Annotated in this window: 96 protein-coding genes, 1 tRNA gene and 6 pseudogenes (1 of these 103 running past the window's edge); 51 read left to right on the top strand and 52 right to left on the bottom strand. The window is 69.8% G+C overall.

The features are described 5' to 3' along the window. Positions 1-643, bottom strand: the 5' portion of a protein-coding gene (locus AB0I23_RS13895; RefSeq protein ID WP_359109482.1) for a DUF5324 family protein. The gene continues 77 nt to the left of window position 1, outside the view; only the first 643 of its 720 coding nucleotides appear in the window; it begins with the start codon at positions 641-643; its stop codon lies off the left edge, out of view. Positions 644-963: 320 nt separating this feature from the next. Here AB0I23_RS13895 and AB0I23_RS13890 point away from each other — a divergent pair, with 320 nt between their 5' ends. Beyond that, positions 964-1,491, top strand: a complete 528-nt coding sequence (locus AB0I23_RS13890) for a peptidylprolyl isomerase (RefSeq protein ID WP_037702049.1) — start codon at positions 964-966, stop codon at positions 1,489-1,491. A 157-nt stretch (positions 1,492-1,648) separates the two neighbouring features. Next, the gene (locus AB0I23_RS13885) at positions 1,649-2,548 is read left to right on the top strand and encodes a rhomboid family intramembrane serine protease (protein ID WP_359109481.1); all 900 of its coding nucleotides are present in this window, start codon (positions 1,649-1,651) and stop codon (positions 2,546-2,548) included. Between the two features lie 286 nt (positions 2,549-2,834). Here the strand turns inward: AB0I23_RS13885 and crgA are convergent, their stop codons facing one another. Continuing rightward, complete coding sequence (crgA, locus tag AB0I23_RS13880; RefSeq protein WP_359109441.1) at positions 2,835-3,089, bottom strand: cell division protein CrgA; 255 nt, start codon at positions 3,087-3,089, stop codon at positions 2,835-2,837. A gap of 142 nt (positions 3,090-3,231) precedes the next feature. Between crgA and AB0I23_RS13875 the strand changes: the two genes are divergently transcribed. The 6 genes and pseudogenes from AB0I23_RS13875 to AB0I23_RS13850 all read left to right on the top strand — a co-directional run bounded on the left by AB0I23_RS13875 (position 3,232) and on the right by AB0I23_RS13850 (position 7,148). Beyond that, entirely contained in the window at positions 3,232-3,999 is a 768-nt protein-coding gene (locus AB0I23_RS13875; RefSeq protein WP_359109440.1) for a DUF881 domain-containing protein, read from the top strand. Positions 4,000-4,042: 43 nt separating this feature from the next. Continuing rightward, a pseudogene (locus AB0I23_RS13870) lies at positions 4,043-4,189 on the top strand (class E sortase); the annotation flags it as partial. Between the two features lie 55 nt (positions 4,190-4,244). Next, the gene (locus AB0I23_RS13865; protein WP_037702041.1) at positions 4,245-4,427 is read left to right on the top strand and encodes a hypothetical protein; all 183 of its coding nucleotides are present in this window, start codon (positions 4,245-4,247) and stop codon (positions 4,425-4,427) included. After that, on the top strand, positions 4,424-5,062 hold the full coding sequence (locus AB0I23_RS13860; protein ID WP_359109439.1) for an aminodeoxychorismate/anthranilate synthase component II: 639 nt from the start codon (positions 4,424-4,426) through the stop codon (positions 5,060-5,062). Before AB0I23_RS13865 ends, AB0I23_RS13860 begins: the two co-directional genes overlap by 4 nt. Further along, on the top strand, positions 5,059-6,390 hold the full coding sequence (locus tag AB0I23_RS13855; RefSeq protein WP_359109438.1) for a class E sortase: 1,332 nt from the start codon (positions 5,059-5,061) through the stop codon (positions 6,388-6,390). Before AB0I23_RS13860 ends, AB0I23_RS13855 begins: the two co-directional genes overlap by 4 nt. Positions 6,391-6,416: 26 nt before the next feature. Continuing rightward, complete coding sequence (locus tag AB0I23_RS13850; RefSeq protein WP_359109437.1) at positions 6,417-7,148, top strand: class E sortase; 732 nt, start codon at positions 6,417-6,419, stop codon at positions 7,146-7,148. 104 nt (positions 7,149-7,252) lie between these two features. Here the strand turns inward: AB0I23_RS13850 and AB0I23_RS13845 are convergent, their stop codons facing one another. The 7 genes from AB0I23_RS13845 to AB0I23_RS13815 form a co-directional block, all read right to left on the bottom strand. Next, a complete protein-coding gene (locus AB0I23_RS13845) occupies positions 7,253-8,290 on the bottom strand; it encodes a restriction endonuclease (RefSeq protein WP_359109436.1) in 1,038 nt (345 codons plus the stop codon). A gap of 211 nt (positions 8,291-8,501) precedes the next feature. Further along, positions 8,502-10,496 (bottom strand): Stk1 family PASTA domain-containing Ser/Thr kinase, encoded by a 1,995-nt coding sequence (gene pknB, locus AB0I23_RS13840; protein WP_359109435.1) that lies wholly within the window; start codon positions 10,494-10,496, stop codon positions 8,502-8,504. A 167-nt stretch (positions 10,497-10,663) separates the two neighbouring features. Further along, the gene (locus AB0I23_RS13835) at positions 10,664-12,118 is read right to left on the bottom strand and encodes a penicillin-binding transpeptidase domain-containing protein (RefSeq protein ID WP_359109434.1); all 1,455 of its coding nucleotides are present in this window, start codon (positions 12,116-12,118) and stop codon (positions 10,664-10,666) included. After that, positions 12,115-13,524 (bottom strand): FtsW/RodA/SpoVE family cell cycle protein, encoded by a 1,410-nt coding sequence (locus tag AB0I23_RS13830; protein WP_359109433.1) that lies wholly within the window; start codon positions 13,522-13,524, stop codon positions 12,115-12,117. The genes AB0I23_RS13835 and AB0I23_RS13830 overlap by 4 nt, the downstream gene beginning before the upstream one ends. Positions 13,525-13,547: 23 nt before the next feature. Beyond that, positions 13,548-15,065, bottom strand: coding sequence for a Stp1/IreP family PP2C-type Ser/Thr phosphatase (locus AB0I23_RS13825; RefSeq protein ID WP_359109431.1), 1,518 nt, complete (start codon positions 15,063-15,065; stop codon positions 13,548-13,550). Between the two features lie 129 nt (positions 15,066-15,194). Further along, positions 15,195-15,710 (bottom strand): FHA domain-containing protein FhaB/FipA, encoded by a 516-nt coding sequence (locus AB0I23_RS13820; protein WP_037702017.1) that lies wholly within the window; start codon positions 15,708-15,710, stop codon positions 15,195-15,197. 10 nt (positions 15,711-15,720) lie between these two features. Further along, positions 15,721-16,593 carry an FhaA domain-containing protein gene (locus tag AB0I23_RS13815; RefSeq protein ID WP_359109430.1) on the bottom strand — a complete coding sequence of 291 codons (873 nt, stop codon included), beginning with the start codon at positions 16,591-16,593 and terminating at the stop codon, positions 15,721-15,723. A 317-nt stretch (positions 16,594-16,910) separates the two neighbouring features. Here AB0I23_RS13815 and AB0I23_RS13810 point away from each other — a divergent pair. From AB0I23_RS13810 to AB0I23_RS13795, 4 genes and pseudogenes are all read left to right on the top strand, one after another. After that, positions 16,911-16,993, top strand: a tRNA-Leu gene (locus AB0I23_RS13810). 143 nt (positions 16,994-17,136) lie between these two features. Then, positions 17,137-17,367: a hypothetical protein gene (locus tag AB0I23_RS13805; RefSeq protein WP_359109429.1), complete on the top strand. Its 231-nt coding sequence runs from the start codon at positions 17,137-17,139 to the stop codon at positions 17,365-17,367. Further along, the gene (locus AB0I23_RS13800) at positions 17,364-17,945 is read left to right on the top strand and encodes a histidine kinase dimerization/phosphoacceptor domain-containing protein (protein WP_359109428.1); all 582 of its coding nucleotides are present in this window, start codon (positions 17,364-17,366) and stop codon (positions 17,943-17,945) included. Before AB0I23_RS13805 ends, AB0I23_RS13800 begins: the two co-directional genes overlap by 4 nt. A gap of 224 nt (positions 17,946-18,169) precedes the next feature. Next, a pseudogene (locus tag AB0I23_RS13795) lies at positions 18,170-18,633 on the top strand (LuxR C-terminal-related transcriptional regulator); the annotation flags it as partial. A gap of 197 nt (positions 18,634-18,830) precedes the next feature. On the opposite strand, the gene AB0I23_RS13790 reads toward AB0I23_RS13795, so the two are convergent. Continuing rightward, positions 18,831-19,442, bottom strand: coding sequence for an FMN-dependent NADH-azoreductase (locus AB0I23_RS13790; RefSeq protein WP_359109427.1), 612 nt, complete (start codon positions 19,440-19,442; stop codon positions 18,831-18,833). A gap of 132 nt (positions 19,443-19,574) precedes the next feature. Here AB0I23_RS13790 and AB0I23_RS13785 point away from each other — a divergent pair, with 132 nt between their 5' ends. Continuing rightward, complete coding sequence (locus tag AB0I23_RS13785; protein ID WP_359109426.1) at positions 19,575-19,922, top strand: winged helix-turn-helix transcriptional regulator; 348 nt, start codon at positions 19,575-19,577, stop codon at positions 19,920-19,922. 51 nt (positions 19,923-19,973) lie between these two features. Here the strand turns inward: AB0I23_RS13785 and AB0I23_RS13780 are convergent. Next, positions 19,974-20,218: pseudogene (locus AB0I23_RS13780) on the bottom strand (MarR family winged helix-turn-helix transcriptional regulator); the annotation flags it as partial. Between AB0I23_RS13780 and AB0I23_RS13775 the strand changes: the two are divergent. From AB0I23_RS13775 to AB0I23_RS13760, 4 genes are all read left to right on the top strand, one after another. After that, complete coding sequence (locus AB0I23_RS13775) at positions 20,181-20,525, top strand: hypothetical protein (RefSeq protein WP_359109425.1); 345 nt, start codon at positions 20,181-20,183, stop codon at positions 20,523-20,525. The pseudogene AB0I23_RS13780 and the gene AB0I23_RS13775 sit on opposite strands and share 38 nt — an antisense overlap. 135 nt (positions 20,526-20,660) lie before the next feature. Beyond that, positions 20,661-22,112 carry a DUF2252 domain-containing protein gene (locus tag AB0I23_RS13770; RefSeq protein ID WP_359109424.1) on the top strand — a complete coding sequence of 484 codons (1,452 nt, stop codon included), beginning with the start codon at positions 20,661-20,663 and terminating at the stop codon, positions 22,110-22,112. Between the two features lie 58 nt (positions 22,113-22,170). Continuing rightward, on the top strand, positions 22,171-23,076 hold the full coding sequence (locus AB0I23_RS13765) for a hypothetical protein (protein WP_359109423.1): 906 nt from the start codon (positions 22,171-22,173) through the stop codon (positions 23,074-23,076). A 46-nt stretch (positions 23,077-23,122) separates the two neighbouring features. After that, positions 23,123-23,467: a rhodanese-like domain-containing protein gene (locus AB0I23_RS13760; protein ID WP_359109422.1), complete on the top strand. Its 345-nt coding sequence runs from the start codon at positions 23,123-23,125 to the stop codon at positions 23,465-23,467. A 51-nt stretch (positions 23,468-23,518) separates the two neighbouring features. Here AB0I23_RS13760 and AB0I23_RS13755 read toward each other — a convergent pair. The 6 genes and pseudogenes from AB0I23_RS13755 to paaA all read right to left on the bottom strand — a co-directional run bounded on the left by AB0I23_RS13755 (position 23,519) and on the right by paaA (position 28,494). After that, positions 23,519-24,667 (bottom strand): annotated as a pseudogene (locus AB0I23_RS13755) (acyl-CoA dehydrogenase family protein). A gap of 170 nt (positions 24,668-24,837) precedes the next feature. Next, complete coding sequence (locus tag AB0I23_RS13750; protein WP_359109421.1) at positions 24,838-25,896, bottom strand: 2Fe-2S iron-sulfur cluster-binding protein; 1,059 nt, start codon at positions 25,894-25,896, stop codon at positions 24,838-24,840. Then, positions 25,897-26,400: a 1,2-phenylacetyl-CoA epoxidase subunit PaaD gene (gene paaD, locus AB0I23_RS13745; RefSeq protein ID WP_359109420.1), complete on the bottom strand. Its 504-nt coding sequence runs from the start codon at positions 26,398-26,400 to the stop codon at positions 25,897-25,899. Further along, on the bottom strand, positions 26,394-27,095 hold the full coding sequence (gene paaC, locus AB0I23_RS13740) for a 1,2-phenylacetyl-CoA epoxidase subunit PaaC (protein WP_359109418.1): 702 nt from the start codon (positions 27,093-27,095) through the stop codon (positions 26,394-26,396). The genes paaD and paaC overlap by 7 nt, the downstream gene beginning before the upstream one ends. Beyond that, positions 27,092-27,382 (bottom strand): 1,2-phenylacetyl-CoA epoxidase subunit PaaB, encoded by a 291-nt coding sequence (gene paaB / locus AB0I23_RS13735; RefSeq protein ID WP_030972485.1) that lies wholly within the window; start codon positions 27,380-27,382, stop codon positions 27,092-27,094. Before paaB ends, paaC begins: the two co-directional genes overlap by 4 nt. Continuing rightward, complete coding sequence (gene paaA / locus AB0I23_RS13730; RefSeq protein WP_359109417.1) at positions 27,379-28,494, bottom strand: 1,2-phenylacetyl-CoA epoxidase subunit PaaA; 1,116 nt, start codon at positions 28,492-28,494, stop codon at positions 27,379-27,381. The genes paaB and paaA overlap by 4 nt, the downstream gene beginning before the upstream one ends. A 115-nt stretch (positions 28,495-28,609) precedes the next feature. On the opposite strand from paaA, the gene AB0I23_RS13725 reads away from it, so the two are divergent. From AB0I23_RS13725 to AB0I23_RS13715, 3 genes are read left to right on the top strand one after another with little or no spacing between them, the layout of a single operon-like run. Continuing rightward, entirely contained in the window at positions 28,610-29,386 is a 777-nt protein-coding gene (locus AB0I23_RS13725; protein WP_359109416.1) for a DUF5819 family protein, read from the top strand. Further along, positions 29,383-30,651: an HTTM domain-containing protein gene (locus AB0I23_RS13720; protein ID WP_359109414.1), complete on the top strand. Its 1,269-nt coding sequence runs from the start codon at positions 29,383-29,385 to the stop codon at positions 30,649-30,651. The genes AB0I23_RS13725 and AB0I23_RS13720 overlap by 4 nt, the downstream gene beginning before the upstream one ends. Then, the gene (locus AB0I23_RS13715; RefSeq protein WP_359109412.1) at positions 30,648-31,385 is read left to right on the top strand and encodes a TrmH family RNA methyltransferase; all 738 of its coding nucleotides are present in this window, start codon (positions 30,648-30,650) and stop codon (positions 31,383-31,385) included. The genes AB0I23_RS13720 and AB0I23_RS13715 overlap by 4 nt, the downstream gene beginning before the upstream one ends. Positions 31,386-31,538: 153 nt before the next feature. Here AB0I23_RS13715 and paaN read toward each other — a convergent pair whose 3' ends face one another. After that, positions 31,539-33,239 (bottom strand): phenylacetic acid degradation protein PaaN, encoded by a 1,701-nt coding sequence (paaN, locus tag AB0I23_RS13710; RefSeq protein WP_359109411.1) that lies wholly within the window; start codon positions 33,237-33,239, stop codon positions 31,539-31,541. A 123-nt stretch (positions 33,240-33,362) separates the two neighbouring features. Between paaN and AB0I23_RS13705 the strand changes: the two genes are divergently transcribed. Next, the gene (locus AB0I23_RS13705) at positions 33,363-33,956 is read left to right on the top strand and encodes a TetR/AcrR family transcriptional regulator (RefSeq protein ID WP_327245446.1); all 594 of its coding nucleotides are present in this window, start codon (positions 33,363-33,365) and stop codon (positions 33,954-33,956) included. A 41-nt stretch (positions 33,957-33,997) separates the two neighbouring features. Further along, positions 33,998-34,786: an alpha/beta hydrolase family protein gene (locus AB0I23_RS13700; protein ID WP_359109410.1), complete on the top strand. Its 789-nt coding sequence runs from the start codon at positions 33,998-34,000 to the stop codon at positions 34,784-34,786. A gap of 25 nt (positions 34,787-34,811) precedes the next feature. Here the strand turns inward: AB0I23_RS13700 and AB0I23_RS13695 are convergent, their stop codons facing one another. Beyond that, positions 34,812-35,318 (bottom strand): Lrp/AsnC family transcriptional regulator, encoded by a 507-nt coding sequence (locus tag AB0I23_RS13695; RefSeq protein WP_436846931.1) that lies wholly within the window; start codon positions 35,316-35,318, stop codon positions 34,812-34,814. Positions 35,319-35,582: 264 nt separating this feature from the next. Between AB0I23_RS13695 and pdhA (AB0I23_RS13690) the strand changes: the two genes are divergently transcribed. The 7 genes from pdhA (AB0I23_RS13690) to AB0I23_RS13660 all read left to right on the top strand — a co-directional run bounded on the left by pdhA (AB0I23_RS13690) (position 35,583) and on the right by AB0I23_RS13660 (position 44,268). Next, on the top strand, positions 35,583-36,755 hold the full coding sequence (pdhA, locus tag AB0I23_RS13690; RefSeq protein ID WP_359109408.1) for a pyruvate dehydrogenase (acetyl-transferring) E1 component subunit alpha: 1,173 nt from the start codon (positions 35,583-35,585) through the stop codon (positions 36,753-36,755). Then, positions 36,752-37,783: an alpha-ketoacid dehydrogenase subunit beta gene (locus AB0I23_RS13685; RefSeq protein WP_359109407.1), complete on the top strand. Its 1,032-nt coding sequence runs from the start codon at positions 36,752-36,754 to the stop codon at positions 37,781-37,783. The genes pdhA (AB0I23_RS13690) and AB0I23_RS13685 overlap by 4 nt, the downstream gene beginning before the upstream one ends. Then, entirely contained in the window at positions 37,783-39,177 is a 1,395-nt protein-coding gene (locus tag AB0I23_RS13680) for a dihydrolipoamide acetyltransferase family protein (protein ID WP_359109406.1), read from the top strand. The genes AB0I23_RS13685 and AB0I23_RS13680 overlap by 1 nt, the downstream gene beginning before the upstream one ends. A gap of 78 nt (positions 39,178-39,255) precedes the next feature. Next, a complete protein-coding gene (locus AB0I23_RS13675; protein ID WP_359109405.1) occupies positions 39,256-40,098 on the top strand; it encodes an NTP transferase domain-containing protein in 843 nt (280 codons plus the stop codon). A gap of 371 nt (positions 40,099-40,469) precedes the next feature. After that, positions 40,470-42,137 carry a molybdopterin molybdotransferase MoeA gene (locus AB0I23_RS13670; RefSeq protein ID WP_359109480.1) on the top strand — a complete coding sequence of 556 codons (1,668 nt, stop codon included), beginning with the start codon at positions 40,470-40,472 and terminating at the stop codon, positions 42,135-42,137. Next, entirely contained in the window at positions 42,095-43,225 is a 1,131-nt protein-coding gene (locus AB0I23_RS13665; RefSeq protein ID WP_359109404.1) for a potassium channel family protein, read from the top strand. The genes AB0I23_RS13670 and AB0I23_RS13665 overlap by 43 nt, the downstream gene beginning before the upstream one ends. A gap of 56 nt (positions 43,226-43,281) precedes the next feature. Next, complete coding sequence (locus tag AB0I23_RS13660) at positions 43,282-44,268, top strand: NAD(P)H-quinone oxidoreductase (protein WP_359109403.1); 987 nt, start codon at positions 43,282-43,284, stop codon at positions 44,266-44,268. Positions 44,269-44,358: 90 nt separating this feature from the next. Here the strand turns inward: AB0I23_RS13660 and AB0I23_RS13655 are convergent, their stop codons facing one another. From AB0I23_RS13655 to AB0I23_RS13635, 5 genes are all read right to left on the bottom strand, one after another. Continuing rightward, the gene (locus AB0I23_RS13655) at positions 44,359-44,907 is read right to left on the bottom strand and encodes a bacterial proteasome activator family protein (protein WP_359109402.1); all 549 of its coding nucleotides are present in this window, start codon (positions 44,905-44,907) and stop codon (positions 44,359-44,361) included. Between the two features lie 132 nt (positions 44,908-45,039). Further along, positions 45,040-47,904, bottom strand: a complete 2,865-nt coding sequence (locus AB0I23_RS13650) for an FtsX-like permease family protein (RefSeq protein WP_359109401.1) — start codon at positions 47,902-47,904, stop codon at positions 45,040-45,042. Beyond that, the gene (locus AB0I23_RS13645) at positions 47,901-48,686 is read right to left on the bottom strand and encodes an ABC transporter ATP-binding protein (protein ID WP_359109400.1); all 786 of its coding nucleotides are present in this window, start codon (positions 48,684-48,686) and stop codon (positions 47,901-47,903) included. Before AB0I23_RS13645 ends, AB0I23_RS13650 begins: the two co-directional genes overlap by 4 nt. 99 nt (positions 48,687-48,785) lie before the next feature. Continuing rightward, positions 48,786-49,403, bottom strand: a complete 618-nt coding sequence (locus tag AB0I23_RS13640; protein ID WP_359109399.1) for a PadR family transcriptional regulator — start codon at positions 49,401-49,403, stop codon at positions 48,786-48,788. Positions 49,404-50,398: 995 nt separating this feature from the next. After that, complete coding sequence (locus tag AB0I23_RS13635; protein ID WP_359109398.1) at positions 50,399-52,036, bottom strand: protein kinase domain-containing protein; 1,638 nt, start codon at positions 52,034-52,036, stop codon at positions 50,399-50,401. 303 nt (positions 52,037-52,339) lie between these two features. On the opposite strand from AB0I23_RS13635, the gene AB0I23_RS13630 reads away from it, so the two are divergent. Continuing rightward, positions 52,340-53,944, top strand: coding sequence for a protein kinase domain-containing protein (locus AB0I23_RS13630; protein ID WP_359109397.1), 1,605 nt, complete (start codon positions 52,340-52,342; stop codon positions 53,942-53,944). Between the two features lie 12 nt (positions 53,945-53,956). On the opposite strand, the gene AB0I23_RS13625 is transcribed toward AB0I23_RS13630, so the two are convergent. The 3 genes from AB0I23_RS13625 to AB0I23_RS13615 all read right to left on the bottom strand — a co-directional run bounded on the left by AB0I23_RS13625 (position 53,957) and on the right by AB0I23_RS13615 (position 56,055). Beyond that, positions 53,957-54,940, bottom strand: coding sequence for a phosphotransferase (locus AB0I23_RS13625; protein ID WP_359109479.1), 984 nt, complete (start codon positions 54,938-54,940; stop codon positions 53,957-53,959). Between the two features lie 63 nt (positions 54,941-55,003). Beyond that, a complete protein-coding gene (locus AB0I23_RS13620) occupies positions 55,004-55,255 on the bottom strand; it encodes a hypothetical protein (RefSeq protein WP_359109396.1) in 252 nt (83 codons plus the stop codon). 140 nt (positions 55,256-55,395) lie between these two features. Continuing rightward, positions 55,396-56,055 (bottom strand): response regulator transcription factor, encoded by a 660-nt coding sequence (locus tag AB0I23_RS13615; RefSeq protein ID WP_359109395.1) that lies wholly within the window; start codon positions 56,053-56,055, stop codon positions 55,396-55,398. A gap of 339 nt (positions 56,056-56,394) precedes the next feature. Between AB0I23_RS13615 and pdhA (AB0I23_RS13610) the strand changes: the two genes are divergently transcribed. Genes pdhA (AB0I23_RS13610) through AB0I23_RS13600 form a run of 3 tightly spaced genes read left to right on the top strand, consistent with a single transcriptional unit; the run spans position 56,395 to position 59,938 of the window. Then, positions 56,395-57,543 carry a pyruvate dehydrogenase (acetyl-transferring) E1 component subunit alpha gene (pdhA, locus tag AB0I23_RS13610; protein ID WP_359109394.1) on the top strand — a complete coding sequence of 383 codons (1,149 nt, stop codon included), beginning with the start codon at positions 56,395-56,397 and terminating at the stop codon, positions 57,541-57,543. A gap of 2 nt (positions 57,544-57,545) precedes the next feature. After that, positions 57,546-58,526, top strand: a complete 981-nt coding sequence (locus AB0I23_RS13605; RefSeq protein WP_359109393.1) for an alpha-ketoacid dehydrogenase subunit beta — start codon at positions 57,546-57,548, stop codon at positions 58,524-58,526. A gap of 11 nt (positions 58,527-58,537) precedes the next feature. After that, positions 58,538-59,938, top strand: coding sequence for a dihydrolipoamide acetyltransferase family protein (locus tag AB0I23_RS13600; protein WP_359109392.1), 1,401 nt, complete (start codon positions 58,538-58,540; stop codon positions 59,936-59,938). Positions 59,939-60,013: 75 nt separating this feature from the next. On the opposite strand, the gene AB0I23_RS13595 is transcribed toward AB0I23_RS13600, so the two are convergent. Beyond that, positions 60,014-61,945, bottom strand: a complete 1,932-nt coding sequence (locus AB0I23_RS13595; protein WP_359109391.1) for a PA14 domain-containing protein — start codon at positions 61,943-61,945, stop codon at positions 60,014-60,016. A gap of 197 nt (positions 61,946-62,142) precedes the next feature. Beyond that, positions 62,143-63,042 carry a D-alanyl-D-alanine carboxypeptidase family protein gene (locus AB0I23_RS13590; protein ID WP_359109390.1) on the bottom strand — a complete coding sequence of 300 codons (900 nt, stop codon included), beginning with the start codon at positions 63,040-63,042 and terminating at the stop codon, positions 62,143-62,145. Between the two features lie 173 nt (positions 63,043-63,215). Here AB0I23_RS13590 and AB0I23_RS13585 point away from each other — a divergent pair, with 173 nt between their 5' ends. Beyond that, entirely contained in the window at positions 63,216-63,890 is a 675-nt protein-coding gene (locus tag AB0I23_RS13585) for a GntR family transcriptional regulator (RefSeq protein WP_359109389.1), read from the top strand. After that, positions 63,887-65,197, top strand: a complete 1,311-nt coding sequence (locus AB0I23_RS13580; protein ID WP_359109388.1) for an MFS transporter — start codon at positions 63,887-63,889, stop codon at positions 65,195-65,197. The genes AB0I23_RS13585 and AB0I23_RS13580 overlap by 4 nt, the downstream gene beginning before the upstream one ends. Positions 65,198-65,266: 69 nt before the next feature. On the opposite strand, the gene AB0I23_RS13575 is transcribed toward AB0I23_RS13580, so the two are convergent. Beyond that, positions 65,267-66,091: a maleylpyruvate isomerase family mycothiol-dependent enzyme gene (locus AB0I23_RS13575; protein WP_359109387.1), complete on the bottom strand. Its 825-nt coding sequence runs from the start codon at positions 66,089-66,091 to the stop codon at positions 65,267-65,269. 182 nt (positions 66,092-66,273) lie between these two features. On the opposite strand from AB0I23_RS13575, the gene AB0I23_RS13570 reads away from it, so the two are divergent. Continuing rightward, positions 66,274-67,074, top strand: coding sequence for a carbon-nitrogen family hydrolase (locus AB0I23_RS13570; RefSeq protein ID WP_359109386.1), 801 nt, complete (start codon positions 66,274-66,276; stop codon positions 67,072-67,074). A gap of 110 nt (positions 67,075-67,184) precedes the next feature. On the opposite strand, the gene AB0I23_RS13565 is transcribed toward AB0I23_RS13570, so the two are convergent. Beyond that, positions 67,185-67,676, bottom strand: a complete 492-nt coding sequence (locus AB0I23_RS13565) for an LURP-one-related/scramblase family protein (RefSeq protein ID WP_359109385.1) — start codon at positions 67,674-67,676, stop codon at positions 67,185-67,187. 64 nt (positions 67,677-67,740) lie between these two features. Between AB0I23_RS13565 and AB0I23_RS13560 the strand changes: the two genes are divergently transcribed. Next, complete coding sequence (locus AB0I23_RS13560) at positions 67,741-69,558, top strand: NHL domain-containing thioredoxin family protein (protein ID WP_359109383.1); 1,818 nt, start codon at positions 67,741-67,743, stop codon at positions 69,556-69,558. A 13-nt stretch (positions 69,559-69,571) separates the two neighbouring features. Here AB0I23_RS13560 and AB0I23_RS13555 read toward each other — a convergent pair. The 4 genes and pseudogenes from AB0I23_RS13555 to AB0I23_RS13540 form a co-directional block, all read right to left on the bottom strand. Beyond that, a pseudogene (locus AB0I23_RS13555) lies at positions 69,572-69,679 on the bottom strand (DUF4232 domain-containing protein); the annotation flags it as partial. 284 nt (positions 69,680-69,963) lie between these two features. Then, the gene (locus AB0I23_RS13550) at positions 69,964-70,185 is read right to left on the bottom strand and encodes a DUF6458 family protein (protein WP_359109382.1); all 222 of its coding nucleotides are present in this window, start codon (positions 70,183-70,185) and stop codon (positions 69,964-69,966) included. A gap of 81 nt (positions 70,186-70,266) precedes the next feature. Continuing rightward, positions 70,267-71,565, bottom strand: a complete 1,299-nt coding sequence (locus tag AB0I23_RS13545) for a M18 family aminopeptidase (protein WP_359109381.1) — start codon at positions 71,563-71,565, stop codon at positions 70,267-70,269. A gap of 630 nt (positions 71,566-72,195) precedes the next feature. Further along, positions 72,196-74,022 carry an acyl-CoA dehydrogenase gene (locus tag AB0I23_RS13540; RefSeq protein WP_359109380.1) on the bottom strand — a complete coding sequence of 609 codons (1,827 nt, stop codon included), beginning with the start codon at positions 74,020-74,022 and terminating at the stop codon, positions 72,196-72,198. Positions 74,023-74,194: 172 nt separating this feature from the next. Here AB0I23_RS13540 and AB0I23_RS13535 point away from each other — a divergent pair, with 172 nt between their 5' ends. The 3 genes from AB0I23_RS13535 to AB0I23_RS13525 all read left to right on the top strand — a co-directional run bounded on the left by AB0I23_RS13535 (position 74,195) and on the right by AB0I23_RS13525 (position 76,998). Then, the gene (locus tag AB0I23_RS13535) at positions 74,195-74,635 is read left to right on the top strand and encodes an SseB family protein (RefSeq protein ID WP_037701899.1); all 441 of its coding nucleotides are present in this window, start codon (positions 74,195-74,197) and stop codon (positions 74,633-74,635) included. A 213-nt stretch (positions 74,636-74,848) separates the two neighbouring features. Further along, the gene (locus tag AB0I23_RS13530) at positions 74,849-75,811 is read left to right on the top strand and encodes a pirin family protein (RefSeq protein ID WP_359109379.1); all 963 of its coding nucleotides are present in this window, start codon (positions 74,849-74,851) and stop codon (positions 75,809-75,811) included. An 86-nt stretch (positions 75,812-75,897) separates the two neighbouring features. Continuing rightward, a complete protein-coding gene (locus tag AB0I23_RS13525; RefSeq protein ID WP_359109378.1) occupies positions 75,898-76,998 on the top strand; it encodes an AI-2E family transporter in 1,101 nt (366 codons plus the stop codon). A gap of 33 nt (positions 76,999-77,031) precedes the next feature. Here the strand turns inward: AB0I23_RS13525 and AB0I23_RS13520 are convergent, their stop codons facing one another. Continuing rightward, a complete protein-coding gene (locus tag AB0I23_RS13520; RefSeq protein WP_359109377.1) occupies positions 77,032-79,119 on the bottom strand; it encodes an ATP-binding SpoIIE family protein phosphatase in 2,088 nt (695 codons plus the stop codon). 184 nt (positions 79,120-79,303) lie between these two features. Here AB0I23_RS13520 and aspS point away from each other — a divergent pair, with 184 nt between their 5' ends. From aspS to AB0I23_RS13505, 3 genes and pseudogenes are all read left to right on the top strand, one after another. Then, positions 79,304-81,088 (top strand): aspartate--tRNA ligase, encoded by a 1,785-nt coding sequence (gene aspS, locus AB0I23_RS13515; RefSeq protein WP_359109376.1) that lies wholly within the window; start codon positions 79,304-79,306, stop codon positions 81,086-81,088. 96 nt (positions 81,089-81,184) lie between these two features. Then, positions 81,185-81,426 (top strand): annotated as a pseudogene (locus AB0I23_RS13510) (dioxygenase); the annotation flags it as partial. 272 nt (positions 81,427-81,698) lie between these two features. Beyond that, a complete protein-coding gene (locus tag AB0I23_RS13505) occupies positions 81,699-82,529 on the top strand; it encodes a L,D-transpeptidase family protein (protein ID WP_436846930.1) in 831 nt (276 codons plus the stop codon). 84 nt (positions 82,530-82,613) lie between these two features. Here AB0I23_RS13505 and metG read toward each other — a convergent pair whose 3' ends face one another. Further along, positions 82,614-84,218: a methionine--tRNA ligase gene (gene metG, locus AB0I23_RS13500; protein WP_359109375.1), complete on the bottom strand. Its 1,605-nt coding sequence runs from the start codon at positions 84,216-84,218 to the stop codon at positions 82,614-82,616. Positions 84,219-84,366: 148 nt separating this feature from the next. On the opposite strand from metG, the gene AB0I23_RS13495 reads away from it, so the two are divergent. Both AB0I23_RS13495 and AB0I23_RS13490 read left to right on the top strand, forming a co-directional pair. Next, positions 84,367-85,020, top strand: a complete 654-nt coding sequence (locus AB0I23_RS13495; RefSeq protein ID WP_359109477.1) for a response regulator transcription factor — start codon at positions 84,367-84,369, stop codon at positions 85,018-85,020. Further along, positions 85,017-86,243 carry a sensor histidine kinase gene (locus AB0I23_RS13490; protein ID WP_359109374.1) on the top strand — a complete coding sequence of 409 codons (1,227 nt, stop codon included), beginning with the start codon at positions 85,017-85,019 and terminating at the stop codon, positions 86,241-86,243. Before AB0I23_RS13495 ends, AB0I23_RS13490 begins: the two co-directional genes overlap by 4 nt. On the opposite strand, the gene AB0I23_RS13485 is transcribed toward AB0I23_RS13490, so the two are convergent. Beyond that, a complete protein-coding gene (locus tag AB0I23_RS13485) occupies positions 86,174-87,964 on the bottom strand; it encodes a VWA domain-containing protein (RefSeq protein ID WP_359109373.1) in 1,791 nt (596 codons plus the stop codon). The two genes, AB0I23_RS13490 and AB0I23_RS13485, sit on opposite strands and share 70 nt — an antisense overlap. 237 nt (positions 87,965-88,201) lie before the next feature. Between AB0I23_RS13485 and AB0I23_RS13480 the strand changes: the two genes are divergently transcribed. Next, entirely contained in the window at positions 88,202-90,271 is a 2,070-nt protein-coding gene (locus AB0I23_RS13480) for a PhoX family protein (protein WP_359109476.1), read from the top strand. A 45-nt stretch (positions 90,272-90,316) separates the two neighbouring features. On the opposite strand, the gene AB0I23_RS13475 is transcribed toward AB0I23_RS13480, so the two are convergent. Both AB0I23_RS13475 and AB0I23_RS13470 read right to left on the bottom strand, forming a co-directional pair. Further along, complete coding sequence (locus tag AB0I23_RS13475; RefSeq protein ID WP_359109372.1) at positions 90,317-91,288, bottom strand: hypothetical protein; 972 nt, start codon at positions 91,286-91,288, stop codon at positions 90,317-90,319. 47 nt (positions 91,289-91,335) lie between these two features. Next, entirely contained in the window at positions 91,336-92,817 is a 1,482-nt protein-coding gene (locus tag AB0I23_RS13470) for an APC family permease (protein ID WP_359109475.1), read from the bottom strand. A 250-nt stretch (positions 92,818-93,067) separates the two neighbouring features. Between AB0I23_RS13470 and AB0I23_RS13465 the strand changes: the two genes are divergently transcribed. After that, a complete protein-coding gene (locus AB0I23_RS13465) occupies positions 93,068-93,478 on the top strand; it encodes an RNA-binding S4 domain-containing protein (RefSeq protein ID WP_359109371.1) in 411 nt (136 codons plus the stop codon). 15 nt (positions 93,479-93,493) lie between these two features. Here AB0I23_RS13465 and AB0I23_RS13460 read toward each other — a convergent pair whose 3' ends face one another. From AB0I23_RS13460 to AB0I23_RS13440, 5 genes are all read right to left on the bottom strand, one after another. Beyond that, positions 93,494-93,685 (bottom strand): hypothetical protein, encoded by a 192-nt coding sequence (locus AB0I23_RS13460; RefSeq protein WP_359109370.1) that lies wholly within the window; start codon positions 93,683-93,685, stop codon positions 93,494-93,496. Beyond that, on the bottom strand, positions 93,682-94,098 hold the full coding sequence (locus AB0I23_RS13455; protein WP_359109369.1) for a hypothetical protein: 417 nt from the start codon (positions 94,096-94,098) through the stop codon (positions 93,682-93,684). Before AB0I23_RS13455 ends, AB0I23_RS13460 begins: the two co-directional genes overlap by 4 nt. A gap of 331 nt (positions 94,099-94,429) precedes the next feature. Next, on the bottom strand, positions 94,430-94,675 hold the full coding sequence (locus AB0I23_RS13450) for a DUF2630 family protein (protein ID WP_359109368.1): 246 nt from the start codon (positions 94,673-94,675) through the stop codon (positions 94,430-94,432). Then, positions 94,636-95,652: an NADP-dependent oxidoreductase gene (locus AB0I23_RS13445; protein WP_359109367.1), complete on the bottom strand. Its 1,017-nt coding sequence runs from the start codon at positions 95,650-95,652 to the stop codon at positions 94,636-94,638. The genes AB0I23_RS13450 and AB0I23_RS13445 overlap by 40 nt, the downstream gene beginning before the upstream one ends. Before the next feature lie 388 nt (positions 95,653-96,040). Next, on the bottom strand, positions 96,041-96,928 hold the full coding sequence (locus AB0I23_RS13440; protein ID WP_359109366.1) for a hypothetical protein: 888 nt from the start codon (positions 96,926-96,928) through the stop codon (positions 96,041-96,043). Between the two features lie 116 nt (positions 96,929-97,044). Here AB0I23_RS13440 and AB0I23_RS13435 point away from each other — a divergent pair, with 116 nt between their 5' ends. Then, positions 97,045-97,446, top strand: coding sequence for a hypothetical protein (locus AB0I23_RS13435; RefSeq protein WP_359109365.1), 402 nt, complete (start codon positions 97,045-97,047; stop codon positions 97,444-97,446). A gap of 174 nt (positions 97,447-97,620) precedes the next feature. On the opposite strand, the gene AB0I23_RS13430 is transcribed toward AB0I23_RS13435, so the two are convergent. From AB0I23_RS13430 to AB0I23_RS13420, 3 genes are all read right to left on the bottom strand, one after another. Then, positions 97,621-98,043, bottom strand: coding sequence for a universal stress protein (locus AB0I23_RS13430; RefSeq protein ID WP_327245493.1), 423 nt, complete (start codon positions 98,041-98,043; stop codon positions 97,621-97,623). Between the two features lie 110 nt (positions 98,044-98,153). Beyond that, positions 98,154-98,804, bottom strand: a complete 651-nt coding sequence (locus tag AB0I23_RS13425) for an FMN reductase (RefSeq protein WP_359109364.1) — start codon at positions 98,802-98,804, stop codon at positions 98,154-98,156. A gap of 6 nt (positions 98,805-98,810) precedes the next feature. Next, complete coding sequence (locus AB0I23_RS13420) at positions 98,811-99,893, bottom strand: LLM class flavin-dependent oxidoreductase (protein ID WP_359109363.1); 1,083 nt, start codon at positions 99,891-99,893, stop codon at positions 98,811-98,813. A 169-nt stretch (positions 99,894-100,062) separates the two neighbouring features. Between AB0I23_RS13420 and AB0I23_RS13415 the strand changes: the two genes are divergently transcribed. Together AB0I23_RS13415 and trpS are read left to right on the top strand one after the other, a co-directional pair. Continuing rightward, positions 100,063-100,191 carry a DUF6126 family protein gene (locus AB0I23_RS13415; RefSeq protein ID WP_234432866.1) on the top strand — a complete coding sequence of 43 codons (129 nt, stop codon included), beginning with the start codon at positions 100,063-100,065 and terminating at the stop codon, positions 100,189-100,191. Between the two features lie 293 nt (positions 100,192-100,484). Then, complete coding sequence (gene trpS, locus AB0I23_RS13410) at positions 100,485-101,555, top strand: tryptophan--tRNA ligase (protein ID WP_359109361.1); 1,071 nt, start codon at positions 100,485-100,487, stop codon at positions 101,553-101,555. 286 nt (positions 101,556-101,841) lie between these two features. Here trpS and AB0I23_RS13405 read toward each other — a convergent pair whose 3' ends face one another. Both AB0I23_RS13405 and AB0I23_RS13400 read right to left on the bottom strand, forming a co-directional pair. Next, positions 101,842-103,116: a glycosyltransferase gene (locus AB0I23_RS13405; RefSeq protein WP_359109360.1), complete on the bottom strand. Its 1,275-nt coding sequence runs from the start codon at positions 103,114-103,116 to the stop codon at positions 101,842-101,844. After that, the gene (locus AB0I23_RS13400) at positions 103,113-103,742 is read right to left on the bottom strand and encodes a tetratricopeptide repeat protein (protein WP_359109359.1); all 630 of its coding nucleotides are present in this window, start codon (positions 103,740-103,742) and stop codon (positions 103,113-103,115) included. Before AB0I23_RS13400 ends, AB0I23_RS13405 begins: the two co-directional genes overlap by 4 nt. Before the next feature lie 400 nt (positions 103,743-104,142). Here AB0I23_RS13400 and AB0I23_RS41670 point away from each other — a divergent pair, with 400 nt between their 5' ends. After that, entirely contained in the window at positions 104,143-105,954 is a 1,812-nt protein-coding gene (locus AB0I23_RS41670) for a hypothetical protein (protein WP_436846929.1), read from the top strand. 646 nt (positions 105,955-106,600) lie between these two features. Here the strand turns inward: AB0I23_RS41670 and AB0I23_RS13385 are convergent. Then, positions 106,601-108,658 (bottom strand): NAD-binding protein, encoded by a 2,058-nt coding sequence (locus AB0I23_RS13385; RefSeq protein ID WP_359109358.1) that lies wholly within the window; start codon positions 108,656-108,658, stop codon positions 106,601-106,603. Positions 108,659-108,684: 26 nt separating this feature from the next. Continuing rightward, the gene (locus AB0I23_RS13380; RefSeq protein WP_359109357.1) at positions 108,685-113,622 is read right to left on the bottom strand and encodes a DNA repair ATPase; all 4,938 of its coding nucleotides are present in this window, start codon (positions 113,620-113,622) and stop codon (positions 108,685-108,687) included. Positions 113,623-113,822: the final 200 nt, after the last annotated feature.

Below are 113,822 nucleotides of genomic sequence, written 5' to 3'. Positions count from 1 at the left end.
GGTCCACAGCCGTCGGCCCACTGCCGTCGACCGAGGTCAGCGGCGTACGGTCGGCGACCTCCGTGGGGGCGGGGGGCTCGACCAGCCAGTCCGGGTTGGCCTGCTTGTCCCACCACCGCCAGGCGGCGTAGGCGCCGCCCGCCAGGGCGGAGACCACGGCCAGCACCTTGAGCACGCGCACTGCCTTGGCCCGCCGCTCGTGCTTTCTGGCCAGCTTCTTGATCTCCTTCACCGTGACCTGCCCGCGCAGTGCGGCCAGCGCCGCGGCGCTGCGGGCCGTGGCTTCCTCGGCGACGGGCTGGGCGGCGGCCATCGCCTGCTCGACGCGGGGCACGGTGTACTCCGCGGCGCTCCTGGCCGCCTGACGGGTGCGGAGCGCGGCGCGCTGGGCGGCGTCGTCGACCTTGGGGGGCACATGCGCGCGGGCCAGTTCGATACGTGGTGCGAGATGCGCGTCGTACTGGACGCGGGCCTGCTGGGCTGCCTTCGACACCCTCGGCGCGAGCCGCGTACGGGCCTCGTGCGCGTAGTGTGCCGCCTGGTCCTTGGCCGAGTCGGCGTAGGGCGCCACCACTTCCGCGGCGTGCTGCACGCTTTCCTTCGCCGAGTCGGTTGCGGCGCGCACGCTGTCGATGCGGGTCACGGGATCCTCCTCCTTGGTGGCGGGTAGGTACTCCGCCTTTCCACCCATTTCGAAATCATGCCCCGCGATGACGTGTGCGGCATGTGGGGCGGGCATCCGGGGCATAAGAGACGGTCATGCGAAACGGTCATAAGTGATCTTTTGGGCAATATGGTGCAAGGGGGGCTTGTTGACGACAATGCCACGGTTCGGTTCAGTGCGCGCCGGTTCGTCACGCACTTGGCCTCATTTGTTCCTGCGGGGAGCCGCAGGAAGGCCGTGCGACGGGCGGTCCGTGCGAGGATCGGTGGACGTCAGCGAAGACTTACGGAAGGCAGATCGTGGCCGAGCAGCTTTACGCCACCTTGAAGACCAGCCAAGGCGACATCGAGATCCGGCTTCTGCCGAACCACGCGCCCAAGACGGTCAAGAACTTCGTCGAGCTCGCCACGGGCGAGCGGGAGTGGACCCACCCCGCGACCGGCAAGAAGTCCACGGACAGGCTGTACGACGGGACCGTCTTCCACCGGGTCATCAGCGGCTTCATGATTCAGGGCGGGGACCCGCTGGGCAACGGCACGGGCGGCCCGGGCTACGAGTTCGGTGACGAGTTCCACCCGGACCTCAGCTTCAACAAGCCGTACCTCCTGGCCATGGCCAACGCCGGCCCGGGCACCAACGGCTCGCAATTCTTCGTGACCGTCTCGCCCACCGCATGGCTGACCGGCAAGCACACCATCTTCGGCGAGGTGACGGACGAGGCCAGCAAGAAGGTCGTGGACGCCATCGCGAGCACCCAGACCAACGCGCGCACCGACCGCCCGGTGCAGGACGTGGTGATCGAGTCGGTCGTCGTCGAGACCCGGTGATCGCCTGTGGTCACACTGTGATCACTCTCTGATCGCCCGTCTCGGGAACCAACCGCCCTGCTTGTCCGTACTTGGTTACATAGCGGACGAGCAGGGCGGCAGCATGCGCGCTGCCGCCCACGACGTGACCCGAGGGGGCCAGCAAGTGATGGGACCGATGGACGAGCAGCCGCCCGGCGCCCGGGACCAGTCCGCCGATGCCCGCGGCCCGCTCAGCTGCTACCGCCACCCGGGCCGTGAGACGGGGATCCGCTGCACTCGCTGCGACCGCCCGATCTGCACCGAGTGCATGGTCAGCGCCTCGGTCGGCTTCCAGTGTCCGCACTGCGTCCGTCAGGGTTCGGGTACGGGGCACGGCCCGGCTGCCAACCAGCCGCGCACCCTGGCCGGCGGCACCGTCGCCGCCGACCCGCGGCTGGTCACCAAGATCCTGCTCGCCCTCAATGTCGTCCTGTTCGTCGCGGTGCATGTGAAGGTGTCGCTGCTCGACGATCTGACACTGCTGGGACGGGCCGTCTTCTACGAGGGCGGTCCGCTGGAAGGGGTCGCTGAGGGCCAGTGGTACCGGCTGGTGACGTCGATGTTCCTGCACCAGGCGGTGTGGCACATCGCATTCAACATGCTGGGACTCTGGTGGCTCGGCGGTCCCCTGGAGGCTGCGCTCGGCCGCGCCCGCTACCTCGCGCTCTACCTGCTCTCCGGCCTGGCGGGCAGCGCGCTCACGTATTGGCTCGCCGCACCGAACCAGGGCTCGCTCGGTGCCTCCGGCGCGATCTTCGGTCTACTGGGTGCCACAGCCGTGCTCATGCGTCGGCTGAACTACGACATGCGGCCGGTCATCGCACTCCTCGTGCTGAACCTGCTCTTCACGTTCAATCCCTGGGGCGGAATCGCCTGGCAGGCGCATGTCGGAGGTCTGATCGCGGGCACGCTGATCGCCATCGCCATGGTGCACGCACCGCGTGAACGACGGGCGCTGGTGCAGTACGGCACCTGTGCGCTGGTCCTGGTGGCGGTGGTCCTCATCGTGGTTGCCAGAACTGCCGCACTGGCCTGAGCACAGGAGCCAGGGGGTTTCTCCGGAAGTTGTCCACAGCGGGTGCGCGATCTTGTGCATTCTGTGGGAACAACTGTGCCCCTTGCCGCCGAGCTGGGTTTTTCCAGCGGAGACAAGGGGCGCGCCACCCCCCGACGGGGGAGACTGCAGTCACACCGGCGTCAACATCCGGAGGGTTATCCACAGATCGTCCGACCTTTTCCCCCGCCTGTGGATAACGCTGTGGGTAACTCAGGGCAAGGGTTGCGGTACCGGGGCCTGCTGTGGTCCTACGGGTGCGGTCCGGCTACTTCCACTGCGTGGAGACGCCGAAGCCACCGGCGATGAAGCCGAAGCCTACGACGATGTTCCAGTTGCCCAGCGTCTTGATGGGCAGATCACCGTCGGTCACGTAGAACACGACGATCCAGGCCAGACCGATCAGGAAGAACGCCAGCATCACCGGCGCCACCCAACTGCGATTGGTCAGCTTTATGTTGGTTGCCTGCTTCGCCGGAGGCGGCGTGAAGTCGGCCTTCTTGCGGATACGTGACTTCGGCACGAGGAACTCTCCTGTCGATGCGCTGCGTGACCGCGCAGGGAACTGTGGCTGGCGCCGGGGCGGGGCTCGAGGGGGGAATGCTGCCTCCCCCGGGCGTCCGTTAGCGTAGTGCTTCCGTGGCGCCGAAGGAGATAAGGGTACGTTGAGCAATTCTGCCGACTCTCCCCAAGGGCCGGTCCGGCGCACCTTCCGGCACCCGGTCCGAGTGCTCACCGCTGCCGTCTTCGCCCTTGCCGGGCTGATCTTCGTCACCAGCGCGAACACGGCCAAGGGCACCAACATCCGGACCGACTCGTCGCTGCTGAAGCTCTCCGACCTGATTCAGCAGCGCAGCGAGAAGAACGCGGGGCTCGACGACTCCAACGCGTCCCTTCGCGAGGACATCGACGCCCTCGCCCAGCGCGACGACGGCAGCACCACGGCGGAGGACGCCAAGCTCAAGGCGCTGGAGCGGGCCGCGGGCACCAAGAAGCTCTCCGGCCGGGCCGTCGCCGTCACGCTCGACGACGCCCCGCCGAACGCCACCGCGAACCCGGGGTATCCCGATCCGCAACCCAACGACCTGGTCATCCACCAGCAGGACCTGCAGGCGGTCGTCAACGCTCTCTGGCAGGGCGGCGCCCGTGGGATCCAGGTCATGGACCAGCGGCTGATCTCCACCAGTGCGGTGCGCTGCGTCGGCAACACGCTGATTCTCCAGGGCCGGGTCTACTCGCCGCCGTACAAGATCACCGCGGTCGGTGACCCGGACCGGCTCAAGAAGGCTCTCGACAACTCCTCCTCGATCCGGAACTACCTGCTGTACGTGAAGGCGTACGGGCTCGGCTGGAAAGTCGACGAGCACGGGGCTGTGACACTTCCCGGCTACTCGGGCACAGTGGATCTCCACTATGCGAAGCCGGTGAAGTAGCGAGCAGTTCCGGGGAGGCCGACCGGTGTCGGTGCGACTGATCAAGTCCGGATTCGACGGGCCCGGCCGCTATCTGACGCTGACCACCTGCGATCCCGAATGGGGCAGCAGCCACCGGCTCGTCGCCTGGGCGCATCTCGACGCGACGCAGCCTGTGACCGACGGCAGACCGGCAGCTTTCCACAGCTGACCCACGTCCCTGCCCCGGCCCTTTAGTCTGGTCCCGTACCGAATGGAGGGACAGCATGTACGGCTGGATCTGGCGGCATCTGCCGGGCAATGCGTGGGTGCGCGGACTCATCTCGCTCGTACTGGCACTCGCCGTCGTCTATGTGCTTTTCCAGTACGTCTTCCCGTGGGCCGAGCCGCTGCTTCCGTTCGGCGACGTGACGGTCGATGGCACGAGCGGAACGGGGGCCGGCCAGTGAGTGCCCGCATCCTTGTCGTCGACAACTACGACAGCTTCGTCTTCAACCTGGTCCAGTACCTCTACCAGCTCGGTGCCGAGTGCGAGGTCCTGCGCAACGACGAAGTGACCACGGCGCACGCCCAGGACGGCTTCGACGGCGTTCTGCTCTCGCCCGGCCCCGGCACCCCGGAGCAGGCGGGCGTCTGTATCGAGATGGTGCGCCACTGCGCGGAGACCGGCGTCCCGGTCTTCGGCGTCTGCCTCGGCATGCAGTCGATGGCCGTGGCGTACGGCGGTGTGGTGGACCGTGCCCCCGAGCTGCTGCACGGCAAGACCTCGCCGGTGACGCACGAGGGCAAGGGTGTTTTCGCCGGGCTGCCGTCCCCGTTCACCGCGACCCGCTACCACTCGCTCGCCGCCGAACCGGAGTCGATCCCGCAGGAGTTGGAGGTCACGGCGCGCACGGCCGACGGCATCATCATGGGGCTGCGCCACCGCGAACTGCCGGTGGAGGGTGTGCAGTTCCATCCGGAGTCGGTCCTGACCGAGTACGGCCATCTGATGCTGGCCAACTGGCTGGTGCGGTGCGGTGATACGGGAGCCGTCGCGAGGTCGGAGGGGCTCGCGCCGGTGGTGGGCAAGGCCGTCGCGTGACCGCACTCCGCCCCGAGCACGACACCGGTGAGGAAGGCCCGTACGAACAACGAGCGTACGAGGCCACGGGCGCGTTCGAGGCGGCAGTCGACCAGTTGGCGGACCCGCTGAACGATCCGCTGCCGGGGCAGCACGCCTCGCCGCGGTTCCGGGCGGAGAGCATTCCGGCGGCGACGGCGGACACGGGGGCGGCGCAGGGTCTGCAGCCGGAAGCGCAGGCGTCACAGGGGGCACAGGGCCTCCAGGGGACGCCGCGTGAGTGGTACGACCCCGAGGGGTACGAACGGGACTGGTACGGGCAGCAGGAGCCTGTCGCGGCGCCTCCACCCGCGCGGCCGCTCCCCCGCAACGACGAGACGATCGGGCTCCGGACGGCGGACACCCGGCGCCTGGCCGGCCGGGCGATGACGGCTCCGGCACCGCAAGCAGAGCCGGAGTACGGCACGGAGCCCGCCGCGGCTCCGGATCCCGGTCCGGAGACCACCGAACTCGAACCGCGTACGGAAGTGCCCACCGGCGGCCGGGCCGAGCGTCGGCGCGCCGCCAAGGGGCGCGGCCGCCGTCGCGCCGAGCCGCAGCCGGGGACCCCGTCGGCGGCGACGCCTGAGGGGCGTCCGCTGTCCCGCGTCGAGGCGCGGCGGGCCGCCCGCGCGGCCAAGGACAGCCCGGCCGTCGTCGCCAGCCGGGTCGTCGGCGAGCTGTTCATCTCGCTCGGTGTGCTGATGCTGCTGTTCGTCACGTACCAGCTGTGGTGGACGAATGTGCGTGCCGACCAGATCGCCGGGAGCGAGACGCACAAGATTCAGGACGACTGGGCGAAGGGCCGCAAGCCCGGGGCGTTCGAGCCGGGGCAGGGCTTCGCCATCATCCACATCCCGAAGCTGGATGTGGTCGCCCCGATCGCCGAGGGCATCGGCAAGGAGAAGGTCCTGGACCGCGGCATGGTCGGTCACTACGGCCAGGGCGCGCTCAAGACGGCGATGCCGTCGGCCGCGCAGGGCAACTTCGCGCTGGCCGGCCACCGGAACACCCACGGCGAACCGTTCCGCTACATCAACCGGCTGCGCAGGGGTGACCCGATCGTGGTCGAGACGCAGGACGCGTACTACACGTACGAGATGACCAGCGTCCTTCCTCAGACGTCCCCCTCCAATGTCTCGGTGATCACCCCGGTGCCGCCCGGTTCGGGCTTCACCAAGCCCGGCCGCTACATCACACTGACGACCTGTACGCCTGAATTCACAAGTACGTACCGGCTGATCGTCTGGGGCAAGATGATCGACGAACGGCCGCGCAGCAAGGGGAAGCCCGACGCGCTCGTCGGCTGAACTTCATCACGACAGGGACGGGTGCGGTGACAGCGAGGACCCAGCAGCAGGACGAGCAGACCGACGGGTCCGCGCCCCCGGTGCGGAGCAGGGACCGCCATCTCGTTGCGACCGCGGTCAGCGTCTTCGGCGAGCTGCTGATCACCGCGGGCCTGGTGCTGGGCCTCTTCGTCGTCTACTCCCTGTGGTGGACGAATGTGCTCGCCGACCGCGAGGCCGCGAAGCAGGGGCACTCCGTTCGCGACCGCTGGGCCGAGGGACCCGGTGCCCTCGACACCAAGGACGGCATCGGCTTCCTGCACGTACCCGCGATGAAGAACGGCGAGGTGCTCGTCACGAAGGGCACCGACACCAAGAACCTCAACGACGGTATCGCCGGCTACTACACGGACCCGGTGAAGTCGGCTCTCCCCTGGGACAAGCAGGGCAACTTCACGCTGGCGGCGCACCGCGACGGGCACGGGGCGAAGTTCCACAACATCGACAAGGTGAAGACGGGCGACGCCGTCGTCTTCGAGACCAAGGACACCTGGTACGTCTACAAGGTCTTCAAGGAGCTTCCCGAGACGTCGAAGTACAACGTCAAGGTGCTCCAGCCGGTCCCGAAGGAAGCGGGCGTGAAGAAGCCCGGCCGCTACATCACGCTGACGACGTGTACGCCGGTCTACACGTCGAAGTACCGCTACATCGTGTGGGGCGAACTGGTGCGTACGGAGAAGGTCGACAAGGACCGCACGAAGCCGGCGGAGCTGCGTTAGCCGTGACTGAGCTCCTTCGAGGAGCTCAGTCGCTCTAGGATGGCGAAGGCCCGAAGTCGCAACTAGCCTTTGCGACTTCGGGCCCCTTCTCTGCCTGGCGACGGTTACCTCAGGATCGCGAGCGGTACTCCGGCGCTCCACTTTTCGAGGTGAGCGCGGTCGACGAGGGTGATGCCGTAGGTCTCGGCGATGGCGCGTGCGTCGGGTGTGAAGGAGGTCGTGGCGACGAAGAGAGCCACATCGGCCCCGTGCTGGACGAAAGAGGCGCCGAGGAACTTCTGCAGCTCTCCGCTCCACACCGGACGGTAGGGCGCGAAACTCTTGCACTGCACGACGATGCTGCGGCCTTCTGCGGTCACTGCTGTGACATCCACACCTCGGTCACCGGGGCCGCCGTGCACCACGACGTCCGTGCAGCCGTCGCGGCGGAGTAGTACGGCGACGTGGTGCTCGAACTCCCGCCAGTTCATGGCGTCGATGGACGCCATGATTCCGGTGTACGGGCGCGGGCCCTGGGCGTGCTCAAGGTGCCTGAGCCTTTGGTGGTGGTTGCAGAGCTTCCGCTCGACCTTCTCAACGTCGTCCCGGAGCGAGATCAGCTCCTTGCGGTGCTCGCCGGAGGCCTCGATGAGGGCGTTGAACATGGGGACGATGGTCTTGCCGAGGATGCGGCTGATGCGTCGGTCGATGCGGTCGTCGAGGGAATCCGGTCCCCTGTGGACAGAGTTATCCACAGGCTGAGTCCGTGCCATGTACTCCACGTCGAGCAGGTATGTACGCACCTGACGTGCGACTTCGCTGTCGCGGAGCAGCATGGCGACGTTGAGTACCGTCCGTCGGGAGAAGACCGCGATCGCCCGTGAACGTGACTGAATTCCACAGGCCCCCTTGAAGAGGGCCAGTCGCGTGCCTGTCAGAACCTGGAGGCCATGGGAGTCCAGCTCCTCCCTGTGGTCCTCCATGACGGACTCAAGGGTCTTCACGGTCACCTCGAAGTACGCCGCGACCATCGCCGTGGTCACGTGCATGCCGTCCGGCAGCAGCGAGAGTGCCTTGACCTTGTCGAGCACCTCTGTCCGGCCGGCGACGTCATTACGCAGAGATCTCGACTCCAGCAGTACTTCATTGTTGATCACGTTCATGCCCTCTCGGCTCGTCTCGGATGTTGGTGCGAGCTGGGGGTGGGGCCTGAACCCCACGTCACCCCATCGGTCCAACGATTCAGGACATATGAAGACACGATCGGTTTACGGCTGCATGTGCGGTATGCGGGTCATGCGTTGCGTCAGGCACAGCGAAGGGCCCCGGTCACCGTTTTGGTGACCGGGGCCCTTCGCGTGTGTGCGGTGGGGCTCAGTTCTGTGAGCCCGATGGGCCGCCGAAGATATTGCCGTCCCCGCCACCCTTGCCGCCTACTGTGGTGAGGGTGATGACGGTGGCTGCGGGGTCGGCTTGGGTGCCCGGCTGCGGATCGATGAAGGCGACCTTGGCGTTGTCGTCCTGCGAGCTGCCTTGCGCGAACTGGATTTGAGTGAAGCCCTGCGCGGCCAGGGCCTGCTTGGCCTGGGCGACCGTGCTGCCCCTGACTTCGGGGACCGGGACCGTCGCCGGCTGCGTCGGGCCCTTGGAGACCGTCAGCACAATTTGGGTGTCCAGCGGCTGTTTGCCGCCGGTCGGGGTCTGATCGATGACCTCACCCGCCGGCTTGTCCGAGTCGCGGTCGGTTCGCGACACCTTCTGGAAGCCGTTGCCGTTGAGCTGCGCTACCGCGTCCTGGTACGACCTGCCGATCACGTTGGGAAGGTCCTGGGTGGCCTGCTTGGCGACCGTGATCGTGACCTCGGACTCCCGCTCGGCCTTCGTGTTCCCCTTGGGGCTCTGCTCGAGTACGGTGTCGGGTTCCGCGGTGGAAGATTCGGTCGTGACGACCTTCACTGAGAAGCCCTTGTCCTCCAGGATCTTGCGGGCGTTCTCCTCGGACTTCTCCGTGACGTCCGGGACCTCGACCTTCGGCGCACCGGTGGAGACGACGACCTTGACGGTCTCGTTCTCCGCCATCTTGCCGTCCTTGGGCGTCTGGCTGCAGATCTTGTTCTTCTCCTGGGTCTCGCACGGTTCGCGCGCGTCGACCTTGAGGAGGACACCGGCGTTCTTCGCGAGTCCCTGCGCCTCCGCCACGGTCGAACCGACCATGTTCGGCACGTCGACCTTGCCGCTGTCGCTGTTGTCGCCGCCGAAGACGGCCTTGCCGATCAGGATCGCGCCGATCAGCACCAGGATGCCCGCGACGATCAGCAGGATCGTCGAGTTGTTGTTCTTCTTCTGGCGGCGGCGGTCCGGGCGCTCGTCGTATCCGTAGCCGCCGTCGTCCGGATTGACCGGGGGCAGCATGGAGGTCTGGGCGCTGTTCGGGTCGGCTGCGCGCAGCGCGGTGGTGGGCTGGTCGTTGCCGTACCCGTCGTAGGCCCCGTAACCGGCCGCGCCCATGGCCGCGGTGGCGGCGACCGGCTGGCCGTCGAGGCAGGCCTCGATGTCGGCTCGCATCTCGTCGGCCGACTGGTAGCGGTAGTTCGGGTCCTTGACCAGGGCCTTCAACACGATCGCGTCCATTTCGGGCGTGATCTCGGGGTCGAAGGTGCTGGGGGTCTGCGGCTCTTCCCGCACGTGCTGGTAGGCGACCGCGACGGGCGAGTCACCGATGAACGGCGGCCGGACGGTCAGCAGCTCATAGAGCAGACAGCCGGTCGAGTACAGGTCGGAGCGCGCATCGACCTGCTCGCCCTTGGCCTGCTCCGGGGAGAGGTACTGGGCGGTGCCGATGACGGCCGAGGTCTGGGTCATCGTCATGCCGGAGTCGCCCATGGCGCGGGCGATGCCGAAGTCCATGACCTTGACCTGGCCGGTGCGCGTCAGCATGACGTTCGCCGGCTTGATGTCGCGGTGGACGATGCCCGCCCGGTGCGAGTACTCCAGCGCCTGGAGGATCCCGACCGTCATTTCGAGGGTGCGCTCGGGCAGCAGTTTGCGGCCGGAGTGCAGAAGTTCTCTGAGCGTCGACCCGTCGACGTACTCCATCACGATGTACGGGATGGAGACACCGTCGACGTAGTCCTCGCCGGTGTCGTAGACGGCGACGATCGCCGGGTGATTGAGCGAGGCGGCGGACTGGGCCTCACGGCGGAACCGGGCCTGGAAGGACGGGTCGCGGGCGAGATCGGTCCGCAGCGTCTTCACGGCGACGGTGCGGCCGAGCCGGGTGTCGTGCGCGAGGTAGACCTCGGCCATGCCACCACGGCCGAGCACCGAGCCCAGCTCGTACCGGCCGCCGAGGCGACGCGGCTCTTCCATAACTGTTCCAGCCCTCTCCGTCAGTCCCGACCGCACCGGTGTGTGGTCCGGCGGTGTGCTGCTCGCGCATACGGTACCGGTCGCGCACTACCTGATCGGCCCACAGGCGTGAGCTGATATCTGACCGGTATCCCACTGTGCAGGCATGGCACCCGATGTGATGGGTGTCACCTCTTGTTGATGACCGCCTCCATCACGGCCTTGGCGATCGGAGCGGCGAGACCGCCGCCGGAGACGTCGTCCCGGTTGGCGCTGCTGTCCTCGACCACGACCGCCACGGCGACAGGCGAGCCGCTGCTGGTCTTCGCGTACGAGATGAACCAGGCGTACGGCTTCTCGCTGTTGTTCAGACCGTGCTGGGCGGTACCGGTCTTGCCGCCGACAGTGACGCCGTTGATGAGGGCCCTGGTTCCCGTGCCGCTCTTGACGACGGTCTCCATCATCTGCTGGAGCTTCTGCGCGTTCTCACCCGAGAGAGGCCGGCTGAGCTCCTCCTTCTCGTGGGTGTAGATCGGGTCGAGGTTGGGCGCCAGTCGCTTGGCGACCATGTACGGCTGCATGAGCTTGCCGTCGTTGGCGACCGCGGCGGCGACCATGGCCATCTGGAGCGGGGTGGCGCGGTTGGAGGCCTGGCCGATGCCCGCCATGGCGTTCTGCGGCCGGTTGTCCTTCGGGTAGATGCTCGCGTCGGCGCGGACCGGGGTGAAGATCTCCTTGTTGAAGCCGAACTTGGCGGCCTCGTCCATCATCTTCTGGTTGCCCAGGTCGTCGCTGATCTTGCCGAAGACGGTGTTGCAGGACATCCGCAGCGCTTCCCGGAGCGAGGCGTTCTCGCACGGGATGTTGCCCTCGTTCTGCAGGACGGTGCTCACCTGCGGGAGCTTGTACGGCAGCGGGGAGTCCGTCTTGCCGTCGATGTCGGTGTAGAGGCCGTTCTCCAGGGCCGCGGCGGCCGTGACGACCTTGAACGTCGAGCCGGGCGGGTAGGTCTCGCGCAATGCCCGGTTGAGCATCGGCTTGTCCTTGTCCTTCAGGAGGTTGTTCCAGGCCTTGGTGTCCGCGTCGGAGTTGCCCGCGAAGGTCGAGGGGTCGTACGAGGGGGTGCTGGCGAGGGCCAGAATGGCGCCGGTCTGCGGGTCGAGCGCGGCGACGGCGCCCTTCTTGTCGCCCAGCCCCTGGAAGGCGGCCTTCTGGGCGGCAGCGTTGAGGGTGGTGACGACGTTGCCGCCCTGCTTCTTCTCGCCCGTGAACATCGACAGGGTGCGGTCGAAAAAGAGCTGGTCGTCGTTGCCGGTGAGGATGCCGTCCTCGAGCTTTTCGAGCTGTGAGGCGTCGAAGGCCTGCGAGGAGTAGCCGGTGACGGGTGCCCACATGGGGCCGTTCTTCCAGGCCCGCTTGTACGTGAAGTCGCTGTTCTTGGTCTTGACCGAGCTGGTCACGGGGTTGCCGTCGACGATGATGTTGCCGCGCTCGTGCGCGTACCGCTCGATGCGGACGCGGCGGTTCTCGTCGCGGGTGTTCAGCTCGTCGGCGCGGACGTACTGGAGGTAGTTGGTCCGCACGAGCAGGGCGAGGATGAGGACACCGCAGAAGATCGCGATCCGGCGCAGGGGCTTGTTCACGGTCGGACCACCTGGGTCATCTCGGCGTCGGAGGACGGTGCGGGGGCCGGCGCGGGGCGACGGGCGGTGTCGCTGATCCGGATCAGGACGCCGATCAGGGCCCAGTTGGCGATGACGGACGAACCACCGGCCGCGAGGAACGGCATGGTCATACCGGTCAGCGGGATGAGTCCCATGACACCGCCGGCGACGACGAAGACCTGGATCGCGAAGGCGCCGGAGAGACCGATCGCGAGGAGCTTGCCGAACGGGTCGCGGGCGGCGAGTGCGGTGCGGACACCGCGCTCGACGATCAGACCGTAGATCAGCAGGACGGCCATCATTCCGGCGAGACCGAGCTCCTCGCCGACCGTGGAGAGGATGAAGTCGGCGTTGGCCGCGAAGCCGATCAGGTCGGAGTGGCCCTGACCGAGGCCGGTGCCGAGGGTGCCGCCGGAGCCGAAGGACATCAGGGCCTGGGCGATCTGGTCGGAATGGGCCATGGTCTTTTCCCCGAAGGGGTCGAGCCAGGCGTCGACCCGCTGCTGGACATGCGGCTCGAACGTGGCGACGCCGACTGCGCCGACCGCCGACATCAGCAGACCGAAGACGATCCAGCTGGTCCGCTCCGTCGCGACGTACAGCATGATCACGAAGAGGCCGAAGAACAGCAGCGACGTACCGAGGTCGGTCTCGAAGACCAGGATCAGGATCGACATCGCCCAGATGACGAGGATCGGTCCGAGGTCACGGCCACGGGGCAGGTAGAGGCCCATGAAGCGGCGGCTGGCGAGGGCCAGCGCATCGCGTTTGACCATCAGATAGCCGGCGAAGAAGATCGCGATGATGATCTTCGCGAACTCGCCGGGCTGGATGGAGAAACCGGCGATCGTGATCCAGATCTTGGCACCGAATTTGCTCGGGAAGAACATCGGCAGGATCAGCAGGACCAGCGCCCCCACCATGGAGATGTAGGTGTAGCGCTGCAGGATGCGGTGGTCCTTGAGCAGGAACAGTACGGCGACGAACAGAGCCACGCCGACCGCCGAGTACAGCAGCTGTCTGGGGGCGGAGGGAGTGAAGACGCCGTACTGATACTTGGCTGTCGCGATCAGCCTCGGCGACTGGTCCAGCCGCCAGATCAGCACCAGCCCCAGCCCGTTGAGCAGGGTCGCCAGTGGTAGTAGCAACGGATCCGCGTACGGAGCGAACTTGCGCACCACGAGGTGGGCGACGCCGCCGAGCAGGATCAGGCCGAACCCGTATCCCAGCATGCCGGAGGGCAGCGTGCCGTCCATGGCAAGGCCCACATTGGCGTACGCGAACACCGAGATGCCGATGGCGAAAGCCATCAGGCCCAGCTCGGTGTTGCGACGGCTCGGTGCGTCGATCGCGCCGATCGTGGTCGTATTGGTGACAACGCTCATGGTGCTGAAGGCCCCCTACGGCTTTACTGCTTACCGCACTGCGGGACCAGCTTCGTCTCTTCCTCCGAGAGGCTGGGGCCGGGAGTGGGAGTCGCTGTGGTCGGCTTGGTCTTGGTGGCGGTGGACGTGGAGCCGGACTCGGTGGACGTCTTCGAGAGGTCCGAGCCCGTGCCGCCGGCTTCACCCTCGCCGGTGCGGGGCTTGCTTGCCGCCTCGGCCGCGCGGCGCTGCGCGTCCTTCCTGCAGGCGGACGCCTGGGTCGAGAGCTCGCTGATCTTCTCGCGGGCGTCGGCCAGGTTGCCCTCCGCGATGGTCGCCTCGACCTGCTTGCGCTGGTAGGACGGGAGGTACTTGAGTTCGATCTCGGGGTGGTCCTTCTCGACCTTCGAGAGCGAGACCCATGCGAGGTCCTGGCTGATGCCGCGGTACAGCGCGACGTGTTCGTTCTTCGCGCCTACGAAGAACTGGTTCTGGGTCCAGCGGTAACCGCCGTACACACCACCGCCGATGACGGCCAGCGCGAGCACGATGTAGAACGACCGCTTCAGCCATTTACGGCCCCCGCCGGGCTTGACGAAGTCGTCGTCGGTGTACGCGTCGAAGGAGCCGTCCGGCATCCCGCCGTAGCCGAGGCCGTCACCACTTCCCGGCGGGCCGAAGCCGCCAGCGGGCGGCGGGACGGGGCGGCCGAGACCGGCCGCCCGGCCGGCCGGGGTGGTCATGGCGTCGCCGTCGTGCAGCTGGGCGGACTGGTTCTCGGCGACCGCGCCGACGATGACCGGGGTGTCGTTGAGGTGCCCGGCCAGGGTGTCGTTGCTGTCCACGTCGAGGACGTCGGCGACGATGCAGGTGATGTTGTCCGGGCCGCCGCCGCGCAGAGCGAGCTGGATGAGCTCCTGAATCGTCTCCTGCGGGCCCTGGTAGCTGGCGAGGGTCTCCTCCATCGTCTGGTGCGAGACGACGCCGGAGAGCCCGTCGGAGCAGATCAGATAGCGGTCGCCGGCCCGTACCTCACGGATGGAGAGGTCGGGTTCGACGTGGTCGCCGCTGCCCAGCGCGCGCATCAGCAGGGAGCGCTGCGGGTGGGTGGTGGCTTCCTCCTCGGTGATGCGGCCCTCGTCGACCAGCCGCTGTACCCAGGTGTGGTCCTGCGTGATCTGGGTCAGCACGCCGTCACGCAGCAGGTACGCGCGGGAGTCGCCGACGTGGACCAGGCCGAGGCGCTGACCGGTCCAGAGCAGAGCGGTGAGCGTGGTGCCCATGCCCTCCAGCTGGGGGTCCTCCTCGACCATCATGCGCAGTTGGTCGTTGGCCCGCTGGACCGCCGTACCGAGCGAGGTGAGGATGTCCGAGCCGGGCACGTCGTCGTCGAGCTGGACGAGCGTGGAGATCACCTCGGAGCTGGCGACCTCACCGGCCGCCTGGCCGCCCATGCCGTCGGCGATGGCAAGAAGGCGCGGACCGGCGTAGCCGGAGTCCTCGTTGCCCTCCCGGATCATGCCCTTGTGCGATCCGGCGGCGAAGCGCAGGGACAGACTCATGCGCACCTCGCCCGTCGGCTCGGGGTACAGCCGGTCTCGCGCCACACTGCCCACCCTCCGGTCGGGAGCAGGTCCGGGCCCGTTGCCCGGACCGCTGCGGCCCGCTCGCTCCGCTCGCTCATTGTCGTACTACTTCCGCAGCTCGATGACGGTCTTGCCGATCCGGATCGGCGCGCCCAGCGGAACAGGCGTCGGGGTGGTGAGGCGGGTCCGGTCGAGATACGTGCCATTGGTGGACCCGAGATCCTCGACGATCCACTGGCCGTCACGGTCGGGGTAGATCCTGGCATGCCTGCTGGACGCGTAGTCGTCGTCCAGCACGATCGTTGAATCGTGCGCCCGGCCCAGCGTGATGGTCTGTCCCTGGAGCGCCACCGTGGTGCCGGTGAGGGTGCCCTCGGAGACGACCAGCTTTGTGGGTGCCCCACGGCGCTGGCGGCCGGGCTGCTGGCGTTGCTGCGGCGGTGCCGCGGCGGTCTGGCGTGCCTGTTGCGGTCGCGTGTCGCCCGCGTTGCGGCGTGAGCCGCGCTGCGTGACGCGCGTTCCGAACAGGTCGCTGCGGATGACCTGAACGGCCACGATGACGAACAGCCACAGAACAGCCAGGAAACCTAGCCGCATGACCGTCAGGGTCAGCTCTGACATTGCCCCCGCTTCACCCTTCGGCTTGCCGGTAAACGATGGTGGTGCTGCCCACGACGATCCGCGAGCCGTCGCGGAGCGTAGCGCGGGTGGTGTGCTGCCCGTCCACCACGATGCCGTTGGTAGACCCGAGATCCTGGATCGTCGAGGGCGTTCCGGTCCGGATCTCACAGTGCCGACGCGATACGCCGGGGTCGTCGATCCGCACGTCGGCGTCGGTGCTGCGTCCCAGCACCAGCGTCGGGCGGGAGATCTGATGGCGGGTGCCGTTGATCTCGATCCAGCGCCGTACCTGCGCGCTCGGCATGGGGCCGGGCGCGGCCGGCGGGCGCCGGTCGGTAGTGGGTGCTCCGGGACGGCCGCTGCCCGGCGGCGGGGCCGCGGGCATGGGCGGGACAGAGCTGGGCGGATAGCCGTAGCCGCCGGTGGGCTGCGGGGCGGCGGAGCGCCCGTGGCCGGGGCCGGGCTGTCCAGGGTGGTCCTGGGGAGCCTGCTGGCCCTGCTGCGATGAGCTCGAAGCGAGGGTGCGGCTGCGCACGCGGTAGAGCCCGGTGTCGAGGTCCTCCGCCTTCTCCAGATGAACCTTGATCGGTCCCATGAAGGTGTAGCGCTGCTGCTTGGCGTAGTCCCTGACCAGACCGGAGAGCTCGTCACCGAGCTGGCCGGAGTACGGGCTCAGACGCTCGTAGTCCGGGGCGCTGAGCTCGACGATGAAGTCGTTGGGGACGACGGTCCGCTCGCGGTTCCAGATTGTCGCGTTGTTGTCGCACTCGCGCTGGAGGGCACCCGCGATCTCGACCGGTTGGACCTCGGACTTGAACACTTTGGCGAAGGTGCCGTTGACCAGACCTTCGAGACGCTGCTCGAAACGCTTCATGACTCCCATGGGGCACCTCCTCCGGTGTTCTCGTCCCTGTACTGCTTACTGATCGTATCCACGCGTCGGGAAATCGGCTGGTTCCCCTTGTCTGCCCAGTGGATGAGTGTCACCCCTCACACGGATCGTAGAGGTGACCGCTCCTCACAGTGTCCCGCACCTGCGGTGTGCTGAGGAGGAGTGGGGGTGACCCGTCCGCGTTCCCGCTTCCCGTCATCCGCTCGGCAAAACAACGGATGTGAATCCACCCTGTCCAGCGTGCTAATCTTCCGGATGTCGCCAGGCGCTCGCACCAACAGGTGAGAGAGTCTGAAAACACCACTCATGCGCGAGTGGCGGAACGGCAGACGCGCTGGCTTCAGGTGCCAGTGTCCTTCGGGACGTGGGGGTTCAAATCCCCCCTCGCGCACAAGAGAGAAGCCCCACAGACAACGGTCTGTGGGGCTTCTTCGTTCCCGGACGAGGTGGTCGGCGGCGGCGCGGCTTTCGTCGTGCGCGGGCGCAACGAAAGAAAGGCGTCGCGTGTGCGAGGGGCTGCCCAGGGTGCGGGGCGTGTACGCGATATCGAAACTCCGGGCCGGGTGGCAGTGGTGTGCGGCGCCGGAGCTGTGGTCCCGGCGCAGGACGGCCGGGGAGGCCGTGCCGGCCATGGTGCTCGGGCTGCTGGCTGCGGGGACGGAAGAGCTGCTGCGCGGCGGGGAGCTGCGGCTGTGGATGGTGCCGCCCATGGTTGTGGTGCTGTCGCTGCTCAGGCGCAGGCTGCCCGTCAGCAGCTGGTGTTGACGTCCGCCCCGGCCGGGCTCTCCGGCGGATTCGCGTTGCTGCTGATGGTGGTGGCGTGGAGTTCCGGGCGCCGGGTCGCCGGAGCGGGACGGGCGCTGGGGGCGTTCACCGCCTCGTACATCCTCTACGTGGGTGTGACCGTTGCGATGACGTGGTCGGGGCTGCAGCCGCTGACCCAGGTGTTGTTCACCACCCTCTACTTTTTGGCGACGACGCTCGTGCCCGGTCTCGCCAGCCGGTACTGGACGCAGCGCCGGACCCTGTTGCACGCCCTCCAGGAGCGCAATGCACAGCTGATCCGGGAGCGGGCCATGATCGTGGGGCGGGCGCGGCTCATGGAGCGCCAGCGGATCGCTCAGGACATGCACGACAGCCTCGGTCGCCAACTGGCGCTGATCTCCGTCCATACGGGGGTGCTGGAGGTCGATCCGGAGCTGACGGTTCGGCGGCGCGAGGTGGTCGGTGTGCTGCGCGGTGCCTTGGTCATTGCCGTGCATGAGCCGCGGGAAGTGGTCGGGATTCTTCGGGACGGCGTCGAGGGACCCGGGCGCGGCGATCACGGTCGAGCTGCGCTATGAGCCGGATTCCTTTGCCGTCGAGATCGTCAGTGGTCCGCAGCGGCACGCACAGGCGGCGGTGGGGTGGTCAGCGGCGGGCAGGGGATGCCCGGGCTGCACGAGCGGGCCCGGCTGGTCGGCGGCATCGTGCACACCGGAAGAACCGAGGGCGACGGCATCCGGGTGGCCGGCGTGCTGCCGTACGGCGCGCCGAGTCCATGGCCGCGGGGTTGGTGGGTGCACGGCTCACAGCACCGGTGGAACTGCGCACGGCCGCACCGGCGGTGCGGGTGATTGTGCTCACGACGTTCGGGGAGCGGGAGAACGTCCTGCGGACGCTGGAGCAAGGGGGCGCAGGATTCCTGCTCAAGGACACCGCGCCGCCGAGCTGATCCAGGCGGTTCGGGCGACAGCGGCCGGTGATGCCTATCTCTCGCCCGGTGCCACTCGGCATGTGGTCGATCAGCTGGCCATGGGGCGGGCGGCGAAGCGGGGCGAAGGGGCACGGCGGCGGGTGGCGGAACTCAGCGGGCGGGAACGCGAGGTACTGGCCCTGCTCGGCGAGGGGCTGTCCAACGCCGACGCGGGCAGGCGGCTGGCGCACATGAGCGAGGCAACGGTGACGACGTATGTGAGCCGGATCCTGGCGAAGCTGGGGTGCGAGAACCGGGTGCACGCTGCGTTGCTGGCGAGGGATGCGGGGCTGTAGGCGTGCTGCGGGCGCGTTCTGGAGGCTCTGGAACGCTGGGATGTGTTTCACGTGAAACGTCCGCTTCGGGGCGTTCCGGTATGGAGGGGCGTTTCTGTGCGGCGGGGCGCTTGTGTGTCCGAACGTGGCGACGGGCCGGGGCCCGCGGAAGTGTCCGATTCCCGCGAGCCCCAGCTGGTCTTCCGTCGTGCCGCGGCTCAGGCGGCGAGGCGCGCGGCGAGAGCCTTGGCCTTCTCCGTGGCCTCGGTGAACGCCCTGGCGCGGGAGGCCTCGGCGAGCGGGATGAGCTCGGCCATCGCGGGCTGGGAGTGGGCCAGCGTCAGCTCTGGGACGATGAATTCGACCTCGGCGCCGAACATGCTCGTCAGCAGCTTCTCCAGGTAGTTCTGGACGAACTCGGAGTCCTCGCGCGGAGTGCCGGGGGCGTACGAGCCGCCGCGGCTGGCGACGACGGTGATCGGGGTGCCCGCCACGGGGCTGTCGGGACCCGCGTTGCGGCCGACGATGATCACCTGGTCGAGCCAGGCCTTCAGGGTCGACGGGATGCTGAAGTTGTACATCGGCGCGCCGATCAGGACGGCGTCCGCGGCTTCCAGCTCGGCGGCGAGCTCGCTGCGCAGCGGGTCCTCGGCGCCGGCGGCTGCCGCTGTGGCGTCCAGGTGGGGCAGCGGGTTCGCGGCGAGGTCGCGGTAGACGACCTGTCCGTCCGGGTGCTGCTCGAGCCAGGTTTTGACGAAGGCGGCGGTGACCTCGCGCGATGCGGAGCCCTGTGGGAAGACGGCGGAGTCGATGTGCAGAAGCGTGGCCATGGGGGATCTCCACGGATATCTAGAGGGCGGTGCCCGGCCGGGGATGCGGGGCATCTTTTTCGTATGTACCTAGTATTAACATAGGGGCTTACTAAACATAAGCCCCTCACCGCGGCGCAGTACCCTGGGTGCATGGCGGACCACAGCGAGCAGACGTGTCGACGGGTCGACGTGAGCATCACGCGGGTCTTCGAGCTGTTCGGGAAGCGGTGGACGGGCCCGATCGTCTCCGTGCTTCTGCAGCAGCCGGTGCACTTCGCGGATCTGCGACGGGCGATTCCGGGTATCAGCGAGCGCATGCTCTCGGACCGTCTGACCGAACTCGGTGCGGCCGGACTGGTGGTGCGTGAGGTCGACGAGGGGCCGCCGCTGCGGGTCTCGTACCGGCTGACGCGGGCCGGCGCGGCGATGGAGCCCGCACTGAAGGAGCTGGCGCTCTGGGCGCAGACGTACCTTGTGGTTGACGAGGGCGGCTGCTGACGGCTCCCGGCGGTTACTGGGGTGTGTGCCCGTGCCCGGGGTTCCCGTCCCGCCCGACGCGTTGTAGCGCAGCAAGTACTCGGCGAACCGCGCCAGAGATCGTCCGAGCTCCACTCCGCGAGGCGCTGCTGGTAGGCCGCGTGGCGACTGGCCTGCGTCGAGGCCAGGGCCTGGGTTCCTGCCTCGGTGGGGTGCGGCACCTGGATCCGGTGGTCCGCGGGGTCCGGGTGGCGCTCGACCAGGCCGAGCTTCTCCAGGGTGGCGATCTGCCGGCTGACCGTCGACTTGTCGAGCATGGGGCTTGCCCACCTGGGCGCGTTCCATGCTCCGAGGAGCCATGGGTACTTCGACGGAGACGGACTCGGCGGACACGTGCTGGTGCTCTGGTTCGTGGTGGGGCTGGCCGCGATGGGAACGGCCGGACTGGCCGAGGGGAAGCGGCGGAAGGCTGCTGCGCAGGCCCAGGGGGCGGGCTCGTCCCGGCACCGGGCCGGGACGGAGAACCGGACGGGCACGGAGGACAGGGGGGCGGCGGAGCGTCGGGCCCAGGCCGAGGCGAAGGAAGAGCTGGAGGAGGAGTTGGAGGAGTCTGTCGGCGTCTGACCAGGGCAAGGCGCTGTCCACAGGCGTTCGTTCAGGTTTTCCACAGGGGCAGACGGCTGTTGGCGGACGGCGGTACCGTCGTCGGCAGTTGATGTTGAACAGGACGTCGGTCGAGGGCGGGGGAGGCTGCGCGCAATGGGTGAGTTCGAAGTGGCAGTACCGGGGCAGCGGGTTGTGACGGATGAGCCGCGCATACCGGTCGTGCCCGGGTTCGCCCGGCGCGCGGCTGTTGCGGCGGGAAGCGCGCCGCAGTCGCCGAGGGGGACGGGCAAGGCGCTGCGCGACCGGGTGCCCAGGACCTCGCACGATGCCCTGGTCCTTCCGTCGGGCCGGCCCGACGCCGTGCAGGCGGTCGAGGAGTCGAACCGGGGCCGAGTGCCCGACCTCGCGCCGATCCGGGTGGGGCGGATGGCTGCCACACCGTTCGCGTTTCTGCGCGGTTCGGCCGGGCTGATGGCCCATGACCTGATGGGCACACCGGTGACCGGGATGGGCGCCCAGCTCTGCGGCGATGCGCATGCGGCCAATTTCGGGCTGTACGGCGATGCGCGGGGCAGTCTGGTCATCGATCTGAACGACTTCGACGAGACCGTGTTCGGCCCGTGGGAGTGGGACCTCAAGCGGCTCGCCACCTCGCTGGTGCTCGCGGGGCGTGAGGCCGGGGCGGACGAGGACACCTGTCGGCGGGGTGCGTACGACACGGTGGGTGCGTACCGGCGGACGATGCGGCTGCTGGCTGGACTGCCCGCACTCGACGCCTGGAATGCCATCGCCGACGAGGAACTTGTTTCGCACACGGACGCGCGGGACCTGGTCGGCATGCTGGAACGGGTCTCGCAGAAGGCCCGTAAGAACACCAGCGCCCGCTTCGCCGCCAAGTCCACGGAGGAGGCCGAGGGGGGCGGACGCCGCTTCGTCGACGCACCGCCGGTGCTGCGGCGGGTGCCGGATGCGGAGGCCGCGGCGGTCGCGGCGGCGCTCGGCGACTACGTGGGCACGATCTCGGAGGACCGGGTGCCGCTGCTCGCCCGTCACGCGATCCATGATGTGGCGTTCCGGGTGGTCGGCACGGGGAGCGTCGGAACCCGGTCGTACGTGGTGCTGCTGCTCGATCACCGCGGCGAGCCGTTGGTCCTGCAGGTGAAGGAGGCACGGCCCTCCGCGCTGGCGCCGTATCTGCCCGCGGTCGGTTTCGAGGTGCCCGAGGCGGCGCACGAGGGCCACCGAGTGGTGCTCGGGCAGAAGCGGATGCAGGTGGTCAGCGACATTCTGCTGGGCTGGGCGACCGTGCAGGGGCGGCCGTTCCAGGTGCGGCAATTCAGGAACCGCAAAGGCAGCGTGGACCCGGCGGACCTGTCGGCCGACCAGGTCGACGACTACGGGCGGATGACGGGCGCCCTGCTGGCGAGGGCCCATGCCCACAGTGCCGACCCGCGGCTGATCGCGGGCTACTGCGGCAAGAACGATGAGCTGGACGAGGCGGTGGCGAGCTTCGCCGTGACATACGCGGACCGTACGGAGGCGGATCACGCGGAGCTGGTGCGGGCCGTCGGTTCGGGGCGAATAGCGGCCGAGCTCGGGGTGTGAGGCACGTTCCGCCGACCGTGCGTCCTTGTGGCGCGGGCCGGGGCCATACGCTGGACGGGTGACCCACGAAGCCGCCGGGGTGCCGACCACCCGGAACGACGATGACCGGCAGGACAACGACCGGCAGCAAGAACAGCACGAGCAGCAGGGCCCTCGGGGCGACGCCGATACGGGCGGTGCCGCTGATGCGGCGCGCCCCGAGGCACGGCTGGCGAAGGCTGTGCGGGCGGCGGAGCAGGCGCTGATCGAGTTCGAGATCGCGGTGGAGACCTTCCGGGTCGAGGTGGAGAACTTCTCCCGGCTGCACCACCAGAAGCTCGGCCCCATGTACGCCCGCCTCGACGAGCTCGACGCGCAGATCGCGGAGGCCCGGGCGGCCAGGACCGGTGACCCCGAGGATCTGCGCAGGGCTCGGGAGGCGCGGGCGCTCGTGATGCCGATGCCGGGCATCGACGAGCTGTTCCACGACTGGCTCGACTCCGACGGGTTGTCCCCCGAGGCGGCGGCGATGCTGACCGAGCAGCCGGTGCGGCCGCCCAAGCGGGTCCGGCCGACCGAGGAGGCGCGCAAGCTCTACCGCGAGCTGGCACGCAAGGCCCACCCGGATCTTGCCCAGGACGAGACGGAGCGGGCGCGCCGGGACGAGTTCATCATCCGCGTCAACGCCGCTTACGGGCGTGGGGACGAGGTCCTGCTGAAGGAGCTGGCGGAGGAGTGGGCGGCGGGGCCGGTTCCGCCGCAGGCGGAGCTCAGCGAGAGCGAGGAGCTCTACGCCCGGCTGGACTGGCTGACCCAGCGCAAGGAACTGCTGACGGTGCTCGCCCAGGAGCTGGAGGAGGGCGCGATCGGGGCCATGCTGCGGATGGCGCCCGACGACCCGGACCGGCTGCTCGACGAGATCGCCGAGCAGTTGCTGGGTGAGGTCGCGCAGCGAGAGGCCGAGCTGGCAGAGCTGGTGCAGTAGCGTTTCTGGTAAGTCCGGAGCGTACGTACGAGAGAAGGCATGACCCATGAATTTCGCCCCGCTGCCCTCGGTGGACGTCGCGGCGGTGCCGTCGGACGGCCTTGTGCTGGACGTCCGGGAGAACGACGAATGGGCGGCAGGGCACGTCGAAGGTGCCCTGCACATTCCGATGAGTGACTTCGTCGGCCGCTTCGGTGAGCTGACCGAGGCGGCGGAGGACGGCCGGCGCGTGCATGTGATGTGCCGGGTCGGCGGCCGGTCCGCCCAGGTCACCCAGTACCTCGTGCAGCAGGGCATCGACGCCGTGAACATCGACGGCGGCATGCTCGCCTGGGACGGTGCCGGGCGCCCGATGGTCACGGACAACGGCAACCAGGCCTTCGTTCTCTGATCGGGCCGAAATTCTCCGGCGCTCCGATAGGAGCCGGAGCGCGCCGGGGGCTCAGCTGAGGGGGTGGGCGGCGAGCAGGTCGCCCAGTGCCTCCTCGTGCACCGCTGCCGGGCCGAGCGACAGCTCGATCTGCTTCGCCCAGGCGTGGAAGCGGTGCAGATGCTGGGCGGTCTGCACGACACGGCGGACTCCGTCCGACGCCCAGAATTGCCACGGCGACATCGCCCGCGACGGGCAGCGTTCCGTCCGCACCGGTGGAAATCCGCCAGGCCGCCTGCCAGAGGGTCACTTCCATGGCCCGCAGATCGATGTACCGGTCCGCGGCCTGGACGGCGACGGACTGAAACGTCGCGACGGGGTACCCGAACTGCTCGCGCTTCCCGGTGTATTCACTTGTCATGGCGAGCACGGCCTCGCCGACACCCAGCGCGAGCGCACAGGTCCCGGTGGTGAGCAGGGTGCGCGGCCACTCCCAGGCACCCGGCGTACCGATCAGCGCGCTGTCCTCGATCCGTACCGTGTCCAGCCGGACCTCGGCGAACAACTCACCGCTCGTGGAGACCTGTTCGGCGAGTGCGATGCCCTCGGCGGTGCGGCGGCCAGCGCCAGCACGGCCAGGCCCTCGTCCGTCTGGGCGGGCACCGCGATCCAGTCCGCGGACTGGGCCCACGGCACCCCCGACTGCACTCCGTCGAGCACCCAGCCCGCGCTTTTGCCGTCCTCGCTGCCGGGCCGGTCATGGTCCTGGCCGGCGTTCCCCGCAAGGTCCCTGCGGGCGGTGACGGCGAGTTCGGCCGGATCGTGGCCGGTGCGGCCGTTGGCTCCGACGGTGAGGACCAGTTCGCCCCGGCCGACGCGGGGCAGCAGTTCGGCGGCCAGGCAGGGATCACCGTGCCGCTGGATCGTCATCGCGACCACGCAGGTCTCCAGCAGCGGCACTCGGGCGAGCACCTTCGCCGATTCGCGCAGGACCAGACAGAGAGCGACCGCGTCGAGCCCGGCGCCGCCGTGTTCCGGCACCAGCGTCAGGCTCAGCAGGTCGCCTGCTGCCGGCCCGGCCCACACGGCCTGGTCGATGTCCTCGGCCACCGCTCCCGGAGTGAGCGCGGGGCTGGGCACTCCGTCGGGCTCGACTCCCGAGAAGATTGCCTTCGCCATCCCGACGACTGCCTGTTGCTCCTCGGTGAAGGTGAAGTCCACTGCATTGACCTCCCGTGAACCGCCGTGCGCCCAGCCGGACCTGACGGTTCGTCAAGATGGAAACAGGTTCTACGAGAAGGGAACAGGGGAGGGGCGCAGCGGTTCCGGGGGCCCGAGGAGGTTCCGGGAGATTCGGCCGGATCCGGTGAGGTATGAATGATGCCGTGAGGTCAGCGGTCGAAGTCGAGTTCCACCTCCGGTGTGAGCGGATGCGACTGGCAGGCCAGCACATAGCCCGCCCCTGTCTCCTCCGGCTCCAGCGCGAAGTTGCGGTTCATCCGGACCTCGCCCGAGACCAGGAACGCCCTGCACGTTCCGCACACCCCGCCCTTACAGGCATACGGGGCGTCGGAGCGGCTGCGCAGCACCGTATCCAGTAGTGATTCGCCGTCCTGGACGGGCCAGTTGCCCGAGCGTCCGTCCAGTGTCGCGGTGAGCGTGCTGTGTGCGGGCGCCTCGACCCGCGTGCGGGCGGGAGTGGCCGGCCCGTCGTCGACGTGGAAGATCTCCTGGTGGATACGGGCCCGGTCGACACCGAGGCTGTGCAGCGCGCCCTCTGCCGCCCGGACCAGGCCGAAGGGTCCGCAGAGATACCAGCCGTCCACCTCTCCCACCGACAGGAGCGCGGGCAGCAGTCCGGTCAGCCGCTCCCGGTCGAGCCGGCCGGACGGGAGACCTGCCTGCTGCTCCTCGCGGGAGAGAACTGTCACCAGCTGGAAGCGGTCCGGGTAGCGGTCCTTGAGGTCGGCGACCTCGTCCAGGAACATCGTCGAGGCAGCCGTACGGTCGCTCCGGATCAGACAGAATCGGGCCTCGGGCTCCCGGGCCAGCAGCGTCGACGCGATCGACAGCACCGGGGTGATGCCGCTGCCGCCCACGATCGCCGCGTAGTGACCGGCGCGGGGGGTGAGTACGAAGCGCCCCATCGGGGGCATCGCTTCGACCTGGTCGCCGACGGCGAGCTCCTTGAGGGCGTACGTGGAGAACGCACCGCCGTCGACCAGCCGGATGCCCACCTGCAGCTCGGGGTCGGCCGGGGCGTCGGCGGCCGGAGTACAGATCGAGTACGAACGCCGGATCTCTTCGCCGTGGACCGTGTAGCGCACATTGAGGTGCTGCCCGGGCTTGTGGCGGAAGGTCTCCCGAAGCTCGGGCGGCACCGCGAAGGTCACGGCCACCGAGTCGTCGGTCAGCCGCTCGATCGCGCGGACCCGGAGCGGATGGAACATCTACAACTCCTTGAAGTGGTCGAACGGTTCACGACAGCTCGCGCAGCGGCGCAGCGCCTTGCAGGCGGTGGAGGAGAACCGGCTCAGCAGCTCCGTGTCCGTGGAGCCGCAGTGCGGGCAGCGCACCGAGAGGGTGAGCGGCACCGGTCCGCCGGCGCCGGCGGTGTCATGCGGGCGCGGGGGTGCTATGCCGAACTCGGAGAGTTTGCGCCGCCCCTCCGCGCTGATGTCGTCGGTCGACCAGGCCGGTGCGAGCACGGTGACCACGGAGACCTCCGGTATGCCGTGGTCGTGCAGCACCTGCTCGATATCGGCGGACATGGCCTCGATCGCCGGGCAACCGGTGTACGTCGGGGTGAGACGGACGGTGACTTTGCCCGGGGCGAGCACCTCCACTCCGCGGAGCACGCCCAGCTCCTCCAGGGTGAGTACAGGCAGCTCGGGATCGGGCACGGACCCGGCGAGCCTGCGCACCTTCTCTTCCAGCAGCGTGCCGGTCACCATGACACCCCCGGGTGACTGCGGTGCAGATGCTGCATCTCGGCGAGCATCCGCCCGAAAGGTTCTGTGTGGATGCCCTGCCGTCCTGCCCCGGCCGTCCAGGCCCCGGCCGCCGGGCCGGTCGGCACCGTCAGCGTCGCCTGCCGCAGGACGCCGGTGGTGGTGGCCAGCCAGTCGTTGTGCAGCGACGACCAATCGATCTCCACTCCCTCGACCGGCTGGAACAGCTCAGCGGTGAACCGCCACAGCGCATCCACCCCGCGCTGCATCCGCTGATGGCTCTCCTCTGTACCGTCCCCCAGCCGCAGCGTCCAGTGCGTGGCGTGATCCTGGTGGTATGCGACCTCCTTGACGGCCTTCGCGGCCAGTCCGGCGAACTCGCTCCCACCGGCCGCCAGCTGCTCGTACAGCCCCCGCTGGTAGACGGAGAAGTACAGCTGGCGGGCGATGGTGTGGGCGAAGTCGCCGTTGGGCTGTTCGACCAGCTGGACGTTGCGGAATGCGCGCTCCTCGCGCAGGAACGCCAGCTCGTCCTCGTCCCCGGCGAGCGAGAGCAGCACTCGGGCTTGTCCCAGGAGGTCCAGGGCGATGTTGGCGAGGGCCACCTCCTCCTCCAGTACGGGCGCGTGGCCAGCCCACTCCCCCAGCCGATGCGACAGCACCAGCGCGTCGTCGCCGAGGGCGAGGGCCGCGGTCACAGGTGCTTCACCCCTTCCGGGATCTCGTAGAACGTGGGGTGTCGGTAGGGCTTGTCGCCCGCCGGCTCGAAGAACGAGTCCTTCTCGTCCGGCGAGGAGGCCGTGATCTCCGTGGAAGGCACCACCCAGATGGAGACGCCCTCGGAACGGCGTGTGTACAGGTCGCGGGCGTTGCGCAGGGCCATCTCGGCGTCCGGGGCGTGCAGGCTGCCCGCGTGGGTGTGGGAGAGACCGCGCCGCGAGCGCACGAACACCTCCCAGAGCGGCCAGTCGGTCGAGCTGCTCATGCCGTCGCCTCCGCGTTCGGTGGGGTGTGCATTTCTGTCTGGGGCATTTCCGCGTGTGGTGCTTCTGTGATGTGGGCCGGTGCGTGGGCGTTGCGCGTCGGTGCGGGGTGCTTGAGCGCGTACGAAGCCGCCGCGTCCCGGACCCAGGCGCCCTCTTCGTGCGCCCGGCGTCGCTGTGTGAGGCGCTGTTCGTTGCACGGGCCGTTGCCTTTCAGGACCTCCTGGAACTCCGTCCAGTCGATCGCCCCGAAGTCGTGGTGTCCGCGCTCCTCATTCCACCGGAGGTCCGGGTCCGGGAGGGTGAGCCCCAGCGCCTCGGCCTGCGGGACACAGATGTCGACGAACCGCTGCCGCAGCTCGTCGTTGGAGTGCCGCTTGATCTTCCAGGTCATCGACTGCGCCGAGTGTGCCGATGCGTCGTCCGGCGGGCCGAACATCATCAGGGACGGCCACCACCAGCGGTTCACCGCATCCTGTGCCATCTCGCGCTGCCCCGGGGTCCCGCGGCCGAGGGCGAGCAGCAACTCGTACCCCTGGCGCTGGTGGAAGGACTCCTCCTTGCAGATACGGACCATGGCCCGTGCGTACGGACCGTACGAGCAGCGGCAGAGCGGCACCTGGTTGGTGATCGCGGCGCCGTCCACCAGCCAGCCGATCGCGCCGACATCCGCCCAGGTCAGTGTGGGGTAATTGAAGATTGACGAATACCTCTGGCGGCCCGCGTGGAGCTTGTCGAGCATTTCCTCGCGGCTCGTCCCCAGCGTCTCCGCCGCGCTGTAGAGGTACAGCCCGTGTCCCGCCTCGTCCTGCACCTTGGCCATCAGGATCGCCTTGCGGCGCAGCGAGGGTGCGCGGCTGATCCAGTTGGCCTCGGGCTGCATGCCGATGATTTCGGAGTGGGCGTGCTGGGCCATTTGCCTGATCAGCGAGGCCCGGTACGCGTCCGGCATCCAGTCGCGCGGCTCGATGCGCTCGTCGGCAGCCACCGCGGCGTCGAACGCTGCCTGCTGCGCCCCGCCCGCCCCGGCCGGCTCCTCGGGCCCGCCTGCCGTCGCCTGCGCGGTCCCTCGCGCCTGACCCTGCGCTGTCTGGTCCGCAGTCACTGCCGCCATCCCGGACTCCCTACCGACCGATCGTTCGGTTCAATGACTTCAATGGTGAGTCGGCGGCCCGTAGGGTGTCAACCCTGTGGATAACTGACCGGGGATCGGCGGGGATCGGGGCGGGATGGATTCGTACGACGGCAGCGGTGCCGGAGACCGGAACAAGAGCGGTGGTCCAGGGGGGGATCCGGGTTCCGACCGGCCCCCGGGGACGACACCGCCCGCTGAATTCGCCGGAGCTCCCGCGCCGGTGCGTTCCGGTATCGCCGGGCTTTCCTTTCCGTACCAGATCGTTGCCGCGATCGCGCTGTCGGTCATCGGGATGATCGCCTGCACCCATCTGGCCATGGTGTTTCTGCACGTCGCGCCGTCCAACACCCTGACCAAGCAACACGGCAAAGCGGTCGACGACTGGGTCTATCCCGAGTTCGAGCAGAACTGGAAGCTTTTCGCCCCCAATCCGCTCCAGCAGAACGTCGCCATGCACGTACGAGCCGAGATAGCCGGCCCCGACGGTCGTCGCACCACTCCGTGGATGAGTCTCTCCGGCGAGGACGGCAGGGGAATACGAGGCAATCTCCTCCCCAGCCACATCCACCAGAACCAGCTCCGCCGCGCCTGGGACTTCTATCTCAACTCCCACGACGTCCAGAACCGCCCGAACGGCCTGCGCGGCGCTCTCTCCGAGCGCTACATCCGCCGCATCGTGATGCTGCGTCTCGGTGAGCACGACTACGGCGGCACCGTTGAGCGCATCCAGGTCCGTTCCGAGGTGCGTTCCGTCCCCGCGCCGCCGTGGAGCACGGAGAAGATCAGCACCAAACCGAACTACCGGGTGCTGCCGTGGTGGACCGTCACCCCTGTCGACCTCCCCGAGGACGCCAAGGAGGCGGGCAGGTGAGTACGGCTTCCCCGGACCGCAAGCTCGCTCGCGGTGTTCAGCGCATCACCTCCTCGGCCCTCGGCCCGTACCAGAGCGCCGTTATCCGGATCGGTTTCTCCGCCACGTACCTGTTGTTCCTGCTGCGCGAGCTGCCGCACCGCCATGAGATGTACGGCCCAGATGCCCCATGGCGCTGGGACATGGCAAAGCAGCTCATATCGGGCAATGAATCTCTCTCGGTGTTCATGTGGTCGGACAGCACGGTCTGGTTCGAGATCGTCTATGCGGTCGTCCTGCTTTCCGCCGCACTGCTGATGGTCGGCTGGCATACCCGCGCGATGTCCGTCCTCTTCATGGTCGGTGTGCTCTCGCTGCAGAACCGCAGCATTTTCCTGGGCGACGGCGGAGACAACGTCGTCCATCTGATGGCGATCTATCTCGTGCTGACGCGCTGCGGGCAGGTCTGGTCGCTGGATGCGCGACGGGCGTCGCGGGCACGCCGCACGGAGTCAGGGGCGGAGGACGAGCCGGAGTCGGCGGAGGAGGCGGGGGGCGCCCGGCCGGGCCGGAATGTCGCCGGGACGATTCTGTGGGTCGTGCTCGGCCTGGTCCTTGTCGCGGCTACGGCGACGGACGGCCTCGGTGGCACCTGGTGGCTGCCGACTCTCTTCTGGGTGCTGTGGATCGGGCACGGTGCCTGGTGGGCCGTGAACCGTTACGCGCCGCAGAGCGAGCCGCGCACACTGCTCGATGTCCTCGCCAACCTCGTGCACAACGCCACTCTCGTCGTGATCATGGCCGAGGTCTGTCTGATCTACGCGACCGCGGGCTGGTACAAGATCCAGGGATCGCGTTGGCAGGACGGCACGGCGCTGTACTACCCGCTCAAGCTCGACTACTTCACTCCCTGGCCCGCGCTGTCCGACCTCCTCGCGTCCAATGGCGTGATGGTCATGGTGCTGACGTACGGCACGGTCATCGTGCAGGTCGCCTTCCCCTTCACCCTCCTCAACCGGCGCGTGAAGAACGTCCTGCTCGTCGCCATGATGTGCGAGCACGCAGGCATCGCCCTGCTGCTGGGGCTGCCCTTCTTCTCCATGGCGATGATCGCCGCCGACTCCGTCTTCCTGCCGACGGTCTTCCTGGTCTGGCTGGGAAGCCGGATGGCGCTCGGGCGACAGCTGCTGTTCTCGCGCACCGGCCGGGTGCCCGAGCAGCAGCGGGGCGGTAAGGAGGAGGTCCCGCAGCACAGCGGAAGCGGTGGCCATACGCTCGTCGGGTGAGCAGTGATACCGGCAGTAGTAGGAGCAGCAGCAGTGAGAGTCCGTCGGCCGATGGCCTCAAAGTGGCGGGCGAGCAGTCCGCGGAGGCATTGCAGTACGACGACGGATTCGGGACGGAGGTCGGTGTCGGGCCGCATCCGCTGCCCTGGCCCGAGGGCGAGCGGTACGACCCCGAACTGCTCGCCCAGGGCGACCGGCGCAATGTCGGCGATGAGTACCGCTACTGGACGAGGGAGGCGATCGTCGCCGATCTGGATCTTCGGCGGCACGACTTCCATGTAGCGGTGGAGAACTGGGGCCACGACTTCAATATCGGGTCGGTGGTGCGGACCGCGAATGCCTTCCTCGCCAAGGAGATCCACATCGTGGGCCGACGGCGGTGGAACCGGCGCGGTGCGATGGTCACCGACCGGTACCAGCACGTGCGGCACCACCCCGACACGGCGGATCTGACCGCCTGGGCGGCGGCCGAGGGGCTGCCGATCATCGGGATCGACAATCTGCCGGGGGCGGTGCCGCTGGAGCGGACCGAGCTGCCGCGGCGGTGTGTGCTGCTCTTCGGGCAGGAGGGGCCGGGGCTGACCGAGGAGGCGCGCAAGCACGCGACGATGGTGTGCTCGATCGCGCAGTTCGGATCCACGCGGTCGATCAATGCGGGGGCTGCGGCGGCCATCGCCATGCATGCGTGGGTGCAGCGGTATGCGGATATTTCGGGGGGCGTGGCAGTGGGCTGAGGCCGGGGGTGCACGGCTGTGGGGGCGGGGCGGCCGGGTGGTGCCCGCAGCGGGCTCTCCCCGCCCCGTTCCGTAACCGGGGCTCCGCCCCCGGGCCCCGCTCCTCAAACGCCGAGGCTGGAGCCGGCGAGAGGAGGGGCGGGGCGGGCTGCGTCAGGCCTGACGGCGGACTTCCACCATGCGGAAGCGATTCGATACGAACGCTCCGTCGCACAGGGCCGCGTTGGCCGCCGGGTTGCCGCCCGAGCCGTGGAAGTCGGAGAACGCCGCGGTCTGGTTGACGTACACCCCGCCCGTCAGATTCAGCGAGAGCTGGGCCGACTCGTCCAGGCAGACGTCCTCCACCGCGCGTTCCACCTCCGGTGACGTCGTGTACGCGCCGACCGTCATCGCGCCCTTGTCGCGGATCGTGCGGCGCAGCAGCTCCACCGCGTCCGCCGTCGAGTCGACCGCGACCGCGAACGCCACCGGTCCGAAGCACTCCGACAGATACGCTGCCTCGTCGTCCGGCTTCGTGCCGTCGAGCTTCACGACGACCGGGGTGCGGACCACCGCGTCCGGGAACTCAGGGTTGGCCACCTCTTTTGAGGCCAAGGCGACTTCGCCCAGCCCTGCCGCGGCTTCCAGGCGGGCCTTCACGTCCGGGTTGACCAGCGCGCCGAGCAGCGCGTTCGCCCGGGCATCGTCACCGAGCAGGCCGGTGACCGCGGCGGCGATGTCGCCCACCACGTCGTCGTACGTCTTGTCGCCCGTGTCCGTTGCGATGCCGTCCCGGGGGATCAGCAGGTTCTGCGGGGTGGTGCACATCTGGCCGCTGTACAGGGAGAGGGAGAACGCCAGGTTGGACAGCATGCCACGGTAGTCGTCGGTGGAGTCGACGACGATCGTGTTGACCCCCGCCTTCTCCGTGTAGACCTGTGCCTGGCGGGCGTTGGACTCCAGCCAGTCGCCGAAGGCGGTGGATCCGGTGTAGTCGATGATCTTGATCTCGGGGCGGACCGCCAGGACCTTCGCGATGCCCTCGCCCGGACGCTCGGCGGCCAGACAGACGAGATTGGGGTCGAAGCCGGCCTCGCTCAGTACCTCGCGGGCCACCTGCACCGTGAGCGCCAGGGGGAGCATGGCGCGCGGGTGCGGCTTCACCAGGACGGGATTGCCGGTGGCCAGAGAGGCGAACAGTCCCGGATAGCCGTTCCACGTGGGGAAGGTGTTGCAGCCGATCAGCAGCGCGATGCCGCGGCCCGCCGCGATGTACGTCTTGTGCAGGTGCAGCGGATCGCGTTTTCCCTGCGGCTTGGACCAGTCCGCCGTCCGCGGGGTGCGGATCTGCTCCTCGTAGGCATACGCCACCGCCTCCAGGCCGCGGTCCTGGGCATGCGGGCCGCCCGCCTGGAACGCCATCATGAAGGCCTGACCGCTGGTGTGCATCACGGCGTGGCCGAACTCATGGGTGCGGGCGCTGATCCGCGCCAGGATCTCCAGACAGACCAGCGCCCTGGTCTCGGGCCCCGCCTCGCGCCACGCTGCCATACCCGCGCGCATCGCCGGAAGCAGCACATCCAGGTCGGCGTGCGGATACTCGACGCCGAGCTCCGGTCCGTAGGGCGAGGTCTCGCCGCCCGTCCAGCCGTCGGTGCCCGGCTGGCCGAGGTCGAGCCGGGTGTGCAGCACGGCGTCGAAGGCGGCCTTGCCCTCGGCGGCGCTCAGGCTGCCCGGTGTGCCGCCCTCGCCGTACGCCTTCGGGTGCTCGGGGTGCGGGGACCAGTACGCGCGCGTGTGGATCGCGTCGAGGGTCTGGTCGAGCGTGGGGCGGTGCTTCTCGGACAGCAGGTGCGGGGAGAGCTCGGCGGCCATGGCGGACCAACTCCTCATCGAGCTGGGCAGGGACGGGCGGACAGGGTTAGAGTAACCGAACGATCGGTCGGGACAAGGGGCCCCACGAAACCTGTGGACAACTCGTAGGGGAGGATCGCGGACATGACCACGGCCAAGCGGGACACGTACACCCCGGAGACTCTCCTCACCGTCGCCGTCCGTGTCTTCAACGAGCGCGGTTACGACGGCACGTCCATGGAGCACCTGTCCAAGGCGGCAGGCATCTCCAAATCGTCCATCTATCACCATGTCGCGGGCAAGGAAGAGCTGCTGCGGCGCGCGGTCAGCCGGGCACTGGACGGGCTCTTCGGGATTCTCGACGAGCCGGGCGCGACGCGGGGGCGCGCGATCGAGCGGGTCGAGTACGTCACGCGACGTACCGTCGAGGTGCTGATAGCCGAACTGCCCTACGTCACGCTGTTGCTGCGCGTACGGGGCAACACGAAGGCCGAGCGCTGGGCCATGGAGCGTCGGCGTGAGTTCGACCAGCGGGTGGCCGAACTGCTGAAGGCGGCCGTCGCGGACGGCGATCTCCGCTCCGACGTGGACATACGGCTGGCGACGAGGCTGCTCTTCGGAATGGTCAACTCTCTGGTGGAGTGGTACCGGCCGCAGCCGGGCGGCGACGCCGAGGGGGAGCAGCTGGCGGACACGGTCGTCCAGCTTGCCTTCGAGGGGATGCGTGCCGACCGCTGAACCGTTGACGGCAGGACAGGTCAAGACCACCATCCTCCGGCATGGCCGCCGTCCTTCGTGTTCCCGGGTTCCTGTGCGCCGTCACGTTGCTTGCCGCCGTGTCGCTGACCGGCTGCGGAGGGGGCGGCAGCGGCGGCACGGGTGGCAGCGGTGCCGAGAAGGCGGCGGACGCGAGTGAGGAGGCCCGGCAGCCTGACGACTTCGGCTGTTTGACATCGGCCGAGGCCGAGGCGGCGTCCATCACCTTCAAGTCCGCCGACTCCACCGAGATCGGCGGCTACATGCCCGGCGGTGCGAGCGGCGCCGGGACAGGCGCGGGGATCATACTGGCCCACCAGTCCGACGGCACCGCCTGCCAGTGGAAGGACAAGGCCGATGAGCTGCACCGGGCCGGCTATCGGGTGCTCGCGGTCAATTCGGCGGGCCAGGAGGTCTCCGAGATCGTCGCAGCGGCCGGGTATCTGCGCGGCAAGGGCGCGAAGAAGCTGCTGTCGATGGGGGCGTCCAAGGGGGGTACCGCCGTGCTCACCGCGGCGCCGGAGCTGGAGCCGCAGCCGGACGCGGTGGTCTCGCTCTCCGCGCCGACGCTGTACTCCGGAATGAACGCGCTGGGCGCCGTGCCCAAGCTGACCGCGCCGGTGCTCTACATGGCCGCCGAGTACGACGAGTACTTCGGGAACGACGCGAAGACGCTGAACCGTGCGAGCACCAAGGCGGCGGAGCACAAGCTGATCTACGTCAAGGGCGCCGGCGAGCACGGAGTGGCGTTGCTCGACAGCTTGGAGAACTGGGCCGCGGTGCGGGCGTTCCTCAAGAAGTACGGTTCGTGAGAGGTGTGCCCCGCCAGGGCAGGACCTAGGCCAGCTCGGTGGGGCGCTCGGGGCCCGGGGCCAGGTCCGTCTCCTCGAACACCAGCAGGGTGCGGGTGGAGAGCACCTCCGGGATGGCCTGGATCCTGGTCAGGACGAGCTCGCGCAGCGATCGGTTGTCCGGTGTGTGCACGAGCAGCAGTACGTCGAAATCGCCGCTGACCAATGCGATGTGGGTCGCCCCCGGCAGTGCCTGGAGCTGTTCGCGCACCGTCCTCCAGGTGTTCTGGACGATCTTGAGCGTGATGTACGCGGAGGCACCCTGCCCCGCCCGCTCATGGTCCACCCGCGCGCTGAAGCCACGGATCACTCCGTCGTCGATGAGCCGGTTGATCCGGGCGTAGGCGTTGGCGCGCGACACATGGACGCGGTCGGCCACCGACCGTATCGAGGCGCGTCCGTCCGTCTGGAGCAGTCGGAGGATGTCACGGTCGATGGCGTCGAGCGGCCGCGCGGGCGGAACCCGGCCGGGGTCCTCGGATCCGTCGGCCATTTGTTCAGCTGCCATGTCCCCGTGCCTCCTTGCCCTGGACGACCTGCCCCTATCCCAGGCTGTGGAGAACCGTTTGTCCACAGGCTGGCGGCGCCTGTAGCCAAAATGCGTCCGCGACCGAACAATCGGTAGGTGAGGCACACCACATCCGCGCCTCGGCACGTGCTCGACATTTCGACATATTCAGCTACCCCTCGATATCGGGCGATCCCTCGATATCGCCCGATGCTGCTCGATACCCCTCGATGCCAGGAGGTGCTTGTCATGACGGTCCAAGAGCTGCCCGGCGCGGCCGCTTACCGGCCCACGCCGCCCCCGGCCTGGAAGCCGCTCACCGACCCCGCGCCGCTGCTCCCGGACCCCGAGCCGTACCGCGTGCTCGGTACGGACGCCGTGGCCGACGCAGACCCCGAGCTGCTGCTGCGGCTCTATGCCGAGCTGGTGCGCGGCCGACGGTACAACGCGCAGGCGACCGCCCTCACCAAGCAGGGCCGACTTGCCGTCTACCCCTCCAGTACCGGGCAGGAGGCCTGCGAGATAGCGGCGGCGCTGGTGCTGGAAGAGCGTGACTGGCTTTTTCCCAGCTACCGCGACACCCTCGCGGCGGTGGCGCGTGGTGTCGATCCGGTCGAGGCACTGACCCTGCTGCGCGGCGACCGGCACACCGGTTACGACCCGCGTGAGCACCGCATCGCCCCGCTCTGCACCCCGCTCGCCACCCAGCTCCCGCACGCCGTGGGCCTGGCGCACGCGGCGCGGCTGGTAGGCGACGACGTGGTCGCGCTCGCCATGGTCGGCGACGGTGGGACCAGCGAGGGCGACTTCCACGAGGCGCTGAACTTCGCGGCCGTCTGGCGTGCCCCCGTGGTCTTCCTGGTCCAGAACAACGGCTTTGCCATCTCCGTGCCCCTGGCCAAGCAGACAGCGGCGCCGTCGCTGGCGCACAAGGCGGTGGGGTACGGGATGCCGGGCCGGCTGGTCGACGGCAACGACGCGGCCGCGGTGCACCAGGTGCTTGTCGAGGCAGTGGCGCGGGCCCGCGCCGGAGGCGGTCCGACGCTCGTCGAGGCTGTGACGTACCGGATGGACGCCCATACGAACGCCGACGACGCCACGCGTTACCGCGGCGACAGCGAGGTGGAGACGTGGCGGGCGCACGACCCGATTCAGCTTCTGGAGCGGGAACTGACGGAGCGCGGACTACTCGCTGAAGACGGCATCGAGGAGGCGCGCGCGGCCGCGGAGCGGATGGCCGCCGGGCTGCGCGAGCGGATGAACGCCGATCCGGTGCTCGACCCGATGGACCTCTTCACTCATGTGTACGCGGAACAGACCACGCAACTTCGTGAGCAGGCGGCCCGGTTGCGGGTCGAGCTCGACGCCGAGCAGGACCACGACGGCCGGCGCGGCCCCAGTGGTGCGGAGGGAGGGCGATGACGACGGTGGCGGCGATGGCCGGCGAGCAGACGGAGAGGGCCAAGCCGGCCACCATGGCGCAGGCTCTGGGGCGTGCGCTGCGCGACTCGATGGCCGAGGACCCGACGGTGCATGTCCTCGGTGAGGATGTCGGCACGCTCGGCGGGGTCTTCCGGATCACCGACGGGCTGGCGAAGGAGTTCGGCGAGGACCGCTGTACGGACACGCCGCTGGCCGAGGCGGGCATCCTCGGGACGGCTGTAGGTATGGCGATGTACGGGCTGCGGCCCGTGGTGGAGATGCAGTTCGACGCGTTCGCCTACCCGGCGTTCGAGCAACTCATCAGCCACGTCGCCAAGATGCGGAACCGGACCCGTGGGGCCATGCCACTGCCGATCACGGTGCGGGTGCCGTACGGCGGCGGGATCGGCGGGGTCGAGCACCACAGCGACTCGTCGGAGGCGTACTACATGGCCACGCCCGGCCTCCATGTCGTCACACCCGCCACGGTCGACGACGCCTACGGGCTGTTGCGGGCCTCGATCGCCTCCGACGACCCGGTGGTCTTTCTGGAGCCCAAGCGACTGTACTGGTCGAAGGCGGCCTGGTCGCCGGAAGCGCCGGTGGCGGTCGAGCCGATCGGGCGGGCCGTTGTCCGACGACCCGGGCGCAGCGCGACGCTGATCACGTACGGGCCGTCCCTGCCCGTCTGCCTGGAGGCCGCGGAGGCGGCCGTCGAGGAGGGCTGGGACCTCGAAGTGGTCGATCTGCGCTCTCTGGTGCCGTTCGACGACGAGACGGTCGCCGCTTCGGTGCGGCGCACCGGTCGCGCGGTCGTCGTCCATGAGTCGTCCGGGTTCGGCGGCCCCGGTGGGGAGATCGCCGCGCGGATCACCGAGCGCTGCTTCCACCACCTGGAGGCGCCGGTGCTGCGGGTCGCCGGATTCGACATCCCCTACCCGCCGCCGATGCTGGAGCGGCACCATCTGCCAGGCGTGGACCGGGTGCTCGACGCGGTCGCGCGGCTGCAGTGGGAGGCGGAGAGCTGATGCCCCAGGTGCTCGAATTCAAACTGCCCGACCTCGGCGAGGGACTGACCGAGGCGGAGATCGTGCGCTGGCTGGTGGAGGTCGGCGACGTGGTCGCCATCGACCAGCCGGTCGTCGAGGTCGAGACGGCCAAGGCGATGGTGGAGGTGCCATGCCCCTACGGAGGTGTGGTGACGGCCCGGTTCGGTGAGGAGGGCGCGGAACTGCCCGTCGGGGCACCGTTGTTGACGGTGGCGGTCGGGTCCACTGCGGGGGAACTTTCCGCCGATGGGGCCGTGGAGGCCGAGTCGTCCGGCAATGTGCTCGTGGGGTACGGGACGGGGGCGCCGGCGGCGCGGCGTCGGCGGGTTCGGCCCGAGGCGGTCTCCGGTGCGGGGTCTGTGGCAGTGCCTGCGGCTGAGCCGGTCGCGGGGGCTGTCGCAGGGCCGGTCCCAGCGGCTGTTCCTGATGAGGGATGGGGACCGGTGGCGGTCGTCTCGCCCTTGGTGAGGAGGTTGGCGCGGCAGCATGATCTCGATCTGCGGCAGCTGACGGGGTCGGGGCGGGACGGTCTGATCCTTCGGTCCGATGTCGAATCCGCCATCAGAGCGGCAGCGAGCGCGACAGTGGAGTCGCCTCCTGTGTCCGCGGTCCCGGCGTCGGTGGCGGCCTCGTCTCCGGCATCGATGGCCCCCTCGGTTGCCCGTGCGGTCGCCGGGGAGCGGATTCCGTTGCGCGGTGTACGGGGTGCGGTCGCCGACAAGTTGGCGCGCAGTCGGCGCGAGATCCCCGACGCCACGTGCTGGGTCGACGCGGACGCCACCGAGTTGATGGCCGCGAGAGCCGCGATGAACGGCGCAGGTTCTCCGGCTGCGGGACCCAAGGTGTCGGTCCTCGCTCTGCTGGCCCGTATCTGCACGGCGGCGTTGGCCCGTTTCCCCGAGCTCAACTCGACGGTGGACCTGGACGCGCGGGAGATCGTGCGGCTGCCCGACGTCCATCTGGGGTTCGCGGCCCAGACCGAGCGGGGGCTGGTCGTCCCTGTCGTGCGGAACGCGCAGGCCCGTAACGCGGAGTCGATCGGTGCCGAGATCGGCCGGCTGACCGACGCAGCCCGGACGGGGACATTGACTCCGGCGGATCTGAGCGGCGGCACGTTCACTCTGAACAACTACGGGGTGTTCGGGGTCGACGGATCGACGCCGATCATCAACCACCCGGAGGCGGCCATGCTCGGTGTCGGTCGCATCGTGGCCAAACCATGGGTGCACCAGGGTGAGTTGGCCGTGCGCCAGGTTGTTCAGCTCTCGCTGACCTTCGACCACCGGGTCTGCGACGGCGGCACGGCAGGCGGCTTCCTGCGGTACGTGGCCGACTGTGTGGAACAGCCTGCGCTGCTGTTGCGCACGTTGTAGAAGAAGGGGAGAGGAGGAGGACGAGGAGGAAGGGAACGAGGAGGTTCGACGGGGGCGTGTGGCACGCATACTCGAGACATGACCGCGTATGACGCCATCGTCCTTGCCGGAGGGGCCGCCAAGCGCCTCGGGGGCGCCGACAAACCCGCCTTGCGGGTGGGTGGCCGAGCGCTGCTCGACAGAGTGCTCGCCGCCTGCGCCGATGCCGCCGCCACCGTCGTGGTGGGCGGTCGGCGGCCTACCGTACGCGCAGTCACCTGGGCGCGCGAAGAGCCGCAGGGCGGCGGTCCGTTGGCGGCGCTCGGCGCCGGAGTGCGGCTCACGACGGCCGGGCGTCTGCTCGTGCTCTCCGCGGACCTGCCCTTCCTGGGGGAGAGCACGGTCAAGGAGCTGCTGGCCGCTGCTGCTCATGGGAAGCGTGACGGGGCGCTGTGCGTGGATCAGGACGGGCGGGACCAGCCGCTGGTCGCCGTCTACCGTGCCGAGCCGCTCCGTCGCGAGCTGGCCCTGCTGGCCGCCGAGCACGGCAGCCTGGCCGGGCTGCCGCTGCGCCTGCTGACGCACGAACTGGACCTCGCCCGCGTCGAGGCCGGTCCGCTCGCCTCCTTCGACTGCGACACCTGGGAAGACATTGCCGCAGCCCGGGCCCGCATCAGAGAGCATGGGACCGTGCTGGACGAATGGATCACCGCAGTCAAGAACGAACTGGGCATCGAACTCGACGTCGCCACCGATGTCCTGCTCGACCTCGCCCGTGATGCCGCCCACGGTGTGGCCCGGCCCGCCGCGCCCCTGACGACCTTCCTGGTCGGGTACGCGGCGGCGAAGGCGAACGGCGGCGGGGCCGAGGCTGTGGCCGACGCCGCCCGGAAGGCGGCCGCGCTCGCCCTTCGCTGGGCGGACGAGGCCGAGACGCCATGACGGCGCCCCCACGCAAGGCCGACGGGGGCGCGGCCGACGACTGGCCGCCGGGGCCCCCTCTGGATCCGGGGAGCAGAGGCCCGGAGGCGGACCGGGCCGTCGTCCTGACCTCGAGGGAGGGCGGTGCCGCCGCGGAGGCCCCGGCGGCCGGCCGGGCCACCGCAGTGGATCAGGGCAGGGCTGCCGCGGACGCCGGTGTTTCAGGAGAAGCTCAGGCTGCCGACCAGGCCGGTGTTTCGGGAGAAGCTCAGGCTGCAGGGCAGGCCGGTGCTGCAGGGGTTGCTCCGGCGGCTGGTCAGGCCCGTGCAGAGGATGAGGCCTGGAAGGTCGAGGGCGCCCGCGCCGCTGCGGAGGCTCGCGTTGCCGAGGAGATTCGCGCCGCTGAGCGGGCTCGCGCCGCCGAGGAGGAGGACCGGGCCGTCGACCAGGCGCTCGCCCTGGTCGGGCGCCGGCCCCCGCGTGAGCCCCGATCAGTGGCTCAGCCGCAGCCCCGGGCCGGGTTCTGGGAACAGAGTCCCCGACAGGAATCCGGTTCGGGCCCGCGCCAGAGTCCTGACCACAGTCCTGGCCGTGCACCTGGCCATGGACCCGGGCAGGAATCCGGACCGGACCCCGTTCAGAGCCCTGATCGCGGACCTGGCCCGAGCGTCCGTCAGGGCCCTGACCAGGGTGCCGACCACAGCCCTGGCCGCCAGCCCTCCGGCCACACCTCCGGCCAATCACCCGCCCCCAACTCCGCCCCCGCCCCCGACTCGCACACCCGCGGCCGACGCACCAACGGTCAGCGCAGGCACGCCACCGCCTGGGGCGAGGCCCGCGCCCTTGCCGCGCGGGCCGGGCGGTCTGCCTCGCCCCGCACTCTGCGACTCACCCTCGACCGGGCCATCGGACACGTGCTGGCGGAGCCGCTTGCCGCGCTCACCGATCTGCCGTCCTTCGACACCTCCGCCATGGACGGCTGGGTCGTTGCCGGACCCGGGCCCTGGACTCTCCGAAGAGGTGAGGGTGCAGCGCAAGGGCTGGGCATCCTGGCCGGGCACAGTGCGCCCGCCCCGCTTCCCGACGGGGAGGCCGTACGGATCGCCACCGGGGCCCGCATCCCGGTCAATGCCACCGCCGTGATCCGGAGCGAGTACGCTCACGCCGACGAGACCAAGGGGCTGTTGTACGCGCAGCACCAGGTGGTTCCCGGGCAGGACATCCGACCGCGCGGCCAGGAGTGCCGTTCCGGCGAGCAACTCCTGCCCGCCGGAACGGTGGTGACGCCCGCCGTCCTGGGACTGTCCGCCGCCGCCGGTTACGACGAGCTGCTGACCGTCTCCCGCCCGCGCGTCGACGTTCTCGTCCTCGGGGATGAACTGCTCACCGTCGGTCTGCCGCACGACGGGCTGATCCGGGACGCCCTGGGCCCCATGATCGGCCCCTGGCTCCGGGCGATGGGCGTCGAGGTCTCCGCCCCGCGGCGCCTCGGCGACGACCGTGAGGCCCTCCGGCACGCCCTCACCACCTCCGACGCCGATCTCGTCATCACCACCGGCGGTACCGCGGCAGGCCCTGCCGACCACGTCCATCCCGTTCTCGCCGAGATCGGCGCGGAGCTGCTGGTCGACGGCGTCGCCGTGCGCCCCGGTCACCCGATGCTGCTGGCCCGGCTGACCTCCGGGGGCCCCTATCTCGTGGGGCTGCCCGGCAACCCCCTCGCCGCCGTCTCCGGTCTCCTCACACTCGCGGAGCCCTTGTTGCGCGGTCTGGCCGGCCAGGCGGTGGAGGACCCGTACCGGGTCGTCGTGCGTGACGAGGTGCACGGGCACCCGCACGACACCCGCCTGGTCCCTGTCGTCCACCGGACCGGTGCGGGCGTGGGCCCCGAACACGTCGTACCGCTGCACTACAACGGTCCGGCCATGCTCCGTGGGATCGCCGCCGCCGACGGGCTGGCCGTCGTGCCACCGGGCGGGGTACGGTCCGGCACCGAGGTGGAGATCCTCGATCTACCGTGGGCCTCGGCGACGCCGTGGACGGAAGGGTGTTTCACGTGAAACTTCCCGGCCACGACGCGATGGCCAGGCGGGTCGACGAGCATCTCGTCCCCACCCGGATCATGCTTCCGCGCCGAGTCGTGGACCGGCCGCTCCGGCAGGTCGCCAAGCGGCTGTTGATGGCGCTCATGGTCCTGGCCGTCACGGTTCTGATCGTCTGGGCCGACCGATCCGGCTACCACGACAACGCAGATGAGTCGGTGGACCTGCTCGACGCCGTCTACTACTCGACGGTCACCCTCTCCACCACCGGCTACGGCGACATCACTCCGTACAGCGACACCGCACGGCTGACCAACGTGTTGCTCGTGACACCACTGCGCGTGCTCTTCCTGATCATCCTGGTCGGCACCACCCTGGAGGTCCTGACGGAGCGGACCCGGGAGGACTTCCGGCTGAACCGTTGGAGAACCCACTTGCGTGACCACACCGTTGTCGTCGGCTTCGGCACGAAGGGCCGCTCGGCGATCCAGACGCTCTGCGCCACCGGTCTGAAGAAGGAACAGATCGTGATTGTCGACCCGGCGAGCAAGGTGATCGAGGCAGCGAACGCCGAAGGCTACGTGGGAGTCGTCGGTGATGCGACGCGCAGCGAGGTGCTGCTGCGGGCCGAGCTCCAGAAGGCCCGTCAGATCATCATCGCCACCCAGCGCGACGACACGGCGGTGCTGGTCGCGCTGACGGCGCGGCAGCTCAACCGTGGCGCGAAGATCGTCGCGGCGGTGCGCGAGGAGGAGAACGCACCGCTGCTGCGGCAGTCCGGCGCCGATGCCGTGATCACCAGCGCCAGCGCCGCGGGCCGGCTGCTGGGTCTCTCCGTCCTCAGCCCGAGCGCGGGCACGGTGATGGAGGACCTGATCCAGCAGGGCAGCGGCCTCGATCTTGTCGAACGGCCGGTGATAAAGGCCGAGGTCGGCAAGAGCGTCCGGGAGACCGACGACCTGGTCGTCAGCGTGCTGCGTGGTCACCGACTGCTCGGTTACGACGATCCGGCGGCCAGCCCGTTGCAGCTGACGGACCGGCTGATCACCATCGTGCGCGTCTCGGGAGCCCCACCGCTGAACACGCCGCGGCAGCAAGGGGTGTGACAGTCCGGGGTGTCTCTTCGCCCGGCGCGACGACGTCACGGAGTAGCCTCGCCGCCATGCATGCGATCACGATCCCCGAACCCGGTGGCCCCGACGCGCTCGTATGGGCCGAGGTCCCCGATCCCGTACCCGGCGACGGCGAGGTCCTCGTCGAGGTCGTGGCCGGCGCGGTCAACCGCGCCGATGTGCTCCAGCGGCAGGGCTTCTACAACCCGCCGCCCGGTGCGTCCCCTTATCCCGGCCTGGAGTGCTCCGGCCGGATCGCGGAGATCGGCCCCGGTGTCACCGGCTGGTCCGTCGGCGACGAGGTGTGTGCGCTGCTGGCGGGCGGCGGATACGCGGAGAAGGTCGCCGTGCCCGCCGGACAGCTGCTCCCCGTACCGGACGGCATCGACCTGGCGGTGGCTGCGGCGCTTCCCGAGGTGACGTCGACTGTCTGGTCGAACGTCTTCATGGTGGCCCATCTGCGACCCGGCGAGACACTGCTGGTGCATGGTGGGTCCAGTGGTATCGGCACGATGGCGATCCAGCTCGCCAAGGCCGTGGGCGCGCGGGTCGCGGTGACGGCGGGCGGGCCCGAGAAGCTGGCACGCTGCGCGGAGCTCGGGGCCGACATCCTGATCGACTACCGGGAGCAGGACTTCGTCGAGGAGTTGCTCAAGGCGACGGACGGGGCAGGCGCGGACGTCATCCTCGACATCGTCGGCGCGAAGTACCTGGACCGGAATGTGAAGGCGCTCGCCGTCAGTGGCCGACTTGCCATCATCGGTCTTCAGGGTGGCGTCAAGGGTGAGCTCAATCTGGGCGTCCTGCTGAACAAGCGGGCCGCCGTCACCGCGACGTCGCTGCGCGGACGCCCCCTTGACGAGAAGGCCGCCATCGTCGCCGCCGTGCGCGAGCACGTGTGGCCGCTGATCGGCAGCGGTGTGGTGCGGCCGGTCGTGGACCGTACCCTGCCGATGTCCGACGCGGCGGAGGCCCACCGGGTGCTGGAGTCCAGCGCGCACATCGGCAAGGTGCTTCTGCGGACGCCGGTAGCCTGAGCCATACGACCAGCGGGGCCCGGCACATGAATCTGTGTGCCGGGCCCGCTGTTCGTCCGTGTGCAGGTAGGTGGAGGGAAGGCGTTCGGGCTACAGGTACGGCCCCGAGCGGATCGCCCCGTGCCCGTCCGAAGCGCCGTCCTCGTCCTCGTGACCGCTGCCCGGCGGGAGGGCGCGACGCATCTGCTCCAATTGCGCCCGGGCCGCCATCTGCTGGGCGAACAGCGCCGTCTGGATGCCGTGGAAGAGGCCTTCCAGCCAGCCGACCAACTGGGCCTGCGCAATCCGGAGTTCCGCCTCGGAGGGCACCGACTCATCGGTGAACGGCAGGGAGAGCCGCTCGAGCTCCTCCACCAGCTCCGGCGCGAGGCCGTCCTCCAGCTCCTTCACGGAGCTTGCATGGATTTCCTTGAGCCGGACCCGGCTCGCCTCGTCGAGAGGAGCCGCCCTGACCTCTTCCAGGAGTTGCTTGATCATGCTGCCGATGCGCATGACCTTTGCGGGCTGTTCGACCATTTCTGTCACGGGGACCTCACGCGATTCGTCGTCAGTACCACCGCCGCCGATCGCCATGCCGTCCTGTCCCACTACGAGGACTTGGGGGTGCTCCTGCGACCGTTCATTCCTCGGCATCTCCATGCCGCCCATTGTCTCGCACACGTCCTGCTCAACAGGGTGGTGCCCCCGAATACGGTTGATCCACCGTTTTCGGAGGCACCTTATCCGCCCGGTCGGCGCATCATCCGGCCGTCACGGTCAATCGTTCGGCCGTCATCCGGCGCGTCGCGCCGGCGCCAGCCGCGAGCGGGTGAACGCCGCGGCGAGCAGCCCGGCCAGCAGCGGGACGAACACGGCAAGAAAACCGAGGGTCGCCCAGGGCAGCACGATCGGTGTGTAGGCGGAGTTCATCGGTTCCACCCGCATGTCCTGCACTGCCTGGCGCAGGTCGACGAGCCGGAGCGCCACCGCGGGCACGAGACCCGCCGCCGTGCCGAGCAGGACGCCGGTGAGCGCGACCACCAGGCACTGGAAACCGGAGAGCGTCCGTCGCACGCCCGGGGGTGCACCGACCGCGCTGAGCGTGGTGAGATCGGCCTCCGCGTCGGCCTTGGCCAGACCTGTCGTGATCGCGGCCGCGCCCAGGGTGACCACCCCTGCGAACAGGGAGAGGATCAGCAGGATCGCGTCGTCCCGCAGGAGCGCGGCGTCCTGCCCGCCCTCCGACTGGAGGTAGATCCCGCCCCCGGCCAGTTCGATCGCGGCCGAGATCCGCTGGTCCTCGGCGTCGGTCGGCGCGTGCGCGACCGCGTAGACACTGCCGTACACCTCGGTGTGCAGACCGAGCCGCTCGGCCGTCCGCGACGGCATGATCATGCGGACCCCGGGCGTGGTGGCGTACTGCTCGGGCGCCTGATAGACCTTCACCCGGTCGGTACGCGTCTCGGCCTTGCCCGGGTGCAGCTTCCGGTTCTTCTTGTCGAGGTCGCTGTACGTGTGAACGGCCTTGAGGGTGACCTCGCCGTTCTTCGCGTACGCCGGATTGAGCAGCACGGGTGTGCCGGCCGCCAGGGCCTCGGCGGCCGCGGGGTCACGGAGTTTCACATAGGTGGAGAGGAACTTCGCGTCGCCCAGGACGATGCCGGCCGTCTCGCCCTGGAACGAGGTCATGTACATGAACTCGTCCAGACAGGCGGGGGACCGCATCAGCTTCTTGTGCTCCTCGGCGGAGAGGCTCGCGGCGAGCTTCCTGGCGCCCTTGCCCTTGAGCGGGCAGGAGTGGCCCTTGCCGGTGGGCTTGATCAGCTCGACCGAGCCGCAGCCGTTCTCCTCGTCGTAGTGGACGGCGCAGTCGCTGCCCGCCCAGACCCGGCCGAGGTCGGCGTGTCCGCCGTTGACGGCCAGGTTCCGCTCGACGGCGGCGCGGGCCAGGGGGAGCTGCTGGGTGGCCCCGCCGTCGGAAGCGATGAGAGCGACGGTGCCGGGGGTGAGCGACGGCGTGTACTCGAAGTCCGACTCGGCCAGGGTGCTGGACATATAGGTGGCGATGGCCACTGACCCCGCCACGGCCGCCATCACGGCCGCGACCGCCGGTGCCGTCCGTCCCCGGTTGCGGGCCGCGTCGCGCAGCGCCATCCGCGGGGAGAGCGGGAGTCTGCGGCCGAGCCGCCCCAGGAGGCCGACGATCACCGGGATGCAGCAGAGAAGCCCCAGTTCGGCGACGACCGAGCCGCCCGCGACCAGCGTCGAGTCGCCACTGGTGCCGCCGAGGACGGCGATGGCGATGCCGCCCAGCAGGGCGACAGTGCCGATCAGCGGAAGCACCCGGGAGCTGCGGCGGATGCCGCGACGGCCGCTGAGCGACTCCAGTACGGACTGCCGGCTCGCCACGATCGCGGGAGCGAGCGCCGCCAGCAGACCGGTGACGAGGCCGATCACGGCAATGGTCAGCAGCTCGGACGGGTGCACGGCGAGCGAGCCGAAGCGGTGTCCGGCCCAGCCCTCGATCATCGGGCGGAACACCACGGTGAGCAGGAACCCGGCCACGACACCGACGACGGCACCGACGCCGCCGAGCACCAGCCCGCCGGAGAGGACCACGGCCCGCACATGGCGCCGGTCGCCGCCGCACGTACCGACAAGGCCGAGCTGGCGGCGGGAGCGGCGGGCACCGACCGCGAAGGCCGGTCCGGCGAGCAGGACGATCTCCAGGACGGCCATGGCGACCACGGTGATCAGTGCCGCGCTCAGTTCTTCGGAACTGTCGTACGAGCGGCCGCTCATGCTCCGGGCCATCGGGACATCGGAGTCCGGCGGCGGGTCGAGAACGACCTGACGGGACACGACAAGCGCGCCCCGCTTATTGGCCGCGAGAACGTCGGCCCAGCTCACGCCCGCCCTGTCGGCGCCCTTGACCAGCCACTCCTTCGAGCCTGCGTTCGGCGGGAGTACCTTCTGGTTGTGCTTGGCCAGGGTCTGCCACGGGGCGATGACCGCCCCGGGTTCGGCGTACAGCGCCGCGGACTTGAGGTCGTCCGGCCGCTCGACGACACCGGTGATGGTGTACGTGCGCCCGGGGCCGCGCAGGGTGGTGCGTGAGCCGACGTGCAGACCCGACTTCTTCAGGAACGCTTCGGTGGCGGCCATTTCGGAGTCGCGCCGCGGAAGGGCGCCCCGCACGAGGTCGACCTTGCCGCGGACCATCGGGTCCGAGGTCCGGAGCTCGACGATGTCGGTGGTGGCTATCCCGTAGGTGGTGGTCGCCGTCGCCGGTGCGGTCTCGATGCTGATCGCGTGTGCGCCCTCGGGCAGCGCAATCGTCATGTCGATGCCCGGAACGGATGCGTCGCCCGGCTGTGAGGTGTCGTGCACCACGCCGTACGTCTCCCCGTCGGGCATCTGTTCGATCGCACCCGCCCCCATGCCCGGGTCGCTGAACAACGCGTCCGCGGAGCCCATCGCGGCGGTCAGCTTCTCCGCCCGGGTCGGCGTCACACTGCGGTACGTCACATCGGCGGCCGTCACCCCGAGTACCGGCAGCGCGATCATCGCGACCACCAGGGCACTGCGGCCCTTGGCCCGCATCGCGTCGCGCCGGGCGATCCTGAGGGCGGCACGCCAGCCCGTGAACATGCTCACTCGGCGCCCTCGACGGCGAGCAGCGAGTCGGCGCCGATGGACAGCGTCTGGTCGACGATCGAGCCGTCCCGGAGGAACACCACCCGGTCCGCCCAGGCGGCGTACCGCGGCTCGTGCGTCACCATCACCCCGGCCGCACCCTGGTCGCACCTGTTCCGCAGCAGCGCGAGGACGGACTCACCGGTCTCCGAGTCGAGCGCCCCGGTCGGCTCGTCGGCGAGCACCAGGCGCCGGTCCCCCACCAGCGCACGGGCGATCGCGACCCGCTGCTGCTGTCCGCCGGACATCTCGTCCGGGAACCGGTCGGCGATCTGCAGCAGGTTCATCTCCTCCAGAGCTGCCCGCGCCTCCTTGCGCGCCTTGCGCACGGAGACGCCGTCGAGTTCGCGCGGCAGGGCGATGTTCTCGGCGGCGGTCAGCGCCGGGATCAGGTTGTAGTCCTGGAAGACATAGCCGACGCTGCGCCGACGCAGGGTGGCGACGCCCTTGCGGCCGAGGGCGGAGATGTCCTGTCCCTCGATGACGACCTGGCCGCTGCTCGCGGTGTCGAGACCGCCGGCCAGGGTCAGCAGGGTGGACTTGCCGGAGCCGGACGGGCCCATCACGGCGACGAGTTCGCCGGTGTGCACGGAGAGGTTGATGCCGCGCAGGGCGTGCACCTCGGCGATGCCGGTGCCGTGGGTGCGCGAGAGGTCGCGGAGTTCGAGCACGGGCGCGTCGACGGACAGGGGCGCGGCGGAGAGCCGGGGTGACGGAGACACGGACGGGACGTGCGAGGACATGGTGGTTGGTTCCCCCTCGGGATCGGTTCTGTGGTCGGCGCCGCGAACCGTGGATCGGTTCTGTGGTCTGCGCCGCGAACCGCGGGTTCGGCTCTTCGGTCAGCGCCGCGAGCGCGGGCGCGCAGGGGTGCGTGCCGGGGCGCGGTTGGTCTTACGCGCCTCGGGCTCCGGGTCCGTGGCGGCGGCCTCGGCGAGGCGGACCAGACGCGACTCGCAGTGGTCCAGCCAGCGGGCCTCGGCCTCCGCCTGGAAGATCAGCTGTTCCAGTACGAGCAGCCAGGCCACCTCGTCACGGTTGGCCGGGACGTCGGCGAGAGCCTGCGCCTTCAGCCGGGTGTAGTCCTGCATCGCCTTGACGGTGTGGTGGCGCTGCGACTGGATGACGGCCCGGATGTCGACGCCGGGTGCGCCCACCGCCATGGCGAGCTTGATCGCCAGCTCGTCGCGGGGCGGGTTGCTGCGGTCGACGGGTGTCTCGAACCAGCTGCGCAGTTCGGCGCGTCCGTCGTCGGTGATCGAGTAGAGGGCATGCCCCTGGTCGTCCTCACCGTTCTGGACGACCATGCCGTCGCGCTCCAGCCGGCTCAGCGTGGTGTACACCTGGCCGACGTTCAGGGGCCAGGTGGAGCCGGTGCGCGACTCGAATTCGGTGCGGAGCCGGGAGCCGTAACGGGGCCCGCGCTCCAGGAGGGCCAAGAGCCCGTGACGGATCGACATACTCGGTATGTATACCGAGTATGTTCGTCTACGCAAGTCCCCGCCGAGGGCTCGCGTCCCTCAGCCGGTGCGGCGCGTTCTGAGCCCCAGAAAGCCCAGACCCAGCCCTATCAGGGCTATTCCGGCGCCCAGCGACACCCTCTGTACGCGTCGCACGGCGGGACCGTCGAGGGCCTGCGGCGCGAGCCTGCCCTCCGGTGGGGAGCCGCTCACCGAGGGCGTGACCGCGGGCTGTGCGACAGGAGTCGTCACGACGGGCTGCACTTCGGGCTGCACCTCGGACAGGCCGTGGGGGCTGTCGCGATGAGCGAGCTCCCCCGGGGAGAGCGGCCGGCCCGGCCGCGGGCGCCCTTCCCCGGCCTGCCGTCCGGCGAGCGGGGGCTGTGCCTCGGGGCGGGCCGACGGCCTGGCGGACGGGCTGGCGGACGGGCTCGCGGATGCCGAGGGCGAGTCGGAGGCGGAGGGCGAGGCGGAGCGCGAAGCCGAGGTGGAGGGCGATGCCGATGCCGATGCCGAGGCGGAGGGGGTGGCCGCCCTGCTGGCCGACGCGGTCGGGGAGGGCGAGGACGGAGTCGTCGACTGATCGGCCGAAGGGGTGACCGAGGGTTTGCCCGAAGGGCCGACCGATGTACCGGAGGAGGGGGTGACGGACGGGGCGGCGGAGCTCGGAGCCGAGGAGTGCCCGGGGGGCGGCGGTCCGGCCGCCGGTCCGCCGGGCCGGCTCCGGGTCAGCCCCGGCGTACCACCGGAAGTGCGCTGGTCGGCGTGTGTCTGTCCCTGTGCCGGTCCCAAAGCCGCCCCCGCGGCTATCACCAGACAGGCCACACACCTCGACGACCATATGGAGAGGAGTGCTGAAGCCATGGGGCCAGCGTCACATGTGCCGATATGTCCGGCATCTCGCGTATCTGTCCGGCATCCCGGACGCCCGGAAGGCGTAACGGTCCGGCGCATTTCACGCGTGCCGGACCGTCACTTCTCCCTGTGCCTGCGTCTCAGGCAGGGTCGCCCGTCGAGACGCGCAGCTCGAAGTGGGCGCCCTTCTCGTCCATGGCGGTACCGGCGGACGGGAACTGTTCCAAGACCTGGTCCTCGGCGTAGGTGTTGCCCGGGACCTTGATCTTCTTGATCGTCCAGCCCGCGGCCCTGGCACATTCCTTGGCGGAGAGGTAGTCCTTGTACGTGAAGTCCGGCGCCTCGATCTTGCTCGGGTCGTCGCTGTCCTCGGAGGGGTCGGTGCACGCTTCTGTCTTCATCGTCCGGTTCCGCTCCGGATCCTTGTGTTCGCCCGCCACCGTCGAGCTGCTCGGGTCACCACCTTTGCCGGTGTCCGAGCCCGGGTCGTCCTTCAGCGACAGCGCCGTGATCAGGCCGCCTATCGCGATCAGCGCGACCACGATCGAACCGACGATCACCGGCATGTTCCGCTTGCTGCCCCCACCGGTGCCACCGCCCACCGGCTGCGGCGCGATCGTGTACGGCGCCGGGGCCGGGGTCCGGTACGCCGGGCTCGACTGCGGGTAGCCGTAGCTCGGCGACGGCGACGGCGCCGGGGCCGGGGTCGGGGTCGGCGGGCCGTACGGGCCGGGCTGCTGCTGGTACTGCTGCGGCTGGTACGGCATCTGCACGCCCTGCGGCGCCTGCGTGGACTGGTCGACCGGCGGGAAGACCGCGGAGCCGACGCCCGAGCCGCTGTTCGCCGGTCCGGCTGCGCCGCCGATGATCACCGGGGCGCCCGTCTGCCCGCCCGCGTTCAGCACGCGCGTGATCTCGTCCTGCATCGCCGCCGCGCTGGGGAAGCGCTCGTTCGGGTTCTTCTTCAGTGCCCGGGCGACCAGTGCGTCCATCGCCGGGGTGATCGCCCGGTTGATGGAGGACGGCGCGACCGGCTCCTCCTGGACGTGCGCGTACGCGATGGCGAGCGGCGAGTCCGCGTCGAACGGGATCCGTCCGGTCAGCAGCTGGAACAGCATGATGCCGACCGAGTACAGGTCGGAGCGCGCGTCCACCCCACGGCCCAGGGCCTGTTCGGGGGAGAGGTACTGCGGGGTGCCGACGACCATGCCGGTCTGCGTCATCGACGTGACGCCCGACTGCATGGCGCGGGCGATGCCGAAGTCCATGACCTTCACGACGCCGCGCTTGGTCACCATCACGTTGCCGGGCTTTATGTCACGGTGGACCAGGCCCATTTCGTGGCTGGTGTCCAGTGCGGCCAGCACGTCACCGGTGACCTTGAGTGCCTTGTCGGCCGGCATCGCACCGTAACTGCGAATGTCCGCCTGGAGTACGGAGCCGAGGGGCTGCCCCTCGACGTACTCCATGACGATGTACGGCATCAGCGCGCCGCCGAGCTCGTCCTCGCCGGTGTCGAAGACCGAGACGATGTTGGTGTGCTGGAGCTTGGCCACGGCCTGAGCCTCGCGACGGAACCGTTCACGGAATGACTGCTCGCGCCCCAGCTCCGTGTGCAGGGTCTTGATCGCCACCTGGCGGTCGAGCGCGGAGTCGTAGGCCAGATATACGGACGCCATCCCGCCTTCGCCGAGCAGGTCGCGAAGCTGGTAGCGGCCGCCGGCGACCGAACCGCCCGCGTAGCGACCCCGGGCGCCGTGTGCGCCGTCCTGGCTCATGACTTGCTTCCCCCTCGGCGCGCGTCTCGCGCGAAGATCCGTATGACGGGCCAAGTCTGCCCGAGGGGTACGACACGTCAAGCCGGGTGCCCGTTCCGTGACCCTACGCACAAGAAGCGTCTCGGAAGCGTTACAGGAAAAGCATGGAATTTGCGTGAGCGGTGCGGCAGCCGGTTTGATGGCCCGTCCCTCTCGAGAACCGGGTGTCCGGCAGAGCCTGTAGCGTGACGTGGCAATGCAGCAAGGCATGCAAGACACCGTGAGAACCCGCGGACGCGCGGACAGATACGACGGCGAGGACTGATGGCACCCGAACCCGAAGCAAACGGCGGCGGAGTTTCGGATGCGGCCGACTCCTGGGGCATCGGAGGTGTGGTCGGTGACGGACGTTACCGAATGACACACCGGCTGGGCCGGGGCGGCATGGCCGAGGTCTTTGCCGCGGAGGACGTCCGGCTGGGACGTACGGTCGCGGTGAAGCTGCTCCGTTCCGATCTTGCCGAGGACCCGGTCTCCAAGGCCCGGTTCACGCGTGAGGCACAGTCGGTCGCGGGCCTCAACCACCATGCGATCGTGGCCGTGTACGACTCCGGTGAGGACGTCGTGGGCGGCCAGACCGTCCCGTACATCGTGATGGAGCTCGTCGAGGGCCGCACCATCCGTGATCTGCTGCTCAACGCCGAGGCACCGCCGCCCGAGCAGGCGTTGATCATCGTCTCGGGGGTGCTGGAAGCCCTCGCGTACTCGCACCAGCACGGCATCGTGCACCGTGACATCAAGCCGGCCAACGTGATCATCACGGACTCCGGCGCGGTCAAGGTGATGGACTTCGGAATCGCCCGTGCGCTGCACGGCGCGCAGTCGACGATGACCCAGACCGGCATGGTCATGGGCACGCCGCAGTACCTCTCCCCCGAGCAGGCGCTGGGCAAGGCCGTCGACCACCGCTCCGACCTGTACGCCACCGGCTGTCTGCTCTACGAACTCCTCGCACTGCGGCCCCCGTTCACGGGTGAGACACCGCTCTCCGTGGTGTACCAGCACGTCCAGGACATTCCGGTCCCGCCGTCCGAGGCCATGGACGCGGTGCCGCCGGAGCTGGACGGGCTCGTCATGCGGTCGCTCGCGAAGGACCCGGACGACCGGTTCCAGAGCGCCGAGGAGATGCGCGGGCTGGTCCAGTACGGCCTGCAGATGCTCCAGGTGCAGGGCGGTCACACGGGTACGTGGAACACCGGACCGGTCACCGCGCACGAGCATGGCAACACCCCCGCCATGGGCATGTCCGGCGGGACGATGGCGATGGGGCACCCGCAGCACGGGGACACCTCGCAGAGTCCGATCCTGCCGCCGATGAATCCGGACGACGGCGGGTACGACGGCGGACACGGGAGCGGTGGCGGCCGCGGCAAGCTCTGGCTGTTCGTCGTCCTCGCGCTGATCGCGATCGGGGCGGGTGTCGCCATGGCGGTGAAAGCCGCGGACAACAACGACAGCAACCAGAAGAAGACGCCGCCCACGACCTCCAGCTCCCCCGCCACGAAGGAGAGTTCGGCGGAGCCGACCGACGAGCAGACGGACATCGTCCCGCAGCCGGCCGACACCACCGGTGGCAAGCACCAGTCGAGCAATCGGCCGTCCTTCTCCGCGTCCCCCTCGCCGAGCGCGCCGTCCGAGACCCCGTCCGACACGGCCACATCGCCGGACACCGGCACGACCGAAGGCGGCACGACGACCGACGGCGGTACGAGCACGGACGGCGGCACCGGTACGGACGGTGGTACGACCACGGACGGTGGTACGACGACCGACGGGGGTACGACGACCGACGGTGGTACGACCACCGGCGGCGGGACCACCACCGGTGCCAACGGCACCGCCGGAACCGCCGCGGGCGCCACTCCCTGATGCGCCAGGCCCTCACCCCGTGAAGGCGTCGCGCACCGCCTCGTACTCCCGCGTCCACCAGACCGCCAGGGCCGACACCGCAGGAAACTGCGGGTCGGCCCTTCGGTCGTCCAGGCGGTAGCGCCAGCGCAGTATCCAGAAGTCGTTGAGCCGCTCCCACCACACCCGGTGCACCGCGGCGGCCAGTTCGCAGGCGTCCGCCCCGACCGCACGCCGATAGGCCCGCGCGTAGGCCCGTACCTTCTCCAGGTCCAGCTTCCCGGCGGGCTCCACGAAGAAGATGGCCGCGGCCCGTACCGCCTCCTCGGCGCGCGGCTGCACCCCCAGCCGGTCCCAGTCGATGATCGCCACCGGGTCGGCGCCCCGGTACAGCACGTTCAGCGGGTGGAAGTCGCCGTGCACCCAGCCGGTCGCCGGGATGTCGGGGGTGGGCGGCCGGCGGTCGGCGTGCCGTTCCAGCAGGGCACGCCGCTCGACGAGGCGGTGCTCGGCCAGCTCGTCGAAGGAGTCCCGGGGGCGGCGGTCGCGGGCCGCGGCCAGCAGGTCGTCGATCAGCGCGAATGTGTCGGCGGCGTCCGGGCTGGCATGCCCGCGCCCCCCGGTCGCCCCCGTCTCCATCACCTGCGCGAGCCCCGTGTGTACGGCTCCGAGGAGCGCCCCGAGCCGTTCCGACTGGGCGCGGGTCAGCTGGGCGCCGATCCGGTGCAGCCCGTCCACCCAGGGGTGCAGTGCGTAGCACCGCCCGCCGATCTCCGTGACCGTGTCGCCCTCCGTGTCCTCGACAGGTGGCGCGACCGGCACGCCGAGCGACTGCAGCCGCTGGGTGGCTCGGTGCTGGCGGACGATCGTCGCGCGGTCGCCGGTGGAGTCGTCGAGATGGTGTTTGAGAAAGTACGAGCCGCGGGTGGTGGAGACGCGGTAGCCGTGGTTGAGGAGACCCTTGGTGAGGGGCTTGCAGCTGAGGGGCTCACCGGCGTTCGGGTAGCGGCGCAGCACCTCGTCGACCGGAGGAACAGGCGGGAGGGTGACAGATGAGCGCGGCACTCACCAAATGATAGATCACGCTGCGTGTCGGTTCGTCTGACGTGCGTGGAAGTCCAGAGTGTGCACCGTGACGAAGTGCGGGGCGAGGCGGAGGTGGACCGGCTCGAAGGGTTCGCCGCTGACTTCCCGAGGTGCCGCGCCGAAGCGCTCGCGCTGCTCCGCGGTCGGATGTGCGATCTCGACAGGGCCGGTGAACCGGACCGACCACAGGTCGCCGCCGGTGGCCGCCGCGTTGAGCTCGATCGCTTGCAGTTCCTCGGAGGACATGCGCTCCGCTCTGCGATACCGCGGCGGGCGCAGAAGGAGGCCGCGGCCCCGGGTGGTCCGGGACCAAAGTCCCGAAGGCCAACCGGGGGCGCGGCCCCGGCGGACCGGAGAGAAGTCTCCCCCGGCCCCGTCCGTGCCGCTCAGCGCCGCTCGGCCTGGAGCCGCGCCACATAGGCGGCGGCCTGCGAGCGGCGCTCCATGCCCAGCTTGGAGAGCAGGGTGGAGACATAGTTCTTGATCGTCTTCTCGGCGAGATGGAGCCGTTCGCCGATCACCCGGTTCGTCAGCCCCTCGCCGATCAGATCGAGGATCTTGCGCTCCTGTTCGGTGAGGCTCGCGAGCTTGTCGTCGCCCCGGCCCTTCTTCCTCTCGCTCAGCCGCTCCAGCACACGCGCGGTCGCGACCGGGTCCAGCAGCGATTTTCCGGCCGCCACGTCCCGTACCGCGTTCAGCAGCTCGCTGCCGCGGATCGCCTTCAGTACGTATCCCGACGCGCCCGCCATGATCGCGTCGAAAAGAGCCTCGTCATCGGCGTACGAGGTCAGCATCAGGCAGTGGATGCTGTCGTCCAGGGACCGGATCTCCCGGCAGACCTCCACCCCGCTGCCGTCCGGCAGTCGCACGTCGACCACCGCCACATCGGGCCGGGTGGCGGGGATGCGCACCAGTGCGTCCGCCGCCGTACCGGCCTCGCCGACGACTTCGATGTCGTCCTCGACCGAGAGCAGTTCATGGACTCCGCGTCGCACGACCTCATGGTCGTCCAACAGAAATACGGCGATTTTTCCTTCTTCGCGCACATTCGCAGTTTCACACACTCCCCTCTTCCCTGCCGCTGAACGGCGGGATAACGTGCCGTTGTTCCGGCGGCCTGCAAGGCTGTTACCAGTGCTGTGACCAGCGAGAGTTCCCGAATTTCTCGATTTACTTGGAAATCCAAGCAAAATCGCAGGTCAAAGAGGGTTTCACAGTTGTGCGACGCACTGGGTAACGTGCCTTTGACAGGGCGCTCGCCGGGGCACCTGTCACGCCTGTTCCCGGCCGAGCGGCACCCACCCCGTGCACGGGTACGGACACAGGCGAGCCGCACTGGTTCTCCCGGCAGACCCCGGGGGCCGGACCGACGGAGGAGCACGCACGTGACCGTGGAGAGCACTGCCGCGCGCAAACCGCGACGCAGCAGCAAGCGGACCAGCGCCGCGAAGACGCCACAGAGTTCCGAGCCCGAGCTCGTACAGCTGCTGACGCCCGAGGGCGAGCGCGTGGAGCACCCGGACTACACGATCGACCTGACCGCGGACGAGCTGCGCGGTCTGTACCGGGACATGGTCCTGACCCGCCGCTTCGACGCCGAGGCGACGGCCTTGCAGCGTCAGGGCGAACTGGGTCTGTGGGCCTCGCTGCTCGGCCAGGAGGCCGCGCAGATCGGCTCCGGCCGGGCGCTGCGCGACGACGACTACGTCTTCCCGACCTACCGTGAGCACGGTGTCGCCTGGTGCCGCGGGGTCGACCCGACCAATCTGCTCGGGATGTTCCGCGGTGTGAATCACGGCGGCTGGGACCCGAACAGCAACAACTTCCACCTGTACACGATCGTCATCGGCTCGCAGACCCTGCACGCCACCGGCTACGCCATGGGCGTCGCCAAGGACGGGGCGGACTCCGCCGTGATCGCGTACTTCGGGGACGGCGCCTCCAGCCAGGGCGACGTCGCCGAGGCGTTCACCTTCTCCGCGGTCTACAACGCCCCGGTCGTCTTCTTCTGCCAGAACAACCAGTGGGCGATCTCCGAGCCCACCGAGAGGCAGACCCGCGTCCCGCTCTACCAGCGCGCGCAGGGCTTCGGCTTCCCCGGCGTCCGGGTCGACGGCAACGACGTACTCGCCTGCCTCGCCGTCACCAAGTCGGCGCTGGAGCGGGCCCGCCGGGGCGAGGGTCCCACCCTCGTCGAGGCGTTCACCTACCGGATGGGCGCGCACACCACCTCCGACGACCCGACGAAGTACCGGGCGGACGAGGAGCGCGCCTCCTGGGAGGCCAAGGACCCGATCCTGCGGCTCCGTACGTACCTGGAGAAGCAGGACCTCGCCGACGAGGCGTACTTCTCCGCGCTCGACGAGGAGAGCGAGGCTCTCGGCAAGCGGGTCCGTGAAACGGTACGGGCCATGCCCGACCCGGACCCGATGGCGATCTTCGACCACGTGTACGCCGACGGCAGCCCCCTCGTCGACGAGGAGCGCGCCCAGTTCGCCGCCTACCAGGCTTCCTTCGCCGAGGAGGGCAACTAGTCATGGCCCTGGAAAAGATGTCCATCGCGAAGGCGCTCAACGAGTCGCTGCGCAAGGCTCTCGACACCGACCCCAAGGTCCTCATCATGGGTGAGGACGTCGGCAAGCTGGGCGGAGTCTTCCGGATCACCGACGGGCTCCAGAAGGACTTCGGCGAGGACCGGGTCATCGACACGCCGCTCGCCGAGTCCGGCATCGTCGGCACCGCGATCGGTCTGGCCCTGCGCGGCTACCGGCCGATCGTGGAGATCCAGTTCGACGGCTTCGTCTTCCCCGCGTACGACCAGATCGTCACGCAGCTCGCGAAGATGCACGCCCGCGCGCTCGGCAAGATCAAGCTGCCGGTCGTCGTCCGGATCCCGTACGGCGGCGGCATCGGCGCCGTCGAGCACCACAGCGAGTCGCCCGAGGCGCTGTTCGCGCACGTCGCGGGGCTCAAGGTGGTCTCGCCGTCCAACGCCTCGGACGCCTACTGGATGATGCAGCAGGCCGTCCAGAGCGACGACCCGATCATCTTCTTCGAGCCGAAGCGGCGCTACTGGGACAAGGGCGAGGTCGAGACCGACCTCATCCCCGGTCCGCTGCACAAGGCCGCGACGGTACGGGAGGGCTCGGACCTCACCCTCGTCGCCTACGGCCCGATGGTGAAGGTCTGCCTGGAGGCCGCCGCGGCCGCCCAGGAGGAGGGCAAGTCGATCGAGGTCCTGGACCTGCGGTCGATGTCGCCGATCGACTTCGACGCCGTCCAGGCCTCGGTCGAGAAGACCGGCCGGCTGGTCGTCGTCCACGAGGCGCCGGTGTTCTACGGCTCCGGTGCCGAGATCGCCGCCCGCATCACCGAGCGCTGCTTCTACCATCTGGAGGCACCGGTGCTCAGGGTCGGCGGCTACCACGCCCCGTATCCGCCGGCGCGTCTTGAGGACGAGTATCTGCCGGGCCTGGACCGGGTGCTCGACGCCGTCGACCGCTCGCTGGCGTACTGAGGAGAGGGGTCGTGACGACGATGACCGAAACGTCTGCTCGCTTCCGTGAGTTCAAGATGCCCGACGTGGGCGAGGGACTGACCGAGGCCGAGATCCTCAAGTGGTACGTACAGCCGGGCGACACCGTCACCGACGGCCAGGTCGTCTGCGAGGTCGAGACCGCGAAGGCGGCCGTGGAGCTGCCGATCCCGTTCGACGGCGTGGTGCACGAGCTGCGCTTCGCCGAGGGCACGACCGTCGACGTCGGCCAGGTGATCATCGCGGTGGACGTGGCGCCGGGCAGCGGTGACGCGGCCGCGGAGGCGGCTCCGGCCCCGGCCCCGGCCGAACCGGAACCGGCTGCGGAACCGGAGGCGCCGAAGGGCCGCCGGCCGGTGCTGGTGGGCTACGGCGTGGCCGAGTCCTCCACCAAGCGCCGCGCCCGTAAGGGCGCCGAGCAGCCGGCTGCCGCGGCTGCCGCGATCCAGGGCGAGCTGAACGGCCACGGACCGGCCGTCCCGGAGAGCCGCCCGCTCGCCAAGCCGCCGGTGCGCAAACTGGCGAAGGACCTGGGCATCGACCTGGCGACGGTCGTCCCGACCGGCGAGGGCGGGATCATCACCCGCGAGGACGTGCACGCGGCGGCCGCGCCCGCACTGGCTCAGGCGCCCGTACCCGCCCCGGTCCCGGAACCCGTGGTCACCGCCGCCGTTCCCGCCCCGGTGCCGGGTGCCCGGGAGACCCGTATCCCGGTCAAGGGTGTCCGGAAGGCCATTGCACAGGCCATGGTCGGCAGTGCGTTCACCGCACCGCATGTCACCGAGTTCGTGACGGTCGACGTCACGCGCACGATGAAGCTCGTGGCGGAGCTCAAGGACGACAAGGACATGGCGGGGGTCCGGGTCAATCCGCTCCTGATCATCGCCAAGGCGCTCCTGGTCGCGATCAAGCGGAACCCGGAGGTCAACGCCACCTGGGACGAGGCCAACCAGGAGATCGTGCAGAAGCACTATGTGAACCTGGGCATCGCGGCCGCCACCCCGCGGGGTCTGATCGTGCCGAACATCAAGGACGCGCAGGACAAGACCCTGCCGCAGCTCGCCGCAGCACTGGGCGAGCTGGTCGCCACGGCCCGGGACGGCAGGACGTCTCCCGCCGCCATGGCGGGCGGCACGGTGACGATCACCAACGTCGGCGTCTTCGGCGTCGACACGGGTACGCCGATCCTGAACCCGGGCGAGTCCGCGATCCTCGCGGTCGGTGCGATCAAGCTGCAGCCGTGGGTCCACAAGGGCAAGGTGAAGCCCCGTCAGGTCACCACGCTGGCGCTGTCGTTCGACCACCGTCTGGTCGACGGCGAGCTCGGTTCCAAGGTCCTGGCGGATGTGGCCGCGATCCTGGAACAGCCCAAGAGGCTGATCACCTGGGCCTGATGGCCGTGTGAGACGGAAGAAGCGGGCCCGCGCGGGGATTCCTTCCGCGCAGGCCCGCTTTTCTGTCGGGTCGGGTCACTCGACGGGGGCCAGGATCACCCAGTCCTCGGCGGGCGCCGACCGGGTGTCGTCGGCGTACACGGCGGTCACCCGGTAGAAGTGGGTGGTGCCGGTCGGGGCGGTGGCGTCCGTGTACGACACGTCCGTGACGGGGTCGGCGGTCAGCTTCTCGTACGCGCCCGCGGTCGGGTTCCACCGTTCGACCAGGTAGCCCGTCGCATCGGCGACCATGTTCCAGGACAGGTCCACCGAGGTGCCGGTGGTGCCCCGGGTCGCGGTGAGCGTGAGCGGGGAGCCTGCCGGGGTCTCGACGGACGGGGTCAGGTCCAGCTCGTAGACGACGGCGACCTCGGCGCTGTGCGTCATCCGGAAGCTGGAGTTGCCGGAGGTGTCCTCGACGTCGACGAAGTAGCACCGCTCCTCACCGTCGGGCAGCCGCTCGTCGGTGTAGGACGTGGTGGCCGCGTCGAGGTACTGGGACGAGGTGCCGCCGTAGCAGACCCGCTCGTCCTCGCCGTCGATCAGCTCTCCGCGGTACACCACGTACCGCTTGAGATCGGGCTCGGTGTTGGCGTTCCAGTGCAGCTCGATGCCGTACTCGGTGGCCTTGGCGGTGAGCCCGGTGACCGGTGCGGGCGGGGTCACGTCCCTGGCGAGCGTGGTGACCTCGACCGTGGCCGAAGGAACCGACTCCCTGCCCGAGTTGTCGTAGGCCTTGATCACGTAGTGGTAGGTGAGGCCGCCGGCCGGGGAGGTGTCGGTGCAGGTGTACTGGAGCCGCCCGTCGCCGAGCGTCTTCCAGGTGGTGCTGCAGCGGATCGGCGCGGCCGACGTGTCCACGGGGAGCGTCTCGGAACGGTAGACGTGGAAGTCGTACACATCGCCGTCGACGGAGTGATCGGTCGTCCAGGTGAAGGTCGCACTGCTGATCCCCGGCGTCGCGACGATGTCCCGCGGCGCCGCGACCGGACGGTAGGCCGCGACGGCGGGGCCGTACGCGGAGGCGCGCCCGGCGCCGTCCACGGCGGCCACCTGGTAGGTCCACTTCTCGGAGCGCTTCACCGTGGTGTCGGTGAAGGCCGTACCGGTGACGGAGCGGACCGACATGTGACCGTGCTGGTCGTCGCGCTTCAGGTTGTAGCGGACCGCGCCCGCGACGGGCTTCCAGGCCAGCACGATCGCGGCGTCCGTGCCCTGTGCGGTGAGGCCGGCCGGAGCGGTGACGGCGATGGTGGTCACCGGCTGGTCGGTACTGCCGGTGGAGACGTTCCCGGCCTTGTCGTAGGCGCGTACCTCGTAGTAGTACGTCCTCCCGGCCTCGGGCGGGAGACCCGCGTACGAGGTCGCGGTGGTCGTCTTCACGAGGGCGAACGTGCTGGATCCCTTGAGCCGGCGGTAGACGCGGTAGCCGGCGAGGTCCATCTCCTTGTTCGCGGACCAGGCCACCTTGGCGTTCGCCGTGGCGTTGTCGAGGACCGCCCTCACGCCGACCGGGCTGAGCGGCTTGACCTTGTCGACGGTGGCCGACGTCCGCGGTGCGTAACCGAATGTGACGTTGGCCGAGCCCGTCCAGTTGACGAAGTCGATGCGCAGGGAGTGCTTTCCGGCGGGGACGGTGACGTTGACCGTCTTCTTCTGGGTGGTGGAGACGTTCTTCCAGATGTCGACCTTGCGCACCCCGTCGACGTACACGCGAATGCCGTCACGGGTTGCCGCGGTGAAGGCGAAGGGGCCGCCGGAGCCGAAGTCCCGGGTCAGGGACCAGCGGACACCGAAGTTGTCCTTCGGCAGGCCGGAGGCGGGGGCGCCGGTGCCCCAGTTCTGGTCGATGACCGAGTCGCAGTCGGTCTTCTTCGGTGTACCGGAGAACGACGTGTTCGCGAAGAACTGCCGCGTGAAGACCGGCGAGGTGCAGCTGGTCGCCGCAGCAGCGGGCGTGGCACTCACGGCGGTGAGCAGACTGCAGGAGGTCGCGGCGACCGACAGCGCGGCGACGCTGCGAAGCCGTCCACGAGAAATGGTGGTCAATGTGTGCATTACCCTTTCAGGCCGAATGACGGGGGAACCTGCGGCCATGTGCAGGAAAGGGCCCGCCGTACTGCACGGCGGACCCTTCCTCGTGGCCCCGGGAGCGGGGCGGGGAACTACTTCGAGAAGCCGTAGTTCATGAGCTTCGTCGCGTCCGCCGTCCGGGTCGTCTCGGAGGTGGACGCCAGGACGGTGCCGATGACCGTCTTGCCGTCACGGGTCGCGGCGAACACCAGGCAGTACCCGGCTATCGCACCGGAACCGGTTTTCACGCCGATCGCACCGGTGTAGCTGCCGAGCAGCTTGTTGGTGTTGGTCCACGACATGTAGCGGTAGCCACCGCTGCTCGTGGTGACCTTCTGCGTGGTCGACTTGGTCTTCACGACCGTGCGGAACGTGGAGTTCTTCATCGCGCTGCTGGCGATCTTCGTCAGGTCGCGCGGCGTCGAGTAGTTCGAGCCATTGCTTATGCCGTCGAACGAGTCGAAGTGGGTGTTCGTCAGGCCGAGGGACTTGGCGGAGGCGTTCATCTTGCCGATGAACGACGTCACGCGGGCCGCGCGGGTGGTGCCGGTGCCGAACTTGTCGGCGAGCGCGTACGCGGCGTCGCAGCCGGACGGCAGCATCAGACCGTAGAGGAGCTGGCGGACGGTGACCTTGTCGCCGACGATCAGGCGCGCCGACGAGGCGCCCTTGGCGACGATGTAGTCGCTGTACGCCTTCTGGATCGTGACCTTGGAATCCAGGTTGAGGTTCGTCTGGGCCAGCACCACCTTGGCCGTCATGATCTTGGTGGTCGAGCCGGTGGCGCGACGGGTGTCCGCGGCCTTCGAGTAGAGGCTCGACGCGGTTCCGTTGTTCATCACGTAGCCGCCCTTGGCGGCGATCGTGGGGACGGGCAGCGTGGCAGCCTGCGCCGTGGAAGCGAAGGCGCTGCCCGCGATGACGGCACCCGCGGTGAGGGCCACGGTGGCAGTGGCGGAAACGCGGTTTATGCCCTTGATGCCGATTTTCAACTTGAACGCTCCAAATGCCCCTGGAATGCGGCCACATGACGGTGCCGCTCGGTGGTGAGACTCACGAGGTGCGTGAATGGATGTGCTTATTCCCGGGTTAATTTCCGGGGTTTTACCGTCCAGATTCCGGACGGTGCCGACGCATGCGTGCATGTTGTATCTATGCTGTGTGCATGCCTGCCGCACCCCCTGCCGTGACGCACCCGCGTACCAAGCAGCCGCCCGCCGCCGAACGCGTCTACACCCACATCAAGCAGGCGGTCCTCGACCGCCGTTACGAAGGGGGCACGCTCCTCACCGAGGGCGACCTCGCGGAGGCCGTCGGCGTCTCCCGTACGCCCGTGCGCGAGGCCTTGCTGCGGCTGGAGGTCGAAGGGCTGATCAAGCTCTATCCGAAGAAGGGGGCCCTGGTGCTGGCCGTCTCCGCGCAGGAGATCGCGGACGTGGTGGAGACCCGGCTGCTCGTAGAGGAGTTCGCCGCCCGCAAGGCCGTGCCCGCCTCGGCGAAGCTGATCGCCCGCCTGGAGGAACTGCTCGACGAGCAGCGGCGGCAGGTGGCGGCCGGGGACCTGGCCGCCGTGTCGGTCGCGGACCGCTGCTTCCACGCCGAGATCGTGCGCAACGCGGGCAACGGGATCCTGTCGCGCCTCTACGACCAGCTGCGCGACCGGCAGCTGAGGATGGGCGTCGCCGTGATGGAGGCGCATCCCGGCAGGATCGCCGCCAACATCACCGAGCACACCGAGCTGCTGGAGGCCATCAGGGCCGGGGACGCGGACGGTGCCGCGCAGGTCGTACGACGCCATGTCGGCCGGGTCAAGGTGCTGGTCCGGGGTGAGGACCGGTGAGTTCTGCCGCCGCGCCCACCCTGTCCCTGCCCGGTGATCCGCCCGGCGGCCGGCGAGCCGCCTGGGTCTGGGGCATCGGCGTCGCCGTCTACTTCGTCGCCATCATCTTCCGCACGAGCCTCGGGGTCGCCGGTCTCGACGCCGCCGACCGGTTCGACGTCAACGCCTCCGCGTTGTCGACGTTCTCCATCCTTCAGCTGCTCGTCTACGCGGGCATGCAGATACCCGTCGGTCTGATGGTCGACCGGCTCGGCACCAAGAAGGTCCTCACCCTCGGGGCCGTCCTGTTCACCGTCGGGCAGCTCGGCTTCGCGCTGTCCCCGTCGTACGGCATGGCGCTGGCCTCCCGGGCGCTGCTCGGCTGCGGCGACGCGATGACGTTCATCAGCGTGCTGCGGCTCGGTGCCCGCTGGTTCCCGGCCCGGCGCGGACCGCTGATCGGCCAGATCGCCGCGCTCTTCGGCATGGCGGGCAACCTCGTCTCCACGCTCTTCATCGCCCGCGCCCTGCACGGCTTCGGCTGGACCGCCACGTTCGCGGGCAGCGCGGCCGCCGGGGTCGTGGTCCTCGTCCTGCTCCTGCTCTTCCTGAAGGACCACCCCGAGGGGCACGAGCCGCCGCCCGTCGAGCACGCGGGCTCCGCCTACGTGCGCAAGCAGATCGCCGCCTCGTGGCGGGAGCCCGGCACCCGGCTCGGGATGTGGGTGCACTTCACCACGCAGTTCCCGGCGATGGTGTTCCTGCTGCTGTGGGGGATGCCGTTCCTGGTGGAGGCGCAGGGGCTGAGCCGGTCCACCGCCGGGGAGCTGCTCACCCTGGTGGTGCTCTCCAACATGGCCGTCGGCCTCGTCTACGGGCAGGTCATCGCCCGCCACCACGCCGCGCGCGCCCCGCTCGCCCTCGGCACGGTCGCGGTGACGGCCGCCGTGTGGGCGTCGACGATCCTGTACCCGGGCGACCATGCGCCGATGTGGCTGCTGATCACGCTCTGCGCGGTGCTCGGCGCCTGCGGACCCGCCTCGATGATCGGCTTCGACTTCGCGCGCCCGGCCAATCCGCCGCAGCGCCAGGGCACCGCATCGGGGATCGTCAACATGGGCGGTTTCATCGCCTCGATGACGACACTGTTCGCCGTCGGTGTGCTGCTCGACGCGACGGGGGACAACTACCGCATCGCGTTCGCCTCGGTCTTCGTCCTGGAGGCGCTCGGGGTCGTACAGATCCTGCGGCTGCATGCCCGCGCCACGCTCCGCGAGCGGAACCACCATGTGATCAGCCGTGTGGAGGCCGTGCACGTGCCCGCGTGACGCCTGCCGTGGCCGGTCGGGCGGCGCGCCCGTCTCTTCACCTCAAGACGGGCGCCGCCGACCGTGCCGTTACGGCGTCACGGCGAAGTTCTGCAGGATCGCCGTCGCCAGCTCCTGGTCGCCCTCGACCTTGATCCGGTCCGCGACCGCCGTCGCCCGCACCCGCCCGCAGGCCAGCCGGACGTACGTCTCCCAGTCCATCGCCAGCGTGACCGCAGGCCCCAGCGACGGTGAACCGTCCACCGAACCACGGCCGTCCGCGTCGACCCTGACCGTGCGGAGGAACTCCAGCGGCCCGTGCACATCGAGCACGATCGCGGAATTGGGCGGCGCGCCCGCGTCCTTGGCGACCACCTTCGGCAGCGCGGCGAGGAGGGTGTCCCGGGTGATGGTGGCGCCGGGGGAGTCGAGGTTGCCGGGCTTGCCCAGCGTCGTCCGCAGATCCTGCTCGTGCACCCAGACGTCGAAGGCCCGCATCCGCAGTGCCAGTTCGAGGGTCTGCTCGGCGCCGAGCGGCGCGCGGGTCATGGTCTCCGGGGCACGCGACTCGTTCCGCAGCTGACGCGAGCGGCGGATGATCGTGTACTCCAGCTCGGAGGTCATCTCGGGTGCGGTGTGGTGGCGCCGCACATCGACCTGCATCTCCATGTAACGGGTGAAGTCGTTCTGTACGTGGTAGAGATCGCGCGGCAGCGTGTGGATCGGCCGCGGATCGCCGAGCTGCTCGCACTCCATGCCGATGATGTGCGAGACGATGTCGCGCACCGACCAACCGGGGCACGGTGTACGGCGATTCCACTCCCCTTCGGCGAGCGGCGTCACCAGCTCGGCTATCGACTCGATGGAGTGGGTCCAGGCATCGGCGTAGGTCTGGAGGCTGGGATGGACGGTCACGGGACCCCTCGTGCGGTTCTGCGGTGCATGGGCTGGACTGCTGGGGCGGTCGGCGGGCGGCGGCTGCGGGCTGCGTGGGAGGTTCGGTCGCTAAGTTACGCTGCGAGCAGGCACCCCGGCAGTGCTTTCGTGTGACGATCGTAGGCCCGTGTTGACGGCTCGAATGCCAGGACGGTGGTAGTGTGCGCGCCTCCCTCATCCAGATCGCAGTAGACCCGGACGAATCCGTCAATTCCCGCAGGGACCGTGCGGCTAACCTGGTCGCGGCCCAGCGCGGTGCCGATCTGGTAGTCCTTCCCGAACTCTGGCCGGTCGGCGCGTTCGCCTACACCGCCTTCGCCGACGAGGCGGAACCGCTCCGGGGACCCACCCACGACCTGATGGCGAAGGCCGCGGCCGACGCCGGGGTCTGGCTGCACGCGGGCTCCTTCGTGGAGCGCGCCGACGACGGCACGCTCTACAACACCTCGCTGGTCTTCACGCCCGAGGGTGAGCGTGCCGCCGTGTACCGCAAGATCCACCGCTTCGGCTTCGACAAGGGCGAGGCGGTGATGATGGGCGCCGGCGAGGACCTGGTCACGGTCGCCCTGCCCCAGACCACGCTCGGCCTCGCCACCTGCTACGACCTGCGCTTCCCCGAAGTGTTCCGCGGCCTCGTGGACGCCGGCGCGCAGACGCTCGTCGTCCCGGCGGGCTGGCCGGAGCGGCGCCGCGCCCACTGGACGCTGCTCGCCCGGGCGCGCGCCGTGGAGAACCAGGCATACGTCCTGGCCGTCGGCACCGCCGGCACCCACGCCGGGGTCCAGCAGGCCGGGCACAGCATCGCCGTCGACCCGTGGGGCGAGGTGCTCGCCGAGGCGGGCGCGGACGAGGAGGTGCTCACCGTGGAGTTCGACCCGGCGAAGGTCGTTGCCACCCGCGAGCAGTTCCCGGCGCTCAAGGACCGGCGGCTCGGTCTCGCCCCGCCGTCGAGCGGCTGCTGACGCATCGGTCGGACCGGACTTCGCACCGCCGCGGGACATCCGTGGGCACACCCGTCGGGCCGGGCCCGGCCCACCGTCGGGCGGGGTCCGGTTTCACGTGAAACGTCCGGTCAGTCGTCGTGCTCCTTGTCCGCGAGCACGATGACGCACACCGACACGGCGATGAGCAGGGCCGCGTCGGCGTCCTCCCGCACGACATCGATGCCGTATGTGTCCCGTACGGTCAGCCGACGCCGTGAGATCCGGGCCAGGAGTTCGCCGTCGTAGTCGATGGCGAACTCGCGGTCCAGGATCTTGCCGCTGACATCGAGTTCGGTGCCGTCGACCAGCGTCACCCGATAGTGGTTGCGCAGCAGCGAGAGCCGCTTCCGCTGGACCCTGGCGAGCTGCTCGCCGTCGCGCTCAATGATCATCGTGTCGTGCAGGCTGAGCAGCTTCTGCCGGATCTCGACCAGGATCCGGCCCTGCGCGTCCTTCAGCTCGAACGTGTCGCGCACCCGCATCGCCTTGCCGTCGACGAGGAAGACCTTGCGCCCGTCCGCGTCCTCGATCCAGTAGTCGTCGCCGACAGTGAACAGTCGCTCACGCACCAGGAATCCCATGGCTCACAGATTCCCCCACGACCCGCCGGAATGCGGACGCTCCACGGTGATGTTGACTGTCCACATGGCAACACGTGCGCGCGTCAGGGCCCCCGAGCTGGTCGGCAAGGGCGGCTGGCTCAATACCGGCAACCAGCAGTACACCCTCGCTGACCTGCGAGGGTGCATTGTCATTCTGGATTTTTGGACATTTTGCTGTGTGAACTGTCTGCATGTCCTGGATGAGTTGCGCGAGCTGGAGGAGAAGCACCGCGACACCGTGGTGATCATCGGTGTGCACTCGCCGAAGTTCGTCCACGAGGCCGAGCACCAGGCCGTCGTCGACGCCGTCGAGCGGTACGAGGTCCACCACCCCGTCCTCGACGACCCCGAGCTCGCCACCTGGAAGCAGTACGCCGTACGCGCCTGGCCGACGCTCGTCGTCATCGACCCCGAGGGCTATGTCGTCGCCCAGCACGCCGGCGAGGGCCATGCCCACGCCATCGAGAAGCTCGTCGAGGAGCTGGAGGCCGAGCACGCCGCGAAGGGCACGCTGCGCCGTGGCGACGGCCCGTACGTGGCGCCCGAGCCCGTCGCCACGCATCTGCGCTTTCCCGGCAAGGCCCTGCTGCTGGCCGACGGCGGCTTCCTGGTCTCCGACACCACCCGGCACCGCCTCGTCGAGCTCGGCCCCGACGGCGAAACGGTGCGCCGCCACTTCGGCACCGGGGACCGCGGGTTCGCGGACGGCGGGCCCGACGAGGTCCGGTTCAGCGAGCCACAGGGGCTCGCCGTGCTGCCCGACGGCCGGATCGCGGTCGCCGACACCGTCAACCACGCCCTCCGCGCCCTCGACCTCACGACCGGGGTGACGACGACCCTCGCCGGCACCGGCCGCCAGTGGTGGCAGGGCTCCCCGACGACCGGCGAGGCCCGCGAGGTCGACCTCTCCTCCCCGTGGGACGTCGCCTGGTTCGCGGACCGGCTGTGGATCGCCATGGCGGGCGTGCACCAGCTGTGGTCGTACGACCCCGAGTCCGGAACCGTGCAGGTCGCCGCAGGCACGACCAACGAAGGACTGGTCGACGGTCCGGCCGACGAGGCCTGGTTCGCCCAGCCGTCCGGGCTTGCCGCCTCGGCCGACGGCGACCGGCTCTGGGTCGCCGACTCGGAGACGTCCGCGCTGCGGTACGTGGACCGGGACGGGACCGTGCACACTGCCGTCGGCACCGGCCTCTTCGACTTCGGCCACCGCGACGGCGCCGCCGACCAGGCGCTCTTCCAGCACCCGCTGGGCGTCACCGCGCTGCCGGACGGGTCCGTCGCCGTCAGCGACACGTACAACCACGCCCTGCGCCGCTACGACCCCGCCAGTGGCGAGGTCACCACGCTGGCCACGGATCTGCGCGAGCCGAGCGACGCGGTACTGGTCGACGGCGATCTCGTCGTCGTCGAGTCCGCCCGGCACCGGCTGACCCGGCTGCGGCTGCCCGAGGAGGCCGTACGCGTCGCCGACCAGGCGCACCGCACCCAGCGCGCGGCCACCGAGATCGCCCCCGGCACGCTCCGGCTCGACGTGGTCTTCCAGGCCCCCGCCGGGCAGAAGCTGGACACCCGCTACGGTCCCTCGACCCGGCTGCTGGTCTCGTCGACCCCGCCCGAGCTGCTGGCGGAGGGTGCAGGGCCCGGCACCGATCTCTTCCGCGATCTGGTCCTGGCCGACGGCGTCACCGGAGGAGTCCTGCACGTGTCCGCGATGGCGGCGTCCTGCGACGACGATCCGGAGAACGAGTACCCGGCCTGCCACGTCCACCAGCAGGACTGGGGCGTCCCCGTCCGCGTGAGTCCGCAGGGAACGCCGCGGCTGCCGCTGGTGCTCGCCGGAATGGACGAGCAGGCCTGACCGGCCGACGGACTCAGAAGTCGTCCGCGCCGTTGCGCAGCTCGTATGTCCAGTAGCCGGTCGCCCACTTCGCCGGGGCGACGGCGATGCCCTCGCTGCCGGGCGTCTTCACGATGGCCATCCGGGCGAGCGTCCGCACCCGGCGCTCCCGTCCCCATGAGCCGCTTACCGGCGCGTTCCCCGGTCCACCGCTGCAGGCGGCCGCGCAGGCGATGGAGGAGTCTTCTGTGGCGGCGCGGCTCACGGCGGTTCCGCGTGACCTCGGGCGGTGATCTCGGTTTCTTTGCCTGGGGAGGGGTATCCATAGCGATGCTGACGGAGGCCCTGTCGCTGTGGCCCGGTTCCGGTGGCTACGGACACCGCACCGAGCAGGCGGAACTCCACTGAAAGAGGCCGGAATTCGGTTCAGAGGCCGCGGCGCTCGTCCTCGGACACGACCGTGGTGCTGGGCGGCACGACCAGCCGACGGCGCCGCGCGATGCTCGCGTAGACGAAGACGCCGATGACGCCGACGATCATCATGATCCAGCCGACCAGGTCGACATTGACGGTGTCCATCTTCCAGTCGGTGGCGAAGGTGAGTACCGCTCCGACGGCGATGAGGATGATGCATCCTCCGAGTCCCATGGGTCACGCCTCCTCGGCGGCCCGGAGGCTCCGGGCCGGTGTACGGATCGCGTACCCGGCCCGGCGACAACCATGTGCGGATCAGCCTGCCAGGAACGACGCCAGCGCGTTCGCCAGCAGATACGGGTCGTCCGCGCCGCACAGCTCACGCGCGCTGTGCATCGACAGGATCGCGACGCCGATGTCCACGGTCTGGATGCCGTGCCGGGCCGCGGTGATCGGGCCGATCGTCGTGCCGCACGGCATCGAGTTGTTGGAGACGAACGTCTGCCACGGCACGCCCGCCTTCTCGCACGCCGCCGCGAACACGGCCCGGCCGCTGCCGTCCGTCGCGTACCGCATGTTGACGTTGACCTTCAGGATCGGCCCGCCGTTCGCGACCGGGTGGTGCGTCGGGTCGTGGCGCTCCCCGTAGTTGGGGTGGATCGCGTGACCGGTGTCGGAGGACAGACAGACGGTCCCCGCGAACGCCCGGGCGCGGTCCTCGTACGTACCGCCGCGGGCGAACACCGAACGCTCCAGCACCGTGCCGAGCAGCGGACCCTCCGCGCCGGTGTCGGACTGCGAACCGTTCTCCTCGTGGTCGAACGCGGCCAGCACCGGGATGTACGGAAGTTCCTCGTCCGGCTGTCCGGCGACGGCGGCGAGCGCGGCGGTCGCCGCGTGCACGGAGAGCAGGTTGTCCATCCGCGGCCCGGCCACCAGCTCACGGTCCCGGCCCAGGTACGACGGCCGCTCCACCGGATGCGGCATCAGGTCCCAGCCGGTCACGTCCTCGGCGTCGACACCCGCCTCCGCGGCGACGAACCGGATCAGGTCGCCCTCCTCGACGTCCCCGAGCCCCCAGATCGGCTGCATGTGCTTCTGGCGGTCGAGCTTGAGGCCGTCGGTGGTGGCCGACCGGTCCAGATGCACGGCCAGCTGAGGCACGCGCAGCAGCGGCCGGTCGATGTTGACCAGCCGGTGCGTGCCGTCGCGCAGCGAGATCCGGCCGGCGAGACCGAGGTCCCGGTCCAGCCAGGTGTTGAGCAGCGTCCCGCCGTAGACCTCGACGGCGACCTGCCGCCAGCCGTACGAACCGGTGTCGGGCAGCGGCTTCACCCGCAGGTTCGGCGAGTCGGTGTGCGCCCCGACGATCCGGAACGGGGTGTGCGCCCCGGCGCCCTCCGGCACGTACCAGGCGACGATCGCCCCGCCGCGCAGCACGTACTTCCCACCGGCGGAGGCGTTCCAGGCCGCGGTCTCCTCGACCTGCCGGAATCCGGCCTTCTCAAGCCGCTCCGCGGCGGTGGCCACGGCGTGGTACGGGGAGGGGCTGGCCATCAGGAAGGCCATCAGGTCGTCGGTGTGACCGCGGTCGAAGCGGAGGGAAGAACTCATGTTCTTCACTGTAACGACGATGGTGCGGGAGAAATCCGGGTAGCGCCGCCCTGGCGTGTGGCTGTCCCGCGGACGAGGCGGAGGCCGCCACGGCCGACGGCTCTCTGCTGTCCTGCGCCTGCTGAGCCCCGGGCGAACAGGGTGGCCAAGGCCTTGACCTCACGGTCGGGCGCAGGCCGGCGGGCCGGGGTTGCCGGTCGTCGATCGCTGTCGGACCGATGTCGATGTCGTACGGGGCGGAGAGCCCCAGCCGGTCGGGGTCGACGCCGGTGGAGACGTACGTCTCGTCGACCGGGTCCAGCTCGTACGTGACGACCATGGGCCGGTCGTGTTCCCCCGGCCATCTCGACGAGCCAGAAGTGTCTGATGCCCGCCCCGGCGTATGTGTGCGGCCTGGTGTCGCGCTCCGCTCCTCGGAGCCGGGCGAGACCACCTCGACCGCGAGCAGGACGTCGGCGGCCTGACAGCGGCTCTGTCGCCGGTCCTTGTCCGCCTCGGCCGTCACCACGAGCAGGTCCCAGGGACAGGATTCCCGGCCGTGCACTCAGCGTACCCAGCCGATACGACGGCGCCGCCAACCGAACGAATCCGGGTGGCGGCGCCTCGTTGACCGGTGCTGCGGGCCGCACGCTAGAACGCGGCCTCGTCCAGCTCCATCAGCGAACCGTCGACCGTCTCGGCGAGCGCGCGCTCGGCCGAGACGCCCGGCAGGACGTTCGCGGCGAAGAACTTCGCGGCGGCGATCTTGCCCTGGTAGAAGGCGACGTCCTTCGCGGAGGCGGTCGGCAGCTTCTCGGCCGCCACGGCCGCGCCCTTCAGAAGCAGGTACCCGACGACGACATCGCCGGAGGCCAGCAGCAGGCGGGTGGTGTTGAGGCCCACCTTGTAGATGTTCTTGACGTCCTCGCCGGTCGCGGTGAGGTCGGCGACCATCGTGCCGACGATCGCCTCCAGGTCCACGGCCGCCTTGGCGAGCGAGTCCAGCGCGCCGGACAGCTCCTCGTTGCCCTGGGCGCCCGCGAGGAACTTCTTGATCTCCTCGGAGAGCGCGTTGAGCGAGGCACCCTGGTCACGGACGATCTTCCGGAAGAAGAAGTCCTGGCCCTGGATGGCCGTCGTGCCCTCGTAGAGGGTGTCGATCTTGGCATCCCGGATGTACTGCTCGATCGGGTACTCCTGGAGGTACCCGGAGCCGCCGAACGTCTGGAGCGACTGCGCCAACTGCTCGTACGACTTCTCGGAGCCGTATCCCTTCACGATGGGGAGCAGCAGGTCGTTGAGGCCGTGCAGCGCCTTCGCGTCCTCGCCCGCGGCCTCCTTCTCCTGGATCGCGTCCTGGACGGAGGCGGTGTACAGCACGAGGGAGCGCATGCCCTCCGCGTACGCCTTCTGCGTCATCAGCGAACGGCGCACGTCGGGGTGGTGCGTGATGGTGACCTTGGGCGCGGTCTTGTCCATGAAGTTCGCCAGGTCGGTGCCCTGGACGCGCTCCTTCGCGTACTCCAGCGCGTTCAGGTAACCCGTCGAGAGGGTGGCGATGGCCTTCGTGCCGACCATCATCCGGGCGAACTCGATGATGCGGAACATCTGGCGGATGCCGTCGTGCTTGTCACCGATCAGCCAGCCCTTGGCGGGGTGCTGGTCGCCGAACGTCATCTCGCACGTGTTGGACGCCTTGAGGCCCATCTTGTGCTCGACGTTCGTCGCGTACACGCCGTTGCGCTCGCCCAGCTCGCCGGTGGCCCAGTCGAAGTGGAACTTCGGGACCATGAAGAGCGACAGGCCCTTCGTGCCGGGGCCCGCGCCCTCGGGGCGGGCCAGCACGTAGTGAATGATGTTCTCGGACATGTCGTGCTCGCCCGAGGTGATGAAGCGCTTCACGCCCTCGATGTGCCAGGAGCCGTCCTCCTGCTCGACGGCCTTCGTGCGGCCGGCGCCGACGTCCGAACCGGCGTCCGGCTCGGTCAGCACCATCGTCGAGCCCCACTGCTTCTCGACGGCTATCTCGGCGATCTTCTTCTGCGCCTCGTTGCCCTCCTCGAAGAGGATCCCGGCGAACGCCGGGCCGGAGGAGTACATCCACACGGCCGGGTTCGAGCCGAGGAGCAGCTCCGCGTAGGACCAGATCAGGGAGCGCGGCGAGGTGGTGCCGCCGATCTCCTCGGGCAGCCCCAGGCGCCAGTACTCGGAGTCCATGAAGGCCTGGTAGGACTTCTTGAAGGAGGCCGGGACCGGTGCGGTGTTGGTCTCCGGGTCGAAGACCGGCGGGTTGCGGTCGGCGTCGGCGAACGAGTCGGCGAGCTCGTTCTCGGCGAGGCGGTCGACCTCGTCGAGGATGCTCTTCGCGGTCTCGACGTCCATCTCCGCGAACGGTCCGGTGCCGTACAGCTTGTCGCGCCCGAGGACCTCGAAGAGGTTGAACTCGATGTCGCGGAGATTCGACTTGTAGTGCCCCATGGGAAGGCTCCGTAATCAATAGCAGTGGCGTACAGCGCCCCGGGGAGGGGTGAGGGCCGGGCGGGCGACGAGCTGGCGGTGCGTCTATCAGCTGACCTCCCCGATGATGCTACCCGTGAGTAATAAGACGCAACCCCTCAAGGGTCTGATGTGTCCGATTACTCTTTGCGCTATGTACGGCTACGACCAGAACCAGGGCGCACAGCAGCAGATGGGTGGCGGCTACGGTGAGCAGCCGCTGTATCCCGAGCCCTCGCCGCCCTCCCTCGGTGATGCGGTACGGGCCTTCACCACGGGTTCTCTGTCCGCCGAGGACTTCCAGCAGATCTTCGCGTCGTCGAAGGTCTACTGCCCGCGCGGCGACAACCCCGGCTTCCTCGCCCTGCACAACACCCAGCAGCCGGTGATCCCCATGTTCACGACGCTCAAGGAGCTGCGGCTGTACGCGGGCAAGGAGTCCAAGTACTTCGTGATCACGGGCGCCGAGGTGATCGATCTGCTGCCGACCGGCTACGGCTTCGTCCTCGACATGGAGGGCGAGCACCGCATGGTCTTCGACGCCAAGGCCGTGGAGCAGATGGTCGACTTCGCGATGCGTCGCATGTACGGCTAGGGGGTGTCCGGCGGGTCATGGCCGGGGCCGCGTGCCACTGCTTCGCAGACGGTTGATTCCCGACCTCCGAGAAGGGGTCCGTACCTGTCGGGTGCGGGCCCCTTCTCGTTGTCCGGGGAGGAGGGGCTGTGGCGGTGCGGGAATGCCGCGGCCCTTGCAAGATGTTCACTGTTCAACTAAATTGAAGTAAGAACAATCCCGGAGGTGGCTCCCATGCCCGCAGTGACCGTCGAAAACCCGCTGACCCTGCCCAAGGTCGCCGCCTCGGGCGACGCCACGGCCCGTCCCGTGCTCGCCGTCACGACGGCGCCGAGCGGATTCGAGGGCGAAGGCTTCCCGGTGCGCCGCGCGTTCGCCGGGATCAACTACAAGCACCTCGACCCGTTCATCATGATGGATCAGATGGGTGAGGTGGAGTACCAGCCCGGAGAGCCGAAGGGCACCCCGTGGCACCCGCACCGCGGCTTCGAGACCGTGACGTACCTGATCGACGGCACCTTCGTCCACCAGGACAGCAACGGCGGCGGCGGCACCATCCGCAACGGTGACACCCAGTGGATGACGGCCGGATCCGGCCTCCTCCACATCGAGGCGCCGCCGGAGTCCCTCGTGATGTCGGGCGGCCTCTTCCACGGGTTGCAGCTCTGGGTGAACCTGCCCAAGGCCGACAAGATGATGGCCCCCCGCTACCAGGACATCCGTGGCGGCCAGGTCCAGCTCCTCGCCTCCCCGGACGGCGGCGCGCTGCTCCGCGTCATCGCCGGCGAGCTCGACGGTCACGAGGGTCCGGGGGTCACCCACACCCCGATCACGATGATCCACGCCACCGTGCGCCCCGGCGCCGAGGTGACCCTGCCGTGGCGCGAGGACTTCAACGGGCTCGCGTACGTGATGGCCGGGCGCGGCACGGTCGGCCAGGAGCGCCGCCCCGTCCACATGGGGCAGACCGCCGTCTTCGGCACCGGCTCCTCGCTGACCGTCCGCGCGGACGAGAAGCAGGACGGCCACACCCCGGACCTGGAGGTCGTCCTGCTCGGCGGCCGTCCGATCCGGGAGCCGATGGCGCACTACGGGCCGTTCGTCATGAACAGCCAGGCCGAACTCAAGCAGGCCTTCGAGGACTTCCAGGCCGGCCGCCTCGGCACCGTGCCCGCAGTCCACGGCATGGGTGAGTGATCCGGGTGACGGGTCGTTCTGACGGCCCGTCACCCGTTCGGTCGTACAAGCGGGACACGGCTCCCGCACCGTGATCGGGTGGGAGGGTGGATACCCGGAAACCCCTCCTGCCCGACATCGCCCGGCGAACAGCCGCCTGGTGCGCCGTGCTTCTGCTGGTCACCGGCGTTGCCGCGGTCGCCATCTGGCTGTGCATCGTCTTCAAGACGGCCGTCACCCCGGTGCTGCTCGCACTGCTCGGTACGGCGCTGCTCGGTCCCGTCCACCGCTGGCTGGCCGCCCGAGGGGTGAACCGGTCGGTGGCCGCCGGGCTCACCTGCGCGCTGCTCGTCGCGATCGGCGGCGGCGCCGGGTACATCGTCGTCACCGCATTCATCGACACCGGCGATCAGATCGTCCGGTCACTGAAGGACGCCGGGCAGTGGGTCGTCGACCACTTCGGGATCGCCCGGAACACCAATGTGAACGACCTCGTCACCAATGTGCGGAAGCTCGTCGAGAAATTCGGCGCAAGCGCCGCGGGCGGACTGCTCACCGGGATCAGCCTGATCGGCTCACTGATCGCGACCGGCCTTCTCGCCCTGTTGCTGACCTTCTTCTTCCTGCGCGACTCCGACCGCGCTGTGGACCTCGCGCACTCCGTCGCCCCGCGCGGCACGGGTGACCTGGTCGAGGCGATGGGACGGCGGGCGTTCGAAGCGGTCGAGGGCTTCATGCGCGGCACGACGTTCATCGCGCTGATCGATGCCCTCTGCATCACCGCAGGTCTGTTGATCCTGCGGGTCCCCGGGGCAGTGGGGCTGGGGGCGCTGGTCTTCGTCGGCGCGTACATCCCGTACCTCGGGGCGTTCATCTCGGGCGCCGTCGCCGTTCTGGTGGCGCTCGCCGACCGGGGGTTCGTGATCGCGCTCTGGGCGCTGGGGATCGTCCTCGCGGTACAGGTGCTGGAGGGCCATGTCCTGCAGCCGATGATCCAGAGCCGTACGGTCCAGATGCACCCGGCCACCATCATGATCGCGCTGACCGCGGGCGCGAGTGTGGCGGGTCTGCTGGGCATGCTGCTGGCGGTACCGGTGTGCGCGGCGGCATTCGGCATCGTCGGCGAACTCCGCACGCGCAACGCCCCGGACGAGCCGTCATCCGTCCCACCGGGTCCGCCCACCCCGCCGAGCCCCTCCGGCGGCTGAGGACGGAGCTGCACCCGGACACGCCCGGAATCCCTACGCCTCTGCCGGTTCCACCGGCTCGTACAACTCGAACCAGATCGACTTCCCGGCCCCCTGCGGATCCACCCCCCACGCGTCAGCCAGCATCTCCATCAGCACCAGCCCCCGCCCACTGGAGGCCATCTCGCCGGGCCGCCGCTTGTGCGGCAGTTCGTCGCTGCCGTCCGCGACCTCCACGCGCAGCCGCCGCCCGCCCCGCTCCCCGGTCGCCTCGGCGACCATCAGCGCGTCCCCGTCCGTGTGGAGGAGCACATTGGTCGCCATCTCCGAGATCATCAGCACCGCCGCATCGACCTGCTCCGGGTCCGCCCAGTCGTGCAGCAACTCGCGCACCTGCTGCCGGGCCGCCGCGATCCGCTCGGGCTCGGCCTGCGCGATGCTCAGCACGGTGCGGCGCGGCGCGGCCTGTCGCGGGGCACCCGCCTCGCGCCGCAGCAGCAGCACCGCGATGTCGTCCTCGCGGCGGTCGGCGAGCGGACCGGTCGTGTAGTGCGAGCCCGGCCCGTGCACCGCCTGCACCAGCGAGTCGGCGAGCTTCTCCAGGTCGCCGGTCTGCTCCTCCAGGACCGGCCGGAGCCGCACCCAGCCGGTCGCCATGTCGTGGCCGCCGGTCTCGATCAGGCCGTCCGTGCACAACATGATCGTCTCGCCGGTCTCCAGGACGACCTGGGTCGTCGGATAGTCGGTGTCCGTCTCGATACCGAGCGGCAGCCCGCCGCCGGTCCGCCGGATCACCGCGGTCCCGTCGGCGCTGATCACCACCGGGTCGGGGTGTCCGGCCCGGGCGATGTCGAGCGTGCCGGTCTCCGGGTCGGCCTCCGCGTACAGGCACGTCGCGAAGCGCGGCCCGGTGTCCGCCTCGTCGTCGTACGCGTCGGTGAGCCCGGAGAGGAAACGGGAGGCGCGGGAGAGCACCGCGTCCGGGCGGTGCCCTTCCGAGGCGTACGCGCGCAGAGCGATCCGCAACTGTCCCATCAGCCCGGCCGCCCGCACGTCATGGCCCTGGACATCGCCGATGACCAGGGCGATACGGCCATTGGGGAGCGGGATCATGTCGTACCAGTCGCCGCCCACCTGGAGCCCGCCGCCGGTCGGTACGTACCGGGCGGCGACCGTCATGCCGGGGATGCCGGGCCCCAGGGACGGCATCATCGACCGCTGGAGCCCCTCCGAGAGCTCCCGCTCGGTCTCGGCGACCCCGGCCCGTGCCAGGGCCTGGGCGAGCATCCTGGCGACGGTCGTCAGCACGGACCGCTCGTCCGGCGAGAACGACACCGGGTGCCGGAACCCCGCCATCCAGGCGCCCATCGTGCGGCCCGACACGATCAGCGGCAGGAAGGCCCAGGAGCGGCGTCCGAAACGGCTGGTGAGCGGCCAGGTGACCGGGAAGCGGCGGCGGTACTCCTCCGGCGACGGGAGATAGATCGCCCGCCCGGTCCGGACGACCTCCGCGGCCGGATAGTCCGTCTCCAGTGTCATGTCGGTGAACGGGTCCTCGTCGCCCATGGTGTGCCCGTGGTGCCCGATGATCGTCAGACGGTCGCCCGCGACACCGAAGACGGCGAGCCCGTCCGGCGAGAAACCGGGCATGGAGAGCGAGGCGGCGACTCGCAGCACCTCGGCGGTCGACCGGGCCTCGGCCAGCGCCCGCCCCGCGTCCAGCAGGAACGCCTCCCGGGAGCGGCGCCAGTCCCCGGTGATGGGGGTGTGCGCGCCGGCGGTGCCCGGCTGCGGCTCGGCGACCTCCTGGAGCGTGCCGACCAGCACGTAGTCATCGGTGCCCGCCGGCAGCGGTTTGGAGCGGCTGCGCACGGTACGGAGCACCCGCCCGCGGTCGTCCACGATCCGCAGCCGTGCCTCGGCCAGGGTGCCCTCGACGACCGCGAGGTTCACCACCCCGTAGATCTCGTTCCAGTCGACCGGATGGAAACGCGCGCGCACCGCGGCCTCCCGGAAGACACCGGCCTCGGCGGGCAGCTCCAGCAGCCGGGCCGCCTCCGCGTCGAGCGTGACGGTTCCGGCTCCGTTGTCCCAGCGCCACAGGCCGGTCGCCGTCGCGGCCAGGACGTCCTCGGTGCGCATTGCCCCACTTTAGGAAGATGTGCTCGGCTGACGCCACCGAGGACGGCCGCCGGCCGGCTCCCGCGGAACGCCCCGACCACGCCGGATGATCTTGCCTGGGGTTATGGCAATGAAGTGATGCGGGCGTGGGCGGTAGCCTGGGGAAGCTGAATACACCCCAACCGCGAAGACTGGATGAACGACGATGCATCGGTACAGGTCCCACACCTGCGGCGAGCTCCGCGCCTCTGACGTCGGCACCGACGTCCGGCTGAGCGGCTGGCTGCACAATCGTCGAGACCTGGGCGGCATCCTCTTCATCGATCTGCGCGACCACTACGGTCTGGTGCAGCTCGTCGCCCGCCCCGGCACGCCCGGCAACGAAGCCCTGTCGAAGCTCACCAAGGAGACCGTCGTCCGGATCGACGGCAAGGTCTCCGCGCGCGGCGCCGACAACGTCAACCCGGAGCTCCCGACCGGCGAGATCGAGATCGAGGTCGCCGAGGTCGAGGTGCTCGGCGAGGCCGCCCCGCTGCCCTTCACGATCAACACCGAGGACGGGGTCAACGAGGAGCGGCGCCTGGAGTACCGCTTCCTCGACCTGCGCCGCGAGCGCATGCACCGCAACATCATGCTGCGCTCCGCCGTCATCGCCTCGATCCGCTCGAAGATGGTGGACCTCGGCTTCAACGAGATGGCGACCCCGATCCTCACCGCGACCTCCCCCGAGGGTGCCCGTGACTTCGTCGTCCCGTCCCGGCTGAACCCCGGCAAGTTCTACGCGCTGCCGCAGGCCCCGCAGCAGTTCAAGCAGCTGCTGATGATCTCCGGCTTCGACCGCTACTTCCAGATCGCGCCGTGCTTCCGCGACGAGGACGCCCGCGCCGACCGCTCGCCCGGCGAGTTCTACCAGCTCGACGTCGAGATGTCGTTCGTCGAGCAGGAGGACGTCTTCCGGCCGATCGAGAAGCTCATGACCGAGCTCTTCGAGGAGTTCGGCAACGGCCGCCACGTCACGTCGCCGTTCCCGCGGATCCCGTTCCGCGAGTCGATGCTGAAGTACGGCAACGACAAGCCGGACCTGCGCGCCAAGCTGGAGCTCGTCGACATCTCCGACGTCTTCGCGGACTCGGAGTTCAAGGCGTTCGCCGGCAAGCACGTCCGCGCCCTTCCGGTGCCGGACACCGCGGGCCAGTCCCGTAAGTTCTTCGACGGTCTGGGTGAGTACGCCGTCGAGCACGGCGCCAAGGGCCTCGCCTGGGTCCGCGTCGGCGAGGACGGCACCCTCGCCGGTCCGATCGCCAAGTTCCTCACCGAGGCGGACATCAAGACCCTCACCGAGCGTCTGTCGCTCGTCCCGGGCCACGCCGTCTTCTTCGGCGCCGGTGAGTTCGACGAGGTCTCCAAGATCATGTCGGCCGTCCGTGTAGAGGCCGCCAAGCGCGCCGGTCACTTCGAGGAGGGCGTCTTCCGGTTCTGCTGGATCGTCGACTTCCCGATGTACGAGAAGGACGAGGAGACCGGCAAGATCGACTTCTCGCACAACCCCTTCTCGATGCCCCAGGGCGGCCTGGAGGACCTGGAGACGAAGGACCCGCTGTCCATCCTCGCCTGGCAGTACGACATCGTCTGCAACGGCATCGAGCTGTCCTCCGGCGCCATCCGTAACCACGAGCCCGAGCTGATGCTCAAGGCGTTCGAGATCGCCGGTTACGACCGCGAGACCGTCGAGCACGAGTTCGCGGGCATGCTCCGCGCGTTCCGCCTCGGCGCCCCGCCGCACGGTGGCATCGCCCCCGGTGTCGACCGCATCGTGATGCTGCTGGCCGACGAGCCGAACATCCGCGAGACGATCGCCTTCCCGCTCAACGGCAACGCGCAGGACCTGATGATGGGCGCGCCGACCGAGCTGGACGAGGGGCGTCTGCGTGAGCTGAACATCCAGCTGCGCAAGCCGGTCGCGGCGGCGAAGGACAAGACGGAGAAGTAGACCGGTCCCGGACCACCGAGGTCCGCTTCCGTTCCACGTGAAACAGCCCCCGGCCGACGGCCGGGGGCTGTGCCGCGTTCTGCCCCTGGTCGACCGTCCTGCAAGCCGCTGAAGCACGCGGCCGTCGACATCTGGCACTGCGATGCGCTGGGCATCTACTCCGGTTACGAGTCCATGAGCTTGGGCGGCCCCGGCGGGGCGGCACCCCGCCGAATGGTGCTCCGGCGGATGCCCCGACCGGCGTTCCCACCGACGCCCCGACCGGCACGCCCCCGTCCGGAGGTCCCGGTGGCGGTGGGCACTCGGAGCCCACCGACGACAAGCGCTACCTGCGGGGCGCGACGGCACGGACCTCTGATCCTCCGGTCCTCCGCGGAGTGGAAAGGCCCGGAGCGGGCTCGACAGGGCACGGTTCCGGGCCCTTCCGTGCCTGCGCGTCGGCAGCTGAACAGCGGGACACGCCCGTGGCGACAAGGAGAACCTGATCGGATGCGGCCGAATGGCCGCTTTATCTGATTAGTCGGGAATCGGGTCGGCAAAGACTGGCTCGGGGACTTGGCGCGGGGACTCGCCTCCGCCGCCTTCGACACCGACCCCTAGGAGAGCCCTCGTGCCCGAACGCGTGTCACGTCCACGCAGGTCCAGACGTCCGCCGTACGCCGTCTGCGCCGCGCTGTTCCTCGTGCTGACCGGGTGCGGAGCCTCCGGTAGCGCACCCGCACCTGCCCCCGGTAGCGCACCCGCACCGGGCCCTGGCTCCAGCGCCCCCGCACCCGCACCCGCCGGTACCTCCGGTGCGGCGGGCCCGGGCGCAGCCGCCCGTGGACCGGCCGCCCCCACGCGTCCTCGCGAGATCCGGTTGCTCGGGCCGGGGATCAGGGCGGCGATCCCGGCCGATTCCCTGCAGGCGCTGGTCGTCACCGGGGACTCACCCGATTCCAGCCTGGCCACCGCCGTCCTCTACACCCGTGAGGACTCCATGGCGGGCTGGCAGCCGGCCCTGGGACCGTGGCCCGCCCACAACGCCCTGAAGGGCTGGACCGACGAGCACCGGGCGGGTGACCTCCGGACCCCCATCGGGGTCTACGGACTGACGGCCGCGGGCGGTCTGCTCGCCGCCCCGGGCACCGCGTTCCCGTACGAGCAGAACCCGCTGTTCAACATCAGCGGAGAAGGGTTCCAGGGGGATTCCCTGGAGGGGTCCTTCGACTACGTCATCGCCATCGACTACAACCGCACTCCCGGCGCCTCCCCGCTGGATCCGACCCGTCCCCTCGGCGAGGAGCGGGGCGGCGGCATCTGGCTCCATGTCGACCACGGCGGACCGACCCAGGGCTGCATCTCGCTCCCCGCGGACCGGATGAGGGAACTGCTGCGCGCCCTCGACCCGGCAAAGGCGCCGGTGGTCGTGATGGGTGACGCTGCGGCCCTGGGGCGCTGATGACCTCACGCACCCGAGGAGCCCGCATACGCGAGGGGCCCGCACCGCGTCACCGGTCCGGGCCCCTCTTCTGCGTGGCGAGACCTACGCGGGCTTCTCCTCCAGGCGCGGGAACAGCACTGCACCCTTCGTCACCGTCGCGCCCGCCGGCAGCTGACCCCAGTTGCCCGCGTCCTGCACGAGCTGGTCGGGCAGAGCGCCCAGGGACGCCTCGGCGCCGAGGGACTCCCACAGCTTCTGCGAGGTCTCCGGCATCACGGCGTTCAGCAGCACCGCGACACCGCGCAGCGACTCGGCCGCCGTGTAGAGGATCGTCGCGAGGCGGGCCCGGCCCTCGGGGGACTCGTCCTTGGCGACCTTCCAGGGCTCCTGCTCCGTGATGTAGCCGTTGACCTGCTTCACGAAGTCGAAGATCGCCAGGATGCCGGCCTGGAAGTCCAGCTCCTCGCCGATCTTCCGGTCGGCCGTCGAGACAGCCTTCGCCAGCCCCTCCTGGACCGCCTTCTCGGCCTCACCGGCGGCCGTGGCCTCCGGGAGCGCCCCGCCGAAGTACTTGCCGACCATGGCGGCGACGCGCGAGGCGAGGTTGCCGTAGTCGTTGGCGAGCTCGGAGGTGTAGCGGGCGGTGAAGTCCTCCCAGGAGAACGAGCCGTCGCTGCCGTACGCGATCGCCCGCAGGAAGTACCAGCGGTACGCGTCCACACCGAAGTGCGAGGTCAGGTCCTGCGGCTTGATACCGGTCAGGTTCGACTTCGACATCTTCTCGCCGCCGACCATGAGCCAGCCGTTGGCCACGACCCTGCCGGGCAGCGGCAGGCCCTGCGCCATGAGCATCGCGGGCCAGATGACCGAGTGGAAGCGGAGGATGTCCTTGCCGATCAGGTGTACATCGGCCGGGAACGTCCCGTCGAACTTCTCCTGGTTGGCGCCGTAGCCGACCGCCGTCGCGTAGTTGAGCAGCGCGTCGACCCACACGTAGATGACGTGCTTCTCGTCCCACGGCACCGGGATGCCCCAGTCGAAGGTCGAGCGCGAGATCGACAGGTCCTGCAGTCCCTGCCTGACGAAGTTCACGACCTCGTTGCGGGCCGACTCGGGCTGGATGAAGCCGGGGTTGTTCGCGTAGAACTCCAGCAGCTTCGGGCCGTACTCGCTCAGCTTGAAGAAGTAGTTCTCCTCCTTGAGGATCTCCACCGGCTTCTTGTGGACCGCGCACAGCTTCGTGCCGTCCTCCGCCTCGATGAGGTCGCCGGGGAGCTTGTACTCCTCGCAGCCCACGCAGTACGGGCCTTCGTACCCGCCCTTGTAGATCTCGTCCTTGTCGTACAGGTCCTGCACGAACTCCTGCACACGGTCCGTGTGCCGCTTCTCCGTCGTGCGGATGAAGTCGTCGTTCGCGATGTTCAGGTGCTCCCAGAGGGGCTTCCAGGCCTCCTCCACGAGCTTGTCGCACCACTCCTGCGGGGTGACGTTGTTCGCCTCGGCAGTGCGCATGATCTTCTGACCGTGCTCGTCCGTGCCGGTGAGGTACCACACCTTCTCGCCGCGCTGGCGGTGCCAGCGGGAGAGCACGTCGCCTGCGACGGTCGTGTAGGCGTGGCCCAGGTGAGGAGCGTCGTTGACGTAGTAGATGGGGGTCGAGACGTAGTACGCCGTCGCCCCCTGCTTCTCGGATCCAGTGGCCGCCATGGTCGAAATCCTAACGGCCCGAGGGTGATCCACTCACACCGATAACGGGCGCCCGGTCGGTGGAAACCTTTGCGAAACAAGCCTTCCGGTAGCAATGTCCCATCCTGGGAGGGAGCGGACGCGCATGTACGAGGCAGGGGACATCACGATGCGGGTACTGGTCGCCGAGGACGAGGAGATCCTTGCGGAGCTCGTCGCCACCGGCCTGCGGCGGGCGGGGTTCGCCGTCGACACCGTCTACAGCGGGGACGCGGCCGTCGCCTACCTGGGGCTCCACGACTACGACGTCGTCGTGCTCGACCGCGATCTGCCCCGGGTGCACGGTGACGACGTGGCGCGCGGACTCGTCGCCTCCGGCTCGCGCACCCGGATCCTGATGCTCACCGCTGCCGGTTCCATGGAGGACCGCGTCTCGGGTCTCGACCTCGGCGCGGACGACTATCTGGGCAAGCCCTTCGAGTTCCCGGAGCTGGTGTCGCGGGTACGGGCGCTGCGGCGGCGCAGCGCCCGGCCCGTGCCGCCGCAGCTGCAGCGGCACGGCGTGCGGCTCGATTCCGTACGGCGCACCGCGTCCCGCGACGGCCGGGAGCTGGAGCTCTCGCCCAAGGAGTTCACCGTGCTGCAGCTCCTGCTGGAGGCGGACGGCGGGACGGTCAGCGCGGAGGAGCTCCTGGAGCGCGCCTGGGACGCCAATGCCGACCCGTTCACCGGCGCCGTCCGCGTCTGCATGAGCAAGCTGCGCGGGAAGCTCGGGGAGCCCGCCCTGATCCGTACGGTGCAGGGCGTGGGGTACGCCCTGTGAAGCGTCCGTCGGTCGTCCGGCACGCCACGATCCGGACGCGGATCGCGCTCGTGTACGGCGGAGTGTTCCTGGTTCTCGGGACCGCGCTGCTCGCCACCGTCAACCTTGCCTCCCGCGCCGGTACGGACTCCCAGGCCCGCGCGATCGCCGCCACCGCCGCCGTCATCCAGCCGGGTTACGCGGTGAACGGTCCGCTCATCACCCGGCGGAGCCTCGGCCCGCCCACCGTCTACGACCTCACCGACCATGTCAGCGACGCGGCCGGCCACCAACTGCTGATCTGGTCCGCGGCCGCACTGCTCGTGATGACGGCGTGCGCGGTCGGGGTGGGCTGGTGGACCGCGGGGCGGGTGCTGCGGCCCGTCCACGCGATGACCGCGAAGGCGCGCCGCCTCTCCGAGCACACGCTGCACGAACGGATCGCGTCGAACGGACCCGACGACGAGCTGAAGGAGCTCGGCGACACGCTGGACGCGCTGCTGGCCCGGCTGCAGAAGGCCTTCGACAGCCAGCGGCGGTTCATCGCCAACGCCTCGCACGAGCTGCGGACACCGCTGGCCACCCAGCGGGCCGCGATCCAGATCGGACTGGACGACCCGACCCCTGAGGATCTTGTGCGGACCCGGGAGACGCTCCTCGACAACAACCGGCGCAGCGAGCGGCTCATCGAGGGGCTGCTGGTGCTGGCGCGCAGCGAGCGGGGGCTCGCGGCGGGCGAGCGGGACACGGTCGATCTCGCGCAGGTGGTGGCGGAGGAGGCGGCCCGGTATCCGGGTGTGCGGGTCTCCGCGCAGCCGTGCGGGATACGGGGGAACCGGCTGCTGCTGGCCCAGCTGATGGCCAACCTGCTGGCCAACGCGGTGACGTACAACGTGCCTGACGGGACGGTGGAGGTGTACCTCGCGCGGGGCGTGGCCGGTGAGGGGGTCCTGGAGGTGCGCAACACCGGGCCGGTGGTGGCGGAGGCGGACATCCCGGGGTTCTTCGAGCCGTTCCGGCGGGGCGAGGGCCGCGACCGGATGGGTCCGGGCTCCGGACTCGGTCTTTCGATCGTGCGTTCCATAGCGGTGGCGCACGACGGTACGGTCACGGCGGCGCCGCGCCCCGGGGGCGGGCTCGCCGTGACCGTACGTCTGCCGGTCGAACTGCCTGGTCAGCCCTTGTCGGCGACGGTCTCGCGGGAGGCGAGCCAGGCGGGGAGCGCGGCAAGCAGCTCCTGGTAGAGCGTGGCGTCCGGCACCTCGCGCGGGGTGGGGCCCGCGTGGAAGAACGCGGCGTTCGGGGCGTCCAGCTTCCGCAGGAAGTCGAAGCCCTTCGCGTCCTCTTCGCCGAACGCGACGAACTGGAAGAACAGCGGCAGCCGCGCCGCCTCGACGAGCGCCTGCTTGGCGGGCTGCTTGGTGTCCGGCGGGCCGTCCGTCTGGAAGATCACCAGGGCGGGACCGGTGGCCTCCGACTTCTCGTAGTGCGCGACGACCTCCTCGACCGCGCGGTGGTAGCTCGTACGGCCCAGACGGCCGAGCCCCGCGTGCAGCTCGTCGATCCGGCCCTCGTGGGCGGTGAGGTCGACCGTGCCGGTGCCGTCGATGTCGGTCGAGAAGAAGACGACGGGCACGGTCGCGTTCTCGTCGAGGTGCGCGGCGAGGGCGAGCGTGCGGTCGCCCAGGTGCTGGGCGCTGCCGTCCTTGTAGAACGGCCGCATGGAGCCGGAGCGGTCGAGCACCAGGTAGACGGTGGCGCGCAGCCCGGTCAGCCCGTGCGCCTGCAGCGCCGCCCGGGCCGCCTTGTACGGGTCGACGAGCGCAGGCGCGCTGGACGCGACCCGGGCGAGGGGGAGGGCGGTGGTGGGTTCGTCGGTGGCGGGTGCGGGCGCCTCGGAGGGTGCGTCGGCGGAGACAGGGGCGGTCGGCTCGCTCTCGGCCGGGGTCTCCGGCGCGGCGGCGACCGGCTCGGCCTCGACCGCGGCCTCGGCGGCAGCCTTCGGCGCTTCCTCGGCGGCGTTCGGGACCTCGGCCTCGGCCTCGGCAACGACCGGCTCAGCCTCGGGCACCGCGGCGACCGTCTCGGCTTCCGGCTCCACCGCGGCCTCGGCGGCAGCCTTCGGCGCGTCCTCGACGGCGACTGTCTCGGCTTCCGGCTCCGCCGCGGCCTCGGCAACGACCGGCTCAGCCTCGGGCACCGCGGCGACCGTCTCGGCATCCGGCTCCGCCTCGGCCTCGGCAACGACCGGCTCAGCCTCGGGCACCGCGGCGACCGGCTCGGCTTCCGGCTCGGCCGCAGCCTCGGCGGCAGCCTTCGGCGCAACCTCGGCGACAGTTTCGGGCGCAACCTTGGCGGCGACCGGCTCGGCTTCCGGCTCCGCCGCAGCCTTCGCCGCAGCCTCGGCAGCAGCCTTCGGTGCGACCTCGGTGGCAGCCTTCGGCGCGTCCTCGGCGGCGACCGGCTCGGCCTCGACCGCGGCCTCGGCGGCAGCCAACTCGGTCTCGGCGGCGTCCGGGACCTCGGCCTCGGCCTCGGCAACGACCGGCTCAGCCTCGGGCACCGCGGCGACCGGCTCGGCATCCGGCTCCACCGTGGCCTCAGCCGCATCCGGCTCCACCGTGGCCTCAGCCGCGACCAGCTTCGGGGCCGAGCCCTGGGCCGGGACCGTGGGTGTGGGCTTCGGTGTGGGGGCCGATGGCCTGTCGAAGGCCTCCGCCACCAGGTCCGCCGCCAGTCCGCTCTCGGCCGACGTGGACCGGCGCGAGGCGGGAGCGGGCACCGAGGCATTGTTGGCCGGGGCGGATGCCGCCACCGTCTCGTCCGCCGTCACTGTCACCGCGACGGGCTCCGACTCCGTCGGCCCGGTGCGCTCCGTCTGGGGCGGGACCGTGGCCGTCGTCGGCTCGTCCTGCTCCGCGCGGTCGCGGCCGAACACTTTGCGCAGCAAGCTCCGAATGCCCATGGGCGAGGCCTTTCGCATGAGTTGAGTGCGATGAATGTCCGTACTGCGGGAACTGATCCCTGGCCAGGGCGGATACGTAAGGTTAGCGGCCGGATCCGGCCGTTCGTTGGTGCGGCCCGCGCCCGTGTCAAACAGACAGCAGTGGCCCCGACTTCACTCCCCGTTCATGCAGAGGCCCTCGAACCGCGTGATGGCGCACCTACCGTCACGCAGGACATACATATGGAGGGAAAACTCGTGCGCAACCTGCTGCCGCTCATCAGCTCGCACCCGGGCGGGCGCTCTGCGTTGACCTGCCGCTACCGCTGTGGCGACGCCTGCTTCCAGGAAATTCCGAACACCAGCGACAACGAATACGTCGGTGATGTCATCGCCGGTGCCCTCTCGCGCCGTTCGATGATGCGTGCCGCGGCCGTGGTGACCGTCGCGGCTGCTGCCGGGACGACCGTCCTGGCCGGCCCGGCCGCGCCGCAGGCCGAGGCCGCCGCGCTCGCGGGCCACGGGCACGCGCCGGACGGGTCGACGACTCCCGCCGCGTCCGGCGCCCGTGGTCTGCGCTTCGAACCCGTCGCGCCGAACAAGGACGACAAGGTCACCGTCCCGGACGGCTACGGCCAGAATGTCGTGATTCGCTGGGGCGAGCCGATTCTGCGCGGTGCGCCCGCCTTCGACCCGGACAAGCAGTCCGCGAAGGCGCAGGCGGGCCAGTTCGGTTACAACAACGACTTCCTCTCCCTGCTCCCGCTCCACGGTGAGCACGGCCGCCAGGTTCTGGTCGCCAACCATGAGTACACGGACGAGAACCTCATGTTCCGTGGCTACGATCCGGCCAACCCGACCCGCGAGCAGGTCGAGATCGCCTGGGCCGCGCACGGACTCTCCGTAGTCGTCGTCCAGGACGAGAGCCGCACCGGCAAGCTGTCACCGGTCGGCCGCCACCCGCTGAACCGCCGCCTCACCGCGACCAGCGAGTTCGAGGTCACCGGCCCGGCCGCGGGCGGCCCCCTGCTCCGTACCTCCGCCGACCCCACCGGCCGCAAGGTGCTCGGCACGCTCAACAACTGCGCGGGCGGCACCACCCCGTGGGGCACCACGCTGCACGGCGAGGAGAACTTCAACCAGTACTTCGCCAATGGCTCCAGCACCACCGACAAGCGGTACGGCATCGCGACCGGCGCCACCGAGCGCAAGTGGGAGCGTTTCGACAAGCGGTTCGACCTGGCGCAGGAGCCGAACGAGGCACACCGCTTCGGCTGGGTCGTCGAGCTCGACCCGTACGACCCGGAAGCGACGCCGCGCAAGCGCACCGCCCTCGGCCGCTTCAAGCACGAGGCCGCGCAGCCCCGCCTGACCGCCGACGGCCGTCCTGTCGTCTACATGGGTGACGACGAACGCTTCGACTACTTCTACAAGTTCGTATCGTCGAAGAAGATGAAGAAGGGGAACTCGCGGGCCGCTCGCGAGCACAACCTCACCCTTCTGGACGAGGGGACGTTGTACGTCGCCAGGCTGACCGGCGACTCCCCGGCCGCCGAAATCGACGGCACCGGGAAGCTGCCCTCCGACGGTGAGTTCGACGGCAGCGGCGTCTGGATCCCGCTGGCGACGGGCGACACCTCCCACGTGCCCGGGATGACCGCCGAGGAGGTGTACGTCTTCACGCGACTGGCCGGTGACAAGGTCGGCGCCACGAAGATGGACCGCCCCGAGGACATCGAGCCGTCGCCGCGCACCGGCCGCGTCTATGTCGTGCTGACGAACAACACCGACCGCGGCAAGCCGGGCAAGGCGGGCGCCGACGAGGCGAACCCGCGCAACCTGAACAAGCACGGCCAGATCCTGGAGCTCGCCGAGCAGGGGGACGACCCGGCGGGCGACACGTTCGCCTGGCGGCTGTTCCTCGTCGCGGGCGACCCGAACGACCCGTCGACGTACTTCTCCGGCTTCCCCAAGGAGAAGGTCAGCCCCATCTCCTGCCCGGACAATGTGGCGTTCGACCCGCACGGCAACCTGTGGATCGCCACGGACGGCAACCAACTCGGCTCGCACGACGGCCTGTTCGGGGTCGCCACCCAGGGCGAGCGATGCGGTGAGCTCAAGCAGTTCCTGACCGTGCCGAGCGGCGCCGAGACCTGTGGTCCGCTGGTCCAGGACCGCCGGGTGCTCGTCGCGGTGCAGCACCCGGGCGAGATCGACGGCGCGTCCGTCGAGAAGCCGGCGAGCAGCTGGCCGGACGGTCCGGGCAGGATCGTGCGTCCGTCGGTCGTCGCCGTCTGGCGCGAGGACGGCCGCGACATCGGCGTCTGAGAGCCTGCCGGTGACCTCCGATCGAAGGTCACCCGACACAAGGGTTCACGCGGTGGCGACCTGGTGGCGCCACCGCGTGAACTGTGCCTCCGCGTCCCCGGTGTAGGACCACGGCACCCGCACCGCCCGTCCGTCCAGCAGCCGGAACGCGTCCGCGGCCTCCGCGGGCCGCCCTGCGTAACAGGCCGCGTGCGCGAGGTAGTTCAGCTCACCGACCTCCTCCGGGGACACCGGCCCCGCCGCGCGCATCCCGAGCCAGCGCTCCCAGGTGCGGCAGACCTCGGTCACCGCCAGCTCGTGGTCCCAGTGCTGCTGTCCGGTGCGCGGCGCCACGACGGGCCGCCCGTGCGTGGCGTCGGAGACGTACCGGTACTCCTCGACCCTGGCGATCTGCACCAGCACCGGCAGCGACGAACCGGACGGCGCAGCGCCCGCCGCGTCGCGCGCGAAGTCGTACATGGTGCCGTGGGTGCCGTGCCAGCGCGCCGAGTAGTAGCGCAGCAGCTGCGTGTGCCCTTCCATGTGGTGGGGGTCGCGGCGCAGCAGCTCGTCCCACCACTGCGTGATCCGGCATCGGGTCCCGTCCTCGTACAGCCGCGCCACCGTCAGCAGCGACGCCCACGGCATCGGGTCGGGCGGGCAGGCCTCGGCGGCCCGCAGACAGCAGCGGACGACCCGGTCCACCCGGTCCTGGTCGACGGCGATGCCGCGCCCCGCCATGACGGCCCGCCCGAAGAGCCGTACGACGTCGGTCGCCGCCTTCAGCACATGCGCGTCGGCGCTCTTCGGTTCGGCGGCGAGCCAGGTCTCCACGGTGGAGCTGCCCGCCGCGGCGTGGGCGAGCAGCCGGGTCCGGTGGGTGCGCAGGGCCCACGTGGTGCCGGTGGCGTGCAGCAGATCGCGTACGCCCTGCCAGCGTCCGATGATGATGTCCTGGCGGGCCGCGGTCAGTGACCGGTCGCCGAAATCCGGGTCGAAGTGCACGGGTGGGGGGGTGCGGCGTCGGCGTGCAGCCATGCTCGGAGGGTCGTCTCCTCTCGGAGTCGGGGGCGGAGGGCCGGGGATCAGAAGTCGGTGACGATCGTGGCCGAGTCGGTGCAACCGGATGAATCCTCGGCCTGCACGGTGCGTGAGGCATCGAGCTTCGCCGGACGGTAGTACGAGCTGCCGCGCCGCCGGTACCAGAGCATCGGGACGATGCCCACGGCAAGACCGCCGAGGCCGAGCGCGAGCGCCGTTCCGCTGAAGTCGCCGAGCGCCTCGAAGAAGATCCAGAACATGAAGAGCGAGCCGACCAGCGGCCAGAGCCCGCCGAGGAAGAAGTCCGGGACCGAGCGGAGGAGCAGTTTGCGGTAGGCGACGACGGCGGCCAGCCCCGCGAGTCCGTAGTACACGGCGATCTGCAGCCCGATGGCCTGCACGGCCACCCCCAGGATCCGTTGCACGCGGCCGAGGGCGAGCGAGGCGAGGATCAGGACGAGTGCGACCCCGCCCACGGCGGCGACAGCCACCCACGGGGTGTTCCAGCTGTGGTGCACCCGGCCGAACGCGGCAGGCATCGTGCGGTCGCGCCCCATCGCGAACAGGGAGCGCGTGACCTGGATGAGCGTGGTCTGCAGGGTCGCGACGGTCGACAGCATCACCGCCACCACGAGCAGTTTTCCACCGACGCCGGGCCACACCTTCTCCCCGAGCACGGTCAGTACGTTGGCGCTGTGCCGCTGGATGTCGTCGGCGGAGAGGATCACGTTCACCGCGATCGCGAACACTTCGACGAGCGCGAAGACGGTGAGCAGGCCGACGATTCCGGCGAGCCCCGCGGTGCGGCGGCTGTCACGGGTCTCCTCGCTGAGGTTGCCGGTGACGTCCCAGCCCCAGTAGTAGAACGCGGCGATCAGCGCGCCGGAGGCGAAGCCGGAGACCCCGTCGAAGTGCCCGAAGCCGAGCCAGGACCATGCGAAGGCGTGTGCGGCACCGGCCCCGGTATCCGTGGAGCCGCGGACCAGCGCGACGACCGCGAAGACCAGCAGGATCACCAGCTCGACCCCGGAGATGAGCAGCTGGGTACGGGCACTGAGCCGGGCCCCGCCGAGCACGACGAGCAGCATCAGCAGGAACCAGCCTGCCCCGATGAGGGTGGCGAGTGTGGTGTTGTCGGCGAAGCGCGAGTCGATGACGGTCAGCGTCATCGTCCCTGCGGGCAGCGATCCGGCGACCATGAACAGGGTCGCCGCGACGACCAGCGCCCAGCCGCTGAGGAAACCGAGGAACGGGTGCAGGGTCCTGCCGACCCAGGAGTAGCCGGCGCCCGCGTTGACGTCGATCCGGCCGAGCTGCCGGTACGCGAGGGCGACGCCGAGCATCGGTATCGCGCAGTACAGCAGGGCGGCGGGCGCGCCCAGTCCGACCGTCCCGACGAGCACGGCACTGGTGGCGGCCAGCGAATAGGCGGGTGCGCTGCCCGCTACCGCCATGACGATCGTGTTGAACGTTCCGAGGACATTGGGCTGGAGCCCGCGGCCGGGCCGGGCGGAGGTGCTGCGCATCACTGTTCTCAACTGCTTCCGGAAGTACGGCGTGCCCCGGCGAAGTCCCCGTACATCGTTCAGCGGCACGACATGTGGCGGCATGTCAGAAACAGATCCTCGAAACTCCGAACGGAGGTGGTCAGTCCGTTCGGGAAGATCGTCCGCATCGTAGTCCCGTGGTCACAGCTGTAGGGACTTGGGCGGTACGAGCGTTACGTGACGCCCGTACGAGGTTCACGGCCCGGTCCGAAGGCCTACAGTCGAAGACATGGTTTCGGGTGAGACACCGCAGGCGGAGGGAAGCGTCCGCGTCGACAGCTGGATCTGGTCGGTACGGCTGACCAAGACCCGCTCGCAGGCCGCTGCCGCCTGCCGTGCGGGGCATGTCAAGGTCAACGGGGACCGTGCCAAGCCGGCGCAGACCCTGCATGTGGGGGACGAGGTACGGCTCCGGCACGCCGGCCGCGACCGGATCGTCGTCGTGTCCAGGATCGTGAAGAAGCGGGTCGGCCCGCCGGTGGCGGCGGAATGCTTCGTCGACAACAGCCCGCCCCCGCCGCCGCGCGAAGCGGTCATTCAGGTGCCGGTCCGCGACCGCGGCACGGGCCGCCCGACCAAGCGCGACCGCCGCGAGATGGAACGCCTGCAGAGCCGCGGCCACGGGGACCGGCCGGCCTGAGCTGCCCGGCTCCCCCTATGGCGGGCGTGACGCGTGCGTCCGCGCCCGCCTGCGGTGAGGCGATCGCCCGTGCCGCCGCGACCTCCTGGCGCAGCGGCGCCAGTACCCCTCCTCGTCGCCCGGCAGCTCGGTCCGTACGCTCACCAGGTCCTCGCTGGCCCGCAGTCCCTCCGCCAGTTCCCGCAGCTGCTGCTGGATCTCGGTCACCTCCTCGGGCTCCGGTTCCGGTGCGCCGTGGCGACCCGGACCCGTGCCGCCGTCGCCGCGTCCACGATCCGCTCGTCCACGGAGACCAGCGAGGTCAGCGTCTGGGCCAGGCCGATGCAGAGGGCCAGCCGCAGCCCGTACCGCCAGGACGTCCCGGAGAACAGCACGGTCCGGGTCGCCCGCCGCATCCGTACTCCCGGCGCGGCGGGGCGTCCGAGCCGGTCGCCGCCGTGGTACGGATCGACGTCGGCGTTGTGCACGACGGCCGCCGCGTGGCGCAGCGCGCTGTCCACGGCCCAGGTGGCGGGCGCGTCGGGCGCGGGCAGCTCCGGTTCGGCGCCGCCGGTGCGGCTCTCCTCGACGGCCGCGTACCGCCGCCGGGATGGCGTCGGGCAGCCGGTACCGCCGCACATGCACCGCGGGCGCCGCCCGACGAGCGGAGCGGGATGACCACATTGAGCTGCGCGAGCAGCCGCACCATCGTGCCGCTGCGGCCGTGGTAGCGGGCCCGGCGGGCGAGGATCAGGTCGTAGGAGGTGTTCAGCGACTGGGTGACGGCCTGCCGGTCGAGCGCGAAGCCGACGGCCAGCGGTCCGGCCATGGCAATGGACGCGCGGACGGCGGCGACCCACGGGATGGGAGCGGACAGTGGTCGGAGCCCGCTCAGCAGCCGGCTCGGTGGCGCGGAACGCTTCCGTTCCGCCTCCGCCTCCGGCAACGGGCTCCCCCTGCGATGACGTGCGGTCAGCTCTGGTAGCCCTCTACTTCGTCGGCCGGCCGGACCCTCGCCGCGTTCGGGTCGCCGCCGAACTCGCTGAGGGCGCGACGCTGCCGCAGCAGGTCCCAGTACTGTTCGAGTTGGACCTCCACCGTACGCAGGCGTGACTTCTCGTCGGCGGAGAGCCCCATTTCCCGGATGGATCGGTCGCGAAGGGTCCGCTCCTCGGAGATCAGCCCGCCGATGTTGTCGATGATCTCCTGCTCGTCCATGCCGCCTCCTTTCGGATTCTTCTGAACGCGGGTCGGAGTGCGAACAGGGTCTTGCCGCGGGCGCCGCCCGTGCGGTTCCGGTCGAGCGCCTGCGGGGCCTTCTCCAGCGGGAGTTCGATGTCGATGGGCACCGTGAGCACGCCCTCCAGGGCTCCCGTGGCCAGGATGTCGAGCAGCACGGGTGTCGGTTCGAGGCGGAAGTCGATACCGCTGACACCGGTGGCAAGGGCGGCCCGCCCGGCGACGCCCCGCGTGGAGACGGCCACGCCCCCGGCCCGTACCAGCGCCGCATGTGCCACGAAGCCGTCCGGGGTGGTGGACACCAGGTCGACGAGCGCGTCGATGCCTTCCGGGCACGCCTCCCGTACCGCCGTTTCGAGCGGACGGGCCGTCGTGTCGATCGTGACGGTGGCGCCGAGCGCCCCCATCCGCCTGTGCTCGTCACCGCGCACCGCGGCGAGGACGCGCAGGTCCCGGGCGGACGCGAGCTGGGTCAGACAGCTGCCGACGCCGCCCGCCGCCCCGATGATGAGCAGACTCTCGTGGCCGCGGAGCACCGCGGTCTCCAGGAGCTGCGCCGCGGCCATACCGGCGGACGGCAGCGCCGCAGCGGTCCGGAGCGGGAGACCGTCCGGGACCAGAGCGATCGCGGAGTCCTGCGGGACGGACACGTAGTCGCAGTACGTGCCCGCGCCGGCCCGCGATCCGCTCACCCGGCCGAAGACCTCGTCGCCGACCCGGAAGGGGCTCTCGCCGCTGCCGATCATGTCCACCCGGCCCGCGTAGTCCACGCCGACGACCAGCGGGAACACCGGCTCCGCGGCCCCTTCCGAGGCGTCGTCCGCGGTCTGCCAGTCGCACGGGTTGAGCGCGGCGTACTCGATCCTCACCCGTACCTCGTCGGCCCGGGGGTCCGGCTTGGGCAGTTCGATCAGTGAAGGGGCGGCCCGGAACGTGCTGACGGCTATGGCTCGCATGCGGAAGACCTCTCAGTCGACCTCGACGGTCACGCAGTCCTGGACTCCACTCTTGCCCGGTCCGCCCGCCGCCGCACGCCGAACCGTGTGCGGCGGCGCGCGCTCAGCCGGCGTGCACGTCGAGCGCGACGAGGAGCGCCCGGTGGTCCGGTGCCGTCGAGGCGCAGGAAGCGGGCGGACCGGACCGAGAACTCGTCGCTGACGAGCACATGGTCGATCTGGGTGCGCAGTGGAGTGGAGCGGTCCGCGGGCCAGGAGTACGTAGGGGAGGCGCCGGCGACGCGGGCGCTGCCGTGGAGGCTGCCCGCGTGCTGGTCACAGGGGGCGGGCCTCTCGCAGGGACCGGGCAGGGGCTGCCCGGTCCCTCTCCCGGGCGGGGCGGGCCGGATCACGCCGATACGGCGGATTCCCGCCCCGCCCACACCCGCGCGACCACCGCGCACAGCGCCACCGTCAGCGCCGTACCGAGGACGATCCACACCGTCGTACGGAGCGAAGCCGTCAGCGCGTCGTACACCGCTGCCGCCGCGTCGTGGTCGCTGCCCGGCACCCCCGCCAGCACCCGGTTCCGGGCGATCGCGATCACCGCGCGCAGCACCAGCGCGCCGAGGGCGAATCCGAGCCCGACGAGCGCCGTGGCCGTCAGGGCGGCACGGGCGGCGCCCCGGCGTTCCGAGCGGCCGCGCACCGCCGCGAAGGCCACGGACGCGAGTGCGAACAGCACGGTCCCGACGGCGGGCCAGATGCTGCCGTCCCGGAGCAGGCGGAAGGTGTGGCGCAGCTGGTCGGCGCGGTCGGCGGAGATCAGCGTGATCTCGGTGTGCTGGACCGGGATGCGGTCGGCGAGCGGCACCCCGTTGTCCAGCAGATTCTGTTTGACCTGCTCCGACACCGGTGCCAGGTCGATGGTCACCGCCTCGCCGGTGTTCCCGTTCAGTGCGGCGGTGACCGCCTTGTGGGCGGTGCGGTTGGCGGCGTCCCAGGCGGTACGGAAGGCATCCGTGGTGGTGAACGACCGCACCGCGTCGGACAGGAAGCCCCGCACGGTGTCCTGGAGCGGCCCTGCGTCGATCTGCTTCATCGCCTCGTCGGTGATCAGACCGGCCACGATGGCCTGCACATCGGGGTCGGAGGCGAGCGGCTCCACCGCGGCGACGTACCGGTCCGTGTTGTCGATCTCCAGATCGACCCAGGCGGCCAGCGCACTCAGCGGGACGAGGACGGCGAGCAGCACAAGCAGCACCGTCGACAACGTCACCGAGAGAGAGGTTCGCACCCCTCAAGGGAATCCCGGACGGCAGCGGTGCGCCCCGGGCCCTGCGCCATTCGAGTTGCCGGGCCCCACGGCCGGGTGTGCCCTGGAGTGAACAGGGGGCGACGGAAGGAGCTCTCGTGACCACACACGCTTCTACGCCGACGCACCGCCGCAGGAGGGCGCGTACCCAACGCCCCAGCACGCTCAGCTGGGCCATGCCCGTCACCCTGGGTGTGATCGGGGGCTGGTGGGCGACGTCCATCGTGCGCGGCGGCGGTGTGCTCACCGGCACGCAGCTTGCGCTCGGCCTGATCTCCGGCGCCGTGCTGGCGGCGCTCTGCTACGGCCTCGGCCGGGTACAGAAGCGGCTGCCGACGGGGACCAAGGCCACCGCGTACGGCGTGCTGTTCGGCGGTACGGTCGGCTTCCTTTACAGCCTGTCCGACAAGAGCGTGCTGGCGTGCGCCGTCCTGGCCCTGGTGACCGGATTCGGCATGTGGGTGTGCGCCTTCTACGTGTTCCACGTGACGGAGGACTGACGCCGCGCCCTCCGTTCTCCCCCTTCACGACCACAGTCCCCGGCCGGTGCGGCGGGCGGCCAGGACCGCACGACACACGTCGTCGCGGACGTGGTGGAGCCTCAGGAAGGGGGCAAGGAGAGGGGCGGCCCCGAACGGGGCCGCCCCTCTCCTTCGTTCTTCACGCTCAGTCGGTCAGTCGCGGACGACCGTCACCGGGCACGGCGCGTGCTGGGTGACGTGGAGGCTGACCGAGCCGAGCAGGGTCGCCTTGAAGCCGCTGTATCCGCGCGCCCCGACGACCAGCAGGTTCGCGCCCTTCGCGCGGTCCAGCAGGGCCTGCGCCGGGTTGCCGATCACCACGATCTTGCTGACCGCGGCCGCGCCCTCGGCGCCGAGGGCCTCCTCCAGCGCCTCGGTGAGCGAGACGATCGCCAGGGCCTGCGGATCGAAGTCCTCCGGCATGCCCGGCATCATGGACGCCCAGCTGGTCGCGGGGTACTCCCAGCTGTTGACGGCCTCCACCGAGTCACCGGTCAGCTCGGCCTGGCGTACGGCCCAGTGCAGCGCCTTGATCGACGACTCGGAGCCGTCCACGCCCACCACGATCCTGCCCATCTCTGCCTCCAGCTCGGTTCAGCTCACATCTGCGGACACACCTCACGGTGCGCCTTTGCGGGTAACTGTAATCAAACCGGGCGGGTCCACCCCGTCCGGGCAGCGGCAGGTCAGTCCAGCCGCAGGTCGGCGAGCTGCTGCTCGAACGGCACCACTTCGTCGTCGAGCCCCGGTGCCCTGGACGCCCCGGAGACCGCCCGGCCGCCCGCGATCATCCCCGCGAGCTCGCCGCCCGCGCGCCGGATCCGGGACGGCAGCCCCTCGGTGTACTCGTCGCCGGATGAGCCCCAGTCCTCCGACGCCGCGTACACGGACGTCGGTACGACGGTGGCCCGCAGGTAGGCGAAGAGCGGCCGCATCGCGTGTTCCAGGACGAGCGAGTGCCGGCCGGTGCCGCCGGTCGCCGCGATGAGGACGGGCTTGCCGGTCAGCGCCGTGTTCTCGATCAGGTCGAAGAACGACTTGAACAGTCCGCTGTACGAGGCGGTGAAGACCGGCGACACGGCTATCAGGCCGTCCGCCGCCGTCACCGCGTCGATCGCCTCGTTCAGCGCCCGCGGCGGGAACCCCGTCACCAGGTGGTTCGCGATGTCGACGGCCAGGTCGCGCAGCTCGATCACCCGGACCTTCACGGGCCGGTCCTGCTCGGTGGCCAGCCGCTCCCGGGCGGCGGCCGCCAGCCGGTCGGCCAGCAGCCGGGTCGACGACGGCTGGCTCAGCCCCGCGGAGACGGCGACGATCTTCAGAGCCTCGTTCTGCATGGTGGGTCAGATCTCCTTCGTGCGCGCGGCGACGGCCGGGTGGGCGGGGGCGGATTCCGGCACTCCGGCCGGCCGCAGGTTGGCGAACTCCTTGCGCAGTACCGGGACGACCTCCTCGCCGAGGATGTCGAGCTGCTCCAGGACCGTCTTCAGCGGGAGTCCCGCGTGGTCCATCAGGAACAGCTGGCGCTGGTAGTCGCCGACGGCGTCACGGAACGACAGGGTCCGTTCGATGACCTCCTGCGGGGAGCCGACGGTCAGCGGCGTCTGCTGCGAGAAGTCCTCCAGGGAGGGGCCGTGCCCGTAGACCGGCGCGTTGTCGAAGTACGGGCGGAACTCCCGTACCGCGTCCTGCGAGTTCTTCCGCATGAACACCTGGCCGCCGAGACCGACGATGGCCTGCTCGGCGGTGCCGTGTCCGTAGTGCGCGTACCGCTGCCGGTAGAGGTCCACCATCTTCTTGGTGTGCTCGATGGGCCAGAAGATGTTGTTGTGGAAGAACCCGTCGCCGTAGTACGCGGCCTGCTCCGCGATCTCCGGGGAGCGGATGGAGCCGTGCCAGACGAACGGCGGGACGCCGTCCAGCGGGCGCGGGGTCGCGGTGAAGGACTGCAGGGGCGTACGGAACCTGCCCTCCCAGTCGACGACGTCCTCCCGCCACAGCTTGTGCAGCAGGGCGTAGTTCTCGATGGCGAGCGGGATGCCCTGGCGGATGTCCTTGCCGAACCACGGGTAGACCGGCCCGGTGTTGCCGCGCCCCATCATCAGGTCGACCCGGCCGTCCGCGAGGTGCTGCAGTGTCGCGTAGTCCTCGGCGATCTTCACCGGGTCATTGGTGGTGATCAGCGTCGTGGACGTCGACAGGATCAGGTTCTCGGTGCGGGCGGCGATGTAGCCGAGCGTGGTCGTCGGCGAGGACGGGACGAACGGCGGGTTGTGGTGCTCGCCGGTCGCGAAGACGTCCAGGCCCACTTCCTCGGCCTTCAGGGCGATCGCGAGGGTCGCCTTGATCCGCTCGTGCTCGGTCGGTGTCCTGCCGGTGGTGGGGTCGGTGGTGACGTCTCCGACGGTGAAGATCCCGAACTCCATGGCGCCCGCCTCCGTGAGGGGTAATGGTTGAACCTTGAACTACTTGGTCCCACCCTACAACGGGGCGCCCCCTCTCCCTATTCCGTCGTCCGGGGCGGAGACCCCGGCGGTGCGTACTCTGGACGGAGAGACTTGCCGGGAACACGCCGGCACGAAGGAGGCAGGGCCCATGAGCGAGAGCGAGAGCTGGAAGGAGCGCGGCGTCGCGCTGCGCGTCTTCGTCTACGTCTTTGCCACGCATCTCTTCGCGGGCTTCGTCTACCTGCTGTTCTACGTGGGCGAGCACGCCCACAAGTGAGCCGCTCGACGGGCTGAACGCGTACGGGACCTCGCGCGGCATCCGATCCTGTCCCGTACGGGAAGCGGCACGGTCCCGGCAAGGCCGTGTGGACGGAGCTTGGCCGCGTTACACTCGGCCCATGACCTCCGTACCGTGCCGAAACTGGTGGCGCTCCACTTAGGAGCGGCCGCCTCATCTGCACGGAACCAGGGCCGTTCGATACGGACGGCCCTTTTTCTCTGCCCATACGGGTACGGATGCCGCTCCCGGCGGGCCGTCCTCCACGCAACCAGCACCCGCGAGGAGAGACCATGACCACCGCCGCCACACCCGTCACCGCACCCGTCACCAGCCCCGCCCAGCGCCGCAGTGCCGAGCTGGAGCAGCAGATCCAGCAGGATCCCGGGCGGTTCCGGGTGATGACCGGGGACCGGCCCACCGGGGCGCTGCACCTCGGGCACTACTTCGGGACCCTCCACAACCGCGTCCGGCTCCAGGACCTCGGCGTGGACGTCTTCGTGATCATCGCCGACTACCAGGTGCTCACCGACCGGGACGTCGCCGACCGGCTCACCGAGCACATGGAGGGGATGCTGCTGGACTACCTGGCCATCGGTATCGACCCGGCCCGCACCACGATCTTCAACCACAGTGCCGTGCCCGCGCTGAACCAGCTGATGCTGCCGTTCCTCAGCCTCGTCTCCGTCGCCGAGCTGAACCGTAATCCCACGGTCAAGGACGAGATCGCGCACTCCCGGCAGTCCGCCGTCAGCGGGCTGATGTTCACCTATCCCGTGCATCAGGCCGCCGACATCCTGTTCTGCAAGGGCAACCTCGTCCCCGTCGGGCAGGACCAGTTGCCGCACCTCGAAGTGACCCGGAGCGTCGCCCGGCGCTTCAACGAGCGGTACGGGGCGGTCTTCCCGGAACCGGACGCCCTGCTCTCCGCCGCCCCCCTCCTGCTCGGCACCGACGGCGGCAAGATGAGCAAGAGCCGGGGCAACTCCATCGTGCTCGGGGCCACTGCGGACGAGACCGCCCGGCTGATCCGCGGGGCGAAGACGGACACCGACCGGCACATCACGTACGAACCGGAGACCCGGCCCGAAGTGTCGGGGCTCGTCCTCCTCGCCGCGCTCTGCCTCGACCGCGATCCGTACGAGGTCGCGGAGGAGATCGGAGACGGTGGTGGCGCCGTGCTCAAACGAACCGTGACGGACGCCGTCAACGAGCGGCTGGCGCCGGTGCGGGCGCGGCGGGCGGAGTACGCGCAGGACATGGCCTACGTACGGTCGGTCCTGCGGACCGGCAACGAGCGTGCCAACGCCGTGGCCGAGGCCACGCTGGCGGAGGTGCGGGGGGTGATGGGCGGCGTGCTGTAGCGGAACCCGGCTCCGTCCTCCCGCGGTGACGCGCTCGCCGTCCTCACCCACGGCGGCTCGCTCACCACGGCGCTGAGCGTCCACATATCCGCGGCGTCGGCCGTTCTGCTGCTCACTGAGCGACCGGCCGAGCGACCCGCCGGGCGCTCGGCGGAGCGCCCGGCGGATGCGGCCCAGCCAGGTCCTGTCGTCCGACGTTCGCGCCTCGCTCCCGTCACCCACGAGCGGAGGCCGGCCGCGCCGGGTCCCCCGCACGACAGGGCGTCCACGCTCCCGATGGGAGACATCACACCAGCAGGAGACCGCCGCACCGTTCGGCGCCGTCCTTCATCGCGATCAGATTGGCCTGCACGTAGGAGATGTTGTTCCTGGAGTGCCAGTCGGTCGGGAAGTAGGTGACCAACCGTGAGCGCTGGAACCGGGCCCGGATTTCCGGTACGAAGGCGCGGTACTGGTCGTCGGTGTAGTACCAGAACGAGTTCTCGTTGTAGTAAGCGACATGCGTCGGGTCCTGGTAGGCGCCCCGGCCGTCGGAGCTGGGGGTCCGGGAAAGGAGCATGCCGCCCGGGGCCAACAGGCGGTACAGCTCGTTGATCAGCGGAATCTTCGCCGGCACGTGCTCCAGGAAGTCCACTGCCCGGACCAGGCCGACCGAGTCGTCGGGGAGGTCCAGCGGCCCGGGCAGCGTCGCGACGATGTCGACGCCGTCCCTCGGGTACTGGTCCACTCCCAGGTAGCCGGGCGGCTTGCGGTGCGCGGCGCCGAGGTCCAGCGCGAGGAGCCCGCGCCGCTTGGTCCAGGCGAGCGCGTTGACCTCCACATATTTGTCGTACAGGGCGACCGTCTCGCGCTGGATGTGCGCGTTGATTTCGGTATCACGCTGGGTGTTGTGAGGGTGCTGCCGCTGCAGATACAGGCAGCGAGGGATCAGGTGGAAGTCACCCAATTGGAAGAGACGGCACATCAAGTCCTGGTCGTCCAGCACCGTGCGCGTGGCATCGTATCCACCGACCTGCTCGTACGCGCCCTTACGGAACGCCCGCACATGGTTGGGGGCGTACCAGATGTACGAGACGTTGTGCGGTGTCGGCGCCATGGAGACGGCCTGCAGGAGCTGACGGCCGTCGACATCCACCTCCTCGTACTGCCAGCCGTGCGCCTCGTTGAACCGCGAGTCGTCCCGGCCTCCGTCCTCGGTGATCTGAGCGGTATGGCTGTAGACGAAGACGACGCCGGGATTCTCGTCGAAAGCCTTCGACAGTTCCGCCAGGCAGTCCTTCGCCAGCAGGTCGTCGTGGTCGAGCTCGACGAGGATCTCTCCGCGTGCCAGTTCGCAGGCGCGGCGCTTGGCCGCTCCGACGCCCGCGACGTTGTCCGCGATCTCTACCCGGACACGGTCATCGGGCTTTTCGGGCCGCCAGCGCGCGCCGTTGTTGAGGAGCACGACCCATTCCCAGTCGGAGTGGGTCTGCGCCTGCAGGGTCGCGAGGCATTCGTCCAGGAATCGCGGTCGATGGCTGGGGGTGAAGACAGAGAACTTCGGGGTCGAGGGGGAAGTCATCTTTTGGTACCTGCCTGAGTGGCTGTCGGTGCTGGGCTCGCGGGTTTCCGGAACTGTTCCGGGACGAGCTGTCGGAGCGAAGGGTCGACTCGGACGGCGAGGCCGAAGGCGTCCTCGGCCTCGCCGTCACGGCCCTTCTTCTTCAAGGCCTGTCCAAGGTGCAGATAGGCCGTGGCGGCCTTCGGGTTGGCGCCCACGATGTGCTGCAGGATTTCGATCGCCTGACCGGTGTCGTTCGACCCGATCAGGATCGCCTTGTTGTAGAGGGCCGATTCGAAATCCGGATCGATCTTCAGCGCCTTGTCGTAAGCCGCGCGGGCGTCGGCCGTCCTGTTGTCGTGCTGGGCGACGACGCCGAGGTTGTACCAGGCGAGCTTGTTGGCGGGATCCAGGTCCAGGACCTGTCTGAAGCTACGTGTCGCCCCAGAGAAATCCTTGTTCCCGCCCTGCTTGATGCCTGCTTGGAGCAGTCGCTCCACCTTCGGAACGAACGTGGCCGCGGGCCCCGATCCAGCCCTGGGTGTGGTCGTGGAGACCCCTGTGGGCAGGTGAACCCAACCGGTCACCACGTTGGCGGCGACGACCGTTGCTGCGAGTCCGGTCCACAGTCCCATTCGCTTTTTCACGGGGCTTTACCTCATCGGTTCGGTAACGCTAATGAGTCGGCCGACAGGGCCACGTACGGGGTCGCTGTGCGGCCGGCGCCCTGGGCGTCGTCCGCACAGTTGGCCGTGAGCCCCGGCCAGGCTCACGGCCCGGGGGTCACGGTGTGCAGACCACGTATGCGGTGACAGGTTGTGGACTGGACGTGCTGACCTGCCAGCCAGTGGCCGGAGAACCCCCGACAGGACCGTTCATGACGCGGGTGCCTGTAACCGCGCCCTGGTAGCCGCCGCCCGTCGCGAATTTGCCGGGGGGGCACGAGACAACGACGTCGCCTGTTACGGAGGTACCCGTGACGACCTCGCTCTGCGCCCCGGAGCTCGGGCCCTGGGCGCCCTGGAAACCCTGACTGCCCTGGAGGCCTTGGAAGCCCTGGCCGCCCTGGATGCCCTGGGCTCCTTGGGATCCGGTGATGCCCTGGAAGCCCTGGGGTCCTGCGGCGCCCGTTTCGCCCGGGTCGCCCTGGTTGCCCTGGTTGCCCTGGTTGCCCTGGCCGCCCTGGTTGCCCTGGATTCCCTGGATTCCCTGGTCGCCTTGGAAGCCCTGGTTGCCCTGGATTCCCTGGTCACCTTGGCCGCCCTGGTTGCCCTGGATTCCCTGGTCACCCTGGTTGCCCTGGTTGCCCTGGAAGCCTTGGAAGCCCTGGTTGCCCTGGTTGCCCTGGTTGCCCTGGATTCCCTGGTCGCCCTGGTTGCCCTGGATGCCTTGGACTCCCTGGTCGCCCTGGAAGCCTTGGAAGCCTTGGAAGCCCTGGTTGCCCTGGTCGCCCTGGTCACCCTGGTTGCCCTGGATTCCCTGGTTGCCCTGGATTCCCTGGAGGCCCTGGTCTCCCTGGTCGCCTTGGAAGCCCTGGTTGCCCTGGATTCCCTGGTCGCCCTGGATTCCCTGGTTGCCCTGGATTCCCTGGATTCCCTGGTCGCCCTGGTCACCCTGGTTGCCCTGGTTGCCCTGGAAGCCTTGGAAGCCCTGGTTGCCCTGGATTCCCTGGTCGCCCTGGATTCCCTGGTTGCCCTGGATTCCCTGGAGGCCCTGGTCTCCCTGGTCGCCTTGGAAGCCCTGGTTGCCCTGGATTCCCTGGTCGCCCTGGAAGCCCTGGTTGCCCTGGATTCCCTGGATTCCCTGGTCGCCCTGGTCACCCTGGTTGCCCTGGTTGCCCTGGAAGCCTTGGAAGCCCTGGTTGCCCTGGATTCCCTGGTCGCCCTGGTTGCCCTGGATGCCTTGGACTCCCTGGTCGCCCTGGAAGCCTTGGAAGCCCTGGTTGCCCTGGTTGCCCTGGTTGCCCTGGTCGCCCTGGTTGCCCTGGTTGCCCTGGTTGCCCTGGATTCCCTGGTCGCCCTGGTTGCCCTGGATGCCTTGGACTCCCTGGTCGCCCTGGAAGCCTTGGAAGCCCTGGTTGCCCTGGTCACCCTGGTTGCCCTGGATTCCCTGGTTGCCCTGGTTGCCCTGGTTGCCCTGGATGCCTTGGACTCCCTGGTCGCCTTGGAAGCCTTGGAAGCCTTGGATTCCCTGGATTCCCTGGTCGCCTTGGAAGCCCTGGTTGCCCTGGTTGCCCTGGATTCCCTGGTCGCCCTGGTCACCCTGGTTGCCCTGGATGCCCTGGAGGCCCTGGTCTCCCTGGTCGCCTTGGAAGCCCTGGATTCCCTGGAAGCCCTGGAAGCCCTGGTTGCCCTGGTTGCCCTGGTTGCCCTGGATCCCCTGGATCCCCTGGTCGCCCTGGAAGCCCTGGTCACCCTGGTCGCCCTGGTCGCCCTGGTTGCCCTGGATTCCCTGGATTCCCTGGATGCCCTGGTCACCCTGGTTGCCCTGGATGCCCTGGATTCCCTGGTCGCCCTGGTCGCCCTGGGGCCCCTGTGCTCCGGTGTCGCCCTGGGGCCCCTGGGGGCCTCGTCTGCCCGGGTGTCCCTGCGGGCCTCGGTTCCTGTGACGGCTGTCGTCGCGATCGGCCGTCGACAATGTACGGGGACCCGGATCGGCACTCATGGCGCCGTTCGGGCCTGGCACCCCAAGTGCGTAATCGACTGCGGGCTTCTCGATCGCGTCGGCCATAGCCGCCGTCGACGAAGCGACGTTGACGATCAGGCCAAGTGTCCCCGCGGCGGAAAGCATGGTGACGGTTTGGACCCAAGATCTGCGAAGCGACTGACGTTTCACACCGGAACCTTCCTGAAGAACTGAAAGCGAATACCCGGGCATGCGCAAATTCTTGGGCGCGCACCGGTATGTCGCGTTGGCTTGTTGGATGGATTGAGTATGCACCCACCGTGTTATGTGCCATGCCAACTCGCCGTGCAGTGATCCACTTTCACCATACCGGCCAGGAAATCGGAACGGTGGGCCCTGATCGAGGGGCAATAGCGAATTTGCCTGCTTCTTCGACGGGAGGGCGAACTCGCATGCGGGGGGTGATGATTGGTGCGCTGTCCGGATAGAACGTTCTGACGGTCGGATGAATTGACCTCGTCAGGGATCCGCAGAAGGTCCAGCTGCCGGCTGGAGGGTCACAGGGGGTGCGGCTGGGCCGGCCAGTCGGTGGCCTGTCGGCCGCTATTGTTGAAAGGCGTTGTAACCGGAGCTGGTTATCGAGTGTGGTGTCGATCGGTATTCCGCTGATTCCTGGCCATTGCGGGTCGGAAAAGCGGACGGCGAATCATAGTTTCACAACATTACCTATTCGAGTGTCGAGAAAAACCTCGCACCGGTGGGCTCGTCATCCGAGCACACCTTTGTCGCGGCGAAATGTCCACGAGGTGGAGACGGCGGACGCGGTGCTGCCCGGCCGCCATGCGGTCCGAGCCGTTGCCGACCAGCTCGATGACATTTCCTAACGCGATGTCACTGCACGCCGTCTGCGGAGAAGTTCCGCGAGTCCGCGCCGGGTGGCCGCGATCACCACGCGGTCCTCGGCGCGCAGCACGTACCCCGGGTGCAGGTTCCAGACCAGGCCCGACGGGCGCTCGAGAGAAGCCGGTGCGACCGTCGTCAGGTCGGGGCGGCGGTCCTCGCGCGGGGTCGCGTCCAGGGCCAGCACCCGCCATGCCCCCGCACGGAACGCCTGCTCGACCGTCCGGCCCTCCAGTTGCGGGTGGCCCGCCACCTCGATCGCGGCGAACAGCATCACCTTCCGCTCGACCGGGATCGCACCCAGGATCTGCCGTCCCATCATCGCGACGGCGAAGGACGGGGCGGCCAGATGGGAGACGGACCGGGATCGGGTCAGAGCCTGCGGGTGGGCGGTGCGCAGGGTGCGGTAGACGGCGGTGGCGAACTCGTCGTCGAAGAGGCGCAGTGCCACCCGCAGATCGGGCTTGACCGAGCGGGCGTAGAGCGCCGCCTCCAGGTTGGTGGTGTCGATACTGGTCAGGGCGAGAAGGGCGCGGGAGCGCTGGATCTTCGCGGCTTCCAGGACGCCCTCCTGGGTGACGTCCCCGAGGACGACGGGTACGTGCAGCCGCCGGGCCACCGGGATGCCGCGCGCGTCCGGGTCGTCCTCCACGCACACCACGGGGATGTCGAGCTCGCGAAGCCGGACCAGCACCCTCGTACCGATCTTGCCGAGCCCCAGCAGCACCACATGGCCGGAGAGGCCGCGCGGCGGGCGGCGCAGGGACGACGCCGTACGCAGGGAGCCGAACGCTTCGAGGACGCCCGCCACCAGCAGCGGCAGCAGCATCAGTCCGGCGATTCCGGAGAGCAGCTGGATGATCTGCCGCGCGGTGGGATCGCCGATGGCCGGGTCACCCATCCCGAAGAGGTCGAGCAGGGTCAAGTACGCGGCGTGCAGGGGGTGGTCGCCCGTGGTGAGGGTGGAGGCGACGGCGAGGGCCACGACCGCCGAGCCGACACCCAGCGCCGACCAGCGCAGACGGCGCGAGAAGATCTGGCTCAGCGGGGCGCTTCGGCCCCCCATGCGCAGCGTCGGACCGTCCGGTGCGGCCTCGCGGATGGCTTCCAGGACCACCGTGCCGCGCCCGGTCGCCGCGGCCACCTGCTCGTGATCGGGCAGGAGTTGGGGCCCTTCGGCGCCGCTGCTGTCGGATCCCTCGGCGCCCGCCGGGTCGTGGGTGGTGGAGGAGAGCAGAGCGAGCGTGCAGAGGCCGGGGTCGGCGACCTCACCCTGCCGGGGCGGGGTGCGTTCGACGGCCCGCAGGAGCAGGCCCTCCGCCTGGACGACCTTGCTGGAACCGGTGAGCGCGGTCGCGGCGAGTGCGGGGGCGGCGGTGTCGGCGTCGGAGAGGACGGTGGTGGACGCGTCCAGTGCCGTGGGGTCGAGTCCGGGGACGGCGACGGCGGCGGCCTGGTCGAGAAGGGTCTCCAGGTACTGGCCGAGCTTGCGGTTGTAGAGCCGGATGACCAGCCGGACACGGGGATTGAGGCGGCGGGCGGTCAGCGCGGCGCGGATGTTGCGCTCGTCGTCGTCGTAGACGAGTGCGAGTGCGGCGGCGGTGTCGACGCCCGCCTCCTCGAAGGCCTCGTCGGAAGGCTCCACAGCCTCCAGGATGCGGACCGCCTCAACGCCTGCGTTGGTGTCGTTGCCGGAGCTGCCGGAGCTGCCGGAGCTGCCGGAGCCGCCGGAGCTGCCGGAGCCGCCGGAGCCGCCGGAGCCGCCGGTGGTCCCGTTGCCGCCGTTTCCCAGGTTGCGGTTCATCGCCGCCGACATCCGGCCGAACAGCGTTGCCGCACGCCCGCGTTGGGTCAGCGGCAGCTCAGGCCGTCGGGGATCGCGCCCCGGCGGGAGAAGCAGCGTGACCCGCTCCCCGTAGACGTACCGCAGCTCCACCGCCAGCCGTTGGGCGAGTGCGTCGTCGCCGCAGACGACCATGTGGCCGCCGAGGGGGGAGCGTTGAGGCTGCGGGGGAAGTGTGGACACGAATCCCAGCATGCCTTGCTCACCTCCGGGTGTTCGACTCATTCGGGCCGGTCGGTGATGCCCCGCCCACCGACTCCAGGTACCTGTGACCCTTCCGACGCCCGGACGATCGCCGCCTCGACCGCCGCGATCCGGTCGGCGAGCAGGCCCAGCGCCGCGACCGCCCGCGAGACGGCGTCTGCGCTGCTCGAATGGGGCCGAGAGGCCGGGGAAGCGCTGTCCGGGCCGCCGAGTGCCTGGGTGCGTACGTACGAAGCGGTGATCGCCGCCCATCGGTCCGCCTGCTCGGCGGTGAGGGTGCCACGCAGGGCCGCCAGTTTCAGGAGGTTGGACTCGGCGCCGGTGGTGAGTGTCTGGGCCTCGCCCGCGTAGTGGTCGTCGATGACGGCGGCCAGTTCGGCGTCGTTCATCACGGGCACGATCCGCTCGGCGATCTTGTTCATGTTGCGGTACGAGCCCTGCAGCCGGAAGGGCGGTTCGGTGCGCGTCGCGTCGGTCCGGGCGGCTGAGGCGATGTACGCGGCGTTCACGGCGAGAACGGTGTCGCGGGCGGTCACGAGGTGACGCAGGACCGCGGTGATCCTGTCCAGCTCGGCGGGGGTGTACGGGTGGTCGAGGTGGTCCGCGCGCGTCGAGGGGTCTGTGCCGCAGGCCAGGCGGACGAGTAGCGCGAGGTCCTCGCGGGAGCGGCCGGCGAGGGGGGCCAGCACCGGGTTGGCGGTCAGCGCGTTCTCGATGAAGCTCAGCGCGAAGACGTCGTCGCGGCCGCTCAGCACCTCGCCCAGGTTCCACACGTCGGCCCGGTTCGCGAGCATGTCCGGGATTTGGAACTGTTCGCCGGACTCGGTGTACGGGTTGCCCGCCATGCACACCGCGAACCGCTTGCCCCGCAGGTCGTAGCTGCGCGGCTCGCCGTTCCGTACGCCCTCGATGCGGCGGGTGGCGTCACAGAGGGGGATGAACTTTTGGAGGAGTTCGGGTGACGTGTGCTGGATGTCGTCCAGGTAGAGGAGCGTGTTGTTGCCCGCCTCCAGCGCGAAGTTGATCTTCTCGACCTCTCGACGGGCGGTCGCGCTGCGCGCCTGCGCGGGGTCGAGGGAGGTCACGTCGTGGCCGAGCGACGGACCGCTGATCTTGACGAGGACCAGGCCGAGCCGGTCGGCGACGTACTCCATGAGCGTCGTCTTGCCGTAGCCGGGCGGCGAGACGAGCAGCAGCAGGCCTTGTGAGTCGGTGCGCCGGTCGGCGTCGGCCGTGCCGAGCTGCTTGGCGAGGCTGTCGCCGATCAGCGGCAGGTACACCTCGTCGAGGAGCTGATTGCGGACGAACGCGGACATCACGCGCGGCCGGTGGTCGTCGAGCCGCAGCCGGGCGCGTTCGGCGGTGACGAGGGCGGTGCGGCTTCGCTGGTAGGCGCGGAAGCCGGGGACAGTGCTCGCACGGAACCGCTCCGTGCGGGCGAGGAGTTCATCGAGGCGGACGGTCAGCCGGCCGCGGTCGATGCGCGGGTGGGTGCCCAGCAGGCCGTCCACGGTCGCCGAGAGCGGCGCCTCGCAGTCGTAGCGGGTGAGCTCCGGCTCCGGGCAGAGTTCGACGGCGACCGCCTCGGCGAGATCACCGCTCGGGATGTCCGTTCCGCTCGCGGAGGCGTACGAGGTCAGCCAGCCCTCGACGAGCTGGCGGCGCGCGGGGAGGTCGTCGCGGAGGGCGTCCAGATCCTCGTCGTACGCCGACGTGCCGGTCGTGCGGCGGAATTTGTCCAGGAAGGTGCGGGCGGTCGCGTTCGTGACGAACCCGGCGGGCCCGGAGGTCAGCTCCTCGAAGAGGTACGCGGCGGTGGCGTGCCCGTCATCGGTCCCGATCCTGGTTGCCCATTCCTCCTGGAGCGCGCTGATCGCGGGCGCCAGGCCGAACGTCTCACGGGCCCGGGCCAAGGAGGTGGCCCGGCGCGTCCACGAGGCGCGGAGCGCGTCGTCCGTGTCGTGCGTCCAGAAGAGCTGCGCCGCCGCCCGTACGGAGGGCGGGACGCGCAGCAGACCGGCGCCGGCGTGCAGTCGCAGCAGTGTGGTCAGGATGGAGGTGGCGTCCTCGTCGTGGACGCCGCGCTGATATCCCTCGTCGTACGCGGCCGCAGCCGACTCCCGGACAAGCAGGGCAAGTTCGAGTGGTTCGCGCGCGGCCAGCGCGTCCGCGCCGTGCTCGTCCAGGAGGCGGGCGGCGAGGTGTTCGGCGCGGTAGACGGACGGGGACTCCGAGGGCAGCAGCTGGTCCCAGTACGGGCGGGTCGCCTCGAACGCAGGGTCGGTGACGGGCGCCCGGTAGTCGGTTCCGGTGACGGCGAACGCGAGCCGGTCCCCGGACGGCACGAGCGTCAGGTCGAACGGCTGGGTGTTCACTGCGAACCGGTGCCGGCCGAGCCGGATCGTCGCCCCGCCGTCCGCGTACAGTTCGCCGCGGTCGCGCAGGGCCCGCCCCGCCTCCTGGCGGGCCGCCTTCAGCCATCCGTCGAGCTCCTCGGCCCGCACCGGGTCGCCGAGCCCGCGCAGCTCGTCCGCCGTGCGCCGGACCTTGGCGACCATCGGGTCGGACGCGAAGTACGTGTGGACGGCGTCCAGGTCCGGGAGGGCGGACAGACGCCGGGAGACTGTCTCCATGACCCGGGCCGCCGAGTCCGCCAGCCGTTCGGCGCGGCGTGCACGGGCATCCTGCAGCGTCTGCTTACGGGCCGAGAACGCCTCGTACACCTCGGTCCGCCGCTCGGCCAGCTCGGCGAGGAAGTCGTCGTACTCGGCGAACCGGGACTCCAGGTTCTCCAACTGAAGCAGCAGCCACGCCAGTTGTTCGTCGCACGCGTCGGGGGAGTCCGCGGCCGCCAGCGCGCCCGTGACCGCCTGCCCGAGCAGGGCGAACTCGGCGGCGAACTCCGCCCGCCCCTCGTGATCGAGGAGCTCGCGGCGGCGTGCGTCGAGGGTGGCGCGGGCCCGGTTCGCACCGCCGAGGACCTCGGCGATCCGTTCCAGGATCGATGTGCGGACCGTCGCGTCCCCGATGTCGAGCCCGGTGACGACATCGGTGACCGTCGCCAGCCCGTCCGTCATCTCGGTCAGCCGGTCGCCGAGCGCGGTGGCGTCGGCGACGGTGGCGAGCGCGGACGCGTCGGCGGTGAGCTGCTCGATGTCCTGGTGGTAGCCCGTGAACGCGTCGTCCCGGCTCAGGAACGCGACCGCGCGCTGGGCGGCCGAGGCGAGATCGGCGGCGGTGGCCTCCGTCAGCTCGGCGATCCGGTCGGCATCCGCGTACCGCATCTCGCCGAGCGTCGCCAAGTGGCCGTGTGAGCGGCGCAGTTCGGTGATCTGGGAGACCCAGGCGGCGGCCGAGCGCGGGGCTTCGCCGCGGATGCGACGGACGAGCGCGGTGAGGCGGTCCGCCGCCCCGGTGAGCGCGTCGGCGGCCTGCCGGGTCAGCTCCTGCACCGTCTCGAACTCGGCGAGGACCTGCTGTGCGGTGTCGTGGAGGGCCGTCAACGGGTCGTTGAGCGAGCCGAGTTCGGGGTCGGTGAGCCAGTGGTAGCGGTCGGTGGTGCGGATGCAGTCGGCGACCAGCCGGGCGTACACGGCCGTGGTCGGCATGGTCCGCGTCGCGCTGTTCGCCAGGGCGAGACAGTCGGAGATGCCGCGTACCAGATCGGCGTTGCCGACCCGGGCGAGCGGACCCGTCCCGGCCGGGCGGGAGGCGGCATGGGTGTCGGAGACGTACGGGGTCCGCCAGCGCTGCACCGTGTGCACACGGGCCGGCTCGGTCGACGCGGTGTCCTTGAGGAGGACGAGGGTGCCGTCGTCGAGCAGCGCGTGGCCACGGCAGAGCAGCGGGGTGGCGACCTCCTGGCGGATCAGGTTGTAGGGGAGGAGCAGGCCGCGGCCGCCGTCCCGGGAGCGGAAGAGATAGAGGACGTCCTCGCCGTTGGGGGAGCGGACGGCCCCCTCGAAGACCGGGTCGGCGAGCGGCTCTGCCAGGTCGAAGGTCTTGGCGGCGCCGGTGGTGAGGTACGTGCCGCCGGGGAAGATGATCCCCTGGTCCTCCGGCAGGCGGCGGCAGGCGGGCCCGATGGCGTCGAGGCGCTGCACGGTGGAGAGCAGCGTGTTGAAGACCAGGTGACGCCAGGCGTCCTCGTTGTACGGGCGGATCCGCAGCAGGATCAGTGGGCCGACCTCGGCGTACTCGACGTCGGCGTCGGCGAGGGACTGGAGGGGCTCGGCGACCGGCTCCTCGTAGATCCCGTGCGGTGTGTCGGTGTCGTCGGCCGTCTTGACGGTCAGGGTGCCGCCGAGCGTGTCGACGAAGAGCGCGCCGCTGCCGCCGATCGCGATGTGCGGATGGCGGCCGGGGACGTGCGACTCGCGACCCGCTGCGGTCCAGGTGAAGTCGTGCGACGGCGGGAAGACGTGGTCGCGGTCGCCGCGGGCGTCGAGGAACGCGCCGGGCGAGCCGTCCGGGGCGAGCGCCCAGCGCAGTACGCGGATGTCGTCGGCGGTCTCGCCGGTACGGAACACGGCGAGGAGCCGCCCGTCGACGCGGCGGAGGCGGAGCAGGCGGGCGTCGCGGTAGTAGCGGTGCAGGGTGGTGAATTCGCGTACGAAGACTTCGTCGGCGAGGAGGGCGTCCCGGCCCGGTGTCAGGTCGGGTCCGTAGAGGGTGAGTACCTCCCCGACCTCGGCGTCGCCGCGTGCTCCCGGTCCTCGCTCGAAGCCGAACAGCAACTGCCCGCCCACGGCGATGAGATCGCGGGGCACGGAGGGATGCTCCGTACGGGTCTGCTCGGTGGCCAGGAGACTCAGCTGCGTCGAACCGAACTCCTCGCTGCGGCGGGTGTTGAGTGTTCCGGCGCGGTGGGTGAGCTCGGTGGCCTGTGCGGTGAGGCGGCGCCGCAGTACGTCGTAGGTGCCGGCGTCCACGGTGGAGGTGGGGTCGGTGTCCATGCGCACAGCTCCCTGCGAGATGTGGGTCGGGTGGCGCGGCCTCCGGCCGCGCTGTGTCCTCAAGGCCGGACGGGCTTGAAGTGGCCGCCCGCTCGGGCCCGTCCGGCGATTGAGGACGGAACGGTGACCGGTTGGGCCCGAGGCGCTGGTGGGCGGTCGGGAGGTGGCCGTCCCCTCAGGCCCGTCCGGCCTGTGAGGAG

This window comes from Streptomyces atratus, from assembly GCF_040655115.1.
Taxonomy (GTDB): domain Bacteria; phylum Actinomycetota; class Actinomycetes; order Streptomycetales; family Streptomycetaceae; genus Streptomyces; species Streptomyces atratus_D.
This window is presented reverse-complemented; position numbering and strand designations above follow the sequence as displayed.

Excerpts from the sequence above, each read along its gene's own strand:
- AB0I23_RS13885 (WP_359109481.1), top strand. The coding sequence starts at position 1,649 with ATGGACGAGCAGCCGCCCGGCGCCCGGGACCAGTCCGCCGATGCCCGC.
- AB0I23_RS13865 (WP_037702041.1), top strand. The coding sequence starts at position 4,245 with ATGTACGGCTGGATCTGGCGGCATCTGCCGGGCAATGCGTGGGTGCGC.
- AB0I23_RS13845 (WP_359109436.1), bottom strand. The coding sequence starts at position 8,290 with ATGAACGTGATCAACAATGAAGTACTGCTGGAGTCGAGATCTCTGCGT.
- pknB (WP_359109435.1), bottom strand. The coding sequence starts at position 10,496 with ATGGAAGAGCCGCGTCGCCTCGGCGGCCGGTACGAGCTGGGCTCGGTG.
- AB0I23_RS13830 (WP_359109433.1), bottom strand. The coding sequence starts at position 13,524 with ATGAGCGTTGTCACCAATACGACCACGATCGGCGCGATCGACGCACCG.
- AB0I23_RS13825 (WP_359109431.1), bottom strand. The coding sequence starts at position 15,065 with ATGAGTCTGTCCCTGCGCTTCGCCGCCGGATCGCACAAGGGCATGATC.
- AB0I23_RS13820 (WP_037702017.1), bottom strand. The coding sequence starts at position 15,710 with ATGTCAGAGCTGACCCTGACGGTCATGCGGCTAGGTTTCCTGGCTGTT.
- AB0I23_RS13815 (WP_359109430.1), bottom strand. The coding sequence starts at position 16,593 with ATGGGAGTCATGAAGCGTTTCGAGCAGCGTCTCGAAGGTCTGGTCAAC.
- AB0I23_RS13790 (WP_359109427.1), bottom strand. The coding sequence starts at position 19,442 with ATGGCCACGCTTCTGCACATCGACTCCGCCGTCTTCCCACAGGGCTCC.
- AB0I23_RS13785 (WP_359109426.1), top strand. The coding sequence starts at position 19,575 with ATGGCGGACCACAGCGAGCAGACGTGTCGACGGGTCGACGTGAGCATC.
- AB0I23_RS13770 (WP_359109424.1), top strand. The coding sequence starts at position 20,661 with ATGGGTGAGTTCGAAGTGGCAGTACCGGGGCAGCGGGTTGTGACGGAT.
- AB0I23_RS13760 (WP_359109422.1), top strand. The coding sequence starts at position 23,123 with ATGAATTTCGCCCCGCTGCCCTCGGTGGACGTCGCGGCGGTGCCGTCG.
- AB0I23_RS13750 (WP_359109421.1), bottom strand. The coding sequence starts at position 25,896 with ATGTTCCATCCGCTCCGGGTCCGCGCGATCGAGCGGCTGACCGACGAC.
- paaD (WP_359109420.1), bottom strand. The coding sequence starts at position 26,400 with ATGGTGACCGGCACGCTGCTGGAAGAGAAGGTGCGCAGGCTCGCCGGG.
- paaB (WP_030972485.1), bottom strand. The coding sequence starts at position 27,382 with ATGAGCAGCTCGACCGACTGGCCGCTCTGGGAGGTGTTCGTGCGCTCG.
- paaA (WP_359109417.1), bottom strand. The coding sequence starts at position 28,494 with ATGGCGGCAGTGACTGCGGACCAGACAGCGCAGGGTCAGGCGCGAGGG.
- AB0I23_RS13725 (WP_359109416.1), top strand. The coding sequence starts at position 28,610 with ATGGATTCGTACGACGGCAGCGGTGCCGGAGACCGGAACAAGAGCGGT.
- paaN (WP_359109411.1), bottom strand. The coding sequence starts at position 33,239 with ATGGCCGCCGAGCTCTCCCCGCACCTGCTGTCCGAGAAGCACCGCCCC.
- AB0I23_RS13705 (WP_327245446.1), top strand. The coding sequence starts at position 33,363 with ATGACCACGGCCAAGCGGGACACGTACACCCCGGAGACTCTCCTCACC.
- AB0I23_RS13700 (WP_359109410.1), top strand. The coding sequence starts at position 33,998 with ATGGCCGCCGTCCTTCGTGTTCCCGGGTTCCTGTGCGCCGTCACGTTG.
- AB0I23_RS13695 (WP_436846931.1), bottom strand. The coding sequence starts at position 35,318 with ATGGCCGACGGATCCGAGGACCCCGGCCGGGTTCCGCCCGCGCGGCCG.
- pdhA (WP_359109408.1), top strand. The coding sequence starts at position 35,583 with ATGACGGTCCAAGAGCTGCCCGGCGCGGCCGCTTACCGGCCCACGCCG.
- AB0I23_RS13685 (WP_359109407.1), top strand. The coding sequence starts at position 36,752 with ATGACGACGGTGGCGGCGATGGCCGGCGAGCAGACGGAGAGGGCCAAG.
- AB0I23_RS13680 (WP_359109406.1), top strand. The coding sequence starts at position 37,783 with ATGCCCCAGGTGCTCGAATTCAAACTGCCCGACCTCGGCGAGGGACTG.
- AB0I23_RS13675 (WP_359109405.1), top strand. The coding sequence starts at position 39,256 with ATGACCGCGTATGACGCCATCGTCCTTGCCGGAGGGGCCGCCAAGCGC.
- AB0I23_RS13660 (WP_359109403.1), top strand. The coding sequence starts at position 43,282 with ATGCATGCGATCACGATCCCCGAACCCGGTGGCCCCGACGCGCTCGTA.
- AB0I23_RS13655 (WP_359109402.1), bottom strand. The coding sequence starts at position 44,907 with ATGGAGATGCCGAGGAATGAACGGTCGCAGGAGCACCCCCAAGTCCTC.
- AB0I23_RS13645 (WP_359109400.1), bottom strand. The coding sequence starts at position 48,686 with ATGTCCTCGCACGTCCCGTCCGTGTCTCCGTCACCCCGGCTCTCCGCC.
- AB0I23_RS13640 (WP_359109399.1), bottom strand. The coding sequence starts at position 49,403 with ATGTCGATCCGTCACGGGCTCTTGGCCCTCCTGGAGCGCGGGCCCCGT.
- AB0I23_RS13635 (WP_359109398.1), bottom strand. The coding sequence starts at position 52,036 with ATGAGCCAGGACGGCGCACACGGCGCCCGGGGTCGCTACGCGGGCGGT.
- AB0I23_RS13630 (WP_359109397.1), top strand. The coding sequence starts at position 52,340 with ATGGCACCCGAACCCGAAGCAAACGGCGGCGGAGTTTCGGATGCGGCC.
- AB0I23_RS13620 (WP_359109396.1), bottom strand. The coding sequence starts at position 55,255 with ATGTCCTCCGAGGAACTGCAAGCGATCGAGCTCAACGCGGCGGCCACC.
- AB0I23_RS13605 (WP_359109393.1), top strand. The coding sequence starts at position 57,546 with ATGGCCCTGGAAAAGATGTCCATCGCGAAGGCGCTCAACGAGTCGCTG.
- AB0I23_RS13585 (WP_359109389.1), top strand. The coding sequence starts at position 63,216 with ATGCCTGCCGCACCCCCTGCCGTGACGCACCCGCGTACCAAGCAGCCG.
- AB0I23_RS13565 (WP_359109385.1), bottom strand. The coding sequence starts at position 67,676 with ATGGGATTCCTGGTGCGTGAGCGACTGTTCACTGTCGGCGACGACTAC.
- AB0I23_RS13560 (WP_359109383.1), top strand. The coding sequence starts at position 67,741 with ATGGCAACACGTGCGCGCGTCAGGGCCCCCGAGCTGGTCGGCAAGGGC.
- AB0I23_RS13550 (WP_359109382.1), bottom strand. The coding sequence starts at position 70,185 with ATGGGACTCGGAGGATGCATCATCCTCATCGCCGTCGGAGCGGTACTC.
- AB0I23_RS13545 (WP_359109381.1), bottom strand. The coding sequence starts at position 71,565 with ATGAGTTCTTCCCTCCGCTTCGACCGCGGTCACACCGACGACCTGATG.
- AB0I23_RS13540 (WP_359109380.1), bottom strand. The coding sequence starts at position 74,022 with ATGGGGCACTACAAGTCGAATCTCCGCGACATCGAGTTCAACCTCTTC.
- AB0I23_RS13535 (WP_037701899.1), top strand. The coding sequence starts at position 74,195 with ATGTACGGCTACGACCAGAACCAGGGCGCACAGCAGCAGATGGGTGGC.
- AB0I23_RS13530 (WP_359109379.1), top strand. The coding sequence starts at position 74,849 with ATGCCCGCAGTGACCGTCGAAAACCCGCTGACCCTGCCCAAGGTCGCC.
- AB0I23_RS13520 (WP_359109377.1), bottom strand. The coding sequence starts at position 79,119 with ATGCGCACCGAGGACGTCCTGGCCGCGACGGCGACCGGCCTGTGGCGC.
- aspS (WP_359109376.1), top strand. The coding sequence starts at position 79,304 with ATGCATCGGTACAGGTCCCACACCTGCGGCGAGCTCCGCGCCTCTGAC.
- metG (WP_359109375.1), bottom strand. The coding sequence starts at position 84,218 with ATGGCGGCCACTGGATCCGAGAAGCAGGGGGCGACGGCGTACTACGTC.
- AB0I23_RS13495 (WP_359109477.1), top strand. The coding sequence starts at position 84,367 with ATGCGGGTACTGGTCGCCGAGGACGAGGAGATCCTTGCGGAGCTCGTC.
- AB0I23_RS13485 (WP_359109373.1), bottom strand. The coding sequence starts at position 87,964 with ATGGGCATTCGGAGCTTGCTGCGCAAAGTGTTCGGCCGCGACCGCGCG.
- AB0I23_RS13475 (WP_359109372.1), bottom strand. The coding sequence starts at position 91,288 with ATGGCTGCACGCCGACGCCGCACCCCCCCACCCGTGCACTTCGACCCG.
- AB0I23_RS13470 (WP_359109475.1), bottom strand. The coding sequence starts at position 92,817 with ATGCGCAGCACCTCCGCCCGGCCCGGCCGCGGGCTCCAGCCCAATGTC.
- AB0I23_RS13465 (WP_359109371.1), top strand. The coding sequence starts at position 93,068 with ATGGTTTCGGGTGAGACACCGCAGGCGGAGGGAAGCGTCCGCGTCGAC.
- AB0I23_RS13455 (WP_359109369.1), bottom strand. The coding sequence starts at position 94,098 with ATGTGCGGCGGTACCGGCTGCCCGACGCCATCCCGGCGGCGGTACGCG.
- AB0I23_RS13450 (WP_359109368.1), bottom strand. The coding sequence starts at position 94,675 with ATGGACGAGCAGGAGATCATCGACAACATCGGCGGGCTGATCTCCGAG.
- AB0I23_RS13445 (WP_359109367.1), bottom strand. The coding sequence starts at position 95,652 with ATGCGAGCCATAGCCGTCAGCACGTTCCGGGCCGCCCCTTCACTGATC.
- AB0I23_RS13430 (WP_327245493.1), bottom strand. The coding sequence starts at position 98,043 with ATGGGCAGGATCGTGGTGGGCGTGGACGGCTCCGAGTCGTCGATCAAG.
- AB0I23_RS13425 (WP_359109364.1), bottom strand. The coding sequence starts at position 98,804 with ATGCAGAACGAGGCTCTGAAGATCGTCGCCGTCTCCGCGGGGCTGAGC.
- AB0I23_RS13420 (WP_359109363.1), bottom strand. The coding sequence starts at position 99,893 with ATGGAGTTCGGGATCTTCACCGTCGGAGACGTCACCACCGACCCCACC.
- AB0I23_RS13415 (WP_234432866.1), top strand. The coding sequence starts at position 100,063 with ATGAGCGAGAGCGAGAGCTGGAAGGAGCGCGGCGTCGCGCTGCGCGTC.
- trpS (WP_359109361.1), top strand. The coding sequence starts at position 100,485 with ATGACCACCGCCGCCACACCCGTCACCGCACCCGTCACCAGCCCCGCC.
- AB0I23_RS13405 (WP_359109360.1), bottom strand. The coding sequence starts at position 103,116 with ATGACTTCCCCCTCGACCCCGAAGTTCTCTGTCTTCACCCCCAGCCAT.
- AB0I23_RS13385 (WP_359109358.1), bottom strand. The coding sequence starts at position 108,658 with ATGCTGGGATTCGTGTCCACACTTCCCCCGCAGCCTCAACGCTCCCCC.
- AB0I23_RS13380 (WP_359109357.1), bottom strand. The coding sequence starts at position 113,622 with ATGGACACCGACCCCACCTCCACCGTGGACGCCGGCACCTACGACGTA.